The organism is Streptomyces sp. P9-2B-2 (genome assembly GCF_030406865.1).
GTDB classification, from domain to species: domain Bacteria; phylum Actinomycetota; class Actinomycetes; order Streptomycetales; family Streptomycetaceae; genus Streptomyces; species Streptomyces platensis.
In genome coordinates this window covers 1776440-1890538 of record NZ_CP129126.1, presented here as the reverse complement: position 1 = coordinate 1890538, position 114099 = coordinate 1776440, and the positions used below count along the sequence as shown (strand labels likewise).

The following is a 114099-nucleotide window of genomic DNA, read 5'->3' as shown; positions in this document are numbered from 1 at the left end:
TGCACTCCGATCTCCAGCCCGAACGCGCCCTGGGCGCCGCGCTGGCCCGGGCCGGACGCCGGCCGGGCGCCTGGGGGCGGCCGCCGGTCGAAGGGGTGCCGGAGCTGCGGGCCTGGTTCGCGCGGGAGATCGCCGGGTCCGGCGGCCCGCTCGCCGCCAGCGACGTCCTGATCACGGCGGGCGGCCAGAGTGCGCTGACCGCCGCGCTGCGGGCCCTCGCCGCGCCCGGCGCCCCGGTGCTGGTCGAGTCCCCGACCTACCCGGGCATGCTGGCCGTGGCCCGCGCCTCCGGGCTGCGCCCGGTGCCCGTACCGCTCGACGCGGACGGGGTCCGGACGGATCTGCTCGCCGACGCCTTCCGCGTCAGCGGCGCACGGCTCTTCGTCTGCCAGCCGCTGTTCCAGAACCCGACCGGCGCGGTGCTGGCCGCGGAGCGGCGGCGCGAGGTGCTGCGGGTGGCGCGGGCGGCGGGCGCCTTCGTGATCGAGGACGATTTCGCGCGCCTGCTGGTCCACGGTGACACGCCCCCGCTCCCGCCGACCCTGATCGCGGACGACCGGGACGGCACGGTCGTCCATGTCCGCTCGCTGACCAAGGCCACCTCCGCCAATCTGCGGGTGGGCGCCCTGGCGGCCCGCGGACCGGTGCTCGACCGGCTGCGCGCCATCCAGGTCGTGGACAGCTTCTTCGTGCCCCGGCCGCTTCAGGAAGCCGCCCTGGAACTCGTCGGCTCGCCCTCCTGGCCCCGCCATCTGCGGCTGATCGCGGGGGAGTTGACCGCCCGCCGGAACGCCCTCACCGCCGCGCTGCACCACGAGCTGCCCGCGCTCGCCGGGCCGGAGGCGGGGCCCGGTCCGGCGTACGGGCACGACCCGGCGCCCGGCGGCCTGTACGTCCCGCCGGGCGGCTACCACCTCTGGCTGCGGCTGCCGGACGGTACCGACGAGGCGGCGCTGACCGGCGCGGCGCTGCGGGCGGGCGTCGCGGTCGCGGCCGGCCGCCCGTACTTCGCCGCCGAGCCGCCCGCCGCGCATCTGCGGCTGAGCTTCGCCTCGGCGTCCGGCACCGGCGAGATCACCGAGGGCGTGCGCCGCCTCCGGACGGCGTGCGAGGAGCTGGGAGTACCGGTGCGCTGACCGGGATGAGGGGGCGCGGCGGGCCCGCCGCCAATCCCCGGCCCCGCCCCTTCGCATACCGGTTCGACGCCGGACCCGCCCTTCTGCCAACCTCCCGGCATGAATGCCCACGCCCTCGACGGCTACGAGATCTCCACCGACCCGGCCCGCCTGGACGCCGACCTGGTCCACTACTGGCTCGCCACCGACGCCTACTGGGCCGTGGACCGCCCCCGGGAGCTGCATGACCGTGCCGTCGCGGGCTCGCTCAACTTCGGTCTGTACGCCTCCGGTTCCGGCCGCCAGGCCGGGTACGCCCGGGTGGTCACCGACCACGCCACCTTCGCCTGGCTCTGCGACGTCTACATCAGCCGCGACGACCGCGGCAGGGGCCTGGGCACCGCGCTGATCGAGGCCATCGCCGACCATCTGACGCCCTCCGGGCTGAGCCGGCTGACGCTCTCCACCAAGGACGCCCACGGGGTGTACGAAAAGGTCGGCTTCCGCTCCCTGGTCTCCCCGGAGCAGTGGATGACCCTCGGGCTGATCGACCCGGGTCCTGTCGATATCTGATCAACTGGGACCACACGGGCGCCGCTGCTCCTACCATCGGCGGATGAGCGTTCGACTCAAGCTGCTCGCCGCGGTCCGTAACTCCACGCTGCTGGAGACCCGGTTCGACGACGACCGCCCGCTGGACGCCGCCGGATGGCACGAGGCGGAGCGGGCGGCCCCCGTCCTGTGCCGGCTCGCCGCCGCCGAGCTCCGCTACTGCTCGCCGTCCGCCCGCTGCCGGCAGACCGGGGAGGCCCTCGGGCTCCGGCCGCTCGCCCAGCCGGCACTGCGCGACTGCGACATGGGGCGCTGGCGCGGCCGCACCCTGGGCGAGGTGACCGCCGCCGAACCCCGCGCCGTCGAGGCCTGGCTCGCCGATCCGCGCTCCGCACCGCACGGCGGGGAGTCGCTGCTGGAGTTCATCACCCGGATCGGCGGCTGGCTGGACACCCGGCCGGCCGAGGACGCCGCCGGGCTGCTCGCGGTCGCCGAACCCGCCGTCGTCCGCGCCGCCCTGGTCTATGTGCTCAAGGCGCCGCCGCACGCGTACTGGCGGATCGACGTCCAGCCGCTCTCGGTGATCACTCTGACCGGCCGGCCCGGCAAGTGGGACCTCCTGCTGGAGGCGTGAGCCGACGCCCGGTCACCCGCCGCCGTCCGCCCGGGGCGTGCCCGGCCCGCCCGGCCGCACCACCCGGAAAGCCCAGCCGCCGGGTTCCGCCGTCCGGGGCGTACGCACCCGTCTGACCTGCGGAAAGACCAGGAAGGCGGGTGCCTTCGGGGGCAGTTGGACCCGGGCGGCGGACCCCATCGAGGTGCGCACCGCCGGGGCGGGCGCTTCGCTCGGTCTATGCACATACGCCACATTCCTCTGTATGCCCTGGCGGCCGGCGCGCTGGTGGTGTCCGTCCTGCTCTTCGGTGACGGCGACGGCGCGGACGCCGCCACCGAGGCCGCCTCCGGCACGGTGACCGACACCGTCACCGAGGCCGGCCCCGCCGTGGACACCTCGCAGGCGGTGGTCGTCGAGCCCGACCCGGTGGCACCGGGCGGCGCCTTCTCCGTGAACGACGGCGGCACCTGCTCCGGCGACAGCGCGCAGGCCACCTTCGACGGCGCGGACATCCCCACGATGCAGCTGAGCTCCCGGAACGACCGGATGGGCGGCAGCGCGATCATGCCGGCGGGCACCGCCCCCGGCTCGTACCAGGTCACCATCACCTGCGGCGGTACGTCCGGAGCCCGGCAGAGCGCCACGGAAGCGGACCGGGCCGGCACCGGGGAATACGACGAGGCATACGGCACGGAGCACGGCGACACCGACGGATCGGAGCACGGAAAGGGCTCCGGCGACGGCCGCCGCACCCTCACCGGCACCATGGTCGTCTCCGGTGACGGCACGGAGGTCGTCCCGCAGGGCGGCGCGGACACCGGCCTCGGCGGCACGGCCGGATCCGGCCGGGCGGCCACGGCGCTCGGCGGAGTGGTGCTGCTGGCCGCGGCCGGCGGGGGCGCCCTGGTCCGCCGCCGGCGCGCCCGCGGCGACCGGGGCTGACGGCGGTGAGCGCACATCCGCCCCGGCGCGTCCTGCTCCTCGGTCTCCTCACGGCCCTCGCGGTGGCGGGCGTGCTCGCGCTGACCGCCGCCCGGTTCCGCGCCCGCGAGGCCACCAGCGAGGTCGACGGCGGCACCCACACCGTGCCGCGCACCGAGATCGCCCGGACGATCAGCGGCCAGCTCACCCTGCCGTTCCGCAACGGGCCCGACGCGGTGCGCTGCTCCGGCGACCTGCGGCCCGTGCGGTACGACGCGGTGCGCTGTACGGCACACTTCCCCATCGGCCCGGACCGCCAGCTGACCGTGGAGGTCACCGGCGTCCGCCACAACCTGGTCACCTACCGGCGCCACATCCTGCCCCGCTGACCGGCGGGGGCCGTCCGCTACGGCTGGAGATCCAGGGCGGCCAGCCCCGACCCGTCCATCAGGAACGGCACCGAGTCATGGGTATGGGTGATCTTCCAGGTGCCGTCGATCCTGCGCAGGCCGACGGTGGCCCGGCTCCACAGCTCCACCTCGAAGCCGTCGGTCTTCGTCCCGCGCATCCGGTTGATGCTGTGGCCGAACGCCACGTCGTCGCCGACCGTGATCTCCAGCTGGGTCACGGTCACCTCGATCGGTCCGTCCCAGGTCGCGTACCAGGCCTCGACGGCCCGCTGGTCCCGCGCCTCGGGCCCCTTGTACTGCAACGGGGGAGCGAGACTGAAGTCCACGAGGTCGGGCGCACTGGTCGCCAGGAACCGCCGGGCGTCCCGCTCCTTCGTCGCGGCCGCCCGGTCCGCCAGCAGCTCCCGGATCTGCGCTTCGTCCGTCATGCGGTCGATGTCGGTGGTCATGAGGTCTCCTCCTGTCGGACGGCGCCGCGGCGCCCCGGAATCTCTGTCCGACGGGTAGACCCCGGCGCGCACGGAAACTCATCGGCGGCAGCGGCACGGGCCGGGCGGCACGTCGCGGATACGCCCTACGGCCCGAGCGGCACCGCCGTCCGCCCGCGCGTCAGCCAGGCATTGGCCGCCTCGACCCGGCTGCTCACCCGCAGTTTCGCGTAGGCGTGCTCCAGGTGTTTGTCGACGGTGCGCGGGCTGATCTCCAGCCGGCGGGCGATCTGCTGGTTCGTCAGGCCCCGGGCGAGCAGGGCGAGTACGGCCGACTCGCGGCGGGTGACGAGGGAGGGCGGCGGTGTCGGCGGGGCGAGCCGGTGGAGCACGTGATTGAGCCGGGTGCGCAGCAGGGCGGCGGCCGCCACATCGTCGTCGGAGAAGTCGCTGCCACTGCGGCTGATCGCCACGCACACCTTCCGCGGCCGGCCGGCGGCGTACCCCGCCGGGAACGACATCGCGAGCTGCTGCTCGGCGCCGAACGGCCGGTAGACCTCGGCGTAGGCGGCGAGGGCATGGAACTCGGCGCGGGTCTGCAGCGTCGAGCGCCGCATCGGGGTGCCGGAACCGAGGGTGGTGTGGGTGACGAGGGAGTCCGCCGCCGCCTCCCGCGCGAACGCCGCCTGCACGTCCGGGGTCAGCAGACCGGCGGGCAGGGTGAGCGGCCGGTCGGCGGTGCCGGCGCGGGGGGACCAGATGATGCTGTCGCCGGGAACGGCGCCGAGCAGCAGCGGAAGCAGTGCCGGAACAAGGGTTTCCTCGTCGACGGCATCGATCAGGAGGTCCACGACGGCGAGAATCCGTCGCAGGCCGGCCTCCGCGGCCGCGCTCATACATCCAGCGTGCCGAGGGGGCCGGGGCCCGTCAAATGAGGGCCACCCGGCCGGCCGGGGGAAGACCGGCCGGGCGCGTCAGACGCGTTAACGCCCGACGGCATAGACGCGGTTGAGGGGGCTCTCGGCGGCGAGTCGCCAGCGGTGGAGTCCGGCCTCGTCGGCGATCTCCCGCATCGTCTCCTCACCCGCGTGGTTTCCCAGTGCCCGCGGCCCGTGCTGGGCCAGTGCGGACGGCAGACAGACGGCGACCGAGGCGGCGGTCAGCGCCCGGCCGACGGGGTGCACGTTCTCCTGGGCGTTCCCCGAGGCGTTCGGCTCGACGACCATGCAGGTCCCGCCGTCGGCCAGCGCCTCCTCGGCGTGGTGCAGCGCACCGCCCGGATCGCCGGTGTCGTGCAGACAGTCGAAGAAGGTGATCAGGTCGAAGTCCTCGCCCGGGTAGTCCTGGGCGGTGGCGACCTCGAAGCTGACCCGGTCGGCCAGCCCCTCCTCGTCCGCGATGCCACGGGCCGCCTCGATGGACGGGCGGTGGAAGTCGAAGCCGTGGAACTCCGACCGGGGGAAGGCCCGCGCCATCAGCGTCGTGGAGTAGCCGTAGCCGCAACCGACGTCCGCGACGCGTGCGCCTTGCTCCAGCTTCTCCCGCACGCCCTCCAGCGCGGCCAGCCACTCCGGGACCAGGGCGGCCGCGTAGCCGGGGCGGAAGAACTTCGCGGTACCGGCGAACAGCGCCGAGCTGTGCTCCTCCCAGCCGACGCCCTCACCGGTACGAAAGGCCTCCATCAGGGCGTCCTCGGTGGCGTAGAGCGCCTGCATCGCGGTGAAGAAGCCCGCCGCGTACGTGGGCAGTTCCGGGTCCGCCAGGACCGCGGCGTGCTCGGCGGGCAGCAGGTAGGTGTCGGTGTCCGGCGCGTAGCTGACGTACTCGCCGGCGACCTGCGCGGCCAGCCATTCGCGGACATAGCGCTCGACCAGCCCGGTACGGGCGGCGAGCTGCGCGGAGGTGAGCGGCCCGGCACCGGCCATGGCCGTGTACAGGCCGAGCCGGTCACCGAGCGAGGTGCACAGACCGGCGACCGCGGCCCCGCTGTCGGTGATCACTCGCTCCAGGAACGCCTGCACCCGCTCCTGATCCAGCGCCCCGCGCGAGCCGGCACCGGCGGACGTCGCCATGGCTCTCACCTCCTCGTCCCCTTCACTGCACCAGCACCGCCACCCCGCGCGCCATACGGGATTCGCCGTATACGGCCGGCGGCCGCGACCGGCCGACACTGGAGGAAGAGCAGGAGGTGCACCATGCGAAAGAAGATCGACTGCCGGGACTACCCGAGCGAGATGAACTGCACCCTCGTCATCACCGGCGAGGAAGAGGAAGTCCTCCGCGCCGCCACCGAGCACGCCGTCTCCGTCCACGGCCACACCGACGGCCCGGAACTACGCGAACAGATCAGGTCCTCCCTGAAGAACGAGATCCCCCAGCACGCCTGAGGTACGGGCACGGGCACGGACACGCCGTCCCTGGTGGGGGCGGCGGTCGTGTGGGGGCGGGCTCGGGGCCCGGGTGGCCTCAGTCGCCTTGCCCCACCAGCCATTGCATAAAACTGCTGGATTCCGTATAGTCATGCCATCAAGGAGGAGGGTCCATGACGGTACGAGCGGCAGTGGCCGGGGCGAGTGGGTATGCCGGGGGTGAAGTGCTGCGTCTGCTCCTGGGGCACCCGGGGGTGGAGATCGGGGCGCTGACCGGGCATTCCAATGCCGGGCAGCGGCTGGGGGCGCTCCAGCCGCATCTGGCTCCGCTGGCCGAGCGGGAGCTCCAGGCGACCACCGCCGAGGTCCTGGCCGGGCACGAGGTCGTGTTTCTCGCGTTGCCGCACGGGCAGTCCGCCGCGGTCGCCGAGGAGCTCGGGCCCGATGTCCTCGTCGTGGACTGCGGTGCCGACTTCCGGCTGAGCGACGCCACGGACTGGGAGGCGTTCTACGGCTCCGACCACGCGGGCACCTGGCCGTACGGGCTCCCGGAGCTGCCCGGGGGGCGCGCCGCGCTCCAGGGGACCCGGCGTATCGCGGTCCCGGGCTGTTACCCCACGGCCGTCTCGCTCGCCCTGTTCCCCGCGTACGCGGACCGGCTCGCCGAGCCCGAGGCCGTGATCGTGGCGGCCACCGGCACCTCCGGCGCGGGCAAGGCCCTCAAGCCGCATCTGCTGGGCTCCGAGGTCATGGGCTCGATGAGCCCGTACGGCGTCGGCGGCAGCCACCGGCACACCCCCGAGATGATCCAGAACCTGAGCGCGGTGGCCGGCGAGCGCATCAGCGTCTCCTTCACCCCGACCCTGGCGCCCATGTCCCGCGGCATCCTCGCCACCTGCTCGGCGAAGGCGAAGCCCGGTGTGGACGCCGTCGCCGTACGGGCCGCGTACGAGAAGGCGCTGGCCGACGAGCCGTTCGTCCAGCTGCTGCCCGAGGGGCAGTGGCCGTCGACCGCCGCCGTGTACGGCTCCAACACCGCGCAGATCCAGGTGACCTTCGATGCGGCGGCCGGCCGGATCATCGCGATCAGCGCCCTGGACAACCTCACCAAGGGGACCGCGGGCGGCGCGGTGCAGAGCATGAACATCGCCCTGGGCCTCCCCGAGGGGACGGGGCTCCCGAAGGTCGGGGTCGCGCCGTGACCCGCGACGGCACGGGGCGGCACGGCGGGACCGGCGGGACCGGAGAAGCGACGGAGGACATGCAGTGAGCGTGACGGCAGCACAGGGATTCACGGCGGCGGGCATCGCGGCCGGGATCAAAGCCCCTCTTGCCAATGGCAGCGGCGGGAATCCGGACCTCGCCCTCGTGGTGAACACCGGGCCCCGGACCGCCGCCGCCGGTGTCTTCACCTCCAACCGCGTCAAGGCGGCGCCGGTGCTCTGGTCGGAACAGGTACTGAAGAGCGGAGAGCTCACCGCCGTCGTCCTCAACTCCGGCGGCGCCAACGCCTGTACGGGCCCCAAGGGCTTCCAGGACACCCACGCCACCGCGGAGAAGGTCGCGGAGTCGCTGAACACCGCGGGGTACGACGAGACCGGCGGGCACAACGCCGGCATGATCGCGGTCTGCTCGACGGGCCTGATCGGCGTCACGCTCCCGATGGACAAGCTGCTGCCCGGCGTCGACAAGGCCGTCGCCCAACTCAGCCCGCACGGCGGTGAGAAGGCCGCCATCGCCATCAAGACCACCGACAGCGTGCACAAGACCGCCGTCGTCACCAAGGACGGCTGGACCGTCGGCGGGATGGCCAAGGGCGCCGGCATGCTCGCCCCGGGCCTGGCCACCATGCTCGTCGTGCTGACCACCGACGCGGATGTGCCGTCGGCCGGCCTCGACACGGCGCTGCGCGCGGCCACCCGTACCACCTTCGACCGGGTCGACTCCGACGGCTGTATGTCGACCAACGACACGGTGCTGCTGCTCGCCTCCGGCGCCTCCGGCGTCGTCCCGGCCGCCGACGACTTCGCCGAAGCGGTCCGCGCGGTCTGCGACGACCTCGCCCGGCAGCTGATCGGGGACGCCGAGGGCGCCAGCAAGGACATCAGGATCGAGGTCGTCGGCGCGGCGAGCGAGGACGACGCGGTCGAGGTCGGCCGCTCCATCGCCCGTAACAACCTCCTCAAGTGCGCCCTCCACGGTGAGGACCCCAACTGGGGCCGGGTGCTCTCCGCCATCGGCACCACGTCCGCCGTCTTCGAGCCCGACCAGCTGAACGTCGCCATCAACGGCGTCTGGGTCTGCAAGAACGGCTCGGTGGGCGAGGACCGCGAGCTGGTCGACATGCGCTACCGGGAGGTCCGCATCACCGCCGACCTCGCCGCCGGCACCGAGTCCGCGGTCATCTGGGCCAACGACCTCACGGCCGACTACGTCCACGAGAACAGCGCGTACTCGTCATGAGTGAGCGGAGCGAACGATTCATGGACAGGTGCGCGCTGTGCTCACAGCGGGACGAGCGAAGCGAGGCCGGCGCATGAGTGAGCGGAGCGAACGATTCATGGACAGGTGCGCGCTGTGCTCACAGCAGGGCGAGCGAAGCGAGGCCGGCGCATGAGCGCACGCAAACACACCGCGCTGCCCAAGGCCCGCACCCTCATCGAGGCGCTGCCCTGGCTGACCCGTCACCACGGCAAGACCGTCGTCATCAAGTTCGGCGGCAACGCCATGATCGACGAGGAGCTCAAGCGCGCCTTCGCGCAGGACGTGGTCTTCCTGCGGCATGCCGGGCTGCGCCCCGTCGTCGTGCACGGCGGCGGCCCGCAGATCAGCGCCCAGCTGGACCTGCTCGGCCTGGAGTCGGAGTTCAAGGGCGGCCTGCGGGTCACCACCCCCGAGGCGATGAACGTCGTACGGATGGTGCTGGCCGGCCAGGTGCAGCGCGAGCTGGTCGGACTGCTCAACGAGCACGGCCCGCTCGCCGTCGGCATGACCGGCGAGGACGCCCATCTGATGACCGCGACCAAGCACTTCGCCCAGGTCGACGGCGAGCGGGTGGACATCGGCCGGGTCGGTGAGATCACCGCCATCGACCCCGGCGCGGTCCAGGCGCTGCTGGACGACGGCCGGATCCCGGTCATCTCCTCCATCGCCCGCAGCAGCGACGAGGAGGACACCGCCTCCGGCGCCTCGGGGGCCTCCGGTGTCTTCAACGTCAACGCCGACACCGCAGCGGCCGCCCTGGCCGCCGCGCTCGACGCCGAGACGCTGATGGTGCTCACCGACGTCGAGGGCCTCTACGAGGACTGGCCGAACAGCGACGAGGTGATCTCCCGCCTCACCGCCACCGAACTGGAGAAGCTGCTGCCCGACCTGGCCAGCGGCATGGTCCCCAAGATGCGCGGCTGTCTGCACGCCGTCCGCAACGGGGTGCACACCGCCCGGGTCATCGACGGGCGGGTCCAGCACTCGATCCTGCTGGAGATCTTCACCGACGAGGGAATCGGCACGATGGTCGTGCCGGACGCGAACACGATCGAGGGGGCGACATGAGCGACGTGGCACACACCCACGGCCCGCCGACCAACGCGGGCCTCACCGGGCGCTGGCAGGGCGCCATGATGGACAACTTCGGCACCCCCCGTATCCCGCTGGTCCGCGGTGAGGGCGTCACCGTGTGGGACGCCGACGGCAAGGAGTACCTCGACTTCCTCGGCGGTATCGCGGTCAACGCCCTCGGGCACGCCCACCCGGCGGTGGTCCGCGCGGTCTCCGACCAGGTCGCCACCCTCGGCCATGTCTCGAACTTCTTCGTCGCCGAGCCCACCGTGACCCTCGCCGAGCGCCTGCTCGCGCTGGCCGGACGGCCCGGCCGGGTCTACTTCTCCAACTCCGGCGCCGAGGCCAACGAGGCCGCCTTCAAGATCGGCCGGCTGACCGGGCGCACCCATATGGTCTCCACCGCCGGCGGCTTCCACGGCCGCACCATGGGCGCCCTCGCGCTCACCGGCCAGCCCGCCAAGCAGGCCCCCTTCGCCCCGCTGCCCGGCGACGTCGACTACGTCCCGTACGGGGACGTGGAGGCGCTGCGCACCGCCGTCACCACCGACACCGCCTTCGTCATCCTGGAGCCCGTCCAGGGCGAGAACGGCGTCATCGTCCCGCCGCCCGGCTACCTCCGGGCCGCCCGCGAGATCACCGCCGCCACCGGCACCCTGCTCGTCCTCGACGAGATCCAGACCGGCATCGGCCGGACCGGACACTGGCTGGAGTCCCAGGCGCAGGGCGTCGAGGCGGACATCGTCACCCTCGCCAAGGGCCTCGGCGGCGGACTGCCGATCGGCGCGACGCTGGCCTTCGGCCGGGCCGCCGACCTGCTCACGCCCGGTTCGCACGGCTCGACGTTCAGCGGCAACCCGGTCGTCTGCGCCGGCGCGCTCGCCGTCCTGGACACCATCGAGGCCGACGGCATCCTGGAGAACGTCAAGCGCGTCGGCGAGCGGCTGCGTACCGGGACCGAGGCGCTGGGCCACCCATTGGTCAGCCAGGTCCGCGGTGTGGGGCTGCTCCTGGGTATCGTCTTGACGGAGTCGCTCGCGCCGCAGGTGCAGCAGGCGGCTCAGGACGCGGGCCTCCTGGTGAACGCGGTCGCGCCGGACGTCGTCCGGCTCGCCCCGCCGCTGATCGTCTCCGACGAGGAGGCGGAGGAGTTCCTCCGGAAGCTGCCCGCCGTCCTCAACACGGCCCGCCAAGGGGCCGACGGGGAACGACGAGCCGGAGACTGACGACAACGATGACCGAGCCGCAGGACAACGAGGCGCAGAACGGCGGCCAGGCCGTACCGCAGACCCGCACCGCCCGCCACCGCCGGATCGTGGACATCCTCAACCGGCTGCCGGTCCGCTCCCAGAGCCAGCTCGCCAAGCTGCTCGCCGACGACGGCCTGTCCGTCACCCAGGCGACGCTCTCCCGCGATCTGGACGAACTGGGCGCGGTGAAGATCCGCAACACCGGCGGTGAGCTGATCTACGCGGTGCCCAGCGAGGGCGGCGACCGCAAGCCACGGGCGCCGCTGGGGGAGTCCGCCAAGGAGGAGCGGATGCGCCGCCTCTCCGGCGAACTCCTCATCTCCGCCGAGGCCTCCGCCAACCTCGTGGTCCTGCGCACCCCGCCGGGCGCCGCCCAGTTCCTGGCCTCGGCCATCGACCAGGCCGAACTCCACGACATCCTCGGCACCATCGCCGGCGACGACACCCTGATGCTGATCAGCCGCGACCCGGCGGGCGGCCAGGCCCTCGCCGACCATCTGCTGCGGCTGGCCCAGAAGGCGCACTGAGCCCCTCCGCACGCGCTCCCTGGGGCTTCTCGTCACCCCCGGGGCGCCTCGTCCCGCCCCCGAGCGGCGGTTGTGCGGAGCATCCACCCGAGCCACTCTCTCCCCGCCGAACCGCATACGGCAGGATGGCAGTTCGCGCCGGGACGTCCACGGATGTCCCGGCGCCTTCACAGCCCTAGAGACAAGCAGGTGGCATGGTGACGAGACATCACATCCGGCTCATAGCACGTCCGCTCCTCCCGGTCGCGGGAGGAGCCGGCCGGTGAACCGCGCGGTGACACTGCACGACCTGATCGTCGCCGGCGCCGCGCTCGCCGCCGGCATCGTGGCCGGACTGCTGCTGCGGGTGGCCCTGCGCTGGCTGGGCAAACACGCACTCAAGACCCGTTGGAGCGGGGACGACATCCTCGTCGACGCACTGCGGGCCGTTGTGCCCTGGGCGGCGCTCACGGGCGGCCTGGCGGCGGCCGCCGCGGCGCTGCCGCTGACGCCGACGGTCGGACACACCGTCAACCGGACGCTGACCGTGCTGCTCATCCTGGTCGTCACGCTCACCGCGGCCCGGGTGATCACCGGCGTGGTGAGGGCCCTGGCGCAGTCCCGGTCCGGGGTGGCCGGATCGGCCACCATCTTCGCCAACATCACCCGCATCATCGTGCTGGCGATGGGTTTCCTGGTGGTCCTCCAGACCCTGGGCATCTCCATCGCCCCGCTCCTGACCGCGCTGGGCGTGGGCGGCCTCGCCGTCGCCCTGGCGCTCCAGGACACCCTGGCCAACCTCTTCGCGGGCGTGCACATCCTCGCCTCGAAGACCGTGCAGCCCGGCGACTACATCCGGCTCAGCAGCGGCGAGGAGGGCTATGTCGTCGACGTCAACTGGCGTAACACGGTGGTGCGCCAGCTCTCCAACAACCTGGTGATCATCCCCAACACCCAGCTGGCCGGGACCAACATGACCAACTTCACCCGCCCGGACCAGAAGTTGACGATCCTGGTGCAGGTGGGCGTCGGCTACGACAGCGACCTCGGCCATGTCGAGCGGGTCACCATGGAGGTCATCGAGAGCGTGATGAAGGACGTCGACGGCGGCGACCCCGACCATGAACCGGCCGTCCGCTTCCACACCTTCGGCGACTCCAGGATCAGCTTCACGGTGATCCTGGGCGTCGGCGAGTTCAGTGACCAATACCGGATCAAGCACGAGTTCATCAAGCGCCTGCACCAGCGCTACCGGGCCGAGGGCATCCGCATTCCCTCCCCGGCACGCACCGTGGCACTTCAGAAGCCGGAAGAGATCGTGATACCGCATCAGCGGGACCTGTCGGACACGGTGCCGCCGGTGCCGTAGGGGCGCCGGCGGGCCCGGCCGCCCCGTGCGGGTCTTCCACCGCCGGGGCGGTCGGGCGCAGCACCGCAGTTCAGCTGTCACGCCGTTCTTCGCGAGGAACAATCAGCGTCAGCCGGTCGGGGGCACTGCAGAACCATTCGCCCGGCCCGGTATCGGGCCGTAGCACGTAGACGCCCTTGCGTACGTCGCTGATGATGCCGGTCCGGTCGGCATCCTCGTCATGTACCAGATCACCCACCCAGGGATTCCCCGCGCCGTTCACCGGCTGTCCTTCCTGTGCAGTTCGCTCCAGACCCGCTTGCCCCAGGGGAGCAGGTCGGTGCCCCAGTCATCCGCCAGTCCCGCCACGAGCACGAGGCCGCGCCCGCTGTCGTCCTCGTTCCCTGACGGGCGGTGCTGTGGAGGGGCCTTTGACTTGTCCACCACTCCGATCCGCACTGTTGTCGGGCCGGGGCGACTGACGACCAGCCGGATCACCTCGCTCCGTGCGTGCTGCACGGCGTTGGTCACCAACTCGGAGACCACCAAGGCTCCGTCGTCGGCCAGTTCTTCCATGTCCCAGGCCGCCAACGCAGTCCGCACCAGACGGCGGGCGGTGGCCACGCTCTCGGGTCTGCGCAGCAGCGTTTCGATGTATCCGGGGTGCCCGGTGGGGCGGGATGCGGTCATGGTCATCAGGACCTCGTCGGTGGTGGGCTGTGAGGTGCCGCCCGCTTCCCCGAACAGGGGGTGGAGGCGGGCCTCTCTCCTTAGGGCCGCTGCACCGTTCCGATCAGCGACGCCCTGTATGCATCCAACGACGGGCTGTCATATGCCATGAGGAAAATCCGCCACCGTGTGCAGTACGGTCGACCGGAAATTTCGCCGCTGTCCGAGATACCGACAAGCGCGATCTGGATACCGTGCATGCGTGAAGGCGAACGAGAGTCTTGCCGGCGCCCTCGGAGAAGCGGGCTTAACCCAGGCCGAGTTGGCCGAGGCGGTGAACGACTACCTGCGGTCGCTCGGCCGGGCGGGCACCGTCAGCGACCGCACCGTGCGCCAATGGCTGACCGGAAAGACGCGGTGGCCGCACCCTCGGCAGCGGGAAGCCTTGGAAGCAGTATTCGGATGTTCCGCCGAGGAGTTGGGCTTTGCTCCTCCGGCGGGCAGACGTGGCCCTCACAGGACGGAGGATCCCGTGCGTCGCAGGCACTTCCTCACCGCCGCCACCGGAACAACGGCCGCCGTCGTGCCCCTGGTGGCCGCCCGGCCGTACGCCGTCGGCACCTCAGAGGTGATCCGCCTCCGCAGCGGCCTGGACGCCCTTACCGCCCTGGACGCCGCAAAAGGCGGGCACGAGGCCCTGGAGCGGGCCGCCTTGGCGGGTGCCGCCGAAGCGCTGGAACTACAGAAGCGGGCGGCGTCCCAGCGCATCCGGCAGCGTCTCTTCAGCGTGGCCGCCGACTACACGAAGGCCGCGGCCTGGTCGCTGCTGGACGCCGGCAGTGCCCGTCAGGCAACCGGGCACCTGGACCGTGCCCTCTGTCTGGCCGGCATGGCGCAGGACTCCGTCGCGGAACTTGGCGTATGGAACCTGTATGCCATGGCCGCCAGACAACAGCAGGACTACACCCAGGCCGTGAGCGCCGCACAGGCCGCCCTCGCGACGCGCATCACCCGGCGCGACCCACTGTTCGGCTCTCTGGCCCATGCACGCACAGCCGTCGGACAGTCCCCCCTCCAGGACCGGCAAGGCGCCCTGCGATCCCTGGGATACGCGGAAGAGGCGCTGGCCAAGGCCCCGGAAGACACTCCCCGGCCGGCTTGGATGGACTTCTACGGTCTCGCTGAACTGCTGGCTCTCACGGCGGTCGTCCGGGGCTACATCGGGGACGCTGCCGGGGCCGAGGCCGCATCACACCGCGCCCTGGCAGCCATCCCACAGCAGTTCCGCCGGAACCGTGCGATGGTCACGCTCCAGCTCGCCCTCGCGCAGCTGCACCAGCGTGACATCGACCAGGCGTGCGGCACCACGGAGAAGGTGTTCGCGCTGATGGACGGCACCCCCCTGCCGGGCCGGATGCGTTCCCTCTTCGGAGACTTCCACCGCGATTTGATCACTCTTTCGCCGGACGCCAACACCGTGCGCGAGTGGCGGGACCGCTACCGATCAGAATGGAGCCACACCTGATGACCTCCGCTTTGGAACTGCGCCACTACAGCCACGGCGACCTGCCGGAGATCCGGCAGACGCTGCTCGACGTGCACGCAGACGTGCACGCCGACCAGATGCCGGACGACGAGTTCCGGCAGAAGTTCCCGTGGTTCGTCGACCACTGGGGCGGACACCCCGAGTTCTCCTGCGTGATCGCGTACGACGGCGACGAGGTGGTGGGCTTCGCCTACGGAGCCCCCGGAACCGAGGGCAGCGAATGGTGGCGTGAGCACCTGGACCCGGCGCCGGAGAAGAGCCGCACGTTCCATTTCTCGGAACTGATGGTGCGCGAGCGGTGGCGGAAGACGGGCGCGTCCGAGCGGCTGCACCGGGCGCTGATGGGTGCCGGGGGCGCGGACCTCGGTGCGCTGCTAGTAGACGTGACGCACCCCAGGGTCCAGGCCCTGTACGAGTCCTGGGGGTACCGGAAGGTGGGCGAGGACCAGCCGTTCCCGGACTCCCCGGTGTTTGCAGTGATGCTGGTGGGACTGCCGCTCCCGTGACCCGGGAGCGGCAGTGGAGAGCCGCCCGCCCACCTAACTTCGTACTTCCGGCCCCCACCCCGAGGAGCTCAGCACCGTGGCAGAAGAATTCACCGTCGTGCCCGTCGCCCACGTGATCGGCGGACGCGTGGAACCGACGGATGACTACTGGGGCGGCACCCGCTCCGTCATCCGCATCGACTCCGAGCGCTACACCGAGGAGTCGGTGGTCGGTCTGGAGGCGTTCTCCCATATCGAGGTCGTGTTCCTCTTCCACCTGACCGCCCCCGGCGACCTGCCTCCCGAGCTGCGACGGCCCCGGGGCAACCCGGACTGGCCCGCGGGCGGTACGTTCGCCCATCGCAATATGCGGCGGGTGAACCGGCTGGGTGTCTCGCGGTGCCGCCTGGTCGCGGTGGACGGCCTGGACCTGCAGGTGGAGGCACTGGACGCGGTGGACGGCACGCCGGTGCTCGACATCAAGCCCTGGTTCGGCGTGATGGGCCCGCAGGGCGAGGTCCATGAGCCGGCCTGGCCGTCGCAGATGCTGGCCGACTACTACTCCGCCCCGGGCGAGTAGGTACCAGGACCCGGGCCGAGAAACCCCGGAAACGATCAAGGGCCTTGCTTCAGTGATCTGAAGCAAGGCCCTGACCTGGGCTGAAAGCCCTTACTGCACCGTCGGGACGACAGGATTTGAACCTGCGACCCCTTGACCCCCAGTCAAGTGCGCTACCAAGCTGCGCCACGTCCCGGTGCTCGTGCCGGCCGGAGAACTCCCGGCCGGGGCGTGCAGAAGAAAAATACCCTGTCCTGGCCTCTGAATCCAAAGCGGGGCCCCCGGGGGCGCTTCCGGGGCCTCCGGCGGAGGCCCCGCTTCCGTGGTTCGATGAGGTTATGGGTGAAATGTCTGCCAGAAACGCCCTCCGCGTGCGCCGGGTGTACGAGCCGCCGGAGCCGGCGGACGGGGCCCGGGTGCTGGTCGACCGGCTGTGGCCGCGCGGGCTGTCGAAGGCCGATGCGCAGCTCACCGAGTGGTGCAAGGACGCGGCACCCTCGTCCGAGCTGCGGCGCTGGTACCGGCACGAGGGGGAGCGGTTCGAGGTCTTCGCCGAGCGTTATCGCGAGGAGCTGGCGCGGGAGACCGCGCAGCGGGCGCTGGAGCGGCTGCGGGAGTACGCCGAAGAGGGGCCGCTGACGCTGCTGACGGCCACCAAGGATCTGTCGGCGAGCCATGTGAACGTGCTGACCGAGGTGCTCAAAGAGGGCGGCTGAGGCTCCGCGCCACGCCGGCGACCCGCCGCTGACCTGCATATTCATCGACGCGTTGACGAAACATACGGTGGAGTGCATACTTATACCCATCAGCGTATGCACCGTAAGGAGAAACCCGTGACCGAGCGCGTCGTACTCGCCTACTCGGGCGGCCTGGACACCTCTGTCTGTATCGGCTGGATCGCCGAGGAGACGGGCGCCGAGGTCATCGCCGTTGCCGTGGACGTCGGCCAGGGCGGCGAGGACCTGGACGTCATCCGCAAGCGTGCGCTCGACTGCGGTGCGGTCGAGGCCGAGGTCGCGGACGCCAAGGACGAGTTCGCCGACGAGTACTGCCTCCCGGCGATCAAGGCCAACGCCCTGTACATGGACCGCTACCCGCTGGTCTCCGCGCTCTCGCGGCCGACCATTGTCAAGCACCTGGTGGCCGCCGCCAGGAAGCACGGCGCCACCACCGTCGCCCACGGCTGCACCGGCAAGGGCAACGACCAGGTCCGCTTCGAGGCCGGTATCTCCTCCCTCGCCCCCGACCTGAAGTGCATCGCCCCGGTCCGCGACTACGCGATGACCCGGGACAAGGCGATCGCGTTCTGCGAGGAGAAGAACCTCCCGATCGCGACCACCAAGAAGTCGCCGTACTCGATCGACCAGAACGTCTTCGGGCGGGCCGTGGAGACCGGCTTCCTGGAGGACATCTGGAACGCGCCGATCGAGGACGTGTACGAGTACACGGAGAACCCGGCCACCCAGCGGGAGGCCGACGAGGTCGTCATCTCCTTCAAGGAGGGCGTCCCGGTCGCCATCGACGGCAAGCCCGTCACCGTCCTCCAGGCGATCCAGCAGCTCAACGAGCGGGCCGGCGCCCAGGGCATCGGCCGGATCGACATGGTCGAGGACCGGCTGGTCGGCATCAAGTCCCGTGAGGTGTACGAGGCGCCCGGCGCCATCGCGCTGATCACCGCGCACCAGGAGCTGGAGAACGTCACCGTCGAGCGCGAACTGGCCCGCTACAAGCGGCAGGTCGAGCAGCGCTGGGGCGAGCTGGTCTACGACGGCCTGTGGTTCTCGCCGCTCAAGCGGGCCCTGGAGGGCTTCATCAACGAGGCCAGCCAGCAGGTCACCGGCGACATCCGGATGACGCTGCACGGCGGCCGCGCGGTCGTCACCGGCCGGAAGTCCGACCAGTCGCTCTACGACTTCAACCTCGCCACGTACGACACCGGCGACACCTTCGACCAGTCGCTCTCCAAGGGCTTCATCGAGCTCTTCGGTATGTCGAGCAAGATCGCGGCCAAGCGCGACCTCGCCTGAGCCGACTCGTTGGATTCATCAGGTTGCCGCCTCCCTGCCCTCGCGGTGGGGAGGCGGTGGCACATCTACCGCAGCCTTGAGGAGCAGCAGTGAGCAGCAACAGCGGTGACGTCCGGCTCTGGGGCGGCCGGTTCGCCGACGGTCCGGCAGAGGCGCTGGCCCAGCTGTCGGCGTCGGTCCACTTCGACTGGCGGCTGGCCCCGTACGACATCGCGGGCTCCCGTGCGCACGCCCGGGTGCTGCACAAGGCGGGCCTGCTCACCGAGGACGAGCTCAGCCGCATGCACGCCGGGCTCGACCAGCTCGCCGCGGATGTCGCCGATGGCTCGTTCACCGGCACCATCGCCGACGAGGACGTGCACACCGCCCTGGAGCGCGGGCTGCTGGAGCGGCTCGGCCCGGACCTCGGCGGCAAGCTGCGGGCCGGCCGGTCCCGTAACGACCAGGTCGCCACGCTCTTCCGGATGTACCTGCGGGACCACGCCCGGATCATCGGCGGTCTGATCGCCGACCTCCAGGAGGCGCTGGTCGGCCTCGCCGAGACCCACCCGGACGTCGCGATGCCGGGCCGCACCCACCTCCAGCACGCCCAGCCGGTGCTCTTCGCCCATCACGTGCTGGCGCATGTGCAGTCGCTGTCCCGGGATGCGGAGCGGCTGCGGCAGTGGGACGAGCGCACCGCCGTCTCCCCGTACGGCTCGGGCGCGCTGGCCGGCTCCTCGCTCGGCCTCGACCCGGAGGCGGTCGCCGCCGACCTCGGCTTCGAGCACGGCTCGTCCGGCAACTCCATCGACGGCACGGCCTCCCGTGACTTCGTCGCCGAATTCGCCTTCATCACGGCGATGATCGGGGTGAACCTCTCCCGGATCGCCGAGGAGGTCATCCTCTGGAACACGAAGGAGTTCTCCTTCGTCACGCTCCACGACGCCTTCTCGACCGGCTCGTCGATCATGCCGCAGAAGAAGAACCCGGACATCGCCGAACTGGCGCGGGGCAAGTCGGGGCGCCTCATCGGCAATCTGACCGGGCTGCTGGCCACGCTCAAGGCGCTGCCGCTGGCGTACAACCGTGACCTCCAGGAGGACAAGGAGCCGGTCTTCGACTCCTGCGACCAACTGGAGGTGCTGCTCCCGGCGTTCACCGGGATGATGGCCACCCTGACCGTCCACCGCGAGCGCATGGAGGAGCTGGCCCCGGCCGGCTTCTCGCTGGCCACCGATATCGCGGAGTGGCTGGTCAAGCAGGGTGTGCCGTTCCGGGTGGCGCACGAGGTCGCGGGGGAGTGCGTCAAGGAGTGCGAGGCGCACGGCATCGAGCTGGACCAGCTCACCGATGAGCAGTTCGCGAAGATCTCGCCGCATCTGACCCCCGAGGTCCGCGGCGTCCTCAACGTCCCCGGCGCGCTCGCCTCGCGCAGCGGCCGCGGCGGCACCGCCCCCTCGGCGGTGGCGGTCCAGCTCGCCGAGGTGCGGGCCGACCTGGTCACGCAGCAGGAGTGGGCGACGGCCAAGAAGGCCACCGGTCTGGCCTAGCCGGCAGAGGTGTACGACGGCGGCCCGCCCCCGGAGGAGATCCGGGGGCGGGCCGCCGTCGTGTGCGTGGGGAGAGCTGGATGAGACATTCGTGTCTCATTCGGCTAGTGTGTGTCTCATGGCCTTGGATCGTGAACGGGTACTCAAGGAGGCCGCCGCCTTGCTCACGCGGCGGGCCGCGACACCGATGGACGAGATCGCCCGCGCCGCGGGCATCAGCCGCGCGACCCTGCACCGGCACTTCGCCGGGCGGGACGCGCTGATCAGAGCGCTGGAGGACTACGGCATCGCCCAGTGCGGGCAGGCGATGGACGCGGCCCGGCTGGACGACGGGGACGCCGCCGGCGCACTGCGCCGGCTGATCGCCGAAGCCGAACCGGTCGCCGCCGTACTCGCCTTCCTCTTCACCGAGAACCAGCTCTTCGAGGACGGCGAGATCAACGCCGGCTGGGCCGAGCTCGACGCCCGCCTCGGCGCGCTCTTCCGACGCGGCCAGGAAGAGGGCGACTTCCGGATCGATCTGAGCGCCGCCTGGCTCACCGAGGCCTTCTACGGACTGATCGGCGCCGGCGCCTGGGCCGTGCACGAAGGGCGGGTCGCCCGTAACGACCTTCACCACTCGATCGCCGAGCTGCTGCTCGGCGGCATCCGACGGAGCATGGAGAAATGACCGAGACCATAGCGTCAGGACCGGCCGGCTCGGCCCATGTGGACGACCAGCCCCGACCGGGCCGCTGGCTCGCGCTCGCCGTCCTCGTCCTCGCCGTCCTCCTGGTCGGCGTCGACGCCACGGTCCTCGGCCTCGCCACCCCCTTCCTCAGCGAAGACCTCCAGCCGTCCGGCACGCAGCTGCTGTGGATCGGCGACATCTACTCCTTCGTCATCGCCGGACTGCTGGTCTCCATGGGCAGCCTCGGCGACCGCATCGGCCGCAAGAAACTGCTGCTGCTGGGCTCCGTCGGCTTCGGCGCGATGTCGGTGCTCGCCGCGTACGCCACCACGCCCGAGATGATGATCCTGGCCCGGGCGCTCCAGGGCGTCGCCGGTGCGACGCTGATGCCGTCCACGCTGGCGCTGATCCGCAACCTCTTCCACGACCCCAAGGAACGCAGTCTGGCCGTCGGCATCTGGGGCGCCATGGCCTCGGCCGGTATGGCCGTCGGCCCGGTCCTCGGCGGCTTTCTGCTGGGGCACTTCTGGTGGGGCTCGGTCTTCCTGATCAACCTGCCGGTGATGGCGCTGCTGGTGGCCGTCGGCGCCAAGGTCATCCCGGAGTCACGCAATCCGGACCCCGGCCCCTGGGACATCCCCAGCGTCCTGCTGGCCCTGGTGGGCATCGTCTGCGTCGTCTACGCCATCAAGGAAGCGGCGGTGCACGGCTACCGCTGGGACATCGCCCTGGCGGCCGTCGTCGGCGTGCTCACCCTGTTCGTGTTCGTCCGCCGGCAGCTCACCCTCCCCTCGCCGCTGCTGAACATGAAGCTCTTTCACCACCGGGGCTTCTCCGGAGCGGTGCTGGCCGACCTGCTGACCATCCTCGGACTGTCCGGGCTGGTCTTCTTCCTCTCCCAGTTCCTCCAGATGGTGCAGCTGCGCTCGCCGCTGAACGCCGGGCTCGTCGAACTCCCGGCGGCGATCGGCGCGGTGGGCGCCGGACTGGCCGCCGGCTGGGTCGCCCGGCGGCTGACCGTACGGCTCGTGGTCGCCGGCGGCCTCGCCATGGTCGGACTCTCGCTGGTCGGCTGCACCACCCTGCACGCCGACACCGGCACCGCCGCGATGTGCGTGATCCTCTTCGTCGTCGGCGTCGGCGCCGGATTCTCGTTCACCGTCACCGCCGATGTGATCCTCTCCAGCGTGCCCAAGGAGGAGGCGGGCGCCGCCTCCGCGGTCTCCGAGACGGCCTACGAACTGGGCGCCGCGCTCGGCATCGCCCTGCTCGGCTCCATCGTGACCAGCATCTACCGGGGCTTCGCCGCACCGCCGGGGGTCCCGGGGGCCGCCACCGCCGCCGCCCGTGAATCGCTCGGCGGCGCCGTCGAGACGGCCGGCCAACTCCCCGCCGACCAGGGCGCGGCGCTGATCAGCGCCGCACAGGACTCCTTCGTCGCGGGCGTCGACGTCGCGGCCGGGGTGGGCGCCGTGGTCCTGCTGTCCGCCGCCGTCGCCGCATGGTTCCTGCTCCGCGGCCAGGAGCTGGCGTCCGGCCCGGCCCCGGCCGGGCCCGCGGCGCTCTCCACGGCCGCGGCGAAGCCGGGGGGCGACTCCGGCGCGGCGGCCGGCGACCCGGCGGAACGCCCGTAACGCGCTACGGCCGCTCCGCCGGACGGCGGGCACCCGGCGCGCCCCAGGGCGTGTCCTGTGGATCACGGTCCCCGCACCCGCGATGATCCACGGGACACGCCCCGGGGGCGACTGTCCCCCGCCCGTTCACGCCCGGTACGCATCCTGGTGACCGGCCGTCCGGAGCGGCTTGCTTGACTCTCCCGTCGTCCCCTCACGGACGGCCCGCTCAGGAGAGTGACGCAGTGCGCGACATCGGACGACGCTCCTTCTTCACCGCCGCGGGGGCCCTGGCCACCGCGAGCGCCATCGGCAGCAACGCCTACGCCACCGGCCACGCCCGCGACGCGGCCACCGCCGACGAATATGTCGACGTCCAGCTCCTCAACATCACCGACCTGCACGGCTATCTCCAGGGCGCCCCGGGCGCCCACTCGATCATCACCGGAGCCGGCGGAAAGACCTACACCGTGGGCGGCGTCGCCTATATGGCCGCCCACCTGGAGCGATTGCGCGCCGGCCACCGCAACTCCCTCTTCTTCGCCCCCGGCGACCTCTTCTCCGGCTGGGAGTTCGACGCCGCCACCTTCGCCGACGAGCCCACCATCGAGGCGCTCAACGCCATGGGTCTGGACTTCGCGTCGGCCGGCAACCACGAGTTCGACAAGTCCGCGAAGTTCCTCACCTCCCACATGGAGGACGGCGACAGCTTCCCCGTCGTCGGCCGCGACGACGACTTCGAGGACTCCACCGGCCGCCGCTTCCAGGGCGCGAAGTTTCCCTACTACAGCGCCAACATGGTGTGGAACGGGAACGGCGAGCTCGTGCTGCCGCCGTACAACATCGAGTACGTGGACGCCGGCGGCGGCCGCCGGCTGCCGGTCGGCTTCATCCATCTGACCGCCATCGGCACCGAGTCCTTCCCCGGCTCCTACCAGCCCGGACTGCGCACCCTCGACGAGCTGGAGACCGCCAACCGCTGCGCGGCGGAGCTCAGGTCCCGCGGTGTCCGGGCGATCGTGCTCAGCATGCACGACGGCGCGGTGGCCGGCAGCGACTTCTCCAGCGGCAGCAACCCCTCGGGGCCCGCCTACGAACTGGCGCTGCGCGTCTCCCCGGACATCGACGCCATCGTCACCGGCCACTGGCACTGCGCCTTCACGATGATGCTGCCCGACCCCGACGGCGTGCCCCGGCCGTTCGTCGAGGCCGGCTGCTACGGCCAGCTCGTCAACGAGATCACTCTGCGCCTCGACCCCGACACCGGCGCGGTGATCCGGGAGCTGACCACCGCCACCAACCACCCCAACACCCGCGATGTCACACCGGACCCGGACCTGAAGTCGATCGCCGGCTACTGGGCGGACTACGGCAGCCGCCGCGCCCGCAGCCGCCTGGGCACCCAGACCGCCTCCTTCACCCGGCGGCGCAACGCGGTGGGGGAGTCCACCATGGGCAACCTCGTCGCCGACTGGGCGCTGTGGGCGGGCCGGCAGCCGCTCGGCCCGATGGACGATCCCGCCGACCACCCCAACACCCCCGCGGACCTCGCCGTCATCGCGGTCGCGCCACGCGTCGGCCAGGCCGTGATCGCCGGCGATCTGATCCGCGACGAGGAGACGGGCGGCACCGTCACCTTCGCGCAGGCCTGGAACTCCGTCGGCTTCGGCGACCCGATCATGACCGTCACCGTCACCGGCCGGCAGCTGCACGACGCCCTGGAGGAGCAGTGGGCCCCGACCGCCGGCGGCGGCCTCGGCTTCTCCCCGCTGGCCGTCTCCGCCAACGTCCGCTACACCTTCGACGCCGCGGGAGCGGTCGGCCGGCGGATCGACCCGGCCGAGGTCTTCATCGACGGCACCGCCCTCGACCTCACCCGCCGCTACCGGCTCGCCGCCCCCTCCTACACCCTCATCAACCAGGACGGCTTCAGCGCCTTCACCGGCTTCACCGCACCGGTCCGGCACACCCGTGACTTCGAGAGCTTTGTCTCCTTCATCCGCGCCATGAAGCAGCTGAAGCCCGCCCCGTTGAACCGGGTGGCGGTCAAGAACGCGGGGGTGCCCGGCGCCCGCACCGGCACCGTCACCCAGCGCCAGCAGCTGCTCCAGCCCGACGGCAGCATGGTGCCGCGCCCCGAGGCGGCCCTGCGTACGGCCCTGACCGGCGGCGCCGAGGGCCAGCGCGCCCCCGGCGGCTTCCGGGTCCCCTGCTGACCCGCCCGCACCGCAGCGGATACGACAACGGGCCCCATCCGGAGAACGGATGGGGCCCGGCGCACGGCGGACGGGTCAGGCGGCCCTGGCCTTCGTGGCGTAGATGTCGACGTACTCCTGGCCGGACAGCTCCATCACGTCGCTCATCACCTCGTCGGTGACGGCCCGCAGGACATAGCGGTCGCGGTCCATACCGTCGTAGCGGGAGAAGTCCAGCGGCTCACCGAAGCGCACCGTCACCGGCGCGATGTGCGGGAGGCCCTTGCCGCCGGGCTGCACCTTGTCGGTGCCGATCATCGCGAACGGGACGACCGGCGCACCGGTCATCAGGGTGAGCCGGGCGATGCCGGTACGGCCGCGGTAGAGACGGCCGTCGGGGGAGCGGGTGCCCTCCGGGTAGATGCCGAAGACGCTGCCCTCCTCCAGGATCCGGCGGCCGGTCATCAGCGCCGCGACCCCGCCGTGCCCGCCGTCGCGGTCAACCGGGATCATGCCGGCGCTGGTGAAGAACCAGGCCATCAGCCGGCCCTTGACGCCCTTGCCGGTGACGTACTCGTCCTTGCCGATGAAGTACACCGGGCGCTTGACCACCAGGCTCAGGAACAGCGAGTCGATGAAGGTGACGTGATTACCGGCGAGGATCACCGGTCCGGTCGCCGGAATGCGCTCCATGCCCTCGACCTTCGGGCGGTACAGGACACGCATGACGAATCCGAGAATCGCCTTCAGCACAATGCGGGACAACGGGCCCTCCGGGACGTGATGGTCAATGTCAAGCACACGCGGAACTCCGCGCAGCCAAGGACCATACTCGCGGGTCACTCCCGCGCGCACATCGGGTTCACGAGGTCGATACGCACAGTTGACATGTGTTACCACCATCTTCCCCCCGATGTCGTCGTCCGGCTCCCCGGCATGGCCCGTCCGTGCCTACGATCGGCCGGGTTCCGTGGGCCGGTGTGCAACACGCCTCACCGCACGCCGGAAAACACCCGGAAGCACCCCGAAGACCAGCGAATGCCTCAGACAAGGAGTGTGCGCATGCACAAGGGCCAGCAGCCGGGACGGCGGACGGTACTGGGGGCCGCGGCTCTCGGCGCGGGAGCGGCGGTGTTCGGCGGAGCCGGCCAGGCGAGCGCGGCCGGCCGGGCCGGGGCGCCCCAGGAGCTGCCGGTACCGCTGATCGTCGGCCACCGCGGCGCCAGCGGCTACCGCCCCGAGCACACCTTCGGCTCCTACCAACTCGCCCTGGACATGGGCGCGGACGTCATCGAGCAGGACCTCGTCCCCACCAAGGACGGGCATCTGGTCTGCCGCCACGAGAACGACATCACCGCCACCACCGATGTCTCCGCGCACCCCGAGTTCGCGGACCGCAAGACCACCAAGACCGTCGACGGGGTGAAGCTGACCGGCTGGTTCACCGAGGACTTCACGCTCGCCGAACTCAAGACGCTGCGCGCCAAGGAGCGCATACCGGGCACTCGGCAGCACAACACCCTCTACGACGGGGTGTGGGAGGTGCCGACCTTCGAGGAGGTGCTGCGCTGGGCCGAGCGCGAGGGCCGTAAGCGGGGCCGCCGCGTCTGGCTGCACATCGAGACCAAGCACCCCACCTACTTCCGCAAGCTGGGCCTCGGCCTGGAGGAGCGGCTGGCCAAGGCGCTGCGCGCGCACGGCCGGCACCGTAAGAACTCCCCGAACTTCCTTCAGTCCTTCGAGCCCAGCAGCATCCAGCGCCTGGGCAAGCTCGTCGACTGCCCCAAGGTCGTGCTGCTCTCCACGCTCGACTCCCGGCCCTGGGACTTCACCGAGGCCGGCGACCCGCGCAAGGTCGCCGATCTGGTCAAGCCCGAGGGCCTGAAGTGGCTGGCCGGTTTCGCCCAGGGCATCGGGCCGGACCTGACCGTGATCATCCCGCGGGACAAGGACGGCAAGCTCGGCGAGCCCACGTCCGTCGTCAAGGACGCGCACGCCGCCGGACTGGTCCTGCACCCGTATACGGTCCGCAACGAGAACAGCTTCCTGCCGGCCGACTACCGCCGCGGCACCGACCCGAACGCCTACGGCGACGCCCTCGGGGTGTTCAAGGCGTACCTCGGCACCGGTATCGACGGCCTGTTCTCCGACAACCCCGACACCGCGCTGCTGGCCGCCGCGGAGTTCCGCAAGCGCTGACGCCGGCCGCGGACCGCCGTCGCGGCGGCGCCCGGCCGCCCGGACCGGCCCCACCTCCCCGGCATTCTCATCTGAGTTGGGAATGTCACAGGGGAGCTGGGTGCCGGTCCGTTCCGCTTGCCCCAATTGCCTGCGCAGAATGCTCGCGGCGAAGATTGCCGCCGCCCTCCGCCGGGGATTCCGGAAGAGGCGGTGTCAGCACCGCCGGGCGGCGCCGGGTACCCCACGGCACCGTCGGTCAGGGCACATCGTTCCGGGCGCACCCCTCTCACCCCCAGCGCGCCCGGACCAGCGAACCGAATAGGGGAGGCATACGCGCATGGGCACGAGTGTGACCATCTCTGCGGCGACCGACCAGGACGCCGAGCAGATCCTCAAGCTCCAGTACCTCTGCTACCAGCAGGAAGCCGCGCTGTACGACGACTACGGCATCGAGCCGCTCACCCAGACGCTGCAGGCGCTGCGGGCCGAACTCGGCGAGGGCTGCGTCGTGGTGGCCCGGCTCGGCGAGGAGGTGGTCGGCGCCGTGCGCGGCACGGTCGACGAGGACGGCACCGGGAGGATAGCCAAACTCATCGTGCACCCGCGGATGCAGCGGCACGGCCTGGGCGGCCGGCTGCTCGACGCCGTCGAGGGCCGGCTGGTGGCCGAGCGCTCGGCCACCAGCTACCGCCTGTTCACCGGCCACCGCAGCGAGGGCAATCTGCGGCTCTACCGCAGCCACGGCTATGTGCCCGTGGGCACCGAGCAGCGCACCCCCCGGCTGAACGTGGTCACGCTGGAGAAGGAAGTACCCCAGCCGGCCGGCGCGGGGGAACTCGTCGCACAGGCCTAGGGCCGGAGGCGGACCCGCACCTGGCGGGTGGGTCCGCCTCCATCCGTCCTCGTCGGAGCGGACAGCGGAGCCGATGGCGGAGCCGCTGTCAGAGCAGATAGAGGAAGACCCCGGGGGCCGCGTCGCTGCCGCCCGTGGTGGTGAGCGTGATGGTGACCGTGCCCGCGGCATGGCTGGGCGCGACGGCCGCGACCCGGGTGTCGGACAGCACGGCGAAGGTGGCCGGGACGCTGCCGAAGGTCACCTGGGTGGTCGTCGCCAGCGCGGTGCCCGTGATGTCGACCAGCGTGCCGCCCGCGGGCAGACCGGTCACCGGGCTGAAGCCGGTGACGTTCGGCGCGGCCACGAAACCGAAGGTCCCGGACGCGGTGGCGGTGCCGCCCTGCGCGGTGACCACCAGGGCCACCTCGCCCGCCGCATGGGCCGGGCTGACGGCCGTGAGCTCACTGTCGGACAGCACCGTCGGCGTCACGGCGGTGCTCCCGAACAGCACGGACGTGGCGGTGGTGAGGTTGCGTCCGGTGACGGTGACCGTGCTGCCGCCCGCCAGGGGCCCGGAGGCCGGCGAGACATCGAGGATCACCGGCGGGAGGACGTAATAGAAGGGCACCGGATTGCTGGTGCCCCCCGGTGTGGTCACCGTGGTGTCGACCACACCGGCTCCCGAGGGGGCCACCACCGACACCGAGGTGGGCGAAGTGGCCGTGATGGTGGCCGGTTTGCTTCCGAAGCGCACCACCGTGGCCCCGGTGAGACCGGTGCCGGTGAGGGTCGCCGCGAAACCGCCGCCGGTGGAACCCTGGTTCGGACTGATCGGCATCTTCCGCTCCGTTTCCGCGCCGGCGAACCCCCTGAACGCCTGTCGGACTCCAGTCAGACAGGGCGTCCGCCCCGGGGCGAGGTGCGGCCCCGCTATTCACCCGGATGGCGCAGCTCGCTCGCCGGGCGGCCTCAGGCCGTCGTTCGCTCCGTACGCGACCGGCGCAGCCACAGCAGCCCGGTGACGGGCAGGAAGACCGGGATGAAGAGGTAGCCCATGCCGTAGTCCGACCAGACCGTGGCGTCGGGGAACGCGGACGGGTCGAGCAGCGTCCAGGTGCCGATGGCGAACACCCCGAGCAGCTCCAGCGCACAGCAGGCGAACGCGGCCCGGCGGGCGCCCTCGCCGCCGCGCACCAGCGAGAAGGTGATGAACCCGTAGACGAGCGCGGAGCCCGCCGAGAGGCCGTACGCCAGCGGGGCCCGGTCGAACTGGGCGAGGAGCTGGTACAGCGAGCGGGAGGCGGCCGCGACGGTGAAGATGCCGTAGAGCGCGACCAGCAGCCGGCCGGGGCCGGTGCCCAGGGAGCGCCGGGCCGGGCCGGCCTCGGTGGGCTGTGGGGTCCTCGTGATCTCAGGCACTGCCGCCTCCCCAGATGTCGAACAGCCGCACTTCCAGGACGGCCAGCACCACGGCGCCCGCCGCGACGGTGGCCGAACCCCAGCGGGTCCGCTCCGACAGCGACATGAAGCCGGTCGCCGGGACACAGGCGGCGGCCCCGAGCAGATACGAAACGAAGAGCGCGGTGCCCTTGTCCGGCGACACTCCGCGGGACAACTGCACGACGGCGATGACCAGTTGGACGATGCCGAGCAGCGACACCAGGCCCATGCCGATGAAGTGCCAGTCCTTGGTGGGCTGGTCACGGAACGCCGCGAAGCCGCACCAGGCGGCGAGGGCGAGAGCGGTCACCGCGACCGCGATCGTCAGCGCGTCGATCACCGGGGCCTCCGGACGGCGTGGCCGCGCGCCGTGGGGTTGTGGAGCATGGAGCGATGCTAATCGGCGGCGGGCGGGCGGCCGCGCCCGGCCCCACCGCGGTCCGCACGCCCGCGGGAGGGCGCCCCGGGCTCCCGGGCCCCGGCCAGGTTCCGGCCACGCGCCGGGACGCCGACCGTGGCGTTGACCACAGCACACCGGGCCCCGCGCCGTCGGCCGCTCATCCGCTCCCGCCACGCCTCGCCGCATCAGTGCAGGCCACGGACGGGTCGGGCGAGATCGTTTCCGCCGGGCGAGAGGCTGTCCACGGGTCGGTCAGTGGTGTCCGCAATGCGGACTGGCTTGATCGGGCTGTGCTGCTGTCTGGTTTACTGCCCGCATGACCACGACGAGCTACCGCACCCCTGCGACCGAGGCGTACCAGACGCCCGGTGCTCGTTGCATGTGTCGAATGTGTGACCGCTGAGGGCCCCCGCCTGAGCCTCGCGCCCCGAAGCGAGACCCTGCCATGAGCCGTACGTCGGACGCCCGACGCCCTCGGCCGCCCCGCGTCACCGGAACCCGGAGCCGGGCCCCGCGCCCGCCGCCGCTCCCTGTTCCCCTCTGCCGCACTCGCAAGAATGCCCCGTGCCCGGCGGGCGAGCCGCCGAGCACTCGACAGTGACGGAATTCCCTGTGATCACCACAACGGGCCTGACCAAGGTCTACCGTTCCGGAGACCGCGAAGTCACCGCCCTGGACGGCGTCGATCTGCACGTCCGCGAAGGAGAGGTGTACGGCGTCATCGGCCAGAGCGGCGCCGGCAAGTCCACCCTCATCCGCTGCCTCAACCTCCTGGAGCGCCCCACCTCCGGCACGGTCACCGTCGCCGGCCAGGAACTGACCTCCATCGCCGGCCGCGGCAAGCGCGCCAGCGCCGGACTGCGCGCCGCCCGCAGCCACATCGGGATGGTCTTCCAGCACTTCAACCTGCTGTCCTCACGCACCGTGCAGGACAACGTCGAACTGCCGCTGGAGATCCTCAAGGTCGACCGCCGGGAGCGCTCCCGCAAGGCGCTGGAGCTGCTGGACCTGGTCGGCCTCGCCGACAAGGCCAACGCCTACCCCGCCCAGCTCTCGGGCGGCCAGAAGCAGCGCGTCGGCATCGCCCGCGCGCTGGCCGGCGACCCCAAGGTGCTGCTCTCCGACGAGGCCACCAGCGCCCTGGACCCGGAGACCACCCGCTCCATCCTCCAGCTGCTGCGTGACCTCAACCGCAAGCTGGGCCTGACCATCGTGCTCATCACGCACGAGATGGACGTCGTCAAGACGATCTGCGACTCGGCCGCGCTGATGAAGAACGGCCGCGTCGTCGAGCAGGGCACCGTCGCCGAACTGCTCGCCACCCCCGGCTCCGAGCTGGCCCGGGAGCTGTTCCCGGTCGGCGGCGAGCCCTCCGCCGACGACCGCACCGTCGTCGACATCACCTTCCACGGCTCGGCCGCCACCCGCCCGGTGATCTCCGAGCTGTCGCGCACCTACAACGTCGACATCTCGATCCTCGGCGCCGCCATGGACACCGTCGGCGGCAAGCAGATCGGCCGGATGCGCATCGAGCTGCCCGGCCGCTTCGAGGAGAACGTCGTGCCGATCGGCTTCCTGCGGGAGCAGGGGCTCCAGGTGGACGTGGCGGACGTCGCCACCGGCGCCGCAGCGACCGCCACCGACCCCGCCGACCGGCCGGTCACCCCGGAGCCCGCCGCCGCGCTCCAGAAGGAAGGTGCCAAGTGACCTGGAACGAGATGCAGCCGCTGCTGTACGACAACACGCTCGACACCCTCTTCATGGTGTGGTGGTCGACCTTCTACGCGGTGCTCTTCGGCATCCCGGTCGGTGTGCTGCTGCATCTGACCCAGCGCGGTGCCGTCCTGCAGAACGTCGTGGTCAACAAGGTGCTCGGCGCGATCGCGAACATCGGGCGGTCTTTCCCGTTCCTGATCCTGATCGTGGTGCTGATCCCCTTCACCCGGCTCCTCGTCGGCGTCTCCATCGGCCCGACCGGCGCGGTGGTCCCGCTGGCCCTCGCCGCCATCCCGTTCTTCGCCCGGCTGGTGGAGGCCGCGCTGCGCGAGGTCGACCACGGCCTGGTCGAGGCCGCCCACGCGATGGGCGGCGGCACCTGGACGATCGTCTTCAAGGTGCTGCTCCCGCAGGCGCTGCCCGCACTGATCGCCGGCGTCACCACCCTGGTCATCCAGCTGATCGGCTACTCCGCCATCGCCGGTGCGGTCGGCGGCGGCGGTCTGGGAAACCTCGCCTACACCTACGGCTATCAGCAGTACGAGACCTCGCTGATGATCGCCACCGTGGTGGAGCTGATCCTCCTGGTCACCCTCGTCCAGGTACTCGGCGACCTCGTCGTCCGCCGGCTCGCCCAGCGCGGCACCCGTGCCTCCTCCCTGCGCGTCGGTCTGCGCCGCACGCGCACCGAGGAGCCGGCCGCCGTCACCGAAGCCGCCTGATCCCGGAGCCACCCGCTCCGCCCAAGAGCCCGGACCCTTTGCCGGGCGGACCTCACGCGGAACCCTCGCGTGTGACACAAGAAAGAGGCACTCTTCGTGCGCAACACCGTCAAGATCACCGTGGCCATCGCCGCCGCCTCCGCCGTCGCCCTCGGCGCGAGCGCCTGCTCGGCGCCCTCCGACACCACCGCCAGCAGCGACAAGGGTGACAAGAACGCCCCGCTCGTCGTCGCCGCGAGCCCCACCCCGCACGGCACCATCCTCGACTTCGTCAAGAACGAGCTGGCGGCCAAGGAAGGCCTCAAGCTGGTCGTCAAGCCGTTCACCGACTACAAGATGCCGAACAAGGTCACCGACGACGGCCAGGTCGACGCCAACTTCTTCCAGCACAAGCCGTTCCTCGACACCTTCAACAAGGAGAACGGCACGCACATCGTGCCCGTCCAGAACGTGCTCATCGAGCCGCTCGGCGTCTACTCCAAGAAGATCGACAAGCTGGCGGACCTCAAGGCCGGCAGCACCGTCTCGGTCCCGAACGACCCCTCCAACGAGGGCCGCGCGCTCAAGCTGCTCGCCGACAACGGTGTGATCACGCTCAAGCCCGGTGTCGGCTCCGACGCCAAGCTGACGGATGTCAAGGACGACAAGGGCATCAAGATCACCGAGCTGGAGGCCGCACAGACCGCGCCGCGTATCGAAGACGTCGACGCCGCGATCATCAACGGCAACTTCGCCATCGGCGCCCACCTCAAGCCCTCGAAGGACGCGCTGGCCCTGGAGAAGGCGAAGGGCAACCCCTACGCCAACTTCCTCGCCGTCAAGAAGGGCAACGAGAACGACCCGCGGGTCAAGAAGCTGGCCAAGCTCCTGAACTCCCCCGAGGTCAAGAAGTTCATCGAGGACAAGTACAAGGACGGCTCGGTCATCCCGGCCTTCGGCCCGGCCAAGAGCTGACGGCCACCGGCGGCCAGGAGCCGACGGCCACCTAGGGGGCTGAGGGCTCCGCCGCCCAGCGCGGCCGGGAACTCTGCCGCCCACTGGCCGAGGGCTCTGCCGCCCCCTACTGGGCCGGTTTTCCGCCGGGCCGGTTTTTTCCCCGCCGCCCACCCCCCCCTTCGGGGGCTGGGCGGGTGTGGACACGCAGTCGCCGTGCGCAGGTCACCGGAAGGTGTCCGTCCGCACGGGCGGCCCGCAGGCCCCGGACGCGCCCGGCGCGCGCCCGGGGCCCACGCACGTGCACACCCGTACGCCGATGCTGCATGCTGGTGCATTCAAGACGGTCAAGACGGCCCGTGACCTCGCGGTCTCACAGCCCGCGACGGTCCGGACACCACAGTCAACGGCGTGGGAGCAGCGGCATGACATCCACCTTTCCGGACACCTCGATCAGCACGGACCGGCTGGTGCTGCGCCCCTTCGAGGAGGCCGATGTGCCGTCCCTCGCCGCGATGATGAACGACGAGCTGGTCGCCGCCTGGACCGCGATACCCCAGCCGTACACCGAGGACGCCGCGCGCCGCTGGACCACCGAGAGCGCCCAGGCGGAGCGGATGTCGGGCCACGGGATCGATTTCGCGGTCACCGAGTTCCTCACCCAGCGCCTGGTCGGCGTGGTCCAACTGCGCAACACCGACTGGCGGATCCGCTCCAGCGAGATCAGCTACATCGTCGCCTCCTGGGCCCGCGGTGAGGGGTACGCCTCCGAGGCCTCGCTCGCCGTCGCCCACTGGCTCTTCCACGACCGGAAGTTCGAACGCATCGAGCTGCGCACCGCCGCCGGCAACACCGCCTCCCAGCAGGTCGCCCAGAAGATCGGCTGCATCAGCGAGGGCGTGCTGCGCAACGCCTTCATAGCCCGCAGCCGCACCGAGGACGGCGGCTGGACGGACATCCGGACCGATCTGATCGTGTGGAGCCTGCTGCCCGAGGACCTCGAAGGGGTCCCCGGCCGCCTGGCGGATGCGAACGGATTCAGCTACCCCGAGTGGAACTGACCACGCCCGCACTCAGGTCCGTACCGCACGGGGTAGTCTCGGCCTGCCGCGCCTCTGCGCGACCAGCGCGGAACAGCGCACCACAGCGGTACCACCACCGGCCAACGGCCGCTCTGTCTGCCGCCCCGCCCGCGTAACCACAGCAGCCCCAGGAGACTGACGAGCATGGCCGACCGGGTCACGGTGATCGGATGGGACGGCTCTCCACTGACCGCCGCAGCCCGCTCCGCGCTCGGCGCCGCCACGCTGGTGGCCGGCGCCGCCCACCACCTCGCCCTTCCCGAAGTGCCGCCGAACGCCGAACGGATCCGGCTCGGCAGTGTGACCCTGGCCGCCCGCCGTATCGCCCAGCACCGCGGCACCGCCGTGGTGCTCGCCGACGGCGACCCCGGCTTCTTCGGTGTCGTCCGCACCCTGCGGGCCCCCGAGCACGGCCTGGAAGTGGAAGTGGTCCCGGCCGTCTCCTCCGTCGCCGCCGCCTTCGCACAGGCGGGCATGCCCTGGGACGACGCCCAGGTCGTGGTCGCCCACAGCCGCGATCTGCGCCGTGCCGTGAACGTCTGCCGCGCCCACACCAAGGTCGCGGTGCTCACCTCGCCGGGCGCCGGTCCCGCCGAACTCGCCCTGCTGCTCGGCGGCGTCCACCGCACCTTCGTGATCTGCGAGGAACTGGGCACCGAACGGGAGCAGGTGACGGTCCTCACCTCCGACAAGGCCGCCGACCATGTCTGGCGTGACCCCAATGTCGTCATTGTCATCGGCGGTTCGCCTGCCGGTGCCGCGGCGCAGGGCACCGGCTGGATCGCCGGTCACGAGGTCGGCCACCCGACGGGCCCGCGCGGCTGGGGACTTCCGGCGAGCGCGTACGGCGGCGCCCTGGGCGAGGGCGAGTCCGTCCAGCTGCGCACCGCGCAACTCGCGCGTCTCGGGCCGCAGGTGGGCGACCTGGTCTGGGACATCGGCGCGGGCAGCGGCGCCGCCGCGGTGGAGGCCGCGCGCTTCGGCGCCGCCGTCATCGCGGTCGACGCCGACCCGGACGCCTGCGCACGCACCACCGCCCTCGCCCGCCGGCACGGTGTCCAACTCCAGGTCGTGCACGGCCGGGCGCCGCAGATCCTGGAGGACCTGCCCGAGCCCGACGTGATCCGGGTCGGCGGCGGGGGAGCGGACGTGCTCACCGCCTGCGCGGCCCGCCGTCCCGAACGTATCGTCACCCACGCGGCCACCCGCGACGAGGCCGAATCGCTCGGCCGGGCGCTGGCCGACGGCGGCTACGAAGTCGAGTGCGCACTGCTCCAGTCCGTGGACCTGGACACCACCGTCTGGGTCGAACGCGAGCGGTCCGTGGTGTTTCTTCTCAGCGGGTATCGCGTTCCTCACCCGTGACCAGCACGGCAACCCGCGCGAGGTAGGCTGGCGGATCGTTGCGCCGCCGTTCCGCATTCGGCTTCGTACGCCAATATCCGGAAAAAGCTGTGGTTTTGGCCGAATATGAAGCTCTGGAGAGCGGACGTGCCGCGAGGCGTGCTCGCTCGTTCTAGCTATCGGGGCGTCGGCGCGCCCCGGTCGAGCGCGTCGCACGAGCGGTTGGAAGGAGCACTACCAATGGGCGAGGGGTACGCATGACCGACACCGGCCAGGTCCCGGGCGAGGGACAGCCGGAGAACGCAGGCGGACATCCCGGGCAGCCGCAACCCGGGGCCACTCCCTCCCCTGCCGACGCCGGACCGACGGAGCAGCCAGGCATGATGCCCGCTCCGGGTGCATACCCCTACCTCGGCCAGACCGACGGCGCGGTCGCGGACGACGATCTGCTGATGCCGGGCGCCCAGGGCGCCTGGAGCGAGCAGCCCGCGCACCAGCCGCTCCCGCAGCCGCAGGACACCCTCCACGGTGCGGACCCCCAGGGCGCGCCCTTCGACCCGGCCGCCCAGGGGACCCCCGGCTACGAGCCGACGCCCGCCCCGACCGGCGATCACGAGAGCGGCGGCCGGGACTCCGGTTCCGTCGACCTCAGCGCCGTCCGCATCCCCCAGCCCGCGGCCCCGCAGCCGGACCGGGCCCGCGCGGCCGCCCCCGCCACGCCCCCGCGCCGCCCGCTGCACATGGGCCCGCCGGTCCCCGACCCCACCGGCGGCGTGGTCCGTTCGCTCGCCGACCGCGGACCGGCCGAGGTCCCCGTACCCCCCGCCGCACGGCACGCCGGGCCTCCCACGGGCGGCCCCGAATACTTCGACGCCCCGGCCACGCCCGACGTGCCCGCCCCGGCGGCCGACGCCCAGACCGCCGCCGACCTGCCGTACGCCGAGCAGCCCCCCGGGGAGGTGGCGGCGGCCGAGCAGTCCTACGCCGCGCCCTCGTACGGTGAGCAGTCCTACGGCGGGCAGTTGAACGCCGAGCAGACCTACGGCGCCGCGGGCCAGGGACCGTTGCCCGGCCCGCAACTCGGCGAGATCCCGTCACAGGTGCCGCAGTGGAACGACGCTGCCGCCCAGGCCCCCGCCGCCCCGCTTGCAGAAACGGTCGCCCCCGAGGCACCCGTCGCCCCCGCCGAGCCCGTACAGCCCGCCCCGCAGGACGCGGCACTGCCCGTCGAACAGCCGATGCCGCTGCCGGCCGAGGACGGCGGGCAGGCCGCGGATGGCGGGCAGGCCGCTCCCGTCACCGGAGCCGCTGCCGAGGCCGGGCAGGAGACGCAGGCCGAGGTGCCGATGGCGCCGCAGGACGGTGCTGCGGACGCGGTGCCGGATGCGATTGCGCCCGGTCACGACGGAACGGCTGTGGCGGAGGGCGCTGCAGTGGAGGGCGTCGCGTCGGAGGCCGTGACGGCGGATGGTCCCGCTGTGGACGGCGCCGTGCAGGATGTCGCCGCTGCGGACGTCCCTGTGCAGGATGTCGCCGTCGCGGACGCCGCTGTGGACGCGCCTGTGCAGGATGTCGCTGCGCCGGATGCCTCCGTGCCGGACGCGCCCGCGCCCGACGCCCCCGTGCAGGACGCCCCCGGACAGGCCCCCGCCCGGGATGCCCAGCAGCCCGAGGCCGTCGCCGCCGAGGCGCCCGAGGCGCCCGTTGCCCAGGACGTGCCCGCCGAGCCCGACGCACATGCACCGGCACAGCCCGCCGATGCCTCGGCCCCGGCGCAGCCGACCGATGCCCCGGCCCCGACCGACGCGCCCGCCCAGGCCACGGCACCCGAAGCGGACCAGTCGGCGGCCGACGCCCCCGCCGAGGCCCCCCAGGCACCGCAGGCCGAGCAGCCCGCCGAGCAGCCCGAGGCGACCATCGAGCCCGTCGCCGCCGAGGCCGCCTCCACGGAGACCCAGCCGGACGCCGCCGCCGAGGCCCAGCCGGACGCCGCCGCCGACCCCCAGCCGGACCCCGCGGCCGCCACCCCCGCCGAAGCCACCCCGGACCAGGCCACCCCGGCCGACGCCACCGCCGACGCCCCCATCGCCGAGCCCGTCGCCCCGACGTCCGACACCGCCCCCCAGGGCTCTGTCGCCCCGCCCGCGACCGACGACGGTGTGCCCCAGGAACAGGCCGTCATAGAGCCGTCCGAGGCACCGCAGCCGGCCGCCGTAGAGCCGCAGCCCGGCGCCCCCGTGGACGCCGCTGGCCGGCAGACCACCCAAGAGCCCGCCCCGGAGGCCGTGATGCAGGACGCGGGCGCCCCCGCCGAGCAGCAGCCCGCAGTGGCCGCTGCGGACGCCGTCGACAACCCGGCCGAGCCGACGGCCGCCGCCGAGCCGACCGCCCCCGCGGCCGAGGCGGCCCCCGCCGAGCCCGCCGAGGACGCCGCGCCCGCAGCCGTCGCCGAGCCCGCAGAGGCCACCCCCGACGCCCCCGCCGAGCCGCTCGCCGAAGCCCGGCCCGTCAGCGTCCACATCCCGGCCCAGGCGTCCGGCGAGCACACCCCCGTCGGCGCCCCGGCTCCACAGACCGCGGCCCCCGCCGACGAGCCTGCCCCCGACGCCGAGCCCACCGCCGACGCCGACGAGACGCCCCAGCAGCAGGACGCCGCGGCACTCGTCCAGCTCGGCGAGGACGAGGGCGAGGGCGAAGACGGCGACCAGTCGCAGGTGGCCGACCAGCAGAGCCCGGCCGGTACGTCCGACGTCGCCGACGGCCTGCTGTCCCCGGCCGCCGGGTACGACGACTCCGAGCGCGCCGCCGTCCACCGCGTGATCCGCGAACGCCGCGACATCCGCAACGGCTTCCGCAGCGACCCGATCCCCAACGATGTGCTGCTGCGCGTCCTGGAGGCCGCCCACACGGCCCCCAGCGTCGGCCACTCGCAGCCCTGGGACTTCGTGGTCATCCGCTCGGCCGAGACCCGCGAGAAGATGCACCAGCTCGCGATGGCGCAGCGCGAGGCGTACGCCAAGTCGCTGCCCAAGGCGCGCGCCAAACAGTTCCGCGAGCTGAAGATCGAGGCGATCCTCGAAACGCCGGTGAACATCGTCGTCACCGCCGACTCCACCCGCGGCGGCCGGCACACCCTCGGCCGCCACACCCAGCCGCAGATGGCCCCGTACTCCTCCGCGCTCGCGGTCGAGAACCTCTGGCTCGCCGCCCGTGCCGAGGGCCTGGGCGTCGGCTGGGTCAGCTTCTTCGACGAGCGGGAGATGGTCCGCGAACTGGACCTGCCCGAGCACCTCGAAGTCGTCGCCTACCTGTGCGTCGGCTACGTCGACGAGTTCCCGGAGGATCCCGAGCTGCTCCAGGCCGGCTGGTCCAAGCGCCGTCCGCTGTCCTGGGTCGTGCACGAGGAGACCTACGGCCGCCGCGCGCTGCCCGGTGAGAGCCCGCACGACCTCCTCCAGGAGACCCTTCAGGGCATCCGCCCGCTGGACGCCAAGGCACTCGGTGAGGCGTGGGAGCGGCAGAAGCGGATGACCAAGCCCGCCGGGGCGCTGGGCATGCTGGAGATCATCTCCGCGCAGCTGTCCGGGCTGTCCCGCAAGTGCCCGCCGCCCATCCCGGAGCCGGCCGCCGTCGCGATCTTCGCCGGTGACCACGGTGTGCACGCCCAGGGCGTGACCCCCTGGCCCCAGGAGGTCACCGGCCAGATGGTCGCCAACTTCCTGGGCGGCGGCGCGGTCTGCAACGCCTTCGCCAACCAGGTCGGCGCCGAGGTCTGTGTCGTGGACGTCGGTGTCGCGGGCGATCTGCCCGCCACCCCCGGCCTGCTGCCGCGCAAGGTCCGCCCCGGCACCGCCGACTTCACGGCGGGCCCGGCGATGACCCAGGAGGACGTGCTCAAGGCCATCGAGGTCGGCATCGACACCGCCCGTGACCTCGTCGCGGCCGGCAACAAGGCGCTGCTCACGGGCGAGATGGGCATCGCCAACACCACCACCTCCGCCGCGCTGATCGCCGTCTACACCGGCGTCGACCCGGTCGAGGTCACCGGCCGCGGCACCGGCATCAACGACGAGACCCACGCCCGCAAGGTCGATGTGGTCCGCCGCGCCCTGGAGCTGCACCAGCCCGACCCCGCCGACCCCATCGGTGTCCTCGCCGCGATCGGCGGCCTGGAGCACGCCGCCCTCGTCGGCCTGATCCTCGGCGGCGCCTCGCTGCGTACGCCGGTGATCCTCGACGGGGTCAGCGCCGGCGCCGCCGCCCTGGTGGCCCGTGCCATCGCCCCCGAGGCGCTGGCTGCCTGCATCGCCGGGCACCGCAGCGCCGAGCCCGGCCATGTCGCGGCCCTGAACAAGCTGGGCCTGCGCCCGCTCGTCGACCTCGATCTGCGCCTCGGCGAGGGCACCGGCGCCCTGCTCGCCCTCCCCGTGGTGCAGAGCGCCGCCCGCGCCATGCACGAGGTCGCCACCTTCGACTCCGCCGGAGTGACGGAGAAGACCTGATCAGGCCCTGACCTCCGCATGACCCCCGGCCCGCAGCCCCATAGGCTGTGGGCCGGGGCCGTACCGCCACCCCGGCCGTCCCCCTCACAGCCGCTCCAGAGCCGCAGCGGCTGCGCCGGTCGCCGAACCCGCATCATCCGCACAAGGAGCCGTACCGCCATGGCTGAGCACGTCGCCGAACACGCCGCCTACCCCGTCGGACTGCGGCTGTCCGGCCGCCGGGTGGTTGTCCTGGGCGCCGGACAGGTCGCCCAGCGCCGGCTCCCGTCCCTCGTCGCCGCCGGCGCGGATGTCCTGCTGATCTCCCCGTCCGCCACTCCGTCCGTCGAGGCGATGGCCGATGCCGGCGAGGTCCGCTGGGAACGCCGCCGCTACCAGGACGGCGACCTCGACGGCGCCTGGTACGCGCTGATCTCCACCGACGACCCGGAGGCCAACGCCGCCGCGTCCCACGAGGCCGAGGACCGCCGGGTGTGGTGCGTACGCTCCGACGACGCCGAGGCGGCCACCGCCTGGACTCCGGCCACCGGCCGCAGCGAGGGCGTCACCGTCGCCGTGCTCACCGGCCGCGACCCGCGCCGCTCCGCCGCCGTACGCGACGCGATCGTCGAGGGCCTCCGGGACGGCAGCCTCGCCGCCCCGCACCACCGACGCCCGCACACCCCGGGCGTCTCCCTGGTCGGCGGCGGCCCCGGCGACCCGGACCTGATCACCGTCCGCGGCCGCCGGCTGCTCGCCGAGGCCGATGTGGTCATCGCCGACCGCCTCGGCCCCCGCGACCTGCTCGCCGAACTGCCGCCGCATGTCGAGGTCATCGACGCCGCGAAGATCCCCTACGGCCGCTTCATGGCCCAGGAGGCCATCAACAACGCGCTGATCGAGCACGCCAAGGCCGGCAAGGCCGTGGTCCGGCTCAAGGGCGGCGACCCGTTCGTCTTCGGCCGCGGCATGGAGGAGGCCCAGGCGCTCGCCGAGGCCGGGATCCCCTGCACGGTCGTCCCCGGCATCTCCAGCACCATCTCGGTGCCCGGCGCCGCCGGTATCCCCGTCACCCACCGCGGCGTCGCCCACGAGTTCACCGTCGTCAGCGGCCATGTCGCCCCCGACGACGCGCGCTCGCTGGTGGACTGGCCGTCGCTGGCCAAGCTCCGCGGCACCCTCGTCGTCCTGATGGGCGTGGAGAACAGCGGCGCCATCGCCGCCAAGCTCATCGCGCACGGCCGCGCCGCGGACACCCCCGCCGCCGTCATCCAGGAGGGGACCACCGCGGCCCAGCGCCGCGTCGACGCCACCCTCGCGACCCTCGGCGAGACCGTACGGGCCGAGGGCGTCCGCCCCCCGGCGGTCATCGTCATCGGCGAGGTCGTCGCCGTCGCCCCTGCCCCCAGGTAACCGATCCCCCGACGCGGCATTGGCACCCCGACACCGACAAGGCACTATCTCCCCGTGGCAGAAATCATCACCGTCGACGACCCGGACGACCCGCGGCTGGCCGATTACACCGGCCTGACCGACGTCGAGCTGCGGCGCCGGCGCGAGCCCGCGGAAGGGCTCTTCATCGCCGAGGGCGAGAAGGTCATCCGGCGGGCCCGGCACGCCGGTTACGCGATGCGCTCCATGCTGCTCTCGGCCAAGTGGGTCGACGTGATGCGCGATGTCATCGACGAGGTCCCGGCCCCGGTCTACGCCGTCAGCCCGGCCCTCGCCGAGCGGGTGACGGGCTATCACGTGCACCGCGGCGCGCTGGCCTCCATGCAGCGCAAGCCGTTGCCCACGGCCACCGATCTCCTCGCCGGGACCCGCCGCATCGTGGTCATGGAAGCGGTCAACGACCACACCAACATCGGCGCGATCTTCCGCAGCGCGGCGGCCCTGGGCATGGACGCGGTGCTGCTCTCCCCGGACTGCGCCGATCCGCTCTACCGCCGCTCGGTGAAGGTCTCGATGGGTGCGGTGTTCTCCGTGCCGTACGCCCGCCTGGAGAGCTGGCCCCGGGACCTGGCCGCCGTACGGGAAGCCGGCTTCAAGCTGCTCGCCCTTACTCCGGCCGAGAAGGCCACCGCCATCGACGAGGCCGCCCCGCACACCCTGGAGCGCGCCGCGCTGATGCTGGGCGCCGAGGGCGACGGCCTGAGCACCGGCGCCCTGCGGGCCGCCGACGAATGGGTCCGCATCCCGATGGCGCACGGCGTGGACTCCCTCAACGTCGGCGCGGCCGCCGCGGTCGCCTTCTACGCGGTGGCCACCGGGCGCCCGGCTTAGCGCCTGGGGTGTGCAGGGGCCGTGGCCCTTGGCTCTTGAATCAGCGGACGGGCCTTGCCCCACCGACGGGCCTTGCCCCACCGAACGGGCCCTGCCCCGGCGGCCGCCGCCCCTCGGCGGCCGCCGCAACAGCCCCCTCGTCGGCCTCCACAACAGCATCCGGGTGCGGGAATACCCTCCCGCCCCCACCCGTTGAGGCCCGCAGGGGGCGCCCCCACCCCCTAAGGGATCCGTTCCCCTACCCCGTAAGGCCCCGCCACCCCCACCCCGGCGGCCGCCGAAGCGGACCGTTCCGCCCCGAGTCCGCGGGCCGGCCCCTGGCACCCCTGGGCGGCCGCGATGCCGAGCGCCACCAGCAGCGTCACCACCACGAACACGATGACGCGCTGACGCAGCAGCCGGCGGTCGGGGCCCGGCCGGCGCCCGCCGGAGGTCGTACGGACCGGGGTACGTGAACCGTTTCGCCCCGTGGGCCGCGCGGCCGGGACCCGTCGCCCGTTGCGCCCGCCGGTCCGCGGATTCTTCCCCGCGGCCGAGGCCGGACCGGCCGGCCGGTCCGCCGCGTCCCGCGGGACCGGGGGACGGGAGGGATGCGGACGCGGCGAGGAGCTGCCCGCCGTCCGGCGCTCGGTGCGCTGGCGCGCGTACTCCTCGGCCCGCTGCCCGGTCGGCCGCTCCGAGGTCCGGCGCTCCCAACCGGCCCCGGCCCCGGGCCCGTTCTCCAGCGGCCCGCCCGACAGCCCGTGCGCCTCACGGGCCGCGATCTCCTTGAGCCGCAGCGACAGCGACAGCGTGCTGGGACGGTCCGCCGGGTCCTTGGCCAGGCACGACGCGAGCAGCGGCGCCAGCGCGTCCGGTACCCCGCCGAGGTGCGCCTCCTCGTGGACCACGCGGTAGAGCATGACCTCCGAACTGCCCTGCCCGAAGGGGGAGTCCGCGGTGCAGGCGTACGCGAGGGTGGCGCCCAGCGCGAAGATGTCCGTCGCCGGGGTCACCGCGGCCCCGCGCACCTGCTCCGGCGCCAGGAAGCCCGGTGAGCCGACGGCCGTACCGACATGGGTCAGGGTGCTGGCGCCGGTCGCCCAGGCGATACCGAAGTCGATGATCCGCGGGCCCTTGGGCGACAGCAGAATGTTGGACGGCTTCAGATCGCGGTGCACCACGCCCGCGTCATGGACGGCCAGCAGCCCCTCGGAGAGCGCGGCGCCGATGGAGGCGACCTCCGCCGGGGACAGCGGCCCCTCCTCGTTGATCTTGTCGTGCAGCGAGGGTCCCGGGACGTACTGCGTGGCGAACCAGGGGCGGTCCGCGTCGAGATCGGCCGCGACCAGCCGGGCCGTACAACCACCGCGGATCCGCCGGGCGGCGGAGACCTCACGGGCGAACCGCGAGCGGAATTCCTGATCCTCCGCCAGGTCCGGCCGGATCACCTTGAGCGCCACCCGCTGCCCGCGCTTGTCCGAGCCGAGGTAGACCACACCCATCCCGCCCGCGCCGAGCCGGCGGTGCAGCCGGAACGTCCCGACGACACGCGGGTCCTCGCGTCGGAGCCGCATCATCGCCATGTCCGTCCCCTACCTGCGGTGGGGAGCCCCCTCCGCTGCCAACCGTCTGACGTGGCACAGCTTACGGATTGACGGCTCGCTGTGCTGAGAGGCCGCGCATGCGTCGGCCGGTGGATTGACCGGGGCCACCTGCGGTCCCCGACGTGCGTGAGCGCTTCTTCCCGGCGGGCGGCCCGGTATCCCCGGTGCGATCCCAATGATCCGCTGGAGAAGGGGGATTGGCGGGATGTAGCGGGATCGGGCCGGGTTGGTGACGGATGCGGGGGATACGGCCGGGGTGCGGGAAGGGGCGGCGGGCCGGGTGCGGTGCGGGGCGGGACCGCCGTGCGCGGGGGAGCGGCCGGAGTGAGCGAGGTCACCCTCAGGAGTGCCCGGGACGGTCCGTCCGACGGTCCCCCCTCGGGGATGTCCCCAGGTCCTGGACGTGTTTCTCCACCCAGAGGAGTACACGGGACGCGGTGAGGTCATCCTCCTGGAGGCCGCCCATTCGATACGACGGCATGACGCCTGCGGCCGCCCGCGTGCCTAGGGTGGTTTTCAAGCGGCGGGTGGTGCACTCGTCCCCCGAGGTCAGACGCCCGCCGCCCCAGAACACGACGGGAGCGGGACGATGGCGCAGACCTCCGGGCGGAGGGGCCTTCGGGCGCAGGGGCGCAGAGTCCCCGCGGCGCTCGCGGGCCGGCAGTCCGCCGGTACCCGCCATCCCCTCGTCGCGGTGGTCATGGTGCTGCCGCTGGCGATCGTTCTCGCCGTGGTCTTCGGCGGCTGGGAAGCCGTGCTGACACAGGCGTCGTCCGTGGTCGGATTGTTGGGGCGCTGAACTGGCGCCCCGGTCCCGGGAGAGCGGCCCGGGACGGGGGACATCCGGCCGAAACCCCGTGGGGACGGGGGGTGCGGCGGACGGCACGACGGCCGGGCATCTGGGGAGATGCCCGGCCTTCGAGCGTTCCGGACCGCGGCCGTCCCGTTCCGCCCGCACCGCGCGTACGATCCCGGACCGGGCCGCCCATGGCCCGCACCACCACGCACGGCGCATCCGGCCCGGGCCGGACTCGGGGGACCGATGACCACCTCACTGCTCGACCGTCTGGCCGCCCTGTCCGCGACGGCGACCAGGGAAGATGCCCCGGCCCCCTCCTGCGAGGTCCTCGCCGACCGCCCCGACGGCACGGTCGTCCGCAGCGGCCGTACGGTCGCCAAGGCGCACGCCCCCGACGGCGACCCCCGCGCCCTCGCCGCCCGGCTGCGCATCGCCGCCCACCCCCTCCTGCACGGCATCCTGCTGCCCCCGCTCCCGGTCACCGCCCCCGACGGCTATCTCACCCTCACCGAAGAGGGCCGTGCGCTCACCCGCTGGCCCTACGGCAGCCCGGCCCCGCCCGACGACCCCGACGCCGCCCCCTGGGAGGACACCGCCCGCCTGCTGGCCCGGCTGCACCGCGTCGACCTGCGCCAACTTCCCGGCCCCGTGCCGCCGATGCGCGGCCCCGCCAAGGCCGCCCGTGCCCTGGCCCGGCTGCGGACCGCACCGGTTCCGTCCAACGGCCGGGCGTCCGGGCACCACGCACCCCTGACCGCCGCCGGGCCGCTGCCCGCGGCTGCCGCCGCCGTCGAGCGGGCCTGGGCCACGCTGCCCCCGTGGGCCCGGGGCGAGGCCCCGCCGCCGCGGACCGGCACCCTCTGCCACGGCGATCTGCACCTGGGCCAGCTCATCCGCCACCCCGCCGGCGACGGCCCCTGGCTCCTCATCGACATCGACGACCTCGGCCGGGGCGACGGAGCCTGGGACCTGGCCCGCCCCGCCGCCTGGTTCGCCACCGGCCTGCTGGCCCCGGACCTCTGGACGCGCTTCCTGGCCGCCTACCGCGCGGCCGGTGGCCCGGTCGTGGGTCCGGACGGCGATCCCTGGCCTGACCTGGACCTTCCGGCCCGCACGCTCACCGTGCAGACCGCCGCGCTCGCCATAGCCAAGGCCGCCACCGCCGACCGCTCCCTGGACGAGGCCGAGACCGCGTTCGTCGACGCCTGTGCCCGGATGACGTCCCCGCCGCAGCAGTTGGCGCCCACCGGCCCCGGCGTAGGCTGAACGCCCCGCTGCCGGGAGGCCGTTCCGGTGGTGCCGCCGTGAGCGGCGGTGGACGACAGGAGTTGAGCGACGATGCAATGCCCCAAGTGCCATGCACCGATGCAGACATACCAGCGCAATGGCGTGCAGATCGAGCAGTGCGCCGGCTGCCGGGGGATATTCCTGGACTACGGGGAGCTGGAGGCGCTGACCCGTCTCGAGTCACAGTGGGCGCAGCAGGCCCCGCCGCCACCCGCTCCGCAGGCTTACCCGCAGGCTCCTGCTTGGGGCGCCCCGCAGCACGGCCACCACGGTCATCACGGCAACCATGGACACCACGGCCATCACCGCGGCTTCGGCCACATGCTCTTCTCCTCCTGAAACACGACCGAGGGCCGGAGCGAAATGCTCCGGCCCTCGGGATCAGGTGTGGACGATACTGGGATTGAACCAGTGACCTCTTCCGTGTCAGGGAAGCGCTCTCCCGCTGAGCTAATCGTCCGCGGGACCACGGATCCCGAAAGATCCGCAGCTGCGTGCGCGATACTGGGATTGAACCAGTGACCTCTTCCGTGTCAGGGAAGCGCTCTCCCGCTGAGCTAATCGCGCGGGACGGACACCCCGTTTCCGGGGATCCAGTGGACGATACTGGGATTGAACCAGTGACCTCTTCCGTGTCAGGGAAGCGCTCTCCCGCTGAGCTAATCGTCCTTGGAGGTGGAGACGGGATTTGAACCCGTGTAGACGGCTTTGCAGGCCGTTGCCTCGCCTCTCGGCCACTCCACCAGGAGTGAGGGGGTTCGGGAAGATCCCCCACATCGAGCGGACGACGAGACTCGAACTCGCGACATCCACCTTGGCAAGGTGGTGCTCTACCAACTGAGCTACGTCCGCAGGTGTCTCTCCCAGACTACGTCCGGGAGCTACTCGGCCTCCGGGACGCTTGCGTGTCCCGGCGACGTGTTGAACTCTAGCGGATTCCGGGGCCAGTACAAAAACGCGTTTGTGCAGCGTGCTGCGGTGCTGGCTCGGCGCAGGCGGCCCGCGGGCCGCCGCCATAGACTCGCTGACGTGCACGACTTCGCTCCGATGGCACGCTTCGGCGGCCTGATAGCCACTGACCTGCGGGATGTGACCAGCGATCCCGCGGCCCTGGACTCCACGGGCTGGTGGGCGGTCGCCGCCGACTTCGAGGGCACAGTGGTCTGTGCCCGCTTCGGCGACGTCCGGCCGGCCACTACGGCGGACCGGCCCGCCGCCGACGCCTGGCGGGGCCCCGCGCCCGAGGACTGGATCAGCTCGCTGGACCGTGACGCCTATACCGGCGGTGTGCGGCGCGTCCGTGAACACATCGCGGCCGGCGACGTCTACCAAGTGAATCTCTGCCGGGTGCTGACCGCGCCGCTGCCCGACCCCGGCCGGGCCGATGTCGACGCGCTGTCCGCGGTGCTGGCCCGCGGTAATCCGGCGCCGCACGCGGGCACCATCCGGCTGCCCTCGCACGGCGTCGAGATCGCCAGTGCCTCCCCGGAGCTGTATCTGCGGCGCGACGACCGCGTCGTGAGCTCCGGTCCCATCAAGGGCACCGGGCGGACCGCGGCGGACCTCTCGGCGAAGGACCGGGCGGAGAACGTGATGATCGTGGACCTGGTCCGCAACGATCTCGGCCGGGTCTGCGCCACCGGAACCGTCACCGTCCCGGCACTGTGCGCCGTCGAGGAACACCCCGGCCTGGTCCACCTCGTCTCCACGGTGCGCGGTGAGCTGGCCGAGGCCAACGAGAAGACCGCCTGGGCGGATCTGCTGGGCGCCACCTTCCCGCCCGGGTCGGTGACCGGCGCCCCCAAGTCCAGCGCGCTGCGGATCATCGACGAGTTGGAGACCGCCCCCCGCGGCCCGTACTGCGGAGGCATCGGCTGGGTCGACGCGGACCGCCGCACCGGCGAGCTCGCGGTCGGCATACGGACGTTCTGGATCGACCGCACCCCGCCCGGCGGCCCGGTGCTGCGTTTCGGCGCCGGCGCGGGGATCATCTGGGACTCCGATCCGGAGCGGGAGTGGGCCGAGACCGAGTTGAAGGCGCGCAGGCTGCTGGCGGTAGCGTCGGGCCTGCATGAGGTGAGTGGAGGAAAGCGATGAAGATCTGGCTCGACGGGGCACTGCAGGACGCGGAGAGCGCCCGGGTCTCGGTTTTCGACCACGGGCTGACGGTCGGCGACGGAGTCTTCGAGACCATCAAGGCCGAGCACGGCCGCGCCTTCGCCCTCACCCGTCATCTGGAGCGCCTGACCACTTCCGCCCGCGGGCTCGGGCTGCCCGATCCCGACCTCGACGAGGTGCGGCGCGGCTGCGAGGCCGTCATGGCGGCCAACCCGATGGCCCTCGGCCGGCTGCGGCTCACCTACACCGGCGGTGTCTCCCCGCTCGGCTCGGACCGCGGCGACGCGGGTCCCACCCTGGTCATCGCGCTGTCCGAGACCCGGCGCCGCCCCGACACCACCGCCGCCGTCACCGTCCCGTGGACCCGTAACGAACGCGGTGCGCTCGCCGGCCTGAAGACCACGTCGTACGGCGAGAACGTCGTCGCCCTGGCCCGCGCGCGGGAACGCGGCGCGTCCGAGGCGCTGTTCGCCAACACCGTCGGCGCGCTCTGCGAAGGCACCGGCGCCAATGTCTTCGTCGTCCTGGACGGCGAACTGCACACCCCGCCGCTGCACTCCGGCTGCCTGGCGGGCATCACCCGCGCCCTGACCGTTGGCTGGGCCGGCGCCAAGGAGACCGATCTGCCGCTGGACGTCCTGGAGCGGGCCGAGGAGATCTTCCTGACCTCCACGCTGCGCGATGTGCAGGCCGTGACCCGGATCGACGACCGTCAACTGGCCGACGTCCCGGGCCCGGTGACCGCGGAAGCCATGCGGATCTTCGACGAGCAGGCGGCCGCCGACTTGGATCCGCGGTGATGACGCGCCCGCTCATGGGCGAGTAGAAAGTCCTCGTGACCACAACGCTGCGCCCCGCGGGACCGGAAGAAGGGCACGACGACGGGCACCGGGCCCGTGCGTACGACATCTGCGTCAACAGCCGCCGGGTCGGCGGGATACGGCTGACGACGGACGCCCGGTTCGGCCCGGCGGCCGGCCGGATCGCGGAGCTGGCCATCGACGAGCCGGACCGGCACCGGGGCCGCGCCACGGTCGCCGCGCTCGCCGCGGAAGAGGTGCTGCGCGGCTGGCGTTGCCGGCAGATCGAGCTGACCGTCCCGGCCGACGCCGAGGCCGCCGGGCGGCTCGCGGCGGCGCTGGGCTACACCGAGCGCAGCCGCATGATGAGCAAGCCCCTCACCGCCGCGCCCCCGCTCCCCGAGGGCAGCGGCGACCGCGCGCTGAGTGAGGCGGAGTACCCGGCCTGGCGGGACGCCGCGCTCGCCGAGCACATCCGTACGCAGGTCGGCCAGGGCATGGCCCGGGAGCGCGCCGAGGAGAGCGCGGCCGCCGGGCATCGCGCCCTGCTCCCGGAGGGGGCGGAGACCCCCCACCAGGCGCTGCGCGTCCTGGCCCACGGCGGCGCGGATGTCGGCAGCATCTGGGTCGCCCTGCGGATGCCGGACCAGCCCGGCGGCTATGTCGTCGATGTACGGGTCGCCCCCGGACACCGCGGCCAGGGCCACGGCCGCACTCTGATGGGGATCGCCGAGCGGGAGAGCCTCACGGCGGGCCACACCACGCTCGGCCTGAACGTCTACGCGGGCAACGCCCCGGCGCTCGGTCTCTACACCTCGCTGGGCTACCGGCCCACCGATTATCTGCTGTGGAAGCCGATCCTGTGAGCGGGCCCGCGAAGGGCCCGTGACGCCCCGGACTCAGTCCTGTTCGGCCAGCAGCCGGTCCGCGATCCCCTCGATACGGGCGCGCAGCCCCTCCTGGCTCTTGCCGCCGTCCAGCCGCTCGCCGCCGATCACATACGTCGGGGTCCCGGTCACCCCGATGGCCTTGCCCTCGGCCTGGTCCGCGTCGACGATCAGCAGATGCCGCCCGTCGATCAGCGCGGTGTCCAGCTCCTCGGTGTCCAGCCCCAGCTCGCCGGCGACCTTCAGCAGCAGCTTGTCCCCGCGCTTGCCGAGCTCCTCGGTCCGCGCCAGCACCGCCTCGATGTACGGCCAGCCCTGGCCCTGCTCGATGGCCTCCTCGGCGGCCTGCGCGGCGACATAGGCGTGCGGGTGCTTCGGCAGGGGGAAGTGGCGCAGCCGGATGTCCAGCCGGTCGCCGTAGCGCTCCCGCAGCGCCCGCACGTCCTCCAGGGCGGCATGGCAGTCCGGGCACTGGAGTTCGCACCACACGTCCAGCACGGGGCGGACGGGACGGGCGGGGGACGGGGTGGTGGCGTCGTTCATGAGAGCCAGTCTTCCAGTCTTCCCACGGCCGGTCCCGCGAGGTACCCCGGACCAGCGGCCGAACCGGGACCTGGGAAGGAGTCCGACCCCGAGATGTCCCTGAGGCCGTGCCGGAACATGGCCCCCGCGGGCCGGGACAAGGCAGGATGGAAGGGAGCAGACTGCCTGCTCATCCATCCATCGGCAGGAGGACCGGATGCTGACCTCGACCGTCTGTGCCGCGGTGTCGGCGGCGGGCCTGGGCATCGCCGCGATCACGGCATACCGCAAGCGGTTCCTGGCCGCGACCCGCATCGCCGCCTATTCCCTGATCCCCATCGGCCTGGTGATGACGGGCGTCATCGACTGGCTCGCCGGGATCGTCTTCAAGCCCACGGTCTGGGCCGGCTTCGGCGTGCTCGCCCTCTCGGTCGTGCTGTTCATGACCACCAGGGCGGTGGAGCGCCGCCGGGGCGGGGCCGGCAGCCGTAAGGAGCGCCGTGCCGCGGCGGCCGACCGGCCCGACGCGGTGGCCCCGGCCGCCTCCGCCCCCTCCCTCGGCGCGGGCCGCGCGGCGCCGCAGCCGGCCACCAAGGGGAAGGCCGCACCGGCCAAGGGAGGCGCCCCCAAGGATGACTTCTCGGACATCGAAGCGATCCTGAAAAAGCACGGGATCTGATGAACTACCGCTGCTGAGGCGTCCATCGGGCGCACTCGGACGATCAGCTGCGCCATGATGCGCGCGAGATGAACGATGAGTGCGCCCTCGCCCAAGACGACGCCCCGTCCCCCCGACCACGCGGTTGTCTGTTCGCGCTGTCCCAGCCGCCGCTGATGCTCTTCCTCGCCGTGATCGGCCTTCTGCTCCTTCTCGGCGCGATGCACGACCTCTTCCTCCTGTGAGGCCGGCACCCGGGGCTGCCGCCGCGCCGCCGCTCAGCCCGCGGCCTCCCGCCGCCGTGCCCGGTAGGCCGCGACATGCAGCCGGTTTCCGCAGGTACGGCTGTCGCAGTAGCGCCGGGAGCGGTTCCGGGAGAGATCGACGAAGGCATGCCGGCAGTCCGGTGCCTCGCAGTGCCGCAGCCGCTCGCGCTCCCCGGCGACGACGAGGAAGGCCAGCGCCATCCCGCCGTCCGCGGCCAGATGATCGGCGACCGACGCGCCCGGCGCGAAGTAGTGGACATGCCAGTCGTACCCGTCGTGGTCGGTCAGCTGCGGAGTGGTGCCCGCCGAGGCGACCAGCGCGTTCAGCTGCTCGGCCGCGGTCCGGTCGTCGGCGGCCGCGAAGACCCGGGCGAAGCGCGCGCGGACGGAGCGTACGGTCGCCAGGTCGCCCGCACCCAGCGCGCCCACGCCGCTGATGGCGTTGCGCCGGACGAAGTCCTCCAGGGCCGCGAGATCGGTCAGGCTGTCCGGCGCGCCGGTGCCCTCGCCCTCCGGGGCGGTGTTCAGCAGATCGACGACCGCGTCCAGCGCGCACCGGGTGTCATGGGTGATGATCACGGTTCCGCTCCCTGGCAGGGTGGGGACGGACGGGTACCGCCCCCGTGGGTTGCCGAATGGTCGCCGACTCTAGCGCCTCGAACAAGCTTCAGCGCCGACTCCGCGGTGGGTCCGCGGCGACGACGCCGAAGTGTGCCGTATGAACTTGTCGGTCCTGCGCCGTCTCCCCGAGTCGGACGGGCGCAAGTGTGAGCGGGTGGGTGCTTTCGGTAACCGTGCTGCGTCTCAGCTCTCCGCGAGGATGTGCGAGAGCTCGGTGTCGAGATCGAAATGCCGGTGCTCCGTACCGGGTGGCACGGCGGCATCGGTCCTTTTGAGGAACGACTCGAGAGCCCGCGCGGGCGCCTCGAGCAGGGCTTCGCCTTCCGGGGAACTCAGGGCGATGCAGACAACACCCTGTCCGTGGCTCCGGGACGGCCATACGCGGACGTCTCCGGTGCCCGTGGGCCGGTGCAGGCCCTCGGCGAGGAGGTCGCGGGCGAAAACCCACTCGACGGTCTCCTCGGCTCCGGTATGGAAGGTGGCATGCACGGCATAGGGATCGGCCGTGTCATACCGCAGGCCCGCGGGTACAGGCAGTGAGGACTCGCTCGACACAACGAGGCGCAGGTGCAGCTCGCAGCTGACCGTGGTGTTCATAAGCGCCAGGGCCTTTCGCTCAGTGTGCGCTCGGGGATTCGCACGTCGGCGAAATCGACATGCCACCTACGGTGCCGTTGTAAACCCCTCTGACGGTTTTGTGTGGCTTCAGGTACCTCTTCCGGCGGATTGCGAGATCGTCCCCGGCGGTAATTCCGGCGGGCGGTCGCGTCCGGTAAGTTGGGGGGCATGAATACGCAGAGTAACGGGGGGCTGGGAACGGTGGAGGGGGACACCGCTCCGGCCGAGAAGCCGCTCGGTTCGCGGGCGCCGCACTTCATCAAGCGTTCGCGGCCACTGCATGTCAGCTGGCAGGTCGGAGTCTTCGTCGTCGGTCTCGCGGTCGTGGTGGCCGGCGTGATCATGCTGCCGCTGCCGGGGCCCGGCTGGCTGGTGATCTTCGGCGGTATGGCGATCTGGGCGACGGAGTTCGTCTGGGCGCAGCTGGTGCTGCGCTGGACCAAGCGCAAGGTCACCGAAGCGGCCCAGCGGGCGCTCGATCCCAAGGTGCGGCGGCGCAACATCACCCTGACCACCATCGGCCTGGTGATCATCGCGGCGGCGCTCGCGGTCTACGTCTGGAAGTTCGGCGTCGTGATGCCGTGGAAGGTTTCCGAGTGACCGAGGCGTGGTCAGAAGTGCCCGCCGACGTGCGGTAATGTTGGCGGTGCGCCCGGGCGATTAGCTCAGTGGGAGAGCGCTTCGTTCACACCGAAGAGGTCACTGGTTCGAACCCAGTATCGCCCACCCCGGACGACGGCCCGGAGACTTCAAGTCTCCGGGCCGTCGCAGTTGTTGGGCGCGCGCCCCGCCCGGGGGCGCACACTGGGATCATGCCCGACTGGTCCCGCCGACTGCACCGCTACCGCTTCCGCAGCGTATGGCTGCTCAACGCCTCGCCGACCGTCGTCTACGCCGTCCTCGAACGCGCCGAGGCGTATCCCCAGTGGTGGCCGCAGGTCCGCGAGGTGACCCCGCTCGGCGACCGCAGTGGCACCGCCCGGTTCCGTTCCCTGCTGCCGTACGACCTGACGGTGGTGGCGAGCGAGCGCGTACGGGACCCGGGCGCGGGGGTGCTGGAGATGACGATGCGCGGGGATCTGGCGGGCTGGGCGCGCTGGACGGTGGTGCCCGGGGCCGGCGGCACCCGTGCCGTCTTCGAGCAGGATGTCGAGGTCTGCAAGCCGCTGCTGCGGCGGTTCGCGCTGCTGGGGCGGCCGCTGTTCCTCGCCAATCACGCGCTGATGATGCGGGCCGGGCGGCGCGGGCTGGCGGCCTGGCTGGCCCGCGGATGAGGTGCGCCGGCCACCCGGCCGCGGTGGCCCGGGACCGCCGGGGAACAGGAATTTGATGGAAGCCCCGCGGGGCCTGTATTGTTCTGCTCGTTCGTGAGGGAAACCTCGTCGACACCCGGGCGATTAGCTCAGCGGGAGAGCGCTTCGTTCACACCGAAGAGGTCACTGGTTCGAACCCAGTATCGCCCACCGGGATCAAGAACCGGGCCGCCAAAAAGCGGCCCGGTTCTTTTCGTTGGAAGAGTGCCCCGCGGGAATTCCGTCCGGCGTCTTTGCCGCCCGGTGGAATTCCTGAGGGGGGATCAGGCCGCCGCCGGGAGTTCGGGACGCAGCGGCCAGTGCGGATCGACGACTTCCGGATTGCCGCTGCGGGCGAACCACGCCTGAAGTCCGCGGGCCTGGGCCGCGTACCAGACGGCCTGGCGGGTGTGCAGCTCCGCCGGATGCAGCCCCTCCAGGCGCTCGGCGAAGCGATGCCCCAGCGCCCGGACGACCCGCAGCGCGGCGAGCGCGTCGGCGGCCGCCTCATGGGCGTCGGTCAGCTCGACCTCGTAGTGCGCACACAGATCGGTGAGCGTACGGCGGCCCTTGCGGTAGCGGTCCAGGTGCTTGTCGAGGACGTGGGGGTCCAGGATCCGCAGCGGGTGGCCCCCCAGATAGGCGTTCAGCGAGCTGGCGCGGTGCCGCTTCAACTCGCGCTCCAGGAGGGTGAGATCGAACGGGGCGTTCATCACGACCAGCGGCCGGCCGGCCACCGACTGGGCGGCCAGGGCGCGCGCGACCTCCTCCAGGACCGGCGCGGGCCAGCGGCCGTGCAGCGCGAGATGGTCGGCCGTCAGGCCGTGCACCGCCGTCGCGGCGTCCGGTATATCGACGCCCGGGTTGATCAGCCAGCGGGTGATCCGGGGCGCGGAGCGCGGAGTCTCCTGGACCACCAGGGCCGCGGAGACGATGCGATCGCGCTCGACGTCGATCCCGGTGGTCTCGGTGTCGAAGGCGGCAAGTGGACCGTCATACCAGCACGGCATCATCCCAACTCCTCGCGCTCGTACGGGGGATGACACATGCGCCATCCGAGCTGGTGATACCCGAGGTGCCGGGGGCTCGAACCGTCTTTGTTTGCGGACCACTTGACGCGGAGACAACCAGAGGGACGGGCCGACGCGATCCGCCTTCTCCCCGTCATCCACCCGCATCGATCGGCACAGCCCGGAAGGCCACTCCGCGATGACGCTCGCGCAGCCCGAACCGGGCGGGCTGCTGCCTCAGCGGACCACACCGCAGCGCGGCGGACTCGCCACCACCGCCTGCATGGAGACCCTTCAGGTGGGCTATCTCCATGCGGTCGCCGCCGCCTCCGGGTGTTCGCTGGCGCAGCCCTTCCCGGACAACGGAATCGACTGGCACGTCAGCCATGGCGCGCCCGGCCACACCGTCGACGACGAGGTCACCATCAAGGTGCAGCTCAAGTGCACCTACCAGACCGCCCCGCGCCCGCCGGGGCCGACGTTCGCCTTCACGCTCGACAACGACCACCTGGTGAAGCTGGCCCGTACGCCGGTCACGGTGCACAAGATCCTGGTCGTGATGCTGGTCCCGCGGACCCAGGAGGACTGGCTGCGGGCCGGCCACGACCGCCTCGAACTGCGGCACTGCTGCTACTGGATCAACCTGGCCGGCCATCCGGTGACCGGCCGGCGCAGGACCACTGTGCGGATCCCCACCGCGCGGATCTTCGACGACCGAGCGCTCTGCGAGATCATGACGCGCGTCGGCGCGGGAGGGAGACCCTGATGTACCGGCCGACCGACGAATATGACGCGCGACTGCTGGATCCCGCGCAGCTCGACCCGGCGGTGCTCGGCGCGCTGCTGGCCCGGCACGGCTGGCGGCGCCGGGGCGGGGCCGCCGGCCACTACGCGCGGTGGACACCGCCCGGCGGTGCGGCCGGCACCAGCCTGCTGGTCCCGCACGACCGCCGCTTCCCCGACAGCGGGGAACTGCTCGCGGAGGCGCTGGCGGCGCTGGCGCAGAGCGCCGCGCCCTCCGCCCGGGAGGTGCTGATGGGGCTGGCGGTGCCCAGTGACGAGGTGCGCTGGGAGCGTGAGGTCCCCGATGGCGGCTCGGGGGCCGCGCACTGGGTGGCGCAGGAGCAGCTGCGCGGGGCGGCCCGTTCGATGCTGCTCGCCGGGGCGCTGGGGACGTACGGCCGGGCCGGGTACTACGGCGCGCGGCACAAACGGCAGGCAGAGGGGTTCCTGAGCCAGGTGCTGGTCGGTCCGGCGGCGGCCGGGCGCCGGGTGACCGCTTTCGTGCCGGTGTCCGGCGGCCGCCGGGCGGTCGCCGGGCTCCAGCGGGCGCTGCACGCGGTTCGCGACGCCACCGACTACCAGCGGGCCACCGGCGGTATGGAGGCCTTCGACGCGGCCGTCGAGCTGGGGGTCTGCCATGAGCTGGCCCAGGCGCTGATCGCGCTGGTGCGGGACGCGGAGGGGGCGCGGATCGCGGTCGAGTGGTCGCCGGCGGCCGGTGCCCCGGCCGGCTGCCCGGCCCGCCCCGAGCCGGTGGAGTTCTCGCCCGGCGATCTGCCCGCGCTCCAGCAGGCCGCCCAGCGCTATGTCCGCGATGAGCCGTCGCTGCCGGTGCGGGTGACCGGTGCGGTGGTACGGCTGCGCAGGGAGCGGCCGGGCGGTCCCGGCACGGTGCGGCTGCGGGTGATCTCCGGAGCCGATGTGCTCCAGGTACGGGTCGCGCTGGGGGAGGAGGACTATCGGATCGCCGGGCATGCGCACCTGGTGGGGCTGCCGGTGCGGGTGAGCGGGCGGCTGGAGAGCCGCGGCGGCTTCCGGCGGATCACCGGCGGCCGCGATGTCACACCCGTACAGGTCGACGAGGCGGAGCGGGACCGGCTGCTGAAGTCGCTCCAGGAGAATCTCGACTTCTTCGAGGAGGCGTGCGGTGCGGAGGAATGACACCGTGCGAGCCGGGGGTGGTGAAACCGTTTCGCGGTCGGGTCCGCGGGCTCGGTACGATTCGGCTGCGCAGCAATCGCTGCCGTGAAGAGACAGTAGTCAGGAGAGACCGGTGTCAGACGTCCGTGTGACCGTCCAGCGCGATTCCGAGCGGGAAGAACGCGTGGTGACCACGGGCACTACGGCCGCCGACCTCTTCCAGGGCGAGCGCAGCGTCGTGGCTGCCCGGGTGGCCGGAGAGCTGAAGGATCTGGCGTACGAGGTCGCCGACGGTGACGCGGTCGAGCCCGTCGAGATCACCTCCGAGGACGGTCTGAACATCCTGCGGCACTCCACCGCGCATGTGATGGCGCAGGCCGTGCAGGAGCTCTTCCCGGAGGCGAAGCTAGGCATCGGCCCGCCCATCAAGGACGGCTTCTACTACGACTTCGACGTCGAGACCCCGTTCCACCCGGACGATCTCAAGCGCATCGAGAAGAAGATGCAGGAGATCCAGAAGCGCGGCCAGAAGTTCGCGCGCCGTGCGGTCAGCGATGACGCCGCCCGCGAGGAGCTGGCCGACGAGCCGTACAAGCTCGAGCTGATCGGACTCAAGGGCTCCGCCGCGGACGCCGCCGAGGGCGCCTCCGCCGAGGTCGGCGCCGGCGAGCTGACCATCTACGACAACCTCGACGCCAAGACCGGCGAGCTGTGCTGGAAGGACCTGTGCCGCGGTCCGCACCTGCCGAGCACCCGCGCCATCCCGGCGTTCAAGCTGATGCGCTCGGCCGCCGCGTACTGGCGCGGCAGCGAGAAGAACAAGCAGCTCCAGCGGATCTACGGCACCGCCTGGCCGACCAAGGACGAGCTCAAGGCGCATCTGGAGTTCCTCGTCGAGGCCGAGAAGCGCGATCACCGCAAGCTGGGTGCGGAGCTGGATCTGTTCTCCGTTCCCGAGGACATCGGCTCGGGGCTGGCGGTCTTCCACCCCAGGGGCGGCATCATCCGCCGGGTCATGGAGGACTACTCCCGCCGGCGGCACGAGGAGTCGGGGTACGAGTTCGTCTACACCCCGCACGCCACCAAGGGGAAGCTGTTCGAGAAGTCGGGCCACCTGGACTGGTACGCCGACGGCATGTACCCCCCCATGCAGCTCGACGAGGGCATTGACTACTACCTCAAGCCCATGAACTGCCCGATGCACAACCTGATCTTCGATGCGCGCGGCCGCTCGTACCGTGAACTGCCGCTGCGCCTCTTCGAGTTCGGGACTGTGTACCGCTACGAGAAGTCGGGTGTGGTGCACGGCCTGACCCGTGCCCGCGGCTTCACCCAGGACGACGCGCACATCTACTGCACCCGGGAGCAGATGGCGGACGAGCTGGACGCCACGCTCACCTTCGTCCTCGACCTGCTGCGCGACTACGGTCTGACCGACTTCTACCTGGAGCTGTCCACCAAGGACCCGGAGAAGTTCGTCGGCTCGGACGAGACCTGGGAGGAAGCCACCGAGGTGCTGCGGGAGGTGGCCGAGAAGCAGGGCCTGCCGCTGGTCCCGGACCCGGGCGGCGCCGCGTTCTACGGGCCGAAGATCTCCGTGCAGACCAAGGACGCCATCGGCCGTACCTGGCAGATGTCGACCATCCAGCTGGACTTCAACCTGCCGGAGCGGTTCGACCTGGAGTACACCTCGGCGGACGGCTCCAAGCAGCGGCCGGTCATGATCCACCGCGCGCTGTTCGGCTCCATCGAGCGGTTCTTCGCGGTGCTGCTGGAGCACTACGCCGGCGCGTTCCCGGCCTGGCTGGCGCCCGTCCAGGCGACCTGCATCCCGATCGGCGACGCGCATGTCCCCTACCTCCAGGAGTTCGCCGCCCAGGCGAAGACCAAGGGGCTGCGGATCGAGGTGGACTCCTCGTCGGACCGGATGCAGAAGAAGATCAGGAACGCCCAGAAGAGCAAGGTGCCGTTCATGATCATCGCCGGTGACGAGGATGTCGCCAACGGCGCGGTCTCCTTCCGCTACCGCGACGGGTCGCAGAAGAACGGCATTGCGCGCGATGAGGCGATCGCCGAGCTCCTCGACGTCGTGGAGCGCCGCGTCCAGGTGTGATGGCTTGAGCACCTGGCCCCGGAGAGCGAGCGGCTCTCCGGGGCCGCGTCATCTCTCGCCCTCCTGCCGGAAGCGGCGCATCAGGTAGGCGGAGAAGGAGCCCACCACCGCGCCCACCAGGGCCACCCCGACGAACATCAGCCCCACCGCGATCACCCGGCCGCGCGGGGTGACGGGGGTGGCGTCGCCGTACCCCGTCGTCGTCAGCGTGGAAGCGGCCCACCACACGGCGTCACCGAAGGTGCGGATGTTCGCATCCGGGGCGGACCGCTCGTCGTGGTAGACCGCCAGGCTGGAGGCGTACCCCAGTAGCAGCGCGGCGAGCCCGGAGTACATCATCACCCGCGCCTCCAGGGCGAGCCCGGGCCGGTCCCTGCGCAGCTGCATCCGCTCATGCAGATCGATCATGCGCAGCGGACGCAGCAGCGGCAGCACGGTCACGATCAGGTCCAGCCAGCGGGTGCGCACGAAGTGCCAGCGGTCCCTGCTGAAGGCCAGCCGTGCCAGGTATTCCGCCACGAAGACACCCCAGCTCACGATCATGACGGTCTCCCAGAGGGCGTACCAGCCGGGGGAGAGTTCGGGGGTCAGCACCCGGACCGTGTAGGAGGCGAGAAAGAGGATCGAGGCGATGAAGAGATACGGCTGCGCGCGCCGCTCCCACTCCTGTAGCCGCGCGTCCATGTCCACCGGCACAGCATCGCGGAGCGGGTCAGGGTATCCGCCCCAGCGACACGGTGCCAACGGGCGAAGCCATATGCTGGCCCGTATGACAAGCGAGCCGGAGCAGCAGATCGGAGTCGGGACGCAGGACGCCTTCCAGCGCCTGTGGACGCCCCACCGGATGGCCTACATCCAGGGGGAGAACAAGCCGACCGGCCCGGGGGCCGATGACGGCTGTCCGTTCTGCACCATCCCCGAGAAGTCGGACGAGGACGGCCTCGTCATCGCGCGCGGTGAGCATGTCTACGCGGTGCTGAACCTGTACCCGTACAACGGCGGGCACCTGATGATCGTCCCGTTCCGGCACGTCGCCGACTACCCGGAGCTGGACGGCCCGGAGACCGCGGAGCTGGCGGAGTTCACCAAGCGGGCGATGGCCGCGCTGCGCACCGCCTCCGGGGCGCACGGCTTCAACATCGGGATGAACCAGGGCACCGTCGCCGGGGCCGGGATCGCGGCCCATCTCCACCAGCACGTCGTCCCGCGCTGGGGCGGCGACACCAACTTCATGCCGGTGGTCGGCCACACCAAGGTGCTGCCCCAACTCCTCGCCGACACCCGGGCGATGCTCGCGCGCGCCTGGCCCGCGTAGCGCCCGTCCGGCCCGCTCCGGGGTGGGTGCCCGGGGCGACACGAACCCGGACGAATCGGATAGATCGCCCTAATTCGGATTAGTTGCCCCTCTAATGGGGTGGTGACTTCCCTAGATCGCCGCTCCGTGCTGCGTGCGGCCGCCTCGGCCGCGGCCGCCGGAGCACTGGTGACGGGCTGCGACCCGACGCGGGACCAGGACCCCGACGCCGTCCGGCCCCCCGGCGGACCGGGCCCTTCCGGGGCGGGCCACGCCTCACCCGCCCCGGTGCGCGCCGCCCGGCCGCCGACCCGGGTGCCCGGCCTGCCCGTACAGATCGAACACGGGCCGCGGAACGGCCGGGCGGTCGCACTGACCTTCCACGGCAGGGGCGACCCCAGGATGGCGACCGCCCTGCTGGGCGAGGCCGAGCGGGCCGGCGCCAGGGTCACCGTGCTCGCCATCGGCGACTGGCTCGACGAGCAGCCCGCGATGGCCCGCCGGATCCTCGACGGCGGCCATGAGCTGGGCAATCACACGCTGCACCACCGCGACATCTGCGCCCTGCCGGCCGCCGACGCCTACGCCGAGATCAGCGGCTGCGCCGACCGGCTGCGCAAGCTCACCGGGACCATCGGCAGCTGGTTCCGCCCCTCGCAGACCCGGCGGGCCACGCCGCTGGTGACCGACCTGGCCCGCAAGGCCGGCTATCCGCACGTCCTCTCCTACGACGTGGACTCCCTCGACGCGAACGACCCCGGTGCCGCCGCCGTCCAGCGCACGGTCCTGGACACGGTCGGGCCGGGCTCGGTCGTGAGCCTCCACCTCGGGCACGCCGGCACGGTGGCCGCGCTGCCCCCGATCCTCGACGGCCTCCGCCGGCGCGGTCTGCGCGCGGTGACGACAACGGAGCTAGTGACCTGATGGCTGACCGGAACCGTACCCACGACCGTCGGAGCCCCCGCGCGCGCCACCGGGCCGCGCTGCTCGCCGTGGCCTGCGCGCTGGTGGCCGCGGGCTGTGGCAGCGGCGACGAGAACGACCGGGCCTCGCAGAGCCCGCGGCCGGTCGAGCGCGCGCCGCTCAAGGCCGCCAAGCCCGGTCTGCCCGGGATGCCGCCGCTGCTGGACGAGCACGACCTCTACGCGGCGGACCGGCCCGGCAGGCTGGCGCCACAGGTCAAGGACTTCCCCGCGCGGATCTACGTCCCCAACACCGGCTCCGACACGGTCAGCGTCATCGACCCGAAGACCTACAAGGTCATTGAGACCATTCCGGTCGGCGTCCAGCCGCAGCATGTCGTGCCGTCCTGGGACCTGAAGACGCTCTGGGTCAACAACAACCGGGGGCACGACCTCACCCCGATCGACCCCGCCAACGGCAAGGCCGGCGACCCGGTCAAGGTCCACGACCCGTACAACCTCTACTTCACGCCCAACGGGAAGTACGCGGTCGTGATGGCCTCGATGGACCGGCAGTTGGTCTTCCGCGACCCGCACACCATGGAGGTCCGCAAGACGCTCCCGGTCAACTGCGCCGGCGTCAACCACGCCGACTTCTCGCCGGACGGGAAGTACTTCATCGTCTCCTGTGAGTTCTCCGGCGAGCTGCTCAAGGTCGACACCGCGAAGATGAAGGTCATCGGCCAGGAGAAGCTGCCGTTCGAGGGCGCGATGCCGCAGGACGTCAAGATCTCCCCGGACGGCAGGACCTGGTACGTCGCCGACATGATGGCCGACGGCATCTGGGTCCTCAACGGTGACCGCTTCGACCGGCCCCGGCTCATGCCGACCGGCAAGGGCGCCCACGGCCTCTACGTCAGCCGCGACTCGAAGCACATGTACGTCTCCAACCGCGGCGAGGGCTCCATCTCCCTGCTCGACTTCCACACCGGCAAGCTCGTCGACAAATGGCACATCCGCGGCGGCGGCAGCCCCGACATGGGCGGTCTGTCCACCGACGGCAAGGTGCTGTGGCTGTCCGGCCGCTACAACTCCGAGGTCTATGCGCTGGATACCCGCACGGGCAAGACCCTCGCCAAGATCCCGGTCGGCCAGGGCCCGCACGGGCTCGCGGTCTACCCGCAGCCGGGACGGTACTCCCTGGGGCACACCGGCATCTTCCGCTAGCCGGTGCGCCCCGGGGCGTCGTCTAGGCGTTGTACTCGTCCGCCTTCGACGGCTCCACGCCCTGGATCATGCCGCTGAGCACCAGGGAGCGGTTGGTGAAGCGCTCGGTGTCCACGCCGTTCTCCTTGAGGACGCTCATCGCGGCGGAGTGGACCGTGCGCAGCACCGGGGTCGCGGCGCGCAGCGCGTCATCGGCCATGAAGCGGTGCCGCCAGGGCTTGTCGGCCCAGACGTGCCGCAGACCGAAGGGCTCGGGCAGGGTCAGCTTGCCGCCGAGGAAGTCCAGGACCGGCGGGAACCACGTCAGCGGGGCGCGGGCGGCGAGCCGGACCACTTCCTGCGGCTCGATGAGCGGGAGCTGCTGGGTCTTGGTCTCCCAGAACTTGACGACCTTGGCGACGTCCTTGGTCTTGGGCTCCGGCTTCGTCGTGAAGAGACCGTTGACCGGGCCGAGGGCATGGCCGGTCACCTCGATGCGCAGCGTCTCGTGGAGCACCGTGACAGTGATCATGAGGGTGATCACCAACTGGCCGTCCCACAGGACGAACTGGACCCCGAGGTAGTGGCGGTTGCCGCTGCCGAACTGCTGCTCGTTGCAGATCCGCTCTATCTCGTGCCCGCGGATCTGGTACGCCTCCACATGGCTGCCCTCGGGGCGGGAGACCGCGGCGGCCTTCTCGCCGACCGGCGAGACGATCCAGTGGCGTACGGACGGTGTGGGGAAGCCGCCGGTGTGCAGCGGGCTGCGCTCCAGCAGCCGCAGCTTGTCGTGGATCGCCCGGATCACGTCCCAGCTGCGGAACGGGTGGATCTCGCTGCCTGCCTGCGCCGGGATGAGCTCCTCGGCGAGCTGCCAGCTGCCCCAGCGAGTGCCCATGCCGAGTATCCCCTTGGGGCCGGCGTAGAAGACCACATTGCTGTTCTGCTCGGCGGAGATTTTGGCGAGATTCTGGCGGAGGGTCTCGGCGGCGATCTGGTTCGGGTCCTGGGGGACCGCCTCGGGGATCTTCGCGGCCACCCCGCCGCCTTCCAGCAGCCCCTTCCAGGACTCCCGCATGGCCACCGCGGTCTTCTCGCAGAACTGCTTGGCCAGCCACCAGCCGACCACCGGGGCGACGACCATGCCGCGGGCGTACAGCGGCCAGAAGCCGTTGAACGGCAGCTTGATCATGAAGAACACGCCGAGGACACCCAGCACCGTCAGCAGCACCCCGCCGATCAGCGACAGGCCCTTGCCCGCACCGTCCTTGGAGAGCATCTTCCGCAGCTGGAAGACGCCCAGCCACAGCAGCACACCGGGCAGGAACAGCACCCCGAACAGCACCATCAGCACCGTCAGCTTGGCGTCCCGCTGCTTGCGGATGCGGGTGGCGGACAGACAGTGCTCGACGATGGTCTGCGGCTCGGTCCCGAAGGACTGGATGAGCGCGGCCCGCCCGCCGCCGAGCATCCGCACCTGCACCGCGCGCGCGAACGCCTCGCCGAGATTGGGCGCGAACAGCGACAGCTTGGGCTTCTTGATGGCGGATTTGCCGGATTCCGAGTCGGCCTTGGAGATATCCGCGAGCGGACTGTCCCGATAGGCGGCCGAGGCCAGCGCCTGGGTCGCCGCCGTCTGCCCGGCGCTCCCCGAAAGCGGGACCTGCGCCCCGGGACTGAAGTCAAAGCCGTCTGCCACTACCGCCCCCCACACCGCACGCATCCGATGATGCGGCTCTTCCCGACTTCCGCTGACGGCACACCTGCTGAGAGCCTGTCTTCGAGCCCGTGACCTCGCCACCCGCCGTCGAACGCTTGGTTCCACGGCAGGCACTCAGCGTACAGCCGCCGTCCCGCCCGCAGGAGTTGAGCAGGACAGCGGCCGCCCGAACGGTTGATCGGCCGTCAACTATGCGCCGTTCTCGGCCTCTTCCCGCCACTTGTCGGCGAGCTGCGGCGGCATCGGCTCATGCCGCAGGTGGACGCGGGAGAACCGCCCGGTGCCGTGCGAGAGGGAGCGCAGATCGATCGCGTACCGGTCGATCTCGATCTCGGGCACCTCGGCGCGCACCACGGTGCGTCCCGCCCCTGACTGTTCGGTGCCCACGACCCGGCCGCGGCGCCCCGACAGATCGCTCATCACCTGGCCGACGAAATCGTCCGGAACCATCACGCTCACCTCGGACACCGGTTCGAGCAGATCGATCCGGATCTCACCGGCGGCCTCCCGCAGAGCCAGCGCGCCCGCCGTCTGGAACGCGGCGTCCGAGGAGTCGACGGAGTGCGCCTTGCCGTCGAGCAGCGTGACGCGGATGTCGACGAGCGGATGCCCGGCGGCGACCCCGCGTGCAGCCTGGGTGCGTACGCCCTTCTCCACGGACGGGATGAACTGCCGGGGCACCGCGCCGCCCACGACCTTGTCCACGAACTCGATACCGGAGCCGCCGGGCAGCGGTTCCACCTCGATCTCGCAGATCGCGAACTGGCCGTGTCCGCCGGACTGCTTCACATGGCGCCCGCGGCCCGCGGCGGGGGCGCCGAAGGTCTCCCGCAGCGACACCTTGTGCGCGACCGTGTCCACCTGGACGCCATAACGGGTCCGCAGCCGCTCCAGGGCCACATCGACATGCGCCTCGCCCAAGCACCACAGCACCACCTGATGGGTGTCCTGGTTGTGCTCCAGACGCATCGTCGGGTCCTCGGCGACCAGCCGGGCCAGGCCCTGCGAGAGCTTGTCCTCGTCGGCCTTGCTGTGGGCCTGGATGGCGACCGGCAGCAGCGGGTCCGGCATCGTCCAGGGCTCCATCAGCAGCGGTTCGTCCTTGCCGGAGAGGGTGTCGCCGGTCTCGGCCCGGGACAGCTTCGCCACACATGCCAGATCCCCGGCGATCGCCTTGGACAGCGGGCGCTGCTGCTTGCCGAACGGGGTGGACAGCGCGCCGACCCGCTCGTCGACGTCATGGTCCTCGTGCCCGCGGTCCTGTAGGCCGTGGCCCGAGACATGCACCGTCTCGTCCGGGCGCAGGGTGCCCGAGAAGAGGCGGACGAGCGAGATCCGGCCGACGTACGGGTCGGAGGAGGTCTTGACCACCTCGGCCGCGAGCGGACCCTCGGGATCGCAGCTCAGCGCCGGGCGCGGGGTGCCGTCCGGGGTGGTCACGGCCGGCGCCTCGCGCTCCACGGGCGTCGGGAAGCCACCGGTGATCAGCTCCAGCAGCTCCACGGTGCCCAGCCCCTGCTTGGCGCCCTCGGCGGCCGGGGCCGCGGCCAGGACGGGGTGGAAGGTGCCCCGGGCGACCGCCGTCTCCAGGTCCCCGACGAGGGTCTTGATGTCGATCTCCTCGCCGCCGAGGTAGCGGTCCATCAGGGACTCGTCCTCGCTCTCGGCGATGATGCCCTCGATCAGGCGGTCGCGGGCCGCTTCGATCAGCGGCAGCTCGTCCGCCGTCGGTGCGCGTTCGGTGCGCTCGCCGGAGGAGTAGTCGAAGACCCGCTGCGAGAGCAGGCCGATCAGGCCGTGCACGGGGGCGTGGCCGTCGGCGCCCGGTGTCCCGTAGAGCGGGAGGTAGAGCGGGAGGACGGCGTCCGGGTCCTCGCCGCCGAGAGTGGAGCGGCAGCGCTCGGTCATCTCGTCGAAGTCGGCGCGGGACGCCTCCAGGTGCGTGATGACCAGCGCGCGCGGCATGCCGACGGCCGCGCACTCGTCCCAGACCATCCGGGTCGCGCCGGCCACGCCGTCGGCCGCCGAGACAACGAAAAGGGCCGCGTCCGCGGCGCGCAGACCGGCCCTGAGTTCCCCGACGAAATCGGCGTATCCGGGGGTGTCCAAGATATTGATCTTGACTTCTCCCCAGTCCACCGGGACCAGGGAGAGCTGTACGGAGCGTTGCTGCCGGTGTTCGATGTCGTCGAAGTCGGAGAGGCAGCCGCCGTCCTCGACCCGGCCCGCCCGGTTGACCGCGCCGGATGCCAGCGCGAGGGCTTCGACCAGTGTGGTTTTTCCCGAGCCGCTGTGGCCGACCAGCACCACATTGCGCAGGGCGGTGGGCTGGTCGGCCGTTGATGCCCTGCCGGCGGCTCCCGGGTGTGTACTCGATTTCTCGCTCATGTGTCTCGCCTCCAGGTCGACACTTTGCGGTGATTCGAGCTTTCCACCGAGGCCATGCCGCGTCCATACATGGCACACGGGCCCGGTGCTCCCAAGGGGTCCGGGCGCCCTGGTGGGGCCTGCGGGCGCGTCCGGCGGCGTGCGCCGGCGGCCCCGAGCCGCGGGACGCACCCCGCGCCGCGATGCGTTCGTGGTGCCCCCTGACCTCCTGGCTACGATGGGCCCGCCGGTGGCCGTCAGACCGCACGGCCCATATCGACTCCCGGGAAGGCCATGCTGAACAAGTACGCGCGTGCGTTCTTCACGCGTGTTCTCACGCCGTTCGCCGCCCTGCTCATCCGGATCGGCGTCAGCCCGGACGCGGTCACTCTGGTCGGCACCGGGGGCGTGGTGGCCGGCGCCCTGATCTTCTACCCGCTGGGCGAGTTCTTCTGGGGAACGGTCGTCATCACCCTGTTCGTCTTCTCCGACCTCGTCGACGGCAACATGGCGCGGCAGCTGGGCCGCTCCAGCCGCTGGGGGGCCTTCCTCGACTCCACCCTCGACCGGGTCGCCGACTCGGCGATCTTCGGCGGACTCGCCCTGTGGTACGCGGGCCGGGGCGACAGCCTGGTGCTCTGCGGGATGGCGATCTTCTGCCTGGCCAGCGGCCAGGTGGTCTCGTACACCAAGGCCCGGGGAGAGGCCATCGGACTGCCGGTGGACGTCAACGGCCTGGTGGAACGCGCCGAGCGGCTGGTCATCACGCTCGTCGCCTGCGGCCTGTCGGGCCTGCACGCCTTCGGGGTGCCCGGCGTCGAGATCCTGCTGCCGATCGCCCTGTGGATCGTCGGCATCGGCAGCGCCGTCACCCTGGGCCAGCGCGTGGTGACGGTACGACGGGAGTCGGCCGAGGCCGACGCCATGGCACAAGGGGGGAACAGCGCATGAGCCCGCGCAGGAACGGCCGGCCGTTGATCGATACGGAGAAGCTGGCGGAGGCGCTCTACGCGCTGGGCTGGAGCACCGTCAAGAAGCTGCCCGAGGGCGCTGCCGTACGGCTCGGCCGCCGGATCGCCGACATCGCCTGGAAGCGCCGCGGCAAGGGTGTCCTCCGTCTGGAGTCGAACCTCGCCCGGGTCGTCCCGGACGCCACACCGCAGCGGCTCGCCGAGCTCTCCCGGGCCGGGATGCGCTCGTACATGCGCTACTGGATGGAGTCCTTCCGGCTGCCGGCCTGGAGCAAGGACCGGATAAGGGCGGGCTTCACCCCCGAGGACGTGCACCACCTGGAGGAGGGGCTCAAGTCCGACCGCGGCGTCATCCTGGCCCTGCCCCACATGGGCAACTACGACCTCGCGGGCGCCTGGGTCACCACCAAGCTCGGGGTCCCCTTCACCACCGTCGCCCAGCGCCTCAAGCCGGAAACCCTCTACGACCGCTTCGTCGCCTACCGCGAGGGCCTGGGCATGGAGGTGCTGCCGCACACCGGCGGCACCGCCTTCGGCACCCTCGCCCGGCGGCTGCGGGCCGGCGGGCTGGTCTGCCTGGTCGCCGACCGTGATCTGTCCGCCTCCGGCATAGAGGTCAAGTTCTTCGGCGAGGCCACGAAGATGCCGGCCGGCCCCGCCGTACTCGCCGTCCAGACCGGCGCCATGCTGCTGCCCGTCACCCTCTGGTACGACGACACCCCCGTCATGCGCGGCCGGGTCCACCCGGAGATCGAGGTCCCCGAGACCGGCACCCGCGCCGAGCAGGCCGCCCAGATGACCCAGGCGCTCGCCGACGCCTTCGCCTCCGGCATCGCCGACCACCCCGAGGACTGGCACATGCTCCAGCGGCTCTGGCTCGCCGACCTGGAACCGCGCGAGGAGCCCGGCGCCCCGGGCGGCACCGCGGCCTCCGGAACCTCCGGAACGGAGTCCGTGTGAAGATCGGCATCGTCTGTCCGTACGCCTGGGACGTTCCCGGCGGCGTGCAGTTCCACATCCGCGACCTGGCCGATCACCTGATCCGCCTCGGCCACGAGGTCTCCGTCCTCGCCCCCGCGGACGACGAGACCCCCCTGCCGCCGTACGTCGTCTCCGCCGGCCGCGCCGTCCCCGTCCCGTACAACGGCTCGGTCGCCCGCCTCAACTTCGGCTTCCTCTCCGCCGCCCGGGTCCGCCGCTGGCTCCAGCACGGCGCCTTCGACGTCATCCACATCCACGAGCCGGCCTCGCCCTCGCTGGGCCTGCTCTCCTGCTGGGCGGCCCAGGGCCCGATCGTGGCGACCTTCCACACCTCCAACCCGCGCTCGCGGGCGATGATCGCCGCGTATCCGATCCTCCAGCCCGCACTGGAGAAGATCAGCGCACGGATCGCGGTGAGCGAATACGCCCGCCGTACCCTCGTCGAACACCTCGGCGGCGACGCGGTGGTCATCCCCAACGGCGTGGACGTCGACTTCTTCGCCACCGCCGAACCCAAGGCCGAATGGCAGGGCAAGACGATCGGCTTCATCGGCCGGATCGACGAACCCCGCAAGGGCCTGCCGGTCCTGATGAAGGCGCTCCCCACGATCCTCGCCGAAGTACCGGACGCCCGGCTGCTGGTAGCCGGCCGCGGCGACGAGGCGGAAGCCGTCGCGGACCTGCCCGCCGACCTGCGCTCCCGGGTCGAATTCCTCGGCATGGTCAGCGACGAGGACAAGGCCCGACTGCTGCGCAGCGTCGACCTCTACGTCGCGCCCAACACGGGCGGCGAATCCTTCGGCATCATCCTGGTGGAGGCCATGTCGGCCGGAGCGCCCGTACTGGCCAGCGACCTCGACGCCTTCGCCCAGGTCCTCGACCAGGGCGAAGCCGGCGAACTCTTCACCAACGAGGACGCCGACGCGCTCGCCGCTGCGGCCGTACGACTCCTCGGCGACCCGGCGCGCCTGACCGAACTCCGCGACCGCGGCACCCGCCACGTACGCCGCTTCGACTGGTCCACCGTCGGCGCCGACATCCTCGCCGTCTACGAAACGGTCACCACCGGCGCGATGTCGGTAGCCACCGACGAAAGAACCGGCCCATGGGGCCGTCGCCGCCTGGCCAAGGATTAGGTTTTCCCACGTTTTTGGCTGGCCCGCCGTGGTGGTTTCTCGCCGTTGCGCCTGCGGCGGGCCGGGTCCGCTGCGCGGGGCTGTGGGTGCGGTGACGGGCCTCCGGGGCCTGGTGTGTGGACTGCTTCGCTTTACGTCCACACACCAGACCCCTCCGGCCCGTCCCCTCCCGTTGGGGGAGTGAGTGACGGTGAGTGGGGACTGGCCGCCGTAGCCGTGTCGGTGCGACCGAGCTGTTCACTGCGATCTACGAGGCGCACCGGACCACCGACGGGTCCCCCACCAACGTTTTTCCCATCCCTCAACGGGAGGGGACGGGCCTGCGCGGGTGGGGGTTTCCGGACGTAAAGCGAAGCAGTCCGGAAACCCCCACCCGCGCAGGCCCGTCCCCGCACCCCGACAGCCCCGCGCAGCGGCAACGCCCGCCGCAGGCGCAACGGCGAGCAAGCCGCAAACGTCGGCCGAGGCAAAGCGCAGCGGACCGGCGGGGGCATCGCGAAGCGGGCCACAAACGCCGAGCAACCCCCACGGCGGGACAGCCGAAAACGTGGGAAGAAAAGCCAAGCGCAGCGGACAGGTAACGTGACCGCCCGTGACCACGTTCATCTGGATCGCCGTCGCGATCGTCCTCATCGGCATCTACCTCAGCTGGACGGCCGGCCGCCTCGACCGCCTGCACGCCCGTATCGACGCGGCCAGGGCGGCTCTCGACGCTCAGCTGCTGCGACGGGCGTCCGTCGCGCAGGAGGTGGGTACGTCGGGGGTCCTGGATCCGGCCGCTTCGATCGTTCTCTACCAGGCCGCGCACGAGGCGCGGCAGGCCGAGGAGGATCACCGGGAGGTCGCGGAGAGTGAGCTGAGCCAGGCGCTGCGGGCGATCTTCGCAGAGGAGGCGCAGCTGGAGGCCGTACGGGAGGCGCCGGGTGGCGAGCAGACGGTCGCCGAGCTGACGGCGGCGGTGCGCCGTGTCCCGATGGCGCGCCGCTTTCACAATGACGCCGTACGGGCCGCCCGCGCCGTTCGCCGCCACCGGGTGGTGCGGTATTTTCGGCTGGCCGGTCATGCGCCGTTCCCGCTGGCCTTCGAGATGGATGATGAGCCGCCGGCCGTTTTGGACGACCGCTCGGCCGGGAACTGAGCCGGGGAGCAGGCCGGGAGCGCGGAGTCGGCGCCTCCCGGCGGTGACGAGCCACTGACCTCTAATTGGCCCTTTTCCCGGGCCGCTCACAAACGGTTGTGTGGGCGCAGCAGTACAGCCACCCGCATTGAGTGAGGTCAAACCGTGTCCAGCACGCCTACCACGCCCCAGAACCCCGAGACCGGAACCGCGCGCGTCAAGCGCGGGATGGCCGAGCAGCTCAAGGGCGGCGTGATCATGGACGTCGTCACGCCGGAAGAGGCGAAGATCGCCGAGGACGCGGGCGCCGTCGCCGTCATGGCCCTGGAGCGGGTCCCCGCCGACATCCGCAAGGACGGTGGCGTGGCCCGGATGTCGGACCCCGACATGATCGACGGCATCATCAGCGCCGTCTCCATCCCGGTCATGGCCAAGTCCCGGATCGGTCACTTCGTCGAGGCGCAGGTCCTCCAGTCGCTCGGCGTCGACTACATCGACGAGTCCGAGGTCCTCACCCCGGCCGACGAGGTCAACCACTCCGACAAGTGGGCCTTCACCACCCCCTTCGTGTGTGGTGCCACCAACCTGGGTGAGGCGCTGCGCCGGATCACCGAGGGCGCCGCCATGATCCGCTCGAAGGGCGAGGCCGGCACCGGCAACGTCGTCGAGGCGGTGCGCCACATGCGTCAGATCAAGGGCGAGATCGCCCGGCTGCGCGGCTACGACAACAACGAGCTGTTCGCCGCCGCCAAGGAGCTGCGCGCCCCGTACGAGCTGGTCAAGGAGGTCGCCGAGCTCGGCAAGCTGCCGGTCGTGCTGTTCTCCGCCGGTGGTGTCGCCACCCCGGCCGACGCCGCGCTGATGCGTCAGCTCGGTGCCGAGGGCGTGTTCGTGGGCTCCGGCATCTTCAAGTCCGGTGACCCCGCCAAGCGCGCCGCCGCGATCGTGAAGGCCACCACCTTCTACGACGACCCGAAGGTGATCGCGGACGTGTCCCGCAACCTGGGCGAGGCCATGGTCGGCATCAACTGCGACACCCTCCCCGAGGCCGAGCGCTACGCCAACCGCGGCTGGTAGGGCACCGGATGAGCACCCCCACCATCGGTGTGCTGGCTCTCCAGGGCGACGTCCGCGAGCACCTCACCGTGCTCGCCGAGGCGGACGCCCTGGCCAGGCCGGTACGCCGTCCCGAGGAACTGGACGAGATCGACGGCCTGGTCATCCCGGGCGGCGAGTCCACCACGATGTCCAAGCTGGCGGTCGTCTTCGGCATGCTGGAGCCGCTGCGCGCCTTCGTCCGCGCGGGCAAGCCGGTCTACGGCACCTGCGCCGGCATGATCATGGTCGCCGACAAGCTGCTGGACGCCCGCGACGACCAGGAGACGTTCGGCGGCGTCGACATGATCGTGCGCCGTAACGCCTTCGGGCGGCAGAACGAGTCGTTCGAGGCGGCCATCGACGTCGCCGGGATTCCCGGCGGACCGGTCGAGGGCGTCTTCATCCGGGCGCCCTGGGTCGAGTCGGTCGGTGGCGCGGTCGAGGTCCTGGCGACGTACGACGGGCACACCGTGGCCGTGCGGCAGGGTAACGTCCTCGCCACGTCTTTCCACCCGGAACTCACCGGCGACCACCGGGTCCACGCCCTGTTCGTGGACATGGTGCGGCGGGCCAGGGACTGATCCAGGGGCGGGCCACGGCGCTTGATCACGGTCGTGGCCGGGCGACGGGCGGGAGTGACACCGTGTGACCCGGCCCCGGTAGGATCTGAGGCGTTCGTTTCAGACGTTGGTTACGCGAAGGAGACAGGCGGATGTCCGGCCACTCTAAATGGGCTACGACGAAGCACAAGAAGGCCGTGATCGATGCCAAGCGCGGCAAGCTCTTCGCGAAGCTGATCAAGAACATCGAGGTCGCGGCCCGTACCGGCGGCGCCGATGTGGACGGCAACCCGACCCTCTTCGACGCCATCCAGAAGGCCAAGAAGAGCTCGGTGCCCAACAAGAACATCGACTCCGCGGTCAAGCGCGGTGCGGGTCTTGAGGCCGGCGGCGCCGACTACGAGACCATCATGTACGAGGGTTACGGCCCCAACGGTGTCGCGGTGCTCATCGAGTGCCTCACCGACAACCGCAACCGCGCCGCCTCGGACGTCCGCGTCGCCATGACCCGCAACGGCGGTTCGATGGCCGACCCGGGTTCGGTGTCGTACCTGTTCAACCGCAAGGGCGTGGTGATCGTCCCCAAGGGTGAACTCTCCGAGGACGACGTCCTGGGCGCGGTCCTGGACGCGGGCGCCGAAGAGGTCAACGACCTCGGCGAGTCCTTCGAGGTGCTCAGCGAGGCCACCGACCTGGTCGCGGTCCGCACGGCCCTCCAGGAGTCCGGCATCGACTACGACTCGGCCGACGCCAACTTCGTCCCGACCATGCAGGTCGAGCTGGAGGAAGAGGGCGCGCGCAAGATCTTCAAGCTGATCGACGCGCTGGAGGACAGCGACGACGTGCAGAACGTCTTCGCCAACTTCGACGTTTCGGACGATGTCATGGCCCAGGTCGACGCCTGACCTGCGCGGCACACTCGGTCGTCTGACGGGCCGACGGGGACACACCCCGTCGGCCCGTCGGTTTGTCAGTGGCAGCCACTACTGTGCTGATCAGGGGGCATGCGCTTCCGAGGCAGGCACAGTTGACCGATAGGTGAGGGGCGGGGACCGATGAAGGTGCTGGGGGTGGACCCGGGGCTGACACGCTGCGGAGTCGGGGTGGTCGACGGCGTCGCGGGGCGTCCGCTGACGATGGTCGGCGTCGGTGTCGTCCGCACCCCCGCGGACGCCGAGATCGCCCAGCGCCTGGTCGAGATCGAGCGCGGGATAGACGCCTGGCTCGATGAGTACCGCCCCGAATTCGTCGCCGTGGAGCGGGTCTTCAGCCAGCACAACGTCCGTACGGTCATGGGCACCGCCCAGGCCAGCGCGGTCGCCATGCTGTGCGCGGCCCGCCGCGGGCTGCCGGTCGCGCTGCACACCCCCAGCGAGGTCAAGGCCGCCGTCACGGGCTCAGGGCGGGCCGACAAGGCTCAGGTGGGCGCGATGGTGACCCGTCTGCTGCGGCTCGACGCGCCACCGAAGCCGGCCGACGCCGCCGACGCCCTCGCCCTCGCCATCTGCCACATCTGGCGCGCCCCCGCGGTCAACCGCCTCCAGCAGGCGCATGCCGCGGCCCGCCGCGCCGCCCCCGTCCGCGCTCCCGGCGTCCGCCGGGCGACACCCCAGAAGGGCACCCGATGATCGCCTTCGTCTCCGGCCCGGTCGCGGCCCTCGCACCGGACTCCGCCGTCGTCGAGGTCGGCGGTATCGGCATGGCTGTCCAGTGCACCCCGGACACCCTCTCCGGCCTGCGCATCGGACAGCAGGCCAAGCTCGCCACCTCCCTCGTCGTCCGCGAGGACTCGCTCACCTTGTACGGCTTCGCCGACGACGACGAGCGGCAGACCTTCGAACTGCTCCAGACCGCCAGCGGCGTCGGCCCCCGGCTCGCCCAGGCGATGCTCGCGGTGCATTCGCCGGACGCGCTGCGGCGGGCCGTCGCCACCGGTGACGAGAAGGCACTCACCGCCGTGCCCGGCATCGGCAAGAAGGGTGCGCAGAAGCTGCTCCTGGAGTTCAAGGACCGGCTGGGGGAGCCGGTGGGCACCGGCCGCGCGGGCGTCGGCAGCGCCGTCACACCCGGCTGGCGCGATCAGCTGCACGCCGCCCTGATCGGCCTCGGCTACGCCACCCGCGAGGCGGACGAAGCGGTCGCCGCGGTCGCCCCGCAGGCCGAGGCGGCCGTCGCCGACGGTGGCGCGCCCCAGGTGCCGCAGCTGCTCAAGGCCGCCCTCCAGACCCTGAACCGCGCCCGGTGACCGCCGCCCTTTGGGCCCCGCGCCCCCGACCGTTCGACCACGCAGGCGGCCCGGCCGCCCCGACCCCGCGAGGCACACCGCAGTGAACTGGGACGACACCGCACCGCCCACCACCGAGGACCCCGTCACGGGCGCGCCCGACCGGCTGGTCGGGGCCGACGCGGACGGTGAGGACACCGCCGTCGAGGCCGCACTGCGGCCCAAGGACCTGGAGGAGTTCGTCGGCCAGGAGCGGGTGCGCGAACAGCTCGACCTGGTCCTGCGCGCCGCCCGCGCCCGCGGTGCCACCGCCGACCACGTCCTGCTGTCCGGGGCGCCGGGCCTCGGCAAGACGACCCTCTCGATGATCATCGCCGCCGAGATGGGCGCCCCGATCCGCATCACCTCGGGCCCGGCCATCCAGCACGCCGGTGATCTCGCCGCGATCCTCTCCTCCCTCCAGGAGGGCGAGGTCCTCTTCCTCGACGAGATCCACCGGATGTCCCGGCCCGCCGAGGAAATGCTCTACATGGCGATGGAGGACTTCCGCGTCGACGTGATCGTCGGCAAGGGCCCGGGCGCCACCGCCATCCCGCTCGAACTTCCCCCGTTCACCCTGGTCGGGGCCACGACCAGGGCCGGTCTGCTGCCGCCCCCGCTGCGCGACCGCTTCGGCTTCACCGCCCATATGGAGTTCTACGCCCCCGCCGAGCTGGAGCGGGTCATCCACCGCTCGGCCGGGCTGCTGGACGTCGAGATAGAAGCCGAGGGCGCCGCCGAGATCGCCGGCCGCTCCCGCGGCACACCCCGTATCGCCAACCGTCTGCTGCGCCGGGTCCGCGACTACGCCCAGGTGAAGGCCGACGGCGTGATCACCCGCGAGATCGCCTCGCAGGCCCTCGGGGTCTACGAGGTCGACGCCCGTGGCCTGGACCGCCTCGACCGCGCGGTGCTCACGGCCCTGCTCAAGCTGTTCGGCGGCGGCCCGGTGGGCCTGTCGACCCTCGCGGTGGCGGTGGGGGAGGAGCGGGAGACGGTCGAGGAGGTCGCCGAGCCGTTCCTCGTACGGGAAGGACTGCTGGCCAGGACCCCCAGGGGCCGGATCGCGACCCCGGCGGCCTGGGAGCATCTGGGGCTCGTCCCGCCGCAGCAGCAGGCGGGCGCCCGTGGGCAGCAGGGCTTGTTCGGGGCGTGACGGCGCGGGGACTCGCCCGGTCAGGAACTGCGGTGGGATGCTGTGCGTTGTTCCACTGGTGGGGACTCGCCTAGACTCCGCCGATGCCGTTCGTATGGGCGGCATACCCACCCCCGTATATGAGACCGCGCGTCAGCGGTCGTGCGAAGGATTTCCGTCCCGTGAGTATCGTGACTCTCCTCCCCTTCATCGTCCTCATCGGGGCCATGTTCCTGATGACGCGGTCCGCCAAGAAGAAGCAGCAGGCGGCCGCGCAGATGCGCAACGAAATGCAGGCCGGCACCGGCGTCCGGACGATCGGCGGCATGTACGCCACCGTCAAGGAAGTCCACGACGAGACCGTCCTGCTCGAGGTCGCCCCCGGCGTGCACGCCATCTACGCCAAGAACGCCATCGGCGCGGTCATCGCGGATGAGGAGTACAACCGCATCCTGGACGGTGCCGACCCGCTGCACGCCGACGAGCCGGTCGTCCCGGACGACGCCTCCTCGCTGACCGGCGACACCGCCGAGGCCGAGAAGGCCGACAAGATCGACCTGGGCAAGACCGCCGCCCCGGCCGACGCCGAGCCGGCCGCCGACGAGGCCAAGGACGCCAAGCCCGCCGACGAGGTCAAGGACACCGTCAAGGCGGACGCCGACGCCGCGAAGGACGACAAGAAGTCCGGCGACGACGCGAAGTAGTCCACCCCCACGGAACCGCGGAGCACGCGTGGTGTGTCGTGCACCGTGGTTCCGGAACGGTCTAGGCTCCGGCGGGGGCAGGTCCCCACAAGACTTCGTGGCCCCTCGGCCGGCATCCCGGGCCGAGGGGTTGGACAGGGAGATACGAGAAGGTGGCAGCACCGAAGAAGGGCCGCAGGGCGCCCGCGAGCCAGGGGCATCCGGGCCGCACCCTGCTCCTGGTCCTCATCGCCATGGCGGGGCTGATCGGAGGGATGTTCTACTCCGGCACGATGACGCCGCGGCTGGGCATCGACCTGGCGGGCGGCACCAGCTTCACGCTGGCGGCCCAGAACCAGCCGGGCAAGCCCAACGCGATCAACGAGACCAACATGAAAACCGCCGCCGGCATCATGGAGCGGCGGGTCAACGGTCTCGGTGTGTCCGAGGCCGAGGTCCAGACACAGGGCACCGACCACATCATCGTGAACATCCCCAAGGGGACGGACGCGAAGCAGGCCCGCCAGCAGGTCGGCACCACCGCCAAGCTCGGGTTCCGGCCGGTGCTCACCACCACGGCGGGTGCCAAGACCCCCGAGCCCAAGCCCAACCCCTCCAAGGGCGGCGCGAACGGCAAGGCCCCGGGCGACAAGGCCGCGGGTGACCCGGCCAAGGACAAGCCGGGCACGGAGCAGAAGGCCTCGTCCTCGCAGTCGCCGGACGCCAAGCCGACGACGCAGGGCCGGGCGGTGACGGACGCGCTGAAGAAGGCACCGTCCGCCAAGCCCACCCCCTCCGCCCCGGCCAAGCCCACCACCCCCGCGGTTCCGCCGACGCCCGGCGCGGACATCCCGCCGGCCCTCCAGAAGCAGCTGAACGCCCTGGACTGCGCCAGCAAGCAGAGCCGTGCCACCGCCGGTGAGAAGGCCGCGAACGCCAAGCCGTCCGACCCGATCGTGGCGTGCAAGGACGACGGCACGCAGAAGTACGTGCTCGGCCCGGTCGGCGTCGAGGGCACGGACGTCAGCGACGCCAAGGCCGTCTTCGACAGCCAGCAGGGCCAGGGCTGGATCGTCCAGATGGACTTCACCTCGAACGGTGGCAAGAAGTTCGCGGACGTCACCGGCAAGCTGGCCGCCAAGGCGCCGCCGCAGAACCAGTTCGGAATCGTGCTGGACGGTGCGGTGGTCTCCGCTCCGTCGGTCAGCAACGCGATCAACGGCGGTAACGCCACGATCTCCGGCGGCTTCACCCAGCAGTCCGCCGAGGACCTCGGCAACATGCTGTCCTACGGCTCCCTGCCGCTCTCCTTCAAGATCGACGACGAGACCACGGTCACCGCGGCGCTCGGTGGCGAGCAGCTGCACGCCGGTCTGATCGCCGGTGCCATCGGCCTCGCCCTGGTCGTGATCTACCTCGTCGCCTACTACCGGGGACTGGCGCTGGTCGCGCTGGCGAGCCTGATGGTCTCGGCGATCCTGACGTACACGATCATGACGCTGCTCGGACCGACCATCGGGTTCGCGCTGAACCTCCCAGCGGTCTGCGGCGCCATCGTGGCCATCGGTATCACCGCCGACTCGTTCATCGTCTACTTCGAACGCATCCGGGACGAGATCCGCGACGGCCGCACCCTGCGACCGGCCGTCGAACGCGGCTGGCCGCGGGCCCGCCGTACGATCCTGGTCTCCGACTTCGTGTCGTTCCTGGCCGCCGCGGTGCTGTTCATCGTCACCGTCGGCAAGGTGAAGGGCTTCGCCTTCACGCTCGGCCTGACCACCGTCCTCGACGTCATCGTGGTCTTCTACTTCACCAAGCCGCTGATGACGATGCTGGCCCGGCGGGCGTTCTTCGCCGACGGTCACTCCTGGTCCGGCCTCGATCCCAAGCGCCTGGGCGCCAAGCCGCCGCTGCGCCGTAGTCGCGGCGCCGCCCCCACCCAGACGAAGGAGGCGTGAGATGTCCAAGCTCGGAAACATCGGCGCCCGGCTCTACCGCGGCGAGGTCGGCTACGACTTCATCGGCAAGCGGAAGATCTGGTACGGCATCTCGATCCTCATCACCATCACGGCCATCGTCGGCCTGGCGGTGCGCGGCCTGAACATGGGCATCGAGTTCTCCGGCGGCGCGGTCTTCACCGCGAAGTCGTCCATGTCCGCCCCGGAGGCCCAGCACAGCGCCGAGTCGGCGGCCGGCGGCCACCAGGCCGTGGTGCAGAAGCTCGGCGGCGACACGCTGCGCATCCAGATCAGCGGTCTGGACACCAAGCAGGCGGTGCCGGTCCAGGAAGAGCTCGCCAAGGACCTGAACATCCCGGTCAAGGACGTCAACACCCAGTTGGTCGGCCCGAGCTGGGGTGAGGAGATCGCCAACAAGGCCTGGCTGGGCCTGGGGATCTTCATGGTCCTCGTGGTGCTCTATCTGGCGATCGCCTTCGAGTGGCGGATGGCCCTCGCCGCCCTGATCGCGCTGATCCACGACCTCACGATCACGGTCGGCGTCTACGCCCTGGTCGGCTTCGAGGTCACGCCCGGCACGGTCATCGGTCTGCTGACCATCCTCGGTTACTCCCTGTACGACACGGTCGTCGTCTTCGACAGCCTCAAGGAAGCCAGCAAGGACCTCACCAAGCAGAACCGCTTCACGTACAGCGAGGTCGCCAACCGCTCGATCAACAGCACCCTGGTGCGGTCCATCAACACCACGGTCGTCGCGCTGCTCCCGGTCGCGGGTCTGCTGTTCGTCGGCGGCGGTGTGCTGGGCGCGGGCATGCTCAACGACATCTCGCTGGCCCTGTTCGTCGGCCTCGCCGCCGGTGCCTACTCGTCGATCTTCATCGCGACCCCGCTGGTCGCCGATCTGAAGAGCCGCGAGCCGCAGATGAAGGCGCTGGCCCAGCGGGTCAAGGCGAAGCGCGCCGCGGCCGCGGCCAAGGAGGCGAGCCAGGAGGACGCCGAGGACTCGGGCCCCGCCCCGGCCGACGCCGAGGACGGTGCCGCGGTCGTCGGACCGCGCCACCAGCCCGCCTCGCGTAACCGCGGACGCGGCCGTCCCTCGGGCAAGCGCCGATGAGCGCCCCGGCGGAACTGCGTGAGCTCCTGCTCAGCCGGATCACGGACATCCCGGACTACCCGCAGCCGGGGGTGATGTTCAAGGACATCACCCCGCTGCTGGCCGATCCGGCCGCCTTCGGCGCGCTGACCGAGGCGTTCGCCGAGCTGTGCGGGCAGCACCGCGTGGACAAGATCGTGGGCCTGGAGGCGCGCGGGTTCATACTCGCCGCTCCGGTCGCGGTCCGGGCCGGTGTCGGCTTCGTCCCCGTCCGCAAGGCGGGCAAGCTCCCCGGCACGACCCTCGGGCAGTCCTACGCGCTGGAGTACGGCACGGCCGAGATCGAGATCCACAGCGATGCGCTGGCCCCGGGCGACCGGGTGCTGGTGATCGACGACGTCCTCGCCACCGGCGGGACCGCCGACGCCTCGCTCCAGCTCATCCGCCGCGCGGGTGCCGAGGTCGCGGGCCTGGCCGTCCTGCTGGAGCTCGGCTTCCTGGCCGGCCGGCAGCGGCTGGAACCGGGACTCAAGGGCGCTCCGCTGGAGGCCCTGATCACGGTCTGAGCCGGTCGCACGCAGCAGCTCCGCAGCGGGGGCATCCGGAAGAATCCGGGTGTCCCCGCTGCTGTGTCATGTACGGACCCATGGCCGCGGGGGAGTCGCGGCCGCGGGGTCGATACCATGGCACCCCGACCCGTTCGAGGTTTTGGGGTCCGGAACCGCCTGAGGAGTGCTCTTGCCAGACGAGGCCCAGCCGCTCTCCCCCGGACTGCGTCCGACGGGATCCGACGCCGCGCGCCCGGACGAGCCGAAGCCCACGGACGTGGCTTCCTCGGACGCGCCCCAGCCCGAGCGGCAGGGTGCGCCCGACGGCAGCGCCACGCCCCGGCCGCCGGCCGGCCCGACCTCCGCGTCCGCGGCGCCCGCCGAACGGCCCCGTACGGCGCCCAAGCCGGGGCCCGCCGCCTCCTCGTCCCAGCCGGGCTCCGCGCCGTCCCAGGCGCCGAAGCCGCCCGCCAAGGCCGACCAGCCCGCCGCCACCAAGCCGCTGCCGCCCGCCCCGGCCGGCCGTTCGGGCTCCCCGAACCGGGTACGGGCCCGGCTGGCCCGGCTGGGCGTCCAGCGCTCCAGCCCGTACAACCCGGTCCTGGAGCCGCTGCTGCGGGCCGTCCGCGGCAACGACCCCAAGATCGAGACCGCGACGCTGCGCCAGGTCGAGCGGGCCTACCAGGTCGCCGAGCGCTGGCACCGCGGCCAGAAGCGCAAGAGCGGCGACCCGTACATCACCCACCCGCTCGCGGTGACGACGATCCTCGCCGAGCTGGGCATGGACCCGGCGACGCTGATGGCGGGCCTGCTGCACGACACCGTCGAGGACACCGAGTACGGCCTGGACACCCTGCGCCGCGACTTCGGCGACCAGGTCGCGCTGCTGGTCGACGGCGTCACCAAGCTGGACAAGGTCAAGTTCGGCGAGGCCGCGCAGGCCGAGACCGTCCGCAAGATGGTCGTCGCGATGGCCAAGGACCCGCGCGTCCTGGTCATCAAGCTCGCCGACCGGCTGCACAACATGCGCACCATGCGTTACCTCAAGCGGGAGAAGCAGGAGAAGAAGGCCCGCGAGACGCTGGAGATCTACGCTCCGCTCGCCCACCGCCTGGGCATGAACACCATCAAGTGGGAGCTGGAGGACCTCGCCTTCGCGATCCTCTACCCCAAGATGTACGACGAGATCGTGCGGCTGGTCGCCGAGCGGGCGCCCAAGCGGGACGAGTACCTGGCCATAGTGACCGACGAGGTCCAGGCCGATCTGCGCTCCGCGCGTATCAAGGCCACCGTCACGGGGCGGCCCAAGCACTACTACAGCGTCTACCAGAAGATGATCGTCCGCGGCCGCGACTTCGCCGAGATCTACGACCTGGTGGGCATCCGCGTCCTCGTCGACACGGTCCGCGACTGCTACGCGGCGCTCGGCACCATCCACGCGCGATGGAACCCGGTCCCCGGCCGGTTCAAGGACTACATCGCGATGCCGAAGTTCAACATGTACCAGTCGCTGCACACGACCGTGATCGGCCCCAGCGGCAAGCCCGTTGAGCTCCAGATCCGTACGTTCGACATGCACCGCCGCGCCGAATACGGCATCGCCGCGCACTGGAAGTACAAGCAGGAAGCGGTGGCCGGCGCCTCCAAGATCCGTACGGATGTGCCGAAGAACGCCGGCAAGGGCCAGGACACGGTCAACGACATGGCCTGGCTGCGGCAGTTGCTCGACTGGCAGAAGGAGACCGAGGACCCGGGCGAGTTCCTGGAGTCGCTGCGCTTCGACCTGTCCCGCAACGAGGTCTTCGTCTTCACGCCCAAGGGCGACGTCATAGCGCTGCCGGCCGGTGCCACCCCCGTCGACTTCGCGTACGCGGTGCACACCGAGGTCGGCCACCGCACGATAGGGGCGCGGGTCAACGGGCGCCTCGTCCCGCTCGAATCGACCCTGGACAACGGCGACCTGGTGGAGGTCTTCACCTCCAAGGCGCCGGGCGCCGGACCGTCCCGCGACTGGCTCGGCTTCGTCAAGTCCCCGCGGGCCCGCAACAAGATCCGCGGCTGGTTCTCCAAGGAGCGCCGCGACGAGGCCATCGAGCAGGGCAAGGACGCCATCGCGCGCGCCATGCGCAAGCAGAACCTGCCGATCCAGCGGATTCTGACCGGCGACTCCCTGGTCACCCTCGCGCACGAGATGCGCTACCCCGACATCTCCTCGCTCTACGCCGCCATCGGCGAGGGCCATGTCGCAGCCCAGGGCGTCGTCCAGAAGCTGGTGCAGGCGCTCGGCGGCCAGGACGAGGCCACCGAGGACATCGCCGAGTCGACCCCGATCCGGCCGCGTTCCAAGCGCCGTTCCAGCGCCGACCCCGGCGTGGTCGTCAAGGGCGTCGACGATGTGTGGGTCAAGCTGGCCCGCTGCTGTACGCCGGTGCCGGGCGACCCCATCATCGGCTTCGTCACCCGCGGCAACGGCGTCTCGGTGCACCGCGCCGACTGCGTCAACGTCGACTCGCTGTCCCGGCAGCCGGAGCGGATACTCGACGTCGAATGGGCGCCCACCCAGTCCTCGGTCTTCCTGGTCGCCATCCAGGTCGAGGCGCTGGACCGCTCCCGGCTCCTGTCGGACGTCACCCGGATCCTGTCCGACCAGCACGTCAACATCCTGTCGGCCGCCGTCCAGACCTCCCGGGACCGCGTCGCCACCTCCCGCTTCACCTTCGAGATGGGCGACCCCAAGCATCTGGGGCACGTCCTGAAGGCCGTACGGAGCGTGGAGGGCGTGTACGACGTGTACCGGGTGACGTCGGCCCGCAGGCCGTGACGGCGTGACACAAGCAGGCGGCCCCGGTACGGAATCCGTACCGGGGCCGCCTGCTGTTCCGCGCTAGCCGCCGAACTCTTCCAAGCCCTTGAGCGCCTGGTCCAGCAGCGCCTTGCGGCCCTCCAGCTCCCGGCCGAGCTTGTCGGCCTTGGCGTTGTTGCCGGCCGCCCGGGCCGTGCCGATCTGCTTCTCCAGCTTGTCGACCGCGTCCTGGAGCTGGCCGGTCAGCCCCGCGGCGCGGGCCCGCGCCTCAGGGTTCGTCCGGCGCCACTCGCTCTCCTCGGCCTCCTGGATGGCCCGCTCGACGGCGTGCATCCGGCCCTCGATCTTCGGGCGGGCGTCCCGCGGCACATGGCCGATGGCCTCCCACCGCTCATTGATCGAGCGGAACGCGGCGCGCGCGCCCTTCAGGTCCGAGACGGGCAGCAGCTTCTCGGCCTCGACGGCCAGCTCCTCCTTGCGGGTCAGATTCTCCCGCTGCTCGACGTCACGCTCCGCGAAGACCTCACCGCGCGCCTGGAAGAAGACGTCCTGGGCGCCGCGGAAGCGGTTCCACAGATCGTCCTCGTGCTCGCGCTGGGCCCGTCCGGCCGCCTTCCAGTCCGCCATCAGCTCGCGGTAGCGGGCCGCGGTGGCCCCCCAGTCCGTCGAGTTCGACAGCGCCTCGGCCTCGGCGACCAGCTTCTCCTTGGCCTTACGGGAGTCCTCGCGCTGCGCGTCCAGCGACGCGAAGTGCGCCTTGCGCCGCTTGGAGAACGCCGAGCGGGCGTGCGAGAAGCGGTGCCACAGCTCGTCGTCCGCCTTGCGGTCGAGCCGCGGCAGGCCCTTCCAGGTGTCGACCAGCGCGCGCAGCCGTTCACCGGCCGCCCGCCACTGCTCACTGGCGGCCAGCTCCTCGGCTTCGGCGACCAGCTTCTCCTTGGCCTCCCGGGCCTCGTGGCTCTGCCGTGCCTTCTGTGCCTTGCGCTCCTCGCGGCGCGATTCGACGGCCTCGACGAGCTTGTCGAGCCGCTTCTTCAGCGCTTCCAGGTCGCCCACCGCGTGGTGTTCGTCGACCTGGGTGCGCAGATGCTCGATCGCGGTCGTGGCGTCCTTCGCCGACAGGTCGGTGGTCTTGACCCGGCGCTCGAGGAGGCCGATCTCGACGACCAGGCCCTCATACTTGCGCTCGAAGTAGGCGAGGGCCTCCTCGGGAGTGCCCGCCTGCCACGATCCGACGACCTGCTCGCCATCGGCGGTACGCACGTACACGGTCCCCGTCTCGTCGACGCGGCCCCATGGGTCGCTGCTCACAGCGCCTCCTCCACATGATGCCGACGGGGGCGTGCGGCCCCCCGGCATCGTCCACAGTTTCTGTCCGGCAGAGCCGCGCCCTGACCGGTCCGACGGGCTGTATTGCGGGTGAGGGTGGCAGCCGTCGGAGCAGGCACCCTACCCAACGCCAATCTAGGCGACCGGCGGTCGGCTGTCCGCATCCAGCACGACCGAAATTCCGCGGTTCGGGTGGCGGGGGCCGCCGCACCGCCCCAGGTCGCCCGGCAGGTCAGGACTTTTTGACGGTTGCCCGGTCGATCACGACGGTGGCGTTCGGTGCGGTGTTGCGGGTTTGCGGGTCGGGCGTTGAACCGGCCTTGGCGATCTTCCGCAGCACGTCCATACCGCCGGTGACGGTACCGAACGGTGTGTAGTTGGGAGGCAGCTTGCTGTCCTGGTAGACGAGGAAGAACTGGCTGCCGCCGGAGTCGCGGGTCTTGTCGCTCTGCCCGTCGTAGCGGTTGGCCATCGCGACCGTGCCCGCCGGATAGACGCCGCCCTTGAGCCGGGGGTCCTTGAGGTTCTCGTCCGGGATGGTGTAGCCGGGCGTGCCCTGGCCGGTGCCCTTCGGGTCGCCGCACTGGAGGACGTAGAGGCCCTGGTCGACCAGGCGGTGGCACTTGCTGTGGTCGAAGTAGCCCTGACCGGCCAGGAAGGCGAAGGAGTTGACGGTGTGCGGCGCCTTGCCGGCGTCCAGCTTCAGCTCGATGGTGCCGCAGGTCGTCGCCAGCTTCGCGGAGTAGGAGGCCGAGGTGTCGACGGACATCGCGGGCTCCTTCTTCCAGGTCTTGGTGGACGGCGTGCCCTTGGCGGGCCTGCCGCACGGATCCGGCGCCTTGGAGGGGGACGGGGGAGCCGCCCGGTCGGCATCCTGGCCGGAGCCCGCCAGCCCGGTGGTGGCATACGCGGTGACGCCCGCGGCCAGGGTGACGGCCACGGCGGACGCGATGACCACATTGCGGCGTTTGGTCTTCCGTTCGGCCGTGGACCGCCGTTGCTGCTGGCGCTCGTACTTCTCCCTGGCGAGCTGCCGCCGCCGCTGATCTCTGCTGACCACCGGTCGTCTCCTTCGTCCGATCACCGATCGCTGTCGTCGCAGTGGCCGTACCGTATCCGGGTTCGCCCTGCCGGGAGTCCCGCCGGTAGGCTCTGGAGCTGCCGAGATGTTCCGGGAGCGGTCCCGTGGACCGCGCCCCACCACCGACCTTTAAGGACGAACGTGCTGATTGCCGGGTTCCCCGCCGGGGCCTGGGGCACCAATTGCTACTTGGTCGCCCCCGCCGCCGGCGAGGAGTGCGTCATCATCGACCCGGGCCACCAAGCGGCCCAAGGCGTCGAGGACGCGGTCAAAAAGCATCGGCTCAAGCCCGTCGCGGTCGTTCTCACCCATGGCCACATCGACCATGTCGCCTCCGTGGTCCCGGTGTGCGGCGCGCACGACGTCCCGGCCTGGATCCACCCCGAGGACCGCTTCATGATGAGCGACCCGGAGAAGGCCCTGGGCCGCTCCATCGGTCAGCAGCTCATGGGCGAACTCACCGTGGGGGAGCCGGACGACGTCAAGGAGCTGACCGACGGTGCCGCCCTGGAACTCGCCGGGATGGAGTTCTCCGTCGCGCACGCCCCGGGCCATACCAAGGGGTCGGTGACGTTCAGGATGCCCGAGCAGGCCGACATTCCGCCGGTCTTCTTCTCCGGCGACCTGCTCTTTGCCGGCTCCATCGGACGCACCGACCTGCCGGGCGGCGACCACGCCGAGATCCTTCAGTCGCTGGCCCGTGTGTGCCTGCCGCTGGAGGACTCGACCGTCGTCCTGTCCGGCCACGGCCCCCAGACCACCATCGGCCGCGAGCGCGCCACCAACCCCTTCCTGCGGGAGGTGGCCGCCGGCCTCGGAGACGGCTTCAGTGCCGCTCCACGACGAGGAATGTGACGAGACCTTCCGTGAGCACCTTCAAGGCCCCCAAGGGCACGTACGACCTGATTCCGCCGCAGTCCGCCACCTATCTCGCGGTGCGCGAGGCGATCGCCGCGCCGCTGAAGAACTCCGGGTACGGCTACGTCGAGACGCCCGGTTTCGAGAACGTCGAGCTGTTCGCGCGCGGGGTCGGTGAGTCCACCGACATCGTGACCAAGGAGATGTACGCCTTCGAGACCAAGGGCGGCGACCGGCTCGCGCTGCGCCCCGAAGGCACCGCGTCCGTGCTGCGCGCCGCACTGGAGGCCAACCTCCACAAGACGGGCAACCTCCCGGTCAAGCTCTGGTACTCCGGCTCGTACTACCGCTACGAGCGCCCGCAGAAGGGCCGTTACCGCCACTTCTCCCAGGTCGGCGCCGAGGCCATCGGTGCCGAAGACCCGGCCCTGGACGCCGAGTTGATCATCCTGGCCGACCAGGCCTACCGCACGCTGGGGCTGCGGAACTTCCGCATCCTGCTCAACTCCCTGGGCGACAAGGAGTGCCGCCCCGTCTACCGGGCCGCGCTCCAGGACTTCCTGGGCGGGCTCGACCTGGACGAGGACACCCGGCGCCGGGTCGACATCAACCCGCTGCGCGTTCTGGACGACAAGCGCGAGTCCGTACAGAAGCAGCTCGACGGGGCGCCCAAGCTCCGCGACTACCTCTGCGAGGCCTGCAAGGCGTACCACGAGCAGGTGCGCGAGCTGCTGACCGCGGCGGGCGTGGCCTTCGAGGACGACGAGAAGCTGGTCCGCGGCCTGGACTACTACACCCGCACCACCTTCGAGTTCGTCCACGACGGCCTCGGCTCGCAGTCCGCGGTGGGCGGCGGCGGCCGCTACGACGGTCTCTCGGAGATGATCGGCGGCCCCGCGCTGCCGTCCGTCGGCTGGGCGCTGGGCGTCGACCGTACGGTGCTGGCGCTGGAGGCGGAGGGCGTCACGCTCGACATCCCCGCCGCCACGGCCGTCTACGCGGTACCGCTCGGCGAGGAGGCCCGCCGGGTGCTGTTCGGCGTGGTCACCGAGCTGCGCCGGTCCGGCATCGCCACCGACTTCGCGTTCGGCGGCAAGGGCCTGAAGAACGCCATGAAGTCCGCCAACCGCTCCGGCGCGCGGCTGGCACTGGTGGCGGGCGAGCGGGACCTGGCCGAGGGCGTCGTCCAGCTCAAGGACCTGGAGAGCGGTGAGCAGACCGCGGTCGCGCTCGACACCGTGGCCGACGAGGTCCGGCGCACGCTGGGCTGAGGCCGCGGGACAGCGGACCCCGAGGGGCCCGGACGGCGATCTGCCGGCCGGGTCCCTCGGGCATGCCGGGTCTTCCGCTGTGCCGGGTCTTCCGCGCCGCCGGACGCCCGGGGTCAACGCCTGCCGTGCGTTCATCCCGGCGAAGGGATTCCGGCCCGGCAGCACCCGCGGTGGCCGGCCGCCGGGCGGGCGGACAGTGCAGGCCGGAGTGGGAGCGAACCTGAGAGAACCCTGTGTGCGGAGGGCTCTTCTTTATGCTCGTCGCACAGTGGGTCATGGTGGAGTTGGGGCAGAATGAACGGCGTGCCCGTGACCGGGCCCGTGCTCAGCCCCATCTCCCGAGGGATCGACGGAACGGCGATATGACGACGACAGAGCTTGACGACGTGTCCACCGACGACGACCGCGCGAGCGGCACGGGCACCACCGGCTCGGGTCGGGGCTTCGCGCTGCTCCTGGTGATCACCGGCGCGCTGGGCATCCTCGCGTCCTGGATCATCACGCTGGACAAGTTCGAGCTGCTGAAGAACAAGAATTTCACGCCGGACTGCACTTTCAACCCGATCATTTCTTGCACCAACGTCATGAAGAGCCAGCAGGCGGAGGTCTTCGGCTTCCCGAACCCCATGGCCGGGCTGGTCGGCTTCGGTGTGGTCATCGCGATCGGTATGGCCCTGCTGGCGGGCGCCCGCTTCCGCCGCTGGTACTGGACCGGGCTGAACATCGGCACCGGGCTCGCCGCGGTCTTCTGCATGTGGCTGATGGTCCAGTCGCTGTACCACATCAACTCGCTGTGCCTGTGGTGCACGCTGACCTGGTGCGTCACCATCCTGATGTTCTGGTACACCACCGTCCACAACCTCAAGCACGGCATCATCCCGGCCCCCGCGGGGCTGCGCCGGGTGGTGCTGGAGTTCCACTGGGTCGCACCGGTGCTCTGGTACGGCGTGATCGCGCTGCTGATCCTCACGAGGTGGTGGTCGTACTGGAGCAGCCTGATCTGAGGTCCCGCCCGACGCGTCACCCGCGCCCCGGCCCCGTCCATGACGGCGGCCGGGGCGTTGTCAGTGGGGTGGCTTAGGCTCGTGATCGTGGAGCCCGACCTGTTCACCGCCGCTGCCGAAGACCGCCAGGAGAAGGACCCCGCGGGGTCCCCGCTCGCCGTCCGGATGCGCCCGCGCACCCTCGACGAAGTCGTGGGCCAGCAGCATCTGCTCAAGCCGGGCTCGCCGCTGCGCCGCCTCGTCGGCGAGGGCGCCGGGGGGCCCGCCGGGCCGTCCTCGGTGTTCCTGTGGGGGCCGCCCGGCATCGGCAAGACGACCCTCGCGTATGTCGTCAGCCAGGCGACGAACAAGCGCTTCGTGGAGCTCTCGGCGATCACGGCGGGCGTCAAGGAGGTCCGTGCGGTCATCGACGGCGCCCGGCGGGCCTCGGGCGGCTACGGCAAGGAGACTGTCCTCTTCCTCGACGAGATCCACCGCTTCAGCAAGGCTCAGCAGGATTCCCTGCTGCCGGCCGTGGAGAACCGCTGGGTCACCCTGATCGCCGCGACGACCGAGAACCCGTATTTCTCGGTGATCTCGCCGCTGCTGTCCCGCTCCCTGCTGCTGACCCTCGAACCCCTCACGGACGACGATCTGCGCGGGCTGCTGCGGCGGGCGCTGACCGATGCGCGCGGGCTGGCGGGCGCGGTGACCCTGCCCGAGGACACCGAGGGGCATCTGCTGCGGATCGCCGGCGGCGATGCCCGGCGCGCGCTGACGGCCCTGGAGGCCGGAGCCGGTTCCGCGCTGGCCAAGGGCGAGAAGGAGATCACCCTCCAGACGCTGGAGGAGTCCGTCGACCGCGCGGCGGTGAAGTACGACCGGGACGGCGACCAGCACTACGACGTCGCCAGCGCGCTGATCAAGTCCATCCGGGGCTCGGACGTCGACGCCGCGCTGCACTACCTGGCGCGCATGATCGAGGCGGGGGAGGACCCGCGGTTCATCGCCCGCCGGCTGATGATCTCGGCGAGCGAGGACATCGGCCTGGCCGACCCCACGGCCCTGCCGACCGCGGTCGCCGCCGCCCAGGCCGTGGCGATGATCGGCTTCCCGGAGGCGCGGATCACGCTGAGCCAGGCCACCATCGCGCTCGCCCTGGCGCCGAAGTCGAACGCCGCGTATATGGCCATCGACGCCGCCCTGGCGGATGTCCGGGCCGGTCAGGCGGGAGCGGTGCCGCCGCATCTGCGCGACAGCCACTACAAGGGCGCTCAGAAGCTCGGCCACGGCCAGGGATACCAATATCCGCACGACCTGCCGGGCGGTATCGCGGCCCAGCAGTACGCGCCGGACGAGGTGCACGGCAAGCGGTATTACGAGCCCACCCGCCATGGTGCGGAGGCGCGTTACGCCGATGTCGTCGAGCGGGTGCGGACGCGGCTGCGCGCGGACTCCGGTGAGAGCGCCGCCGAGTAGCCCTCCGCGGGGCGGCGCCCCCGGACTACTCGGCCGCGGCCTCGAAGAGCAGATGCATCGCCCGCCGCAGGTCCACCACGTCCCGTACGGGCTCGGGGAAGTCGAACCGTGCGTCGAAGGTGTGCTGCTCGGCGTCGGTGAAGCGGACCCGCAGCCCGAAGCGGTCCAGGCCCACCGGCACCGCCCGGCCGCGCACCCCGCAGACGTCCTTGCGGTCGCCGAGCAGGGCGCACAGCCCGCGCACCTGCTCGCTGTGCGCGGAGTGCAGATGCTGGAGCAGCTCCGCCTCGTGGGCGACGAGCGGATCGGCGGCCGCGTCGGCGAAGTCGTCCGGTTCGACGGACTCGGCGCCCCACAGATCGTCCACCGCGCCCTCGCCGACCTCCAGGCGCAGCATCATCCAGGCGGTTCGCCCGTACAGGCCCGGTGCCGACTCCGGCTGGAGCGCCTCGCCGATGCCGAGCAGCTCGCCCACCGGGTGCCGCTCCGCGAGCAGCAGCGCCGCCTCGGCCCGCTGCTCATTGCGGACGGGGGTGAGCCAGCCGGCCACCCAGGCCCGTCCGCGGATGCGATGGGGCACCGAAACGGGCGCGACATCCGTGATCTCCATCACGGCGGTGAGGTCGTCGTCCTGCGCGTGTGCCGCCGCCCGAGCCGCCGCAGAGTCCCCGGAAACCAGCAACAGCACGTCTCCGTCGGCTGTCACGGTCCGGCAGACCGGTGCCGAGAGACCGGTTTCGTCGGGGTCCTCGATTCCGGGGATGCTCAGAGACGCCATACCATTGGATTCGACGAGGGTTCGTATGCGCTCGGCGGCAGTGGGCTGCTGGGCGTCTTCCACGGGACGCGGCTGACCCGCCTCGGTGCGGTGTGCACTGGGCAGGGGGATCCCAGGTCGAAACATGCGTTCTCCTCGCGCTAAGGTAAGCCTCACCTAACTTACACGGAGGTCCGTTCCACGTGAACCAGTCGCGTCCCAAGGTCAAGAAGTCCCGCGCGCTCGGCATCGCGCTGACGCCCAAGGCCGTCAAGTACTTCGAGGCCCGTCCCTACCCGCCCGGCGAGCACGGCCGTGGCCGCAAGCAGAGCAGTGACTACAAGGTCCGTCTGCTCGAGAAGCAGCGCCTGCGTGCGCAGTACGACATCAGCGAGCGCCAGATGGCGCGTGCCTACGACCGCGCTCGGAAGGTCGAAGGCAAGACCGGCGAAGCGCTGATCATCGAGCTTGAGCGCCGTCTGGACGCGCTCGTCCTGCGTTCGGGCATCGCCCGCACCATCTACCAGGCTCGCCAGATGGTCGTCCACGGCCACATCTCGGTGAACGACCGCAAGGTCGACAAGCCGTCCTTCCGCGTCCGCCCCGGCGACGTCGTGATGGTCCGCGAGCGCAGCCGCGAGAAGCACCCCTTCCAGGTCGCCCGCGAGGGTGGCTACGACACCGACGGTGAGACCCCGCGCTACCTCGAGGTCAACCTGCCGGCTCTGGCGTTCCGTCTCGACCGGGACCCGAACCGCAAGGAGATCCCGGTGATCTGCGACGAGCAGCTCGTCGTCGAGTACTACGCCCGCTAAGCACCACCGCAGGCGCAGCACCACTTCAGCCCGCCGTCTCCCCGCCGCTCGCGGAGGGGGAGGCGGCGGGCTTGCTCGTATCCGGCGGCGCGATCCGCACCGTCCGGGGCCGGGCGGGCGCCGGGCTTTCGGACCGCAGCCCCCGGGCCACCGCCGCGTCCAGGCCGAGGCGTTCGCCCCTGCGCAGGGCGCGCTCGTAGCGCTCGGCTCCCAGCCGCTGCCGCGCCTCTTCCTCACAGAGCACGTGCGGCCGGCGGAAATGGCGCGAGCCGAACAGCGGCAGCCCCACCGACGGCCAGATCCGTTTCGCGGCGCCCTGGAGCACCGCCGCCTCCTCCGCGTCCCCCTCGCCGAGCGTGATCATCGCCAGCAGTTCGAGCGCCAGCACCACGCCCAGCAGGTCGTGGAAGGTGTGATGGACGCCCAGCGACTCCTCCAGCAGGGCCCGGGCCCGCTCGGCGTCGCCCCGTGACCAGGCCGCGTACCCCAGCACGAACTGGGCGTACGCCCGTGTCCAGCGCTCCCCGTGGTCCGCGCACACCTCCACGACGTCCTCGCACAGCCGCACCGCGTCCGCCGGCTCGCCCCGGAAGGCCACCGCCATCGCCAGCTCGACCTGCGCCAGCAGCACGGTGCCGTTGAGCTCGCCGATCTCCCGGTAGCGCCGCAGCGCCCCGCGCAGCAGCTCCTCGGCGCGCGGCATGTCGTCGCAGACCAGCGCGAGACAGCCGGTGCGGTGCTGCGCGTACGCGGCCGCGGTGGCGTTGCCGGTCCGCTCGGCCTCGTCCCGGCACTCCTGTAGTGCCCCGAGCGCGCCGATGGTGTCCCCCTGGAGCACGGCGACATAGCCGGCCACCCACAGGGCCTTCAGCCGGGCGTCGTCGTGCTCGCTCTCCAGCTCCAGGGCCCGGTCCAGCCAGTGCCGGCCCTCGGAGAGCCGGCCGCAGCCCACCCAGTAGAACCACAGGGTGCCCGCCAGATACTGGCCCAGATGGGTATCGGCGGGGCACTCCAGGCTCTGCTCCAGCGCCACCCGCAGATTGGGCAGCTCGGCCTCGATCCGGGCCGCGATCTCGGCCTGCCGGGAGCTGAACCAGTCCAGTTCGCACCAGGTCGCCAGCCCCAGATACCAGTCGCGGTGCCGGCGCCGCAGCCGGTCGCCGTCGTGCGTCGCCGCCAGCCAGTCCGCGCCGTAGGCCCGTACGGTGTCCAGCATCCGGTAGCGCACCCCGGCCGCGGTCTCCTCCCGCACCAGCACCGACTGGGCGACCAACTCCGCGACGACGTCGAGGAGTTCCCCGTCCGGCAGCTCCGGTCCTGAGCAGATGTACTCCACCGCCTCCAGGTCGAACTGCCCGGCGAAGACCGACAGCCGCGCCCACAGCAGCCGTTCCCCGGGCGTACACAGCTCATGGCTCCAGCCGATCGCGGTACGCAGCGTCTGGTGGCGCGGCAGGGCACCGCGGCCGGTGCCGGTCAGCAGTCGGAAGCGGTCGTCGAGCCGCTGGAGCACCTGGTCGACGGAGAGCGCGCGCAGCCGTCCGGCGGCCAGCTCCAGCGCGAGCGGAATCCCGTCGAGCCGCGCACACAGCTCGGTGACCGCGGCCTCGTTGGCCTCGTCGACGGTGAAGGCGCCGAGCACGGCCGCCGCGCGGTCGGTGAACAGGGCGGTCGCATCGGCGGTGTTCAGCGGCGCCAGCGCCATGTTCTGCTCGCCGGTGATCCCGAGCGGGCGTCGCCCGGCGGCCAGCACCCGCAGCCCGGGGGCGCGGCGCAGCAGCTCCGCGGTCAGCTCGGCGCAGGCGTCGACCAGGTGCTCGTAGCCGTCCAGGACGAGCAGCAGTTCACGGTCGGCGAGGTGGTCGCAGAGCGCGGTGCGCACCGGGCGGCCGCCGCGGTCGGCCGGGGCCAGTGCCTCGGCGACGGCGTGGTCCAGGAGGTGCGGTTCGCGCAGGGACGCGAGTTCGACCAGCCACACCCCATCGCAGAAGCGATCCTGCAAGATCGCTGAGCCATGGCGGGCAAGGCGTGACTTCCCGATGCCGCCGAGGCCGGTGAGCGTCACCAGCCGGGCCGATTCCAGCTGCCGTGCCAGCGTGGCCAGTTCGTCGTCGCGGCCGACGAAGCGGTTGAGTTCCGCGGGAAGGTTCCCCGGCCTGCCCGGTGCCCGCAGACGCTCGGGGGACGGGCGGGAGAGGGGACCGGAGCGCGTGAGGCGTCGCATGGCACACGGAGCGTACTCGGCAGGATGCGGACCGTACAATCACGCCGCGGGATTCCCCCGGCGGTCGCCCGTGGTGACCGGGAACGGGGTACGGACGGACAGTCACGGCGCGATAAGGTCAAGGTTGCCGTTCGAGCAGGACGAGAAGCAGACCGAACCAGTCGGAGAGTGGTGCCAACGTGTCCGGTGGAGAGGTGGCCGGGATCCTCGTGGCCGTCTTCTGGGCGATCCTTGTGTCGTTCCTCGCCCTCGTGCTGGTGAGGCTCGCGCAGACGCTCAAGGCGACCACCAAGATGGTGGCCGAGGTGTCCGAGAAGGCCGTGCCCCTCCTCGCCGACGCCTCCGCGACGGTCCGCTCCGCGCACACCCAGCTGGCCCGCGTCGATGCCATCGCCGCCGACGTCCAAGAGGTCACCGCCAACGCCTCCGCGCTCTCCTCGACCGTGTCCTCCGCCTTCGGCGGCCCGCTGGTCAAGGTGGCGGCGTTCGGCTACGGCGTGCGCCGCGCGATCGGCAAGAAGGGCGAACCGGAGCCGGAGCGCACCGTCGTCCTCGGCCGTACCCTGCCCGGCGCCCGCCGCGGCGGGCGCCGTAACCGTCGCTCCAAGGACTGATCACAGCGATGTTCCGCCGCGCATTCTGGTTCACCACCGGCGCCGCCGCCGGCGTCTGGGCCACCAACAAGGTCCACAGCAAGCTGCGCAAGCTACAGCCCGACAGCCTCGCCGCACAGGCCGCGGACAAGGCCGTCGAGACCGGACACCGGCTGCGCCAATTTGCATTGGACGTACGCACCGGAATGGCGGACCGTGAAGAACAGCTGCACGACGCCCTGGGGCTCGGCGAGCCGGACGGGGTGCGCGAGCTGCCGGCACCGCGCCGTGCGGTGCTCGAACCGCAGTACCGAACCACGAGAACAACCGGACCTACCGGTCTGACCGGACCGACTGGAAAAGAGGACCACTGATGGAGTCGGCTGAAATCCGCCGCCGCTGGCTGCGCTTCTTCGAGGAGCGCGGGCACACCGTCGTGCCGTCGGCGTCGCTCATCGCGGACGACCCGACGCTGCTGCTCGTCAACGCGGGCATGGTCCCCTTCAAGCCGTACTTCCTCGGTGAGGTCAAGCCGCCGGCACCGCGCGCCACCAGCGTGCAGAAGTGCGTCCGTACGCCGGACATCGAAGAGGTCGGCAAGACCACCCGGCACGGCACGTTCTTCCAGATGTGCGGCAACTTCTCCTTCGGCGACTACTTCAAGGAAGGCGCCGTCAAGTACGCCTGGGAGCTGCTGACCGGCTCGCAGGCCGACGGCGGCTACGGCCTCGACCCCGAGCGCCTCTGGATCACCGTCTACCTCGAGGACGACGAGGCCGAGCGCCTCTGGCACGAGGTCATCGGGGTGCCCAAGGAGCGCATCCAGCGCCTGGGCAAGAAGGAGAACTACTGGTCCATGGGCGTCCCGGGCCCCTGCGGCCCGTGCTCCGAGATCAACTACGACCGCGGCCCGGAGTTCGGCGTCGAGGGCGGCCCGGCCGTCAACGACGAGCGGTATGTGGAGATCTGGAACCTGGTCTTCATGCAGTACGAGCGGGGCGCGGGCACGAGCAAGGAGGACTTCGAAATCCTCGGCGACCTGCCCAGCAAGAACATCGACACCGGCCTCGGTCTCGAACGCCTGGCGATGATCCTCCAGGACGTCCCGAACATGTACGAGACGGACACCCTGCGCGTCGTCATCGACAAGGCCACCGAGCTCTCCGGGGTGCGCTACGGCGACTCCGACGCCACCGATGTCTCGCTCCGCGTCGTCGCCGACCACATCCGTACGTCCACGATGCTCATCGGCGACGGCGTCACCCCCGGCAACGAGGGCCGTGGCTACGTCCTCCGCCGCATCATGCGCCGCGCCATCCGCAACATGCGGCTGCTCGGCGCGAGCGGGCTGGTCGTCGGCGAGCTGCTGGACGTGGTCATCAAGACCATGGGCCAGCAGTACCCGGAGCTGCTGGAGGACCGCCGCCGCATCGAGACGGTCGCCCTCGCCGAGGAGGCCGCCTTCGTCAAGACGCTGAAGGCCGGCACCAACATCCTCGACACCGCCGTCACGGACACCAAGTCCGCCGGTTCCTCGGTCCTGCCCGGCGAGAAGGCGTTCCTGCTCCACGACACCTGGGGCTTCCCGATCGACCTCACCCTCGAAATGGCCGCCGAACAGGGCCTTTCGGTGGACGAGGACGGCTTCCGCCGCCTGATGAAGGAGCAGCGGGACCGCGCCAAGGCCGACGCCCAGGCCAAGAAGAGCGGCCACGCCGACCTGTCCGCCTACCGTGAGGTCGCCGACAAGTCCGGCAGCACGGAGTTCACCGGCTACAGCGCCACCGAGGGCGAGTCCGCCGTCGTCGGCCTCCTGGTCAACGGCGCCTCGGCCCCCGCCGCCCACGAGGGCGACGAGGTAGAGGTCGTCCTGGACCGCACCCCCTTCTACGCCGAGGGCGGCGGCCAGCTCGCCGACACCGGCCGGATCAAGCTGGACTCCGGCGCCGTCGTCGAGGTCCGTGACGTCCAGCAGCCGGTACCCGGCGTGACGGTCCACAAGGGCGTCGTCCAGGTCGGCGAGGTGGTGCTCGGCTCGGCCGCGTACGCCGTCATCGACATCACCCGCCGCCGGGCCATCGCCCGCGCCCACAGCGCCACCCACCTCACGCATCAGGCGCTGCGCGACGCCCTGGGCCCGACGGCCGCCCAGGCCGGTTCGGAGAACTCCCCGGGCCGCTTCCGGTTCGACTTCGGCTCGCCGGCCGCCGTGCCGGGCACGGTGCTGACCGACGTCGAGCAGAAGATCAACGATGTCCTCGCCCGTGAGCTCGATGTGCATGCCGAGGTCATGAGCATGGAGGACGCCAAGAAGCAGGGCGCCATCGCCGAATTCGGTGAGAAGTACGGCGACCGTGTCCGGGTCGTCACCATCGGCGACTTCTCCAAGGAGCTGTGCGGCGGTACCCACGTCCACAACACCGCTCAGCTGGGCCTGGTGAAGCTGCTCGGCGAGTCGTCCATCGGCTCCGGCGTGCGCCGGGTCGAGGCGCTGGTCGGCGTCGACGCCTACAAGTTCCTGGCCCGGGAGCACACCGTCGTCTCCCAGCTCACCGAGCTGGTCAAGGGCCGCCCGGAGGAGCTGCCCGAGAAGATCTCCGGTGTCCTGGCCAAGCTGAAGGACGCCGAGAAGGAGATCGAGAAGTTCCGCGCCGAGAAGGTGCTCCAGGCCGCCGCCGGGCTGGCCGAGGGCGCCAAGGACGTGCGCGGGGTGGCGCTCGCCGCCGGGCAGGTCCCGGACGGCACCTCCGCCGACGATCTGCGCAAGCTGGTGCTGGACGTCCGCGGCCGGATCCAGGGTGACCGGGCCGCCGTCGTGGCGCTGTTCTCGGTCGCCAACGGCCGCCCGGTGACGGTCATCGCCACCAACGAGGCCGCCCGCGAGCGCGGCATCAAGGCCGGTGACCTGGTCCGTACGGCCGCCAAGACGCTCGGTGGCGGTGGCGGCGGCAAGCCGGACGTCGCCCAGGGCGGCGGTCAGAACCCCGCCGCGGTGCCCGAGGCCATCGAGGCCGTCGAGCGCCTCGTCGCCGAGGCGGCCTGACGCGCGTGAGTGAGATGCGACGCGGCCGGCGTATCGCCGTGGATGTCGGGGACGCCCGTATCGGGGTCGCCTCGTGCGACCCCGACGGGGTCCTCGCCACCCCCGTCGAGACCGTGCCGGGACGTGACGTCCCGTCAGCACACCGTCGGCTCAAGGCGATCGTCGAGGAGTACGAGCCCCTCGAAGTCGTGGTCGGCCTGCCCCGCTCCCTCAACGGGGGAGAGGGGCCGGCCGCGGCCAAGGTCCGGGCCTTCGCCCAGGACATGGCCCGGAACATCGCTCCCGTAGGGGTCCGGCTGGTCGACGAGCGGATGTCGACGGTCACCGCGACCCAGGGTCTGCGGGCCTCCGGGGTCCGGAGCAAGAAGGGCCGCTCGGTGGTCGACCAGGCCGCCGCGGTGGTGATCCTTCAGAGCGCGCTGGAGACCGAACGTGTCTCCGGGGAACCTCCGGGCGAGAGCGTCGAAGTGGTCATCTGATCGCGGTACGGTAACGTTCCGCGCGATGTGCGGCGTTCGAACAGCCGCGCGTGCAAGTAGAGGCGGATCGGGTTACGGCAAGCGCACTGCCAGGCCGGAGTGCACCGCCTCTCGGCTCTAGGGGATCGATGACCGAGTATGGCCGGGGCTACGGCTCCGAACCGTGGCATCCCGAGGACCCGCTCTACGGAGACGGTTCCTCCAGAGGCCAGGACCAGCAGCCTCAGTGGGACGGGCAGCAGGCCCACCGGTACCCCCAGCAGCAGGCTGACCCGTATGCCCAGCAGCACTACAACGGCGGCTGGGACGGGACGCAGGGCGGGCAGGTCCCCTACGACCCGTACGACCCCTACGGGCAGCAGCCACCGGCCGACCCGTACGCCGGGGCGAACCCCGACTACTACGCCGCTCCCGAGGCCTATCCGCCGCATCCCCAGCATCCGCAGCAGCAGGGGATGCAGGCCCAGCATCCCCAGCAGCCCCAGCAGGGGATGCAGCAGCAACAGCAGTACCAGCAGCCGCCGCATCCCCAGCAGCGGGAGCCCTACTACGACGAGGGCACCGGGGCCGGCGACGACTGGCGGGCCGAGCCGGAGCCGCGCGAGCCCGAGCCGGAGCACGCGTTCTTCGCGGACCACGGCGATGACGACGACCGCGACGACCGGGACCCGCGCGAGGAGGGCCGCGGTGGCCGCGACCGCCGCGGCAAGAAGAACAAAAAGAACAAACGGCACAGCGGCCGGACCTGCCTGGTCGTCACCCTGTTCTTCGCCGGAGCCGTCGGCGTCGTCGGCTATTTCGGCTATGACTTCATCATGAGCCACCTCGGTTCGGCCCCCGACTACGAGGGCGAAGGAACCGGCGAGGTCCAGGTCGACGTCCCGGAGGATTCCACGATCCTTGAGATGGGTCTCGCCCTCAAGAAGGCAGGCGTGGTCAAGAGCGCCGACGCCTTCTCCGAGGCGGCCGTCGACAGCAAGAAGGACAAAGTCCTTCAGCCGGGGACCTATTCCCTGCGCAAGCACATGTCCGCGGCCTCGGCCGTGGAACTGATGGTTAACCCCAAGAGCCGCAACGGCCTCACGATCCGTGAAGGACTGCGCTCCGGCGACGTCTACAAACTCATCGACAAAAAGCTCCACCTCAAAACGGGCACCACCAAGGACGTCGCCAAGGCCGAGTCCAAGAGCCTCGGCCTGCCCTCGTGGGCCAACGACTCCGCGAAGATAAAGGACCCGCTGGAGGGCTTCCTTTATCCGTCGACGTACAGCGTCGGGGAGAACACGAAGCCGGCAGCGGTCCTGAAGCAGATGGTGGCGCGGGCGAACCAGGTGTACGCGAAGTACGACCTGGAGGGGAATGCGCAGAAGCTGCACCTCGATTCGCCGATGCAGCTGCTCACCGTCGCCAGCCTTACGCAGGCCGAGGGCAAGTACAAGCACGACTTCGACCGGGTCGCACGGGTCGTCTACAACCGTCTCAAGCCGAACAACACCGAGACCTACGGTCTGCTCGATTTCGACTCGACGGTGAACTACGCCCGGTCCAAGAGCACGCTCGACACCGGCTCCGTCGACAATCTGCGGAACTTCAACGATCCCTACAACACCTACAAGTTCAAGGGACTGCCGCCGGGGCCGATCGGCAACCCGGGTGAAGAGGCGCTGAAGTCGGCGATCCACCCGACCAAGGGCAACTGGTACTACTTCGTCTCGATCAATCCGGAAAAGACGCTGTTCGCCGAGACGAACGAAGAGCACGAACGCAACCGCCGCATTTACCTCAAGGAACAAGAGAAAGCCAAGTAATGAGCACCACCCGTCGGGCTGCGGTACTCGGCTCCCCGATCGCCCATTCCCTTTCCCCGGTGCTGCACCGTGCCGCGTATGCGGAACTGGGGCTGGCGGACTGGTCGTACGACCGCTATGAGGTCGACGAGGCGGCATTGCCCGGTTTTCTGGAGAAGCTCGGCCCCGAGTGGGCGGGCCTGTCGCTGACCATGCCGCTCAAGCGCGCGGTGATTCCGCTGCTCGACGAGATCAGCGAGGTCGCTGCCTCCGTGGAGGCCGTCAATACGGTGGTCTTCACCGAGGGCGGCCGGAGCGTCGGCGACAACACCGATATCCCCGGCATGCTCGCCGCGCTACGTGAGCGCGGGGTGGAACAGGTCGAGCGGGCGTCGGTCCTGGGGGCCGGGGCCACCGCCTCCTCCGCGCTCGCCGCGCTCTCCCGGATCTGCACCGGCGAGGTCACCGCGTACGTCCGCAGCGCGGCGCGCGCCGACGAGATGCGCGGCTGGGGCGAGCGGCTCGGCGTCACGGTCCGCACCGCCGCCTGGGAGGACGCCGCCGCGGCCTTCGAGGCACCGCTGACCATCGCCACCACCCCGGCGGGAACCACCGACGCGCTCGCCGCCGCGGTCCCCGACCGGCCCGGCACGCTCTTCGACGTGCTCTACGAGCCCTGGCCGACCGCGCTGGCCGCGGCCTGGTCCGACCGCGGCGGCGCCGTGGTCGGCGGCCTCGACCTCCTGGTCCACCAGGCCGTGCTCCAGGTGGAGCGGATGACGGGCCGGTCCCCGGCGCCGCTGGCCGCGATGCGCACGGCGGGCGAGGCGGCGCTCACCGCCCGCTGACCCTCCGTACCGGGCCCTTCCGCCCGGACCGTCCCGTACGTCCCCGCGCGCCCGGTCCGCACCCTGGACTGGGCGCCGGTCGTCCCGCGCGACGTGGGAGGATCAGGGAGAGACCGTACGCGGATGAGCAGTACATGAGGAGCACCGTTGAGCAGGTTGCGCTGGCTGACGGCGGGGGAGTCGCACGGCCCCGCACTCGTGGCGACGCTGGAGGGCCTTCCGGCCGGCGTGCCGATCACCACGGAGATGGTGGCGGACGCGCTGGCCCGGCGCCGGCTCGGCTATGGCCGCGGTGCCCGGATGAAGTTCGAGCAGGACGAGGTCACCTTCCTGGGCGGGGTGCGGCACGGTCTGTCGATGGGCTCGCCGGTGGCGATCATGGTCGGCAACACCGAGTGGCCCAAGTGGGAGCAGGTGATGGCGGCCGACCCGGTGGACCCGGAGGAGCTGGCCGCGCTGGCCCGTAACGCGCCGCTGACCCGTCCCCGCCCCGGCCACGCCGACCTCGCCGGTATGCAGAAGTACGGCTTCGACGAGGCCCGCCCGATCCTGGAGCGCGCCTCCGCCCGCGAAACCGCCGCCCGGGTCGCCCTCGGCACGGTCGCCCGTTCCTTCCTCAAGGAGACGGCCGGCATCGAGATCGTCTCGCACGTCGTCGAGCTGGCCGCGGCCAAGGCCCCTTACGGGGTGTACCCCAAGCCCTCCGACGTCGAGAAGCTGGACGCCGACCCGGTGCGCTGCCTGGACGCGGACGCGAGCAAGGCGATGGTCGCCGAGATCGACCAGGCCCACAAGGACGGCGACACCCTCGGCGGTGTGGTCGAGGTGCTGGCCTACGGCGTGCCGGTGGGCCTCGGCTCGCATGTGCACTGGGACCGCCGCCTGGACGCCCGGCTGGCCGCCGCCCTCATGGGCATCCAGGCCATCAAGGGCGTCGAGGTCGGCGACGGCTTCGACCTGGCGCGGGTGCCGGGCTCGAAGGCCCATGACGAGATCCTCGCGACCGACGACGGCATCAAGCGCAGCTCGGGCCGCTCCGGCGGCACCGAGGGCGGGCTGACCACCGGCGAGCTGCTGCGGGTGCGCGCCGCGATGAAGCCGATCGCGACGGTGCCGCGGGCGCTGGCGACCATCGATGTGAGCACCGGCGAGGCGGCCAAGGCGCACCACCAGCGCTCGGACGTCTGCGCGGTGCCGGCCGCCGGCATCGTCGCCGAGGCCATGGTGGCGCTGGTGCTGGCGGATGCGGTGGTGGAGAAGTTCGGCGGCGACAGCGTGCCGGAGACCCGCCGCAATGTGCGGAGCTTCCTCGACAACCTGGCGATCAAGTGACGTCCCCGGTCGTCGTGCTGATCGGCCCGCCCGGGGCCGGTAAGTCGACGGTGGGCGCACTGCTGGCCGAGCGGCTGGGCGTCGGCTACCGGGACACCGACGCCGATATCGTCGCCACGGCCGGCCGGCCGATCGCCGAGATCTTCATCGACCAGGGCGAGCCGCACTTCCGCGACCTGGAACGGGCCGCGGTGCGGGACGCGCTCGACGGTCACCCGGGAGTGCTCTCGCTCGGCGGCGGCGCGATCCTCGACGAGGGCACCCGCGAGCTGCTGACCGGACTGCCGGTGGTCTTCCTGGACGTGCAACTCGCGGACGCCGTCAAGCGGGTGGGCCTGGACGCGCCCCGCCCGCTGCTGGCCGTCAATCCGCGCAAGCAGTGGCGCGAGCTGATGGAGCGGCGCCGCCCTCTGTATACCGAGGTCGCGCGCGCCGTGATCGAAACGGGGGAGCGCACCCCCGAGCAGGTCGCCGAGGCGATCCTGGACGCTTTGGAGCTTCGGCCGGCCGGGGGAGACGCCCCGCGGGCCGCCCACAGGGAGGAACAGGCATGACGGAGCAGGCCACCCGTATCCAGGTAGGCGGCACGGCGGGTACCGATCCGTACGAGGTGCTCGTCGGGCGGCAGCTGCTCGGTGAACTCCCCGGCCTGATCGGCGAGGGCGTCAAGCGCGTCGCGGTGCTCCACCCGGAGGCGCTGGCCGCCACCGGTGAGGCGCTGCGCGAGGACCTGGCCTCCCAGGGCTACGAGGCGATCGCCATCCAGCTGCCGAACGCCGAGGAGTCCAAGACCGTCGAGGTCGCGGCCTACTGCTGGAAGGCGCTCGGCCAGTCCGGCTTCACCCGCAGCGATGTGATCGTCGGCGTCGGCGGCGGGGCCACCACCGACCTGGCCGGCTTCGTCGCCGCGACCTGGCTGCGCGGGGTGCGCTGGATAGCCGTACCGACCACCGTGCTCGGCATGGTGGACGCCGCGGTCGGCGGCAAGACCGGCATCAACACCGCCGAGGGCAAGAACCTCGTCGGCGCCTTCCACCCGCCGGCCGGCGTGCTTTGCGACCTGGCCGCGCTGGACTCGCTGCCGGTCAACGACTACGTCTCCGGCCTGGCCGAGGTCATCAAGGCCGGCTTCATCGCCGACCCGGCGATCCTCGACCTGATCGAGTCGGACCCGGAGGCCGCCAAGCGCCCGGACGGCGCGCACACCGCCGAGCTGATCGAGCGGGCGATCCGGGTCAAGGCCGAGGTGGTCTCCGCGGACCTCAAGGAGTCCGGTCTGCGGGAGATCCTCAACTACGGCCACACCCTCGCGCACGCCATCGAGAAGAACGAGCGCTACAACTGGCGGCACGGCGCGGCCGTCTCCGTCGGCATGGTCTTCGCCGCCGAACTCGGCCGGATCGCCGGCCGCCTGGACGACGCCACCGCCGACCGGCACCGCTCCGTCCTGGAGGCCGTCGGGCTGCCGCTGACCTACCGGGGCGACCAGTGGCCCAAGCTGCTGGAGACCATGAAGGTCGACAAGAAGTCCCGCGGTGACCGGCTGCGCTTCATCGTCCTGGACGGCCTCGCCAGGCCGACCGTCCTGGAGGGCCCGGACCCGGCCATGCTGCTCGCCGCACACGCGGAGATCGCGGCATGACCGGCAGGCCCCGCCGGGTGCTCGTCCTCAACGGGCCCAACCTCGGCCGGCTGGGCTCCCGTGAGCCCGATGTCTACGGCGCCACCTCCTACACCGGCCTGGTCGAGGAGTGCACCAGGCTCGGCAAGGAGCTGGGGTTCGACGCCGAGGTCCGGGAGACCAACGACGAGGGCGAGATGATCCGCTGGCTGCACGAGGCCGCCGACGGATCGATTCCGGTCATCATCAACCCCGGTGCCTTCACGCACTATTCGTACGGCATGCGGGACGCGGCGGCCCAGCGCACCGCCCCGCTGATCGAGGTGCACATCTCCAACCCGTACGCCCGCGAGGAGTTCCGCCACAATTCGGTCATCGCGGCCATCGCCAGCGGTACGGTCGCCGGCTTCGGCATCGGCTCCTACCGGCTCGCGCTCCGCGCGCTGGCCGAGGAACTGGGCGACTGACGCCCCTCGGCAGATACGGCGCCCCCGGACGTTCCCGCAGCGAGCGCCGGGGGCAGGACACCCACCGGCCGGGTCCGGGAGGGTACCGTTCGCACCAGCACCACCCACGCCGACGGCTGTGGGGCACAACGGCCCCTCCGGGCCGGTGGGTTACCGCACGGGGCGCCGGGCAGCCGAGCCCGGTGCGCCGGGTGCCACCCGGCGTGAGCCGGGCGCACCGCACCACGTCGACCGCACGAGACGGAGAGCCACCGGATGCACTACGCAGTGGGGGCTCCGCTGCCACCGCCCCGCGGGCAGGCATCAGGACCCGGGGCATCCATGCACTGGACGCCCCACCCGGGAGGGCATACACCGGGAGGGCACCAGCCGCCCGCCTCGCCGCCGGCTCCTTCGCCCGCGCCGCAGGCCCCCGCCGCTCCGCCGCCCGCGCAGCAGCCCGCCCCCGCCGGCCAGGGCTGGCACGGGCCCGCACCCCAGCAGGCCCCGCCCACCCAGCACAGCATGGACGTCACCGGCCATGTGCCGCTGCCCCCGGGCGCCCCGGTGCCGCTGCCCAGCCCGCCCACCGATGCCGCACCGGACGCCGCGCACACGGCCGTCGCGGTGCTGCTCATCGGCCCGGCCGGGGCCGGCAAGACCAGCGTGGCGCGCCACTGGGCCGACACCCGGCGGGTACCGACCGCGCACATCAGCCTCGACGATGTCCGCGAATGGGTCCGCTCCGGCTTCGCCGACCCGCAGTCCGGCTGGAACGACCACTCCGAGGCCCAGTACCGCCTCGCCCGCCGCACCTGCGGCTTCGCCGCCCGTAACTTCCTCGCCAACGGCATCTCCTGCATCCTCGACGACGCCGTCTTCCCCGACCGGCCGGTCGTCGGCCTCGGCGGCTGGAAGCGCCATGTGGGCCCCGGGCTGCTGCCGATCGTGCTGCTGCCCGGCCTGGAGATCGTGCTGGAGCGCAACGCCCGGCGCAGCGGCAACCGCCGGCTCTCCGACGAAGAGGTGGCCAGGATCCACGGGCGGATGGCCGGCTGGTACGGCTCCGGCCTGCCGATCATCGACAATTCCCAGCACGATGTCGCCACCACGGTGCGGGTGCTGGACGACGTCGTCGCGCGCAGCATCGCCAGCCCGCCCAACTGGTAGGACGGCACCGGTCCCCCGGGCGGCCCCGCTCGACCGGCCGCCTCGGGGGAGTCGCCGTACGCTCGTGATATGTCCGAGTTGTACGCGGCCCGACGTACGCGGCTGCGCGACCGCGTAGCCGGGGCCGGAAGTGCCGGCGCACTGATCTCGCGCCCCGCGAACGTCCGCTACCTCACCGGTTGTGCCCCGCCGGGCGCCGCGCTGCTGCTGGGACCGGCCGAGGATCTGCTGCTCTGCGGCAGCCCGCTGAGCGGTGATCCCTCCGAAGGGCGCCCGGCCGAGGACGTCCGGGTCGCGGTGCTGCCGACCCGCGGTGGCGACCCGGTCGTGGCGGGCGCCGGCCTGGCCGAGAAGGCCGGCGCGGAACTCCTGGCCGTCGAGGAACACCACCTCACCGTCACCCGGCACCGGGCCCTCTCCCAGGTCGCGCCCCGGCTGCGGCTGACGGATCTGGCCTGCGCGGTCGAGGCGCAGCGGCTGGTCAAGGACGACGACGAGATCGCCTGTCTGCGGATCGCCGCGGAGATCGCCGACCAGGCGCTGGGGGAGCTCCTGGAATCGATCCTGGTCGGCCGCACCGAGCGGCATCTCGCGCTGGAACTGGAGCGCCGGCTGGTCGACCACGGCGCGGACGGCCCGGCCTTTCCCACCTCCGTCGCGACCGGCCCGAACGCCGGCCGCCCCGGTCATCTGCCCACCGACCGGCGGGTCGAGGAGGGTGACTTCCTCAGTGTCGGCCTGGGCGCCAATTACCGCGGCTACCGCTGCGAGATCGGCCGGACCTTCGTCATCGGCACCACGCCCTCGGACTGGCAGATCGAGCTGTACGATCTCGTTTTCGCAGCCCAGCGCGCCGGACGCGAGGCGCTCGCACCGGGTGTGGAGTGCCGCGAGGTGGACCGGGTGACCCGCCATGTCCTGGACGCCGCGGGGTACGGGGAACGGCTCGGACCGTGGACCGGGCACGGTGTGGGACTCGAAATCGACGAGGACCCTCAGTTGTCCCCTGCCGCCATGGGTAAACTGGACGCTTGCGTGCCGGTCACCGTCGAGCCGGGGGTTCACATCCCGGGCCGTGGGGGTGTCCGGATCGACGACACACTCGTCGTCCGCCCCGAGGCGGACGGCGGGCCCGAGCTACTCACGATCACGACCAAGGAGCTGCTCGCACTCTGAACCGTAGGGGTTCGGCGTGCGCTGCTCCCGGGTCCCACCACCGGCAGTCCAGGAGATTCCGCAACCGTGGCATCCACGAACGACCTCAAGAACGGCATGGTGCTCAAGCTCGACGGCGGCCAGCTCTGGTCCGTCGTCGAGTTCCAGCACGTCAAGCCCGGCAAGGGCCCCGCCTTTGTCCGCACGAAGCTCAAGAACGTGCTGTCCGGCAAGGTGGTGGACAAGACCTTCAACGCCGGCGTGAAGGTCGAGACGGCCACCGTCGACAAGCGCGGAATGCAGTTCTCGTACATGGACGGCGACTACTTCGTCTTCATGGACATGGACACCTACGACCAGCTGCACGTCGACCGCAAGGCCGTCGGCGACGCCGCGAACTACCTCATCGAGGGCTTCGAGGCGGTCGTGGCGCAGCACGAGGGCGAGGTGCTCTACGTCGAGCTCCCCGCCGCGGTCGAGCTGACCATCAACCACACCGAGCCCGGCGTGCAGGGCGACCGCTCCACCGGTGGCTCCAAGCCCGCCGAGCTGGAGACCGGTCACTCCATCCAGGTGCCGCTCTTCATCACCACCGGTGAGAAGATCAAGGTCGACACCCGCACGGGCGACTACCTCGGCCGGGTGAACAGCTAACCGTGGCTGCCCGCACCAAGGCCCGTAAGCGCGCCTTCCAGATACTCTTCGAGGCCGACCAGCGCGGTGCCGATGTGCAGTCCGTGCTCGCGGACTGGATGCGGCACGCCCGGACCGATCCGCGACAGCCGCCGGTGAACGAATACACCCTGGAGCTGGTCGAGGGCTACGCGGACCATGTCACCCGCATCGACGAGCTGATCTCCACCTACGCGGTCGACTGGGACCTGGACCGGATGCCGGCGGCCGACCGCAGCATCCTGCGGCTCGGTGCCTACGAGCTGCTCTGGGTGGACGGCACGCCGGACGCCGTGGCGATCGACGAAGCCGTGCAGCTCGCCAAGGAGTTCTCCACGGACGACTCCCCGGCCTTCGTCAACGGCCTCCTCGGCCGGCTCAAGGAGCTGAAGCCGAGTCTGCGGCGCGAGGCGTAGCAGGCGGTCGGCAGAGCGTGTGAACGGGCCCGGAGCTCAGGGCAGCTCCGGGCCCTTCGCATGCCCGCAGAACGCCGTCAGCGGCCTCATGGGGGCACCTCGCGGGCAACCGGAGCGCCCCGGAACGCAGAACCGCCGCCCCGGAAGCCCGGGGCGGCGGTACGTTTCTGCGGTGCGAGGGGTCAGAGCTCCTCGTGTGACACGGCACGGCGTGCGTCGGCGTCGAGCACGCCCCAGCTGATCAGCTGCTCGGTCAGCACCGAGGGCGACTGGTCGTAGATGACCGCGAGGGTGCGCAGGTCGTCCTGGCGGATCGAGAGCACCTTGCCGTTGTAGTCACCGCGCTGGCTCTGGATGGTGGCGGCGTAGCGCTGAAGCGGGCCGGCCTTCTCCTGCGGGACATGGGCGAGGCGCTCCAGGTCGAGCACCAGCTTCGGCGGCGGCTCGGCCGCTCCGCCCGGTGTCGTGCCCGGAAGCAGTTCCTGCACCGGGACGCCGTAGAAGTCCGCCAGCTCGGCAAGGCGCTGTACGGTCACGGCGCGGTCACCGCGCTCGTACGACCCCACCACCACGGCCTTCCAGCGGCCCTGGGACTTCTCTTCGACACCATGGAGAGAAAGGCCCTGCTGGGTGCGGATGGCGCGGAGCTTGGCCCCGAGCTGTTTGGCGTATTCGCTGGACATAAAACTCCCCAGACGGCTCTATCGACATGCGGCTCCGCCGCGGGCTGGTAACTCACTGTGAGGTTACGCAGCGTAATCTGACTTCGTCAAGCGGAACGGGGTAGACCCTCACCCGTCAGGGGTGCCGACGGGTCGTGGCGGGCCCCCTGGTAGCCTTGGGCGCGTAATTCCGACGTCCTTTAAGGTCCGTCCCGTGAGGCGGAGAAGGAGGTCCGTTTCGTATGGACGCAAGCAATTCCGACACGAGGGTTCAGCTCCCCGCGCGGCCGGTGCTCGAAGGCCCGGACATCGCGCGCATGCTCACCCGCATCGCCCACGAGATCGTCGAGCGCGCCAAGGGCGCGGACGATGTGGTGCTCCTGGGGATCCCCACCCGCGGCGTCTTCCTCGCCCGGCGACTGGCCGAGAAGCTCGAAGAGATCACCGGCCGTACGGTTCCGGTCGGCTCCCTCGACATCACGATGTACCGCGACGACCTGCGCCTGGGCCCCGCCCGCACGCTCGCCCGCACGGACATCCCCGCCGACGGCATCGAGGGCCGGGTCGTCCTGCTCGTCGACGACGTCCTCTTCTCCGGGCGCACGATCCGCGCCGCGCTGGACGCGCTGGGCGACATCGGCCGCCCGCGCGCCGTGCAGCTGGCGGTCCTCGTCGACCGGGGCCACCGCGAACTCCCGATCCGCGCCGACTACGTGGGCAAGAACCTCCCCACGTCGCTGCGGGAGACGGTCAAGGTCCAGCTCACCGAGGAGGACGGCCGGGACGCCGTGCTGCTCGGCGTGAAGCACTCCGCCCCGGCCGGCGAGCGATAGCGCACCGCGCACGGACCCGGTGACCCCGGGCCCGCAGGCATGCCCGCTCTACGGACATTCCCGTACACCTCCTTCACCCACGGAGAACACCGGATGAAGCGTCACCTCATCTCGGCCGCCGACCTCACGCGCGACGACGCCGTCCTGATCCTCGACACCGCCGAGGAGATGGCCCGGGTCGCCGACCGGCCGATCAAGAAACTTCCCACGCTGCGCGGACGCACGGTCTGCAACCTCTTCTTCGAGGACTCGACCCGGACCCGGATCTCGTTCGAGGCCGCCGAGAAGCGGCTCTCCGCCGACGTGATCAACTTCGCCGCCAAGGGGTCCAGCGTCTCCAAGGGCGAGTCGCTCAAGGACACCGCCCAGACCCTGGAGGCGATGGGCGTCGACGCCGTCGTCATCCGGCACGGCGCCTCCGGCGCGCCCTACCGGCTCGCCACCTCCGGCTGGATCGACGCCCCGGTCATCAACGCCGGCGACGGCACCCACCAGCACCCCACCCAGGCCCTGCTCGACGCCTTCACCATGCGGCGCCGGCTGATCGGCCCGGACGCCGGGCTCGGCCAGGACCTGAGCGGGCGGCGCATCACCCTCGTGGGCGACGTGCTCCACAGCCGCGTCGCGCGCTCGAACGTCGACCTCCTGCACACCCTCGGCGCCGAGGTCACCCTCGTCGCCCCGCCCACCCTGGTGCCGGTCGGCGTCGAGACCTGGCCGTGCGAGGTGTCCTATGACCTCGACCGCGTCCTGCCGAAGACCGACGCCGTGATGATGCTGCGGGTGCAGCGCGAGCGGATGAACGCCGCCTTCTTCCCGACCGAGCGGGAGTACTCGCGCCGCTACGGCCTGGACGGCGAGCGGATGGCGCGGATGCCCGAGCACGCCCTGGTGATGCACCCCGGCCCGATGGTCCGGGGTATGGAGATCACCGCCGAGGTCGCCGACTCCGACCGCTGCACGGTCGTCGAGCAGGTGGCCAACGGCGTCTCCGTCCGCATGGCCGTCCTGTACCTGCTGCTCGGCGGCAACGAACCCGCCGTGACCCACACCCGCACCGAGGAGAAGTAAGAACATGAGCAAGATCCTGATCCGCGGTGCGAAGGTGCTCGGCGGCGATGCCCAGGACGTCCTGATCGACGGCGAGACCATCGAGGCGGTCGGCGCCGGGCTGTCCGCGGAGGGCGCCGACGTCATCGAGGCCGAGGGCAAGATCCTTCTGCCGGGCCTCGTCGACCTGCACACCCACCTGCGCGAGCCGGGCCGCGAGGACTCCGAGACCGTGCTGACCGGCACCCGGGCGGCCGCCTCCGGTGGCTACACCGCCGTGTTCGCCATGGCCAACACCTTCCCCGTCGCCGACACCGCCGGCGTCGTCGAGCAGGTCTACCGCCTCGGCCAGGAGCACGGCTACTGCGATGTGCAGCCCATCGGTGCCGTCACCGTCGGCCTGGAGGGCAGCAAGCTCGCCGAGCTGGGTGCCATGCACGAGTCCGCCGCCGGGGTCACGGTCTTCTCCGACGACGGCAAGTGCGTGCACGACGCCGTGATCATGCGCCGGGCCCTGGAGTACGTGAAGGCCTTCGGCGGCGTCGTCGCGCAGCACGCCCAGGAGCCGCGGCTCACCGAGGGCGCCCAGATGAACGAGGGCATCGTCTCCTCGGAGCTGGGACTCGGGGGCTGGCCGGCGGTGGCCGAGGAATCGATCATCGCCCGGGACGTCCTGCTCGCGGAGCACGTGGGCTCGCGGGTGCACATCTGCCACCTGTCGACCGCCGGCTCCGTCGAGATCGTCCGCTGGGCCAAGTCCCGCGGCATCGACGTCACCGCCGAGGTCACGCCGCACCACCTGCTCCTCACCGACGAGATGGTGCGCACCTACAACCCCGTCTACAAGGTCAACCCGCCGCTGCGCACCGAGCGCGACGTGATGGCCCTGCGCGAGGCCCTCGCCGACGGCACGATCGACATCGTCGCCACCGACCACGCCCCGCACCCGCACGAGGACAAGGACTGCGAGTGGGCCGCGGCCGCCATGGGCATGGTGGGCCTGGAGACCGCGCTGTCGGTCGTGCAGCAGACGATGGTCGAGACCGGCCTGCTGACCTGGGCGGCCGTCGCGGACCGGATGTCCTACGCGCCCGCGCGGATCGGGCAGGCCAAGGGCCACGGCCGTCCCGTCTCGGCTGGTGAGCCCGCCAACCTCACACTGCTGGATTCCGCTTACCGTGGAGAGGTGGACCCCGCGGGCTTCGCCTCCCGCAGCCGCAACACCCCCTACGAGGGTCGTGAGCTGCCGGGGCGCGTCACCCACACCTTCCTGCGGGGCCGGGCAACGGTCGTCGACGGGAAGCTGGCGTGACTCCTTCACTGATCCACCTGGCCGAAGCGCAGAAGTCCGCGCCGGTCACCGACTGGGCCGCCCGGATCTCCTGGGTCGTCGGTCTGCTGGTCTTCGTCGTCTTCGTCTACTGGCTGATGCGCCAGGGCTGGAAGTGGCGCGGCACGCTCCAGGGCGATCTGCCCGAGCTGCCCACCACCCCGGACGACCTCGGCGAGCCCGAGCTGACCCTCAGCGGCCGCTACCACGGTTCCACCACCGCCGGGCAGTGGCTCGACCGGATCGTGGCCCGCGGTCTGGGCACCCGCAGCCGGGTCGAGCTGACCCTGTCCGACCAGGGCCTGGACGTCGTACGGCCGGGCGCGGCGGACTTCTTCGTGCCGGCCGCCGCACTGCGCGGCGCCCGCCTCGACAAGGGCATCGCCGGCAAGGTCCTCCCCGAGGGCGGCCTGCTGATCGTCACCTGGCGGCACGGGGACAAGGAGATCGACTCCGGCTTCCGCTCCGATCAGGCGACCGAGCACCCGGCCTGGGTCGAGGCCGTCAACCGGCTGAGCACCACCGAGCACAGCACCACCGAGCAGCACACCAGCACCACCGAGCACACCGAAACGGAAGGCGCACGATGACGACCTCCACCAGGGGGACCGCCAAGATCCCCGCCGTACTCGTCCTGGAGGACGGCCGCACGTTCCGCGGCCGCGCCTACGGGTCCGTGGGGGAGACCTTCGGCGAGGCGGTGTTCTCCACCGGCATGACCGGCTACCAGGAGACGCTGACCGACCCCTCGTACCACCGCCAGGTCGTCGTCATGACCGCCCCGCACATCGGCAACACCGGTGTGAACGACGAGGACCCCGAGTCGCAGCGGATCTGGGTCGCCGGTTACGTCGTCCGTGACCCCGCCCGGCTCCCGTCCAACTGGCGCTCGGTGCGCTCGCTGGACGACGAGCTGGTCGCCCAGGGCGTCGTCGGCATCAGCGGCATCGACACCCGCGCGCTGACCCGGCACCTGCGCGAGCGCGGCGCCATGCGGGTCGGCATCTTCTCCGGCGAGGCGCTGCCCGACGAGGGCACGATGCTGGCCAAGGTGCGCCAGGCCCCCGAGATGCAGGGCGCCGACCTGTCCACGCAGGTCGCCACCAAGGAGTCCTACGTCGTCCCGGCGATCGGCACGAAGAAGTTCACCGTCGCCGCGATCGACCTGGGCATCAAGGGCATGACCCCGCACCGGATGGCCGAGCGTGGCATCGAGGTGCACGTGCTCCCCGCCACCGCCACCGTCGAGGACATCTACGCGGTGAACCCGGACGGCGTGTTCTTCTCCAACGGCCCCGGTGACCCGGCCACCGCCGACCACCCGGTCTCCGTCATGCGCGGAGTGCTGGAGCGCAAGACGCCGCTGTTCGGCATCTGCTTCGGCAACCAGATCCTGGGCCGCGCCCTGGGCTTCGGCACCTTCAAGCTCAAGTACGGCCACCGCGGCATCAACCAGCCGGTCCAGGACCGTACGACCGGCAAGGTCGAGGTCACCGCGCACAACCACGGGTTCGCCGTCGACGCCCCGCTCGACAAGGTCTCCGACACCCCCTTCGGCCGCGCCGAGGTCTCCCACGTCTGCCTCAACGACAACGTGGTGGAGGGTCTGCACCTCCTCGACCAGCCGGCCTTCAGCGTCCAGTACCACCCCGAAGCAGCAGCGGGTCCGCACGACGCCGCGTACCTCTTCGACCGCTTCGTATCCCTGATGGAGGGCCAGCGTGCCTAAGCGCACCGATATCCAGTCCGTCCTGGTCATCGGCTCCGGCCCGATCGTCATCGGCCAGGCCGCCGAGTTCGACTACTCCGGCACCCAGGCCTGCCGGGTCCTCAAGGCCGAGGGCCTGCGCGTCATCCTGGTGAACTCCAACCCGGCGACGATCATGACCGACCCGGAGATCGCCGACGCGACCTATGTCGAGCCGATCACCCCGGACTTCGTCGAGAAGATCATCGCCAAGGAGCGCCCCGACGCGCTGCTGCCGACCCTGGGCGGCCAGACCGCGCTGAACACCGCGATCTCGCTGCACGGGTCCGGCACCCTCGACAAGTACAACGTCGAGCTGATCGGCGCCAACGTCGAGGCGATCAACAAGGGCGAGGACCGCGACCTGTTCAAGGACGTCGTCGAGGCCGTCAACCGCAAGATCGGCCACGGCGAGTCCGCCCGCTCGGTCATCTGCCACTCCATGGACGACGTCCTGGCCGGCGTCGACGAGCTCGGCGGCTACCCCGTCGTCGTCCGCCCCTCCTTCACCATGGGCGGCGCCGGTTCCGGCTTCGCCCACAACGAGGAGGAGCTGCGCCGGATCGCCGGCCAGGGCCTGACGCTCTCGCCGACCACCGAGGTGCTCCTGGAGGAGTCCATCCTCGGCTGGAAGGAGTACGAGCTGGAGCTGATGCGCGACAAGAACGACAACGTCGTGGTCGTCTGCTCCATCGAGAACTTCGACCCGATGGGCGTGCACACCGGCGACTCGATCACCGTCGCCCCGGCCATGACGCTCACCGACCGCGAGTACCAGATCCTGCGGGACGTCGGCATCGCGATCATCCGCGAGGTCGGCGTCGACACCGGCGGCTGCAACATCCAGTTCGCGGTCAACCCCGACGACGGCCGGGTCATCGTCATCGAGATGAACCCCCGCGTCTCGCGCTCCTCGGCGCTGGCCTCCAAGGCCACCGGCTTCCCGATCGCGAAGATCGCCGCCCGGCTCGCCGTCGGCTACACCCTCGACGAGATCCCCAACGACATCACCGAGAAGACCCCGGCCTCCTTCGAGCCGACTCTCGACTATGTCGTCGTCAAGGTGCCGCGCTTCGCCTTCGAGAAGTTCCCGGCCGCCGACGCCACGCTGACCACGACCATGAAGTCGGTCGGCGAGGCGATGGCCATCGGCCGTAACTTCCCCGAGGCCCTCAACAAGGCCCTGCGCTCCCTGGAGAAGAAGGGCAGCCAGTTCGACTTCGTCTCCGAGCCCGGTGACAAGGCCGCGCTGCTGGAGAAGTCCCAGGTCCCGACCGACGGCCGGATCAACACGGTCATGGCGGCGATCCGGGCCGGTGCCACCCCGCAGGAGGTCTTCGACGCCACGAAGATCGACCCGTGGTTCGTCGACCAGCTCTTCCTCGTCAAGGAGATCGCCGACGAGATCGCCGCGGCCGACAAGCTCGACCCGGAGATCCTCGCGGACGCAAAGCGCCACGGCTTCTCCGACGCCCAGATCGCCGCGATCCGCGGGCTGCGCGAGGACGTCGTCCGTGAGGTCCGGCACTCCCTCGGGGTCCGCCCGGTCTACAAGACGGTCGACACCTGCGCCGCCGAGTTCGCCGCGAAGACGCCGTACTTCTACTCGTCCTACGACGAGGAGACCGAGGTCGCCCCGCGCGAGAAGCCGGCTGTGATCATCCTCGGCTCCGGTCCCAACCGCATCGGCCAGGGCATCGAGTTCGACTACTCCTGCGTCCACGCCTCGTTCGCGCTCAGCGACGCCGGCTACGAGACCGTGATGGTCAACTGCAACCCGGAGACGGTCTCGACGGACTACGACACCTCCGACCGCCTGTACTTCGAGCCGCTGACGCTCGAAGACGTGCTGGAGATCGTGCACGCCGAGACCCAGGCCGGTCCGGTCGCCGGTGTCATCGTCCAGCTCGGCGGGCAGACCCCGCTGGGCCTGGCGCAGGCGCTCAAGGACAACGGTGTGCCGATCGTCGGCACCTCGCCCGAGGCGATTGACCTCG

General features: G+C 71.4%; 110 protein-coding genes and 8 tRNA genes (2 of these 118 only partly in view). 89 read left to right on the top strand and 29 right to left on the bottom strand.

The window, feature by feature from the left end:
• The 3 genes from QT196_RS08140 to QT196_RS08130 form a co-directional block, all read left to right on the top strand.
• On the top strand, positions 1–1136 hold the 3' portion of the coding sequence (locus tag QT196_RS08140) for a PLP-dependent aminotransferase family protein (protein WP_266736053.1). Its footprint begins 370 nt before the window's first position; only the last 1136 of its 1506 coding nucleotides appear in the window; the start codon falls outside the window, past its left edge; the stop codon is at positions 1134–1136.
• 99 nt (positions 1137–1235) lie between these two features.
• Positions 1236–1688 (top strand): GNAT family N-acetyltransferase, encoded by a 453-nt coding sequence (locus QT196_RS08135; protein ID WP_168478282.1) that lies wholly within the window; start codon positions 1236–1238, stop codon positions 1686–1688.
• A gap of 43 nt (positions 1689–1731) precedes the next feature.
• Entirely contained in the window at positions 1732–2301 is a 570-nt protein-coding gene (locus QT196_RS08130) for a histidine phosphatase family protein (RefSeq protein ID WP_168478281.1), read from the top strand.
• A 12-nt stretch (positions 2302–2313) separates the two neighbouring features.
• Here the strand turns inward: QT196_RS08130 and QT196_RS08125 are convergent, their stop codons facing one another.
• A complete protein-coding gene (locus tag QT196_RS08125; RefSeq protein ID WP_168478280.1) occupies positions 2314–2526 on the bottom strand; it encodes a hypothetical protein in 213 nt (70 codons plus the stop codon).
• On the opposite strand from QT196_RS08125, the gene QT196_RS08120 reads away from it, so the two are divergent.
• Both QT196_RS08120 and QT196_RS08115 read left to right on the top strand, forming a co-directional pair.
• On the top strand, positions 2521–3225 hold the full coding sequence (locus tag QT196_RS08120) for a hypothetical protein (RefSeq protein WP_266736058.1): 705 nt from the start codon (positions 2521–2523) through the stop codon (positions 3223–3225). The genes QT196_RS08125 and QT196_RS08120 overlap by 6 nt on opposite strands.
• Positions 3226–3230: 5 nt before the next feature.
• Positions 3231–3593, top strand: coding sequence for a DUF4333 domain-containing protein (locus QT196_RS08115; protein ID WP_168478279.1), 363 nt, complete (start codon positions 3231–3233; stop codon positions 3591–3593).
• A gap of 17 nt (positions 3594–3610) precedes the next feature.
• Here QT196_RS08115 and QT196_RS08110 read toward each other — a convergent pair whose 3' ends face one another.
• The 3 genes from QT196_RS08110 to QT196_RS08100 all read right to left on the bottom strand — a co-directional run bounded on the left by QT196_RS08110 (position 3611) and on the right by QT196_RS08100 (position 6114).
• Entirely contained in the window at positions 3611–4063 is a 453-nt protein-coding gene (locus tag QT196_RS08110) for a nuclear transport factor 2 family protein (RefSeq protein ID WP_168478278.1), read from the bottom strand.
• Positions 4064–4188: 125 nt separating this feature from the next.
• On the bottom strand, positions 4189–4938 hold the full coding sequence (locus QT196_RS08105) for a LuxR C-terminal-related transcriptional regulator (protein WP_168478277.1): 750 nt from the start codon (positions 4936–4938) through the stop codon (positions 4189–4191).
• 87 nt (positions 4939–5025) lie between these two features.
• A complete protein-coding gene (locus QT196_RS08100; protein ID WP_266736062.1) occupies positions 5026–6114 on the bottom strand; it encodes a class I SAM-dependent methyltransferase in 1089 nt (362 codons plus the stop codon).
• 123 nt (positions 6115–6237) lie between these two features.
• On the opposite strand from QT196_RS08100, the gene QT196_RS08095 reads away from it, so the two are divergent.
• The 7 genes from QT196_RS08095 (at position 6238) to QT196_RS08065 (ending at position 13094) form a co-directional block, all read left to right on the top strand.
• Positions 6238–6429 carry a DUF1059 domain-containing protein gene (locus QT196_RS08095; RefSeq protein WP_290354666.1) on the top strand — a complete coding sequence of 64 codons (192 nt, stop codon included), beginning with the start codon at positions 6238–6240 and terminating at the stop codon, positions 6427–6429.
• A gap of 155 nt (positions 6430–6584) precedes the next feature.
• The gene (argC, locus tag QT196_RS08090) at positions 6585–7613 is read left to right on the top strand and encodes an N-acetyl-gamma-glutamyl-phosphate reductase (RefSeq protein ID WP_290354665.1); all 1029 of its coding nucleotides are present in this window, start codon (positions 6585–6587) and stop codon (positions 7611–7613) included.
• 64 nt (positions 7614–7677) lie between these two features.
• Complete coding sequence (gene argJ / locus QT196_RS08085) at positions 7678–8874, top strand: bifunctional glutamate N-acetyltransferase/amino-acid acetyltransferase ArgJ (RefSeq protein ID WP_168478268.1); 1197 nt, start codon at positions 7678–7680, stop codon at positions 8872–8874.
• Positions 8875–9024: 150 nt separating this feature from the next.
• Positions 9025–9963, top strand: a complete 939-nt coding sequence (argB, locus tag QT196_RS08080; RefSeq protein WP_168478267.1) for an acetylglutamate kinase — start codon at positions 9025–9027, stop codon at positions 9961–9963.
• Positions 9960–11195 (top strand): acetylornithine transaminase, encoded by a 1236-nt coding sequence (locus QT196_RS08075; protein ID WP_290354664.1) that lies wholly within the window; start codon positions 9960–9962, stop codon positions 11193–11195. The genes argB and QT196_RS08075 overlap by 4 nt, the downstream gene beginning before the upstream one ends.
• 8 nt (positions 11196–11203) lie before the next feature.
• The gene (locus tag QT196_RS08070; RefSeq protein WP_042157018.1) at positions 11204–11746 is read left to right on the top strand and encodes an arginine repressor; all 543 of its coding nucleotides are present in this window, start codon (positions 11204–11206) and stop codon (positions 11744–11746) included.
• Positions 11747–12008: 262 nt separating this feature from the next.
• The gene (locus QT196_RS08065; RefSeq protein ID WP_290354663.1) at positions 12009–13094 is read left to right on the top strand and encodes a mechanosensitive ion channel family protein; all 1086 of its coding nucleotides are present in this window, start codon (positions 12009–12011) and stop codon (positions 13092–13094) included.
• A 70-nt stretch (positions 13095–13164) separates the two neighbouring features.
• On the opposite strand, the gene QT196_RS08060 is transcribed toward QT196_RS08065, so the two are convergent.
• Both QT196_RS08060 and QT196_RS08055 read right to left on the bottom strand, forming a co-directional pair.
• Positions 13165–13356, bottom strand: a complete 192-nt coding sequence (locus QT196_RS08060) for a hypothetical protein (RefSeq protein WP_127149986.1) — start codon at positions 13354–13356, stop codon at positions 13165–13167.
• Positions 13353–13769 carry an ATP-binding protein gene (locus tag QT196_RS08055; protein WP_290354662.1) on the bottom strand — a complete coding sequence of 139 codons (417 nt, stop codon included), beginning with the start codon at positions 13767–13769 and terminating at the stop codon, positions 13353–13355. Before QT196_RS08055 ends, QT196_RS08060 begins: the two co-directional genes overlap by 4 nt.
• A 505-nt stretch (positions 13770–14274) precedes the next feature.
• On the opposite strand from QT196_RS08055, the gene QT196_RS08050 reads away from it, so the two are divergent.
• The 3 genes from QT196_RS08050 to QT196_RS08040 all read left to right on the top strand — a co-directional run bounded on the left by QT196_RS08050 (position 14275) and on the right by QT196_RS08040 (position 16353).
• A complete protein-coding gene (locus QT196_RS08050) occupies positions 14275–15267 on the top strand; it encodes a hypothetical protein (protein WP_356948459.1) in 993 nt (330 codons plus the stop codon).
• Entirely contained in the window at positions 15267–15794 is a 528-nt protein-coding gene (locus QT196_RS08045) for a GNAT family N-acetyltransferase (RefSeq protein WP_290354660.1), read from the top strand. The genes QT196_RS08050 and QT196_RS08045 overlap by 1 nt, the downstream gene beginning before the upstream one ends.
• 76 nt (positions 15795–15870) lie before the next feature.
• On the top strand, positions 15871–16353 hold the full coding sequence (locus tag QT196_RS08040; protein WP_290354659.1) for an SAM-dependent methyltransferase: 483 nt from the start codon (positions 15871–15873) through the stop codon (positions 16351–16353).
• A 101-nt stretch (positions 16354–16454) separates the two neighbouring features.
• Here QT196_RS08040 and QT196_RS08035 read toward each other — a convergent pair.
• Positions 16455–16528: transfer RNA gene (locus QT196_RS08035), tRNA-Pro, on the bottom strand.
• Between the two features lie 151 nt (positions 16529–16679).
• On the opposite strand from QT196_RS08035, the gene QT196_RS08030 reads away from it, so the two are divergent.
• From QT196_RS08030 to QT196_RS08005, 6 genes are all read left to right on the top strand, one after another.
• Positions 16680–17048, top strand: coding sequence for a DUF488 family protein (locus QT196_RS08030; RefSeq protein ID WP_290354658.1), 369 nt, complete (start codon positions 16680–16682; stop codon positions 17046–17048).
• Positions 17049–17165: 117 nt separating this feature from the next.
• Positions 17166–18359 carry an argininosuccinate synthase gene (locus tag QT196_RS08025; protein ID WP_290354657.1) on the top strand — a complete coding sequence of 398 codons (1194 nt, stop codon included), beginning with the start codon at positions 17166–17168 and terminating at the stop codon, positions 18357–18359.
• A gap of 89 nt (positions 18360–18448) precedes the next feature.
• Entirely contained in the window at positions 18449–19891 is a 1443-nt protein-coding gene (gene argH / locus QT196_RS08020; protein ID WP_266736077.1) for an argininosuccinate lyase, read from the top strand.
• 118 nt (positions 19892–20009) lie between these two features.
• Complete coding sequence (locus tag QT196_RS08015; protein ID WP_266736079.1) at positions 20010–20561, top strand: TetR/AcrR family transcriptional regulator; 552 nt, start codon at positions 20010–20012, stop codon at positions 20559–20561.
• A complete protein-coding gene (locus tag QT196_RS08010; RefSeq protein WP_266736081.1) occupies positions 20558–22195 on the top strand; it encodes an MFS transporter in 1638 nt (545 codons plus the stop codon). The genes QT196_RS08015 and QT196_RS08010 overlap by 4 nt, the downstream gene beginning before the upstream one ends.
• A gap of 224 nt (positions 22196–22419) precedes the next feature.
• Positions 22420–24390, top strand: coding sequence for a bifunctional metallophosphatase/5'-nucleotidase (locus QT196_RS08005; protein WP_168478256.1), 1971 nt, complete (start codon positions 22420–22422; stop codon positions 24388–24390).
• Between the two features lie 75 nt (positions 24391–24465).
• Here QT196_RS08005 and QT196_RS08000 read toward each other — a convergent pair whose 3' ends face one another.
• On the bottom strand, positions 24466–25134 hold the full coding sequence (locus tag QT196_RS08000; RefSeq protein WP_266736499.1) for a lysophospholipid acyltransferase family protein: 669 nt from the start codon (positions 25132–25134) through the stop codon (positions 24466–24468).
• A gap of 297 nt (positions 25135–25431) precedes the next feature.
• Here QT196_RS08000 and QT196_RS07995 point away from each other — a divergent pair, with 297 nt between their 5' ends.
• Both QT196_RS07995 and QT196_RS07990 read left to right on the top strand, forming a co-directional pair.
• Positions 25432–26568: a glycerophosphodiester phosphodiesterase gene (locus QT196_RS07995; RefSeq protein WP_168478255.1), complete on the top strand. Its 1137-nt coding sequence runs from the start codon at positions 25432–25434 to the stop codon at positions 26566–26568.
• A gap of 319 nt (positions 26569–26887) precedes the next feature.
• The gene (locus QT196_RS07990) at positions 26888–27403 is read left to right on the top strand and encodes a GNAT family N-acetyltransferase (RefSeq protein WP_168478254.1); all 516 of its coding nucleotides are present in this window, start codon (positions 26888–26890) and stop codon (positions 27401–27403) included.
• An 88-nt stretch (positions 27404–27491) separates the two neighbouring features.
• Here the strand turns inward: QT196_RS07990 and QT196_RS07985 are convergent, their stop codons facing one another.
• From QT196_RS07985 to QT196_RS07975, 3 genes are all read right to left on the bottom strand, one after another.
• A complete protein-coding gene (locus tag QT196_RS07985; RefSeq protein ID WP_168478253.1) occupies positions 27492–28223 on the bottom strand; it encodes an IPT/TIG domain-containing protein in 732 nt (243 codons plus the stop codon).
• A 131-nt stretch (positions 28224–28354) separates the two neighbouring features.
• Entirely contained in the window at positions 28355–28795 is a 441-nt protein-coding gene (locus tag QT196_RS07980; RefSeq protein WP_266736501.1) for a hypothetical protein, read from the bottom strand.
• 1 nt (position 28796) lies between these two features.
• The gene (locus QT196_RS07975; RefSeq protein WP_168478251.1) at positions 28797–29165 is read right to left on the bottom strand and encodes a hypothetical protein; all 369 of its coding nucleotides are present in this window, start codon (positions 29163–29165) and stop codon (positions 28797–28799) included.
• 672 nt (positions 29166–29837) lie between these two features.
• Between QT196_RS07975 and QT196_RS07970 the strand changes: the two genes are divergently transcribed.
• The 8 genes from QT196_RS07970 (at position 29838) to QT196_RS07935 (ending at position 41786) form a co-directional block, all read left to right on the top strand.
• The gene (locus QT196_RS07970; protein ID WP_168478250.1) at positions 29838–30932 is read left to right on the top strand and encodes an ATP-binding cassette domain-containing protein; all 1095 of its coding nucleotides are present in this window, start codon (positions 29838–29840) and stop codon (positions 30930–30932) included.
• Positions 30929–31663: a methionine ABC transporter permease gene (locus QT196_RS07965; protein ID WP_168478249.1), complete on the top strand. Its 735-nt coding sequence runs from the start codon at positions 30929–30931 to the stop codon at positions 31661–31663. The genes QT196_RS07970 and QT196_RS07965 overlap by 4 nt, the downstream gene beginning before the upstream one ends.
• Before the next feature lie 96 nt (positions 31664–31759).
• Positions 31760–32617, top strand: coding sequence for a MetQ/NlpA family ABC transporter substrate-binding protein (locus tag QT196_RS07960; RefSeq protein WP_168478248.1), 858 nt, complete (start codon positions 31760–31762; stop codon positions 32615–32617).
• Between the two features lie 404 nt (positions 32618–33021).
• Positions 33022–33657, top strand: coding sequence for a GNAT family N-acetyltransferase (locus tag QT196_RS07955; RefSeq protein ID WP_168478247.1), 636 nt, complete (start codon positions 33022–33024; stop codon positions 33655–33657).
• Between the two features lie 165 nt (positions 33658–33822).
• The gene (gene cbiE, locus QT196_RS07950) at positions 33823–35043 is read left to right on the top strand and encodes a precorrin-6y C5,15-methyltransferase (decarboxylating) subunit CbiE (protein WP_168478246.1); all 1221 of its coding nucleotides are present in this window, start codon (positions 33823–33825) and stop codon (positions 35041–35043) included.
• A gap of 236 nt (positions 35044–35279) precedes the next feature.
• Positions 35280–39524 (top strand): nicotinate-nucleotide--dimethylbenzimidazole phosphoribosyltransferase, encoded by a 4245-nt coding sequence (gene cobT, locus QT196_RS07945; RefSeq protein ID WP_290354656.1) that lies wholly within the window; start codon positions 35280–35282, stop codon positions 39522–39524.
• Between the two features lie 159 nt (positions 39525–39683).
• Positions 39684–40916: a uroporphyrinogen-III C-methyltransferase gene (cobA, locus tag QT196_RS07940; RefSeq protein WP_290354655.1), complete on the top strand. Its 1233-nt coding sequence runs from the start codon at positions 39684–39686 to the stop codon at positions 40914–40916.
• Positions 40917–40970: 54 nt separating this feature from the next.
• On the top strand, positions 40971–41786 hold the full coding sequence (locus tag QT196_RS07935) for an RNA methyltransferase (RefSeq protein WP_168478241.1): 816 nt from the start codon (positions 40971–40973) through the stop codon (positions 41784–41786).
• Between the two features lie 221 nt (positions 41787–42007).
• Here the strand turns inward: QT196_RS07935 and QT196_RS07930 are convergent, their stop codons facing one another.
• On the bottom strand, positions 42008–43351 hold the full coding sequence (locus QT196_RS07930; protein WP_168478240.1) for a serine/threonine-protein kinase: 1344 nt from the start codon (positions 43349–43351) through the stop codon (positions 42008–42010).
• A gap of 610 nt (positions 43352–43961) precedes the next feature.
• Here QT196_RS07930 and QT196_RS07925 point away from each other — a divergent pair.
• From QT196_RS07925 to QT196_RS07915, 3 genes are all read left to right on the top strand, one after another.
• Complete coding sequence (locus QT196_RS07925) at positions 43962–44171, top strand: hypothetical protein (RefSeq protein ID WP_168478239.1); 210 nt, start codon at positions 43962–43964, stop codon at positions 44169–44171.
• 243 nt (positions 44172–44414) lie between these two features.
• A complete protein-coding gene (locus tag QT196_RS07920) occupies positions 44415–45437 on the top strand; it encodes a phosphotransferase (protein WP_290354654.1) in 1023 nt (340 codons plus the stop codon).
• Positions 45438–45509: 72 nt separating this feature from the next.
• A complete protein-coding gene (locus QT196_RS07915) occupies positions 45510–45797 on the top strand; it encodes a zf-TFIIB domain-containing protein (protein WP_168478238.1) in 288 nt (95 codons plus the stop codon).
• A gap of 49 nt (positions 45798–45846) precedes the next feature.
• Here the strand turns inward: QT196_RS07915 and QT196_RS07910 are convergent.
• From QT196_RS07910 to QT196_RS07890, 5 genes are all read right to left on the bottom strand, one after another.
• A tRNA-Val gene (locus tag QT196_RS07910) sits at positions 45847–45918 on the bottom strand.
• 35 nt (positions 45919–45953) lie between these two features.
• A tRNA-Val gene (locus QT196_RS07905) sits at positions 45954–46025 on the bottom strand.
• Positions 46026–46055: 30 nt separating this feature from the next.
• Positions 46056–46127: transfer RNA gene (locus QT196_RS07900), tRNA-Val, on the bottom strand.
• Position 46128: 1 nt separating this feature from the next.
• A tRNA-Cys gene (locus tag QT196_RS07895) sits at positions 46129–46202 on the bottom strand.
• A gap of 35 nt (positions 46203–46237) precedes the next feature.
• A tRNA-Gly gene (locus QT196_RS07890) sits at positions 46238–46310 on the bottom strand.
• A 177-nt stretch (positions 46311–46487) separates the two neighbouring features.
• On the opposite strand from QT196_RS07890, the gene QT196_RS07885 reads away from it, so the two are divergent.
• From QT196_RS07885 to QT196_RS07875, 3 genes are read left to right on the top strand one after another with little or no spacing between them, the layout of a single operon-like run.
• The gene (locus QT196_RS07885; RefSeq protein ID WP_168478237.1) at positions 46488–47555 is read left to right on the top strand and encodes a chorismate-binding protein; all 1068 of its coding nucleotides are present in this window, start codon (positions 46488–46490) and stop codon (positions 47553–47555) included.
• Positions 47552–48376 (top strand): aminodeoxychorismate lyase, encoded by an 825-nt coding sequence (locus QT196_RS07880; RefSeq protein ID WP_168478236.1) that lies wholly within the window; start codon positions 47552–47554, stop codon positions 48374–48376. The genes QT196_RS07885 and QT196_RS07880 overlap by 4 nt, the downstream gene beginning before the upstream one ends.
• Before the next feature lie 35 nt (positions 48377–48411).
• Positions 48412–49242, top strand: coding sequence for a GNAT family N-acetyltransferase (locus QT196_RS07875; protein WP_290354653.1), 831 nt, complete (start codon positions 48412–48414; stop codon positions 49240–49242).
• A gap of 33 nt (positions 49243–49275) precedes the next feature.
• Here QT196_RS07875 and QT196_RS07870 read toward each other — a convergent pair whose 3' ends face one another.
• Positions 49276–49806, bottom strand: a complete 531-nt coding sequence (locus QT196_RS07870; protein ID WP_168478234.1) for a DsbA family protein — start codon at positions 49804–49806, stop codon at positions 49276–49278.
• A 196-nt stretch (positions 49807–50002) separates the two neighbouring features.
• Here QT196_RS07870 and QT196_RS07865 point away from each other — a divergent pair, with 196 nt between their 5' ends.
• Entirely contained in the window at positions 50003–50464 is a 462-nt protein-coding gene (locus tag QT196_RS07865; protein WP_168478233.1) for a hypothetical protein, read from the top strand.
• A gap of 68 nt (positions 50465–50532) precedes the next feature.
• Positions 50533–50688, top strand: coding sequence for a hypothetical protein (locus QT196_RS07860; protein WP_167536068.1), 156 nt, complete (start codon positions 50533–50535; stop codon positions 50686–50688).
• Positions 50689–50721: 33 nt separating this feature from the next.
• Here the strand turns inward: QT196_RS07860 and QT196_RS07855 are convergent, their stop codons facing one another.
• Together QT196_RS07855 and QT196_RS07850 are read right to left on the bottom strand one after the other, a co-directional pair.
• Positions 50722–51288 carry a CGNR zinc finger domain-containing protein gene (locus QT196_RS07855; RefSeq protein WP_168478232.1) on the bottom strand — a complete coding sequence of 189 codons (567 nt, stop codon included), beginning with the start codon at positions 51286–51288 and terminating at the stop codon, positions 50722–50724.
• A 225-nt stretch (positions 51289–51513) separates the two neighbouring features.
• Positions 51514–51927, bottom strand: a complete 414-nt coding sequence (locus QT196_RS07850) for an SsgA family sporulation/cell division regulator (RefSeq protein WP_003959770.1) — start codon at positions 51925–51927, stop codon at positions 51514–51516.
• Between the two features lie 189 nt (positions 51928–52116).
• Between QT196_RS07850 and QT196_RS07845 the strand changes: the two genes are divergently transcribed.
• The 4 genes from QT196_RS07845 (at position 52117) to QT196_RS07830 (ending at position 53411) form a co-directional block, all read left to right on the top strand.
• The gene (locus QT196_RS07845; RefSeq protein WP_248001063.1) at positions 52117–52548 is read left to right on the top strand and encodes a TIGR02611 family protein; all 432 of its coding nucleotides are present in this window, start codon (positions 52117–52119) and stop codon (positions 52546–52548) included.
• Positions 52549–52602: 54 nt separating this feature from the next.
• Positions 52603–52674: transfer RNA gene (locus QT196_RS07840), tRNA-Val, on the top strand.
• Between the two features lie 86 nt (positions 52675–52760).
• Positions 52761–53222 carry an SRPBCC family protein gene (locus tag QT196_RS07835; RefSeq protein WP_168478231.1) on the top strand — a complete coding sequence of 154 codons (462 nt, stop codon included), beginning with the start codon at positions 52761–52763 and terminating at the stop codon, positions 53220–53222.
• A 117-nt stretch (positions 53223–53339) separates the two neighbouring features.
• Positions 53340–53411 (top strand) — tRNA-Val (locus QT196_RS07830).
• A 113-nt stretch (positions 53412–53524) separates the two neighbouring features.
• Here the strand turns inward: QT196_RS07830 and QT196_RS07825 are convergent.
• Positions 53525–54250, bottom strand: a complete 726-nt coding sequence (locus QT196_RS07825) for an exonuclease domain-containing protein (RefSeq protein WP_290356623.1) — start codon at positions 54248–54250, stop codon at positions 53525–53527.
• 199 nt (positions 54251–54449) lie between these two features.
• Between QT196_RS07825 and QT196_RS07820 the strand changes: the two genes are divergently transcribed.
• The 3 genes from QT196_RS07820 to thrS all read left to right on the top strand — a co-directional run bounded on the left by QT196_RS07820 (position 54450) and on the right by thrS (position 58286).
• Positions 54450–55016, top strand: coding sequence for a DUF4365 domain-containing protein (locus tag QT196_RS07820; protein ID WP_085925979.1), 567 nt, complete (start codon positions 54450–54452; stop codon positions 55014–55016).
• Positions 55016–56194 (top strand): hypothetical protein, encoded by a 1179-nt coding sequence (locus QT196_RS07815; protein WP_085925980.1) that lies wholly within the window; start codon positions 55016–55018, stop codon positions 56192–56194. Before QT196_RS07820 ends, QT196_RS07815 begins: the two co-directional genes overlap by 1 nt.
• A gap of 112 nt (positions 56195–56306) precedes the next feature.
• A complete protein-coding gene (thrS, locus tag QT196_RS07810) occupies positions 56307–58286 on the top strand; it encodes a threonine--tRNA ligase (RefSeq protein ID WP_290354652.1) in 1980 nt (659 codons plus the stop codon).
• 48 nt (positions 58287–58334) lie between these two features.
• Here thrS and QT196_RS07805 read toward each other — a convergent pair whose 3' ends face one another.
• Positions 58335–58970, bottom strand: a complete 636-nt coding sequence (locus QT196_RS07805) for a potassium channel family protein (RefSeq protein WP_168483623.1) — start codon at positions 58968–58970, stop codon at positions 58335–58337.
• A 73-nt stretch (positions 58971–59043) separates the two neighbouring features.
• On the opposite strand from QT196_RS07805, the gene QT196_RS07800 reads away from it, so the two are divergent.
• The 3 genes from QT196_RS07800 to QT196_RS07790 all read left to right on the top strand — a co-directional run bounded on the left by QT196_RS07800 (position 59044) and on the right by QT196_RS07790 (position 61709).
• A complete protein-coding gene (locus tag QT196_RS07800; protein WP_168478229.1) occupies positions 59044–59601 on the top strand; it encodes an HIT domain-containing protein in 558 nt (185 codons plus the stop codon).
• Positions 59602–59727: 126 nt separating this feature from the next.
• Positions 59728–60504 carry a polysaccharide deacetylase family protein gene (locus tag QT196_RS07795; RefSeq protein WP_266736506.1) on the top strand — a complete coding sequence of 259 codons (777 nt, stop codon included), beginning with the start codon at positions 59728–59730 and terminating at the stop codon, positions 60502–60504.
• Complete coding sequence (locus tag QT196_RS07790; RefSeq protein WP_168478227.1) at positions 60504–61709, top strand: hypothetical protein; 1206 nt, start codon at positions 60504–60506, stop codon at positions 61707–61709. Before QT196_RS07795 ends, QT196_RS07790 begins: the two co-directional genes overlap by 1 nt.
• Before the next feature lie 22 nt (positions 61710–61731).
• On the opposite strand, the gene QT196_RS07785 is transcribed toward QT196_RS07790, so the two are convergent.
• Both QT196_RS07785 and QT196_RS07780 read right to left on the bottom strand, forming a co-directional pair.
• Entirely contained in the window at positions 61732–63411 is a 1680-nt protein-coding gene (locus QT196_RS07785; RefSeq protein ID WP_168478226.1) for a hypothetical protein, read from the bottom strand.
• Positions 63412–63597: 186 nt separating this feature from the next.
• On the bottom strand, positions 63598–65796 hold the full coding sequence (locus QT196_RS07780; RefSeq protein ID WP_168478225.1) for an elongation factor G-like protein EF-G2: 2199 nt from the start codon (positions 65794–65796) through the stop codon (positions 63598–63600).
• Positions 65797–66069: 273 nt separating this feature from the next.
• Between QT196_RS07780 and pgsA the strand changes: the two genes are divergently transcribed.
• From pgsA to QT196_RS07705, 15 genes are all read left to right on the top strand, one after another.
• Positions 66070–66726, top strand: coding sequence for a phosphatidylinositol phosphate synthase (gene pgsA / locus QT196_RS07775; protein ID WP_168478224.1), 657 nt, complete (start codon positions 66070–66072; stop codon positions 66724–66726).
• Positions 66723–67706, top strand: coding sequence for a phosphatidylinositol mannoside acyltransferase (locus QT196_RS07770; RefSeq protein WP_266736110.1), 984 nt, complete (start codon positions 66723–66725; stop codon positions 67704–67706). Before pgsA ends, QT196_RS07770 begins: the two co-directional genes overlap by 4 nt.
• Positions 67703–68863: a glycosyltransferase family 4 protein gene (locus QT196_RS07765; RefSeq protein WP_266736112.1), complete on the top strand. Its 1161-nt coding sequence runs from the start codon at positions 67703–67705 to the stop codon at positions 68861–68863. The genes QT196_RS07770 and QT196_RS07765 overlap by 4 nt, the downstream gene beginning before the upstream one ends.
• Positions 68864–69455: 592 nt before the next feature.
• On the top strand, positions 69456–70001 hold the full coding sequence (locus QT196_RS07760) for a hypothetical protein (protein ID WP_042156923.1): 546 nt from the start codon (positions 69456–69458) through the stop codon (positions 69999–70001).
• Between the two features lie 144 nt (positions 70002–70145).
• Complete coding sequence (pdxS, locus tag QT196_RS07755; protein WP_085924558.1) at positions 70146–71057, top strand: pyridoxal 5'-phosphate synthase lyase subunit PdxS; 912 nt, start codon at positions 70146–70148, stop codon at positions 71055–71057.
• Between the two features lie 8 nt (positions 71058–71065).
• Complete coding sequence (pdxT, locus tag QT196_RS07750; RefSeq protein ID WP_168478222.1) at positions 71066–71659, top strand: pyridoxal 5'-phosphate synthase glutaminase subunit PdxT; 594 nt, start codon at positions 71066–71068, stop codon at positions 71657–71659.
• A 131-nt stretch (positions 71660–71790) separates the two neighbouring features.
• Positions 71791–72543, top strand: coding sequence for a YebC/PmpR family DNA-binding transcriptional regulator (locus QT196_RS07745; RefSeq protein WP_168478221.1), 753 nt, complete (start codon positions 71791–71793; stop codon positions 72541–72543).
• Positions 72544–72693: 150 nt separating this feature from the next.
• On the top strand, positions 72694–73266 hold the full coding sequence (gene ruvC / locus QT196_RS07740; protein WP_085924555.1) for a crossover junction endodeoxyribonuclease RuvC: 573 nt from the start codon (positions 72694–72696) through the stop codon (positions 73264–73266).
• Positions 73263–73883 carry a Holliday junction branch migration protein RuvA gene (gene ruvA, locus QT196_RS07735; RefSeq protein ID WP_290354651.1) on the top strand — a complete coding sequence of 207 codons (621 nt, stop codon included), beginning with the start codon at positions 73263–73265 and terminating at the stop codon, positions 73881–73883. The genes ruvC and ruvA overlap by 4 nt, the downstream gene beginning before the upstream one ends.
• 82 nt (positions 73884–73965) lie before the next feature.
• The gene (gene ruvB / locus QT196_RS07730) at positions 73966–75057 is read left to right on the top strand and encodes a Holliday junction branch migration DNA helicase RuvB (protein WP_266736118.1); all 1092 of its coding nucleotides are present in this window, start codon (positions 73966–73968) and stop codon (positions 75055–75057) included.
• A 161-nt stretch (positions 75058–75218) separates the two neighbouring features.
• The gene (gene yajC, locus QT196_RS07725; protein WP_168478218.1) at positions 75219–75740 is read left to right on the top strand and encodes a preprotein translocase subunit YajC; all 522 of its coding nucleotides are present in this window, start codon (positions 75219–75221) and stop codon (positions 75738–75740) included.
• Between the two features lie 152 nt (positions 75741–75892).
• On the top strand, positions 75893–77677 hold the full coding sequence (gene secD, locus QT196_RS07720; RefSeq protein ID WP_168478217.1) for a protein translocase subunit SecD: 1785 nt from the start codon (positions 75893–75895) through the stop codon (positions 77675–77677).
• A gap of 1 nt (position 77678) precedes the next feature.
• Positions 77679–78791, top strand: a complete 1113-nt coding sequence (gene secF / locus QT196_RS07715) for a protein translocase subunit SecF (RefSeq protein WP_168478216.1) — start codon at positions 77679–77681, stop codon at positions 78789–78791.
• The gene (locus QT196_RS07710; protein WP_168478215.1) at positions 78788–79336 is read left to right on the top strand and encodes an adenine phosphoribosyltransferase; all 549 of its coding nucleotides are present in this window, start codon (positions 78788–78790) and stop codon (positions 79334–79336) included. The genes secF and QT196_RS07710 overlap by 4 nt, the downstream gene beginning before the upstream one ends.
• A gap of 172 nt (positions 79337–79508) precedes the next feature.
• Positions 79509–82139: a bifunctional (p)ppGpp synthetase/guanosine-3',5'-bis(diphosphate) 3'-pyrophosphohydrolase gene (locus QT196_RS07705; RefSeq protein WP_168478214.1), complete on the top strand. Its 2631-nt coding sequence runs from the start codon at positions 79509–79511 to the stop codon at positions 82137–82139.
• 63 nt (positions 82140–82202) lie between these two features.
• Here the strand turns inward: QT196_RS07705 and QT196_RS07700 are convergent, their stop codons facing one another.
• Both QT196_RS07700 and QT196_RS07695 read right to left on the bottom strand, forming a co-directional pair.
• Positions 82203–83432, bottom strand: coding sequence for a DUF349 domain-containing protein (locus QT196_RS07700; RefSeq protein WP_290354650.1), 1230 nt, complete (start codon positions 83430–83432; stop codon positions 82203–82205).
• A gap of 250 nt (positions 83433–83682) precedes the next feature.
• Positions 83683–84510: a peptidylprolyl isomerase gene (locus QT196_RS07695; protein ID WP_290354649.1), complete on the bottom strand. Its 828-nt coding sequence runs from the start codon at positions 84508–84510 to the stop codon at positions 83683–83685.
• Between the two features lie 162 nt (positions 84511–84672).
• Between QT196_RS07695 and QT196_RS07690 the strand changes: the two genes are divergently transcribed.
• From QT196_RS07690 to QT196_RS07675, 4 genes are all read left to right on the top strand, one after another.
• Positions 84673–85386, top strand: coding sequence for an MBL fold metallo-hydrolase (locus QT196_RS07690; RefSeq protein WP_085924545.1), 714 nt, complete (start codon positions 84673–84675; stop codon positions 85384–85386).
• 11 nt (positions 85387–85397) lie between these two features.
• Entirely contained in the window at positions 85398–86660 is a 1263-nt protein-coding gene (gene hisS / locus QT196_RS07685; RefSeq protein ID WP_168478211.1) for a histidine--tRNA ligase, read from the top strand.
• A gap of 362 nt (positions 86661–87022) precedes the next feature.
• Complete coding sequence (locus tag QT196_RS07680) at positions 87023–87664, top strand: vitamin K epoxide reductase family protein (protein WP_168478210.1); 642 nt, start codon at positions 87023–87025, stop codon at positions 87662–87664.
• An 87-nt stretch (positions 87665–87751) separates the two neighbouring features.
• Entirely contained in the window at positions 87752–89122 is a 1371-nt protein-coding gene (locus QT196_RS07675; RefSeq protein WP_085924570.1) for a replication-associated recombination protein A, read from the top strand.
• A 25-nt stretch (positions 89123–89147) separates the two neighbouring features.
• Here QT196_RS07675 and QT196_RS07670 read toward each other — a convergent pair whose 3' ends face one another.
• The gene (locus tag QT196_RS07670) at positions 89148–89900 is read right to left on the bottom strand and encodes a DUF2470 domain-containing protein (RefSeq protein ID WP_168478209.1); all 753 of its coding nucleotides are present in this window, start codon (positions 89898–89900) and stop codon (positions 89148–89150) included.
• Between the two features lie 182 nt (positions 89901–90082).
• Here QT196_RS07670 and rpsD point away from each other — a divergent pair, with 182 nt between their 5' ends.
• Positions 90083–90694 (top strand): 30S ribosomal protein S4, encoded by a 612-nt coding sequence (gene rpsD / locus QT196_RS07665; RefSeq protein WP_030987289.1) that lies wholly within the window; start codon positions 90083–90085, stop codon positions 90692–90694.
• Positions 90695–90719: 25 nt separating this feature from the next.
• Here the strand turns inward: rpsD and QT196_RS07660 are convergent, their stop codons facing one another.
• Positions 90720–92918, bottom strand: coding sequence for an AAA family ATPase (locus QT196_RS07660; RefSeq protein ID WP_168478208.1), 2199 nt, complete (start codon positions 92916–92918; stop codon positions 90720–90722).
• A 179-nt stretch (positions 92919–93097) separates the two neighbouring features.
• On the opposite strand from QT196_RS07660, the gene QT196_RS07655 reads away from it, so the two are divergent.
• From QT196_RS07655 to nusB, 14 genes are all read left to right on the top strand, one after another.
• On the top strand, positions 93098–93532 hold the full coding sequence (locus tag QT196_RS07655) for a DUF948 domain-containing protein (RefSeq protein WP_229894345.1): 435 nt from the start codon (positions 93098–93100) through the stop codon (positions 93530–93532).
• Positions 93533–93540: 8 nt separating this feature from the next.
• Positions 93541–93885, top strand: coding sequence for a DUF6167 family protein (locus QT196_RS07650; protein ID WP_168478207.1), 345 nt, complete (start codon positions 93541–93543; stop codon positions 93883–93885).
• Complete coding sequence (alaS, locus tag QT196_RS07645; protein WP_168478206.1) at positions 93885–96554, top strand: alanine--tRNA ligase; 2670 nt, start codon at positions 93885–93887, stop codon at positions 96552–96554. Before QT196_RS07650 ends, alaS begins: the two co-directional genes overlap by 1 nt.
• Positions 96555–96568: 14 nt before the next feature.
• A complete protein-coding gene (gene ruvX / locus QT196_RS07640) occupies positions 96569–97033 on the top strand; it encodes a Holliday junction resolvase RuvX (RefSeq protein WP_168483622.1) in 465 nt (154 codons plus the stop codon).
• Positions 97034–97161: 128 nt separating this feature from the next.
• A complete protein-coding gene (gene mltG / locus QT196_RS07635) occupies positions 97162–98841 on the top strand; it encodes an endolytic transglycosylase MltG (RefSeq protein WP_266736138.1) in 1680 nt (559 codons plus the stop codon).
• Positions 98841–99668 (top strand): shikimate dehydrogenase, encoded by an 828-nt coding sequence (locus tag QT196_RS07630; protein ID WP_266736140.1) that lies wholly within the window; start codon positions 98841–98843, stop codon positions 99666–99668. Before mltG ends, QT196_RS07630 begins: the two co-directional genes overlap by 1 nt.
• Positions 99669–99815: 147 nt before the next feature.
• Positions 99816–101000: a chorismate synthase gene (gene aroC / locus QT196_RS07625; RefSeq protein ID WP_168478203.1), complete on the top strand. Its 1185-nt coding sequence runs from the start codon at positions 99816–99818 to the stop codon at positions 100998–101000.
• Complete coding sequence (locus tag QT196_RS07620) at positions 100997–101554, top strand: shikimate kinase (protein WP_290354648.1); 558 nt, start codon at positions 100997–100999, stop codon at positions 101552–101554. Before aroC ends, QT196_RS07620 begins: the two co-directional genes overlap by 4 nt.
• Entirely contained in the window at positions 101551–102642 is a 1092-nt protein-coding gene (gene aroB, locus QT196_RS07615) for a 3-dehydroquinate synthase (protein WP_168478201.1), read from the top strand. The genes QT196_RS07620 and aroB overlap by 4 nt, the downstream gene beginning before the upstream one ends.
• Positions 102639–103088, top strand: a complete 450-nt coding sequence (aroQ, locus tag QT196_RS07610; protein ID WP_168478200.1) for a type II 3-dehydroquinate dehydratase — start codon at positions 102639–102641, stop codon at positions 103086–103088. The genes aroB and aroQ overlap by 4 nt, the downstream gene beginning before the upstream one ends.
• Positions 103089–103343: 255 nt before the next feature.
• On the top strand, positions 103344–104237 hold the full coding sequence (locus tag QT196_RS07605; protein WP_290354647.1) for a Pro-rich N-terminal domain-containing protein: 894 nt from the start codon (positions 103344–103346) through the stop codon (positions 104235–104237).
• Positions 104238–104306: 69 nt separating this feature from the next.
• Positions 104307–105413, top strand: a complete 1107-nt coding sequence (locus tag QT196_RS07600) for an aminopeptidase P family protein (protein WP_168478199.1) — start codon at positions 104307–104309, stop codon at positions 105411–105413.
• Between the two features lie 66 nt (positions 105414–105479).
• On the top strand, positions 105480–106046 hold the full coding sequence (efp, locus tag QT196_RS07595; protein ID WP_168478198.1) for an elongation factor P: 567 nt from the start codon (positions 105480–105482) through the stop codon (positions 106044–106046).
• Between the two features lie 2 nt (positions 106047–106048).
• Positions 106049–106480: a transcription antitermination factor NusB gene (gene nusB, locus QT196_RS07590; RefSeq protein ID WP_168478197.1), complete on the top strand. Its 432-nt coding sequence runs from the start codon at positions 106049–106051 to the stop codon at positions 106478–106480.
• A 182-nt stretch (positions 106481–106662) separates the two neighbouring features.
• On the opposite strand, the gene bldD is transcribed toward nusB, so the two are convergent.
• On the bottom strand, positions 106663–107163 hold the full coding sequence (gene bldD / locus QT196_RS07585; protein ID WP_018087605.1) for a transcriptional regulator BldD: 501 nt from the start codon (positions 107161–107163) through the stop codon (positions 106663–106665).
• Positions 107164–107384: 221 nt separating this feature from the next.
• Here bldD and pyrR point away from each other — a divergent pair, with 221 nt between their 5' ends.
• The 6 genes from pyrR to carB form a co-directional block, all read left to right on the top strand.
• Positions 107385–107975: a bifunctional pyr operon transcriptional regulator/uracil phosphoribosyltransferase PyrR gene (gene pyrR, locus QT196_RS07580; RefSeq protein ID WP_085924527.1), complete on the top strand. Its 591-nt coding sequence runs from the start codon at positions 107385–107387 to the stop codon at positions 107973–107975.
• A 93-nt stretch (positions 107976–108068) separates the two neighbouring features.
• The gene (locus QT196_RS07575; RefSeq protein WP_085924526.1) at positions 108069–109046 is read left to right on the top strand and encodes an aspartate carbamoyltransferase catalytic subunit; all 978 of its coding nucleotides are present in this window, start codon (positions 108069–108071) and stop codon (positions 109044–109046) included.
• A gap of 4 nt (positions 109047–109050) precedes the next feature.
• The gene (locus tag QT196_RS07570; protein ID WP_168478195.1) at positions 109051–110337 is read left to right on the top strand and encodes a dihydroorotase; all 1287 of its coding nucleotides are present in this window, start codon (positions 109051–109053) and stop codon (positions 110335–110337) included.
• Complete coding sequence (locus tag QT196_RS07565) at positions 110334–110945, top strand: hypothetical protein (protein WP_290354646.1); 612 nt, start codon at positions 110334–110336, stop codon at positions 110943–110945. The genes QT196_RS07570 and QT196_RS07565 overlap by 4 nt, the downstream gene beginning before the upstream one ends.
• Positions 110942–112084, top strand: a complete 1143-nt coding sequence (gene carA, locus QT196_RS07560; RefSeq protein WP_266736155.1) for a glutamine-hydrolyzing carbamoyl-phosphate synthase small subunit — start codon at positions 110942–110944, stop codon at positions 112082–112084. Before QT196_RS07565 ends, carA begins: the two co-directional genes overlap by 4 nt.
• Positions 112077–114099: the 5' portion of a carbamoyl-phosphate synthase large subunit gene (gene carB, locus QT196_RS07555; protein ID WP_168478192.1), read on the top strand. The gene runs 1289 nt beyond the window's last position; 2023 of the gene's 3312 nt are visible here — the first part of the coding sequence; its start codon is at positions 112077–112079; the stop codon falls past the right edge of the window. Before carA ends, carB begins: the two co-directional genes overlap by 8 nt.

Coding starts and splice junctions, on each gene's coding strand:
- bldD (WP_018087605.1), bottom strand. CDS start 107,163: ATGTCCAGCGAATACGCCAAACAGCTCGGGGCCAAGCTCCGCGCCATC.
- QT196_RS07995 (WP_168478255.1), top strand. CDS start 25,432: ATGCACAAGGGCCAGCAGCCGGGACGGCGGACGGTACTGGGGGCCGCG.
- aroQ (WP_168478200.1), top strand. CDS start 102,639: ATGACCGGCAGGCCCCGCCGGGTGCTCGTCCTCAACGGGCCCAACCTC.
- QT196_RS07630 (WP_266736140.1), top strand. CDS start 98,841: ATGAGCACCACCCGTCGGGCTGCGGTACTCGGCTCCCCGATCGCCCAT.
- QT196_RS08010 (WP_266736081.1), top strand. CDS start 20,558: ATGACCGAGACCATAGCGTCAGGACCGGCCGGCTCGGCCCATGTGGAC.
- QT196_RS07670 (WP_168478209.1), bottom strand. CDS start 89,900: ATGGCGTCTCTGAGCATCCCCGGAATCGAGGACCCCGACGAAACCGGT.
- cobT (WP_290354656.1), top strand. CDS start 35,280: ATGACCGACACCGGCCAGGTCCCGGGCGAGGGACAGCCGGAGAACGCA.
- pgsA (WP_168478224.1), top strand. CDS start 66,070: ATGCTGAACAAGTACGCGCGTGCGTTCTTCACGCGTGTTCTCACGCCG.
- argC (WP_290354665.1), top strand. CDS start 6,585: ATGACGGTACGAGCGGCAGTGGCCGGGGCGAGTGGGTATGCCGGGGGT.
- QT196_RS07870 (WP_168478234.1), bottom strand. CDS start 49,806: ATGAACGACGCCACCACCCCGTCCCCCGCCCGTCCCGTCCGCCCCGTG.
- QT196_RS08070 (WP_042157018.1), top strand. CDS start 11,204: ATGACCGAGCCGCAGGACAACGAGGCGCAGAACGGCGGCCAGGCCGTA.
- QT196_RS08095 (WP_290354666.1), top strand. CDS start 6,238: ATGCGAAAGAAGATCGACTGCCGGGACTACCCGAGCGAGATGAACTGC.
- QT196_RS08055 (WP_290354662.1), bottom strand. CDS start 13,769: ATGACCATGACCGCATCCCGCCCCACCGGGCACCCCGGATACATCGAA.
- QT196_RS07710 (WP_168478215.1), top strand. CDS start 78,788: ATGAGCGCCCCGGCGGAACTGCGTGAGCTCCTGCTCAGCCGGATCACG.
- QT196_RS07660 (WP_168478208.1), bottom strand. CDS start 92,918: ATGCGACGCCTCACGCGCTCCGGTCCCCTCTCCCGCCCGTCCCCCGAG.
- QT196_RS07800 (WP_168478229.1), top strand. CDS start 59,044: ATGCTGGCCCGTATGACAAGCGAGCCGGAGCAGCAGATCGGAGTCGGG.
- QT196_RS07860 (WP_167536068.1), top strand. CDS start 50,533: ATGAACGATGAGTGCGCCCTCGCCCAAGACGACGCCCCGTCCCCCCGA.
- mltG (WP_266736138.1), top strand. CDS start 97,162: ATGACCGAGTATGGCCGGGGCTACGGCTCCGAACCGTGGCATCCCGAG.
- QT196_RS08100 (WP_266736062.1), bottom strand. CDS start 6,114: ATGGCGACGTCCGCCGGTGCCGGCTCGCGCGGGGCGCTGGATCAGGAG.
- QT196_RS08110 (WP_168478278.1), bottom strand. CDS start 4,063: ATGACCACCGACATCGACCGCATGACGGACGAAGCGCAGATCCGGGAG.
- QT196_RS07955 (WP_168478247.1), top strand. CDS start 33,022: ATGACATCCACCTTTCCGGACACCTCGATCAGCACGGACCGGCTGGTG.
- QT196_RS07770 (WP_266736110.1), top strand. CDS start 66,723: ATGAGCCCGCGCAGGAACGGCCGGCCGTTGATCGATACGGAGAAGCTG.
- QT196_RS07815 (WP_085925980.1), top strand. CDS start 55,016: ATGTACCGGCCGACCGACGAATATGACGCGCGACTGCTGGATCCCGCG.
- QT196_RS08120 (WP_266736058.1), top strand. CDS start 2,521: ATGCACATACGCCACATTCCTCTGTATGCCCTGGCGGCCGGCGCGCTG.
- QT196_RS07605 (WP_290354647.1), top strand. CDS start 103,344: ATGCACTACGCAGTGGGGGCTCCGCTGCCACCGCCCCGCGGGCAGGCA.
- carA (WP_266736155.1), top strand. CDS start 110,942: ATGACGACCTCCACCAGGGGGACCGCCAAGATCCCCGCCGTACTCGTC.
- QT196_RS07785 (WP_168478226.1), bottom strand. CDS start 63,411: ATGCGTGCGGTGTGGGGGGCGGTAGTGGCAGACGGCTTTGACTTCAGT.
- QT196_RS08045 (WP_290354660.1), top strand. CDS start 15,267: ATGACCTCCGCTTTGGAACTGCGCCACTACAGCCACGGCGACCTGCCG.
- QT196_RS07805 (WP_168483623.1), bottom strand. CDS start 58,970: ATGGACGCGCGGCTACAGGAGTGGGAGCGGCGCGCGCAGCCGTATCTC.
- QT196_RS07880 (WP_168478236.1), top strand. CDS start 47,552: ATGAAGATCTGGCTCGACGGGGCACTGCAGGACGCGGAGAGCGCCCGG.
- QT196_RS07920 (WP_290354654.1), top strand. CDS start 44,415: ATGACCACCTCACTGCTCGACCGTCTGGCCGCCCTGTCCGCGACGGCG.
- QT196_RS07865 (WP_168478233.1), top strand. CDS start 50,003: ATGCTGACCTCGACCGTCTGTGCCGCGGTGTCGGCGGCGGGCCTGGGC.
- ruvC (WP_085924555.1), top strand. CDS start 72,694: ATGAAGGTGCTGGGGGTGGACCCGGGGCTGACACGCTGCGGAGTCGGG.
- pyrR (WP_085924527.1), top strand. CDS start 107,385: ATGGACGCAAGCAATTCCGACACGAGGGTTCAGCTCCCCGCGCGGCCG.
- QT196_RS07985 (WP_168478253.1), bottom strand. CDS start 28,223: ATGCCGATCAGTCCGAACCAGGGTTCCACCGGCGGCGGTTTCGCGGCG.
- QT196_RS08135 (WP_168478282.1), top strand. CDS start 1,236: ATGAATGCCCACGCCCTCGACGGCTACGAGATCTCCACCGACCCGGCC.
- QT196_RS07600 (WP_168478199.1), top strand. CDS start 104,307: ATGTCCGAGTTGTACGCGGCCCGACGTACGCGGCTGCGCGACCGCGTA.
- QT196_RS07835 (WP_168478231.1), top strand. CDS start 52,761: ATGCCCGACTGGTCCCGCCGACTGCACCGCTACCGCTTCCGCAGCGTA.
- QT196_RS07990 (WP_168478254.1), top strand. CDS start 26,888: ATGGGCACGAGTGTGACCATCTCTGCGGCGACCGACCAGGACGCCGAG.
- QT196_RS07930 (WP_168478240.1), bottom strand. CDS start 43,351: ATGGCGATGATGCGGCTCCGACGCGAGGACCCGCGTGTCGTCGGGACG.
- ruvX (WP_168483622.1), top strand. CDS start 96,569: ATGCGACGCGGCCGGCGTATCGCCGTGGATGTCGGGGACGCCCGTATC.
- ruvA (WP_290354651.1), top strand. CDS start 73,263: ATGATCGCCTTCGTCTCCGGCCCGGTCGCGGCCCTCGCACCGGACTCC.
- QT196_RS07915 (WP_168478238.1), top strand. CDS start 45,510: ATGCAATGCCCCAAGTGCCATGCACCGATGCAGACATACCAGCGCAAT.
- QT196_RS07745 (WP_168478221.1), top strand. CDS start 71,791: ATGTCCGGCCACTCTAAATGGGCTACGACGAAGCACAAGAAGGCCGTG.
- QT196_RS07820 (WP_085925979.1), top strand. CDS start 54,450: ATGACGCTCGCGCAGCCCGAACCGGGCGGGCTGCTGCCTCAGCGGACC.
- alaS (WP_168478206.1), top strand. CDS start 93,885: ATGGAGTCGGCTGAAATCCGCCGCCGCTGGCTGCGCTTCTTCGAGGAG.
- QT196_RS07825 (WP_290356623.1), bottom strand. CDS start 54,250: ATGCCGTGCTGGTATGACGGTCCACTTGCCGCCTTCGACACCGAGACC.
- QT196_RS07575 (WP_085924526.1), top strand. CDS start 108,069: ATGAAGCGTCACCTCATCTCGGCCGCCGACCTCACGCGCGACGACGCC.
- QT196_RS07845 (WP_248001063.1), top strand. CDS start 52,117: ATGAATACGCAGAGTAACGGGGGGCTGGGAACGGTGGAGGGGGACACC.
- QT196_RS07790 (WP_168478227.1), top strand. CDS start 60,504: ATGGCTGACCGGAACCGTACCCACGACCGTCGGAGCCCCCGCGCGCGC.
- QT196_RS08075 (WP_290354664.1), top strand. CDS start 9,960: ATGAGCGACGTGGCACACACCCACGGCCCGCCGACCAACGCGGGCCTC.
- cobA (WP_290354655.1), top strand. CDS start 39,684: ATGGCTGAGCACGTCGCCGAACACGCCGCCTACCCCGTCGGACTGCGG.
- QT196_RS07850 (WP_003959770.1), bottom strand. CDS start 51,927: ATGAACACCACGGTCAGCTGCGAGCTGCACCTGCGCCTCGTTGTGTCG.
- QT196_RS08030 (WP_290354658.1), top strand. CDS start 16,680: ATGTCTGCCAGAAACGCCCTCCGCGTGCGCCGGGTGTACGAGCCGCCG.
- QT196_RS08105 (WP_168478277.1), bottom strand. CDS start 4,938: ATGAGCGCGGCCGCGGAGGCCGGCCTGCGACGGATTCTCGCCGTCGTG.
- argB (WP_168478267.1), top strand. CDS start 9,025: ATGAGCGCACGCAAACACACCGCGCTGCCCAAGGCCCGCACCCTCATC.
- QT196_RS08015 (WP_266736079.1), top strand. CDS start 20,010: ATGGCCTTGGATCGTGAACGGGTACTCAAGGAGGCCGCCGCCTTGCTC.
- secF (WP_168478216.1), top strand. CDS start 77,679: ATGTCCAAGCTCGGAAACATCGGCGCCCGGCTCTACCGCGGCGAGGTC.
- pdxT (WP_168478222.1), top strand. CDS start 71,066: ATGAGCACCCCCACCATCGGTGTGCTGGCTCTCCAGGGCGACGTCCGC.
- QT196_RS07680 (WP_168478210.1), top strand. CDS start 87,023: ATGACGACGACAGAGCTTGACGACGTGTCCACCGACGACGACCGCGCG.
- cbiE (WP_168478246.1), top strand. CDS start 33,823: ATGGCCGACCGGGTCACGGTGATCGGATGGGACGGCTCTCCACTGACC.
- QT196_RS07925 (WP_168478239.1), top strand. CDS start 43,962: ATGGCGCAGACCTCCGGGCGGAGGGGCCTTCGGGCGCAGGGGCGCAGA.
- QT196_RS07780 (WP_168478225.1), bottom strand. CDS start 65,796: ATGAGCGAGAAATCGAGTACACACCCGGGAGCCGCCGGCAGGGCATCA.
- QT196_RS07650 (WP_168478207.1), top strand. CDS start 93,541: ATGTTCCGCCGCGCATTCTGGTTCACCACCGGCGCCGCCGCCGGCGTC.
- QT196_RS07570 (WP_168478195.1), top strand. CDS start 109,051: ATGAGCAAGATCCTGATCCGCGGTGCGAAGGTGCTCGGCGGCGATGCC.
- aroB (WP_168478201.1), top strand. CDS start 101,551: ATGACGGAGCAGGCCACCCGTATCCAGGTAGGCGGCACGGCGGGTACC.
- QT196_RS08130 (WP_168478281.1), top strand. CDS start 1,732: ATGAGCGTTCGACTCAAGCTGCTCGCCGCGGTCCGTAACTCCACGCTG.